This is a genomic window from Micromonospora sp. WMMD1102, assembly GCF_029626265.1.
Lineage (GTDB): Bacteria > Actinomycetota > Actinomycetes > Mycobacteriales > Micromonosporaceae > Plantactinospora.
In genome coordinates this window covers 2,755,688-2,869,806 of the sequence record NZ_JARUBN010000001.1, presented here as the reverse complement: position 1 = coordinate 2,869,806, position 114,119 = coordinate 2,755,688, and the positions used below count along the sequence as shown (strand labels likewise).

General features: G+C 72.6%; 99 protein-coding genes and 4 pseudogenes (2 of these 103 running past the window's edge). 53 read left to right on the top strand and 50 right to left on the bottom strand.

Annotation, left to right across the window (positions count from 1 at the left end; all coding sequences use genetic code 11):
* The 4 genes in view from O7626_RS12675 to O7626_RS12660 are tightly spaced (each overlapping or abutting the next) and all read right to left on the bottom strand, a layout consistent with a single transcriptional unit that may run on beyond the window.
* Positions 1-575 carry the 5' end (the start) of an ABC transporter ATP-binding protein gene (locus O7626_RS12675; RefSeq protein WP_278061369.1) on the bottom strand. The gene continues 1,213 nt to the left of window position 1, outside the view, so only the first 575 of its 1,788 coding nucleotides appear in the window; the start codon lies at positions 573-575; its stop codon lies beyond the left edge, outside the window.
* Positions 575-2,587 (bottom strand): ATP-binding cassette domain-containing protein, encoded by a 2,013-nt coding sequence (locus O7626_RS12670; RefSeq protein WP_278061368.1) that lies wholly within the window; start codon positions 2,585-2,587, stop codon positions 575-577. The genes O7626_RS12675 and O7626_RS12670 overlap by 1 nt, the downstream gene beginning before the upstream one ends.
* Positions 2,584-4,926: a hypothetical protein gene (locus tag O7626_RS12665; protein WP_278061367.1), complete on the bottom strand. Its 2,343-nt coding sequence runs from the start codon at positions 4,924-4,926 to the stop codon at positions 2,584-2,586. The genes O7626_RS12670 and O7626_RS12665 overlap by 4 nt, the downstream gene beginning before the upstream one ends.
* Positions 4,923-5,993: a hypothetical protein gene (locus tag O7626_RS12660; RefSeq protein ID WP_278061366.1), complete on the bottom strand. Its 1,071-nt coding sequence runs from the start codon at positions 5,991-5,993 to the stop codon at positions 4,923-4,925. Before O7626_RS12660 ends, O7626_RS12665 begins: the two co-directional genes overlap by 4 nt.
* Positions 5,994-6,161: 168 nt before the next feature.
* Here O7626_RS12660 and O7626_RS12655 point away from each other — a divergent pair, with 168 nt between their 5' ends.
* The gene (locus O7626_RS12655; RefSeq protein ID WP_278061365.1) at positions 6,162-7,337 is read left to right on the top strand and encodes a hypothetical protein; all 1,176 of its coding nucleotides are present in this window, start codon (positions 6,162-6,164) and stop codon (positions 7,335-7,337) included.
* Between the two features lie 10 nt (positions 7,338-7,347).
* Here O7626_RS12655 and O7626_RS12650 read toward each other — a convergent pair whose 3' ends face one another.
* Both O7626_RS12650 and O7626_RS12645 read right to left on the bottom strand, forming a co-directional pair.
* Complete coding sequence (locus tag O7626_RS12650) at positions 7,348-7,512, bottom strand: hypothetical protein (protein WP_278061364.1); 165 nt, start codon at positions 7,510-7,512, stop codon at positions 7,348-7,350.
* A complete protein-coding gene (locus O7626_RS12645; RefSeq protein ID WP_278061363.1) occupies positions 7,509-8,804 on the bottom strand; it encodes a glycosyltransferase family 1 protein in 1,296 nt (431 codons plus the stop codon). Before O7626_RS12645 ends, O7626_RS12650 begins: the two co-directional genes overlap by 4 nt.
* A 133-nt stretch (positions 8,805-8,937) precedes the next feature.
* Between O7626_RS12645 and O7626_RS12640 the strand changes: the two genes are divergently transcribed.
* Both O7626_RS12640 and O7626_RS12635 read left to right on the top strand, forming a co-directional pair.
* Positions 8,938-11,598 carry a hypothetical protein gene (locus O7626_RS12640; protein ID WP_278061362.1) on the top strand — a complete coding sequence of 887 codons (2,661 nt, stop codon included), beginning with the start codon at positions 8,938-8,940 and terminating at the stop codon, positions 11,596-11,598.
* A gap of 7 nt (positions 11,599-11,605) precedes the next feature.
* Positions 11,606-12,739 (top strand): phosphotransferase, encoded by a 1,134-nt coding sequence (locus O7626_RS12635; RefSeq protein ID WP_278061361.1) that lies wholly within the window; start codon positions 11,606-11,608, stop codon positions 12,737-12,739.
* Here O7626_RS12635 and O7626_RS12630 read toward each other — a convergent pair.
* Entirely contained in the window at positions 12,621-13,868 is a 1,248-nt protein-coding gene (locus O7626_RS12630) for an NAD-dependent epimerase/dehydratase family protein (protein ID WP_278061360.1), read from the bottom strand. The genes O7626_RS12635 and O7626_RS12630 overlap by 119 nt on opposite strands.
* A gap of 57 nt (positions 13,869-13,925) precedes the next feature.
* On the opposite strand from O7626_RS12630, the gene O7626_RS12625 reads away from it, so the two are divergent.
* A complete protein-coding gene (locus O7626_RS12625) occupies positions 13,926-15,098 on the top strand; it encodes a glycosyltransferase (RefSeq protein ID WP_278061359.1) in 1,173 nt (390 codons plus the stop codon).
* A 99-nt stretch (positions 15,099-15,197) separates the two neighbouring features.
* Positions 15,198-15,983 (top strand): NAD-dependent protein deacylase, encoded by a 786-nt coding sequence (locus O7626_RS12620; protein WP_278061358.1) that lies wholly within the window; start codon positions 15,198-15,200, stop codon positions 15,981-15,983.
* A 117-nt stretch (positions 15,984-16,100) separates the two neighbouring features.
* Here the strand turns inward: O7626_RS12620 and O7626_RS12615 are convergent, their stop codons facing one another.
* The 3 genes from O7626_RS12615 to O7626_RS12605 form a co-directional block, all read right to left on the bottom strand.
* Entirely contained in the window at positions 16,101-16,577 is a 477-nt protein-coding gene (locus O7626_RS12615; protein ID WP_278061357.1) for a hypothetical protein, read from the bottom strand.
* Positions 16,578-16,737: 160 nt separating this feature from the next.
* Positions 16,738-18,633 (bottom strand): glycoside hydrolase family 15 protein, encoded by a 1,896-nt coding sequence (locus O7626_RS12610; RefSeq protein WP_278061356.1) that lies wholly within the window; start codon positions 18,631-18,633, stop codon positions 16,738-16,740.
* Positions 18,630-19,106, bottom strand: a complete 477-nt coding sequence (locus O7626_RS12605) for a hypothetical protein (RefSeq protein WP_278061355.1) — start codon at positions 19,104-19,106, stop codon at positions 18,630-18,632. The genes O7626_RS12610 and O7626_RS12605 overlap by 4 nt, the downstream gene beginning before the upstream one ends.
* Positions 19,107-19,501: 395 nt before the next feature.
* Between O7626_RS12605 and O7626_RS12600 the strand changes: the two genes are divergently transcribed.
* Entirely contained in the window at positions 19,502-20,281 is a 780-nt protein-coding gene (locus tag O7626_RS12600) for a helix-turn-helix transcriptional regulator (protein ID WP_278061354.1), read from the top strand.
* Entirely contained in the window at positions 20,278-20,487 is a 210-nt protein-coding gene (locus O7626_RS12595) for a DUF397 domain-containing protein (RefSeq protein WP_278061353.1), read from the top strand. Before O7626_RS12600 ends, O7626_RS12595 begins: the two co-directional genes overlap by 4 nt.
* A 42-nt stretch (positions 20,488-20,529) precedes the next feature.
* Here O7626_RS12595 and mmsB read toward each other — a convergent pair whose 3' ends face one another.
* The 4 genes from mmsB to araA all read right to left on the bottom strand — a co-directional run bounded on the left by mmsB (position 20,530) and on the right by araA (position 26,197).
* Positions 20,530-21,792, bottom strand: a complete 1,263-nt coding sequence (mmsB, locus tag O7626_RS12590; protein WP_278061352.1) for a multiple monosaccharide ABC transporter permease — start codon at positions 21,790-21,792, stop codon at positions 20,530-20,532.
* Positions 21,793-21,826: 34 nt separating this feature from the next.
* Complete coding sequence (mmsA, locus tag O7626_RS12585; protein WP_278061351.1) at positions 21,827-23,416, bottom strand: multiple monosaccharide ABC transporter ATP-binding protein; 1,590 nt, start codon at positions 23,414-23,416, stop codon at positions 21,827-21,829.
* A gap of 102 nt (positions 23,417-23,518) precedes the next feature.
* Positions 23,519-24,646: a multiple monosaccharide ABC transporter substrate-binding protein gene (chvE, locus tag O7626_RS12580; protein ID WP_278061350.1), complete on the bottom strand. Its 1,128-nt coding sequence runs from the start codon at positions 24,644-24,646 to the stop codon at positions 23,519-23,521.
* Between the two features lie 33 nt (positions 24,647-24,679).
* On the bottom strand, positions 24,680-26,197 hold the full coding sequence (araA, locus tag O7626_RS12575; RefSeq protein ID WP_278061349.1) for an L-arabinose isomerase: 1,518 nt from the start codon (positions 26,195-26,197) through the stop codon (positions 24,680-24,682).
* 644 nt (positions 26,198-26,841) lie between these two features.
* On the opposite strand from araA, the gene O7626_RS12570 reads away from it, so the two are divergent.
* Together O7626_RS12570 and O7626_RS12565 are read left to right on the top strand one after the other, a co-directional pair.
* Positions 26,842-27,129, top strand: a complete 288-nt coding sequence (locus tag O7626_RS12570) for an alpha/beta hydrolase (RefSeq protein WP_278061348.1) — start codon at positions 26,842-26,844, stop codon at positions 27,127-27,129.
* Between the two features lie 186 nt (positions 27,130-27,315).
* Positions 27,316-28,839 carry a hypothetical protein gene (locus O7626_RS12565; RefSeq protein ID WP_278061347.1) on the top strand — a complete coding sequence of 508 codons (1,524 nt, stop codon included), beginning with the start codon at positions 27,316-27,318 and terminating at the stop codon, positions 28,837-28,839.
* Positions 28,840-28,869: 30 nt separating this feature from the next.
* Here the strand turns inward: O7626_RS12565 and O7626_RS12560 are convergent, their stop codons facing one another.
* The 6 genes from O7626_RS12560 to O7626_RS12535 all read right to left on the bottom strand — a co-directional run bounded on the left by O7626_RS12560 (position 28,870) and on the right by O7626_RS12535 (position 36,529).
* Complete coding sequence (locus tag O7626_RS12560; protein WP_278061346.1) at positions 28,870-30,027, bottom strand: glycosyltransferase; 1,158 nt, start codon at positions 30,025-30,027, stop codon at positions 28,870-28,872.
* Between the two features lie 76 nt (positions 30,028-30,103).
* Entirely contained in the window at positions 30,104-31,621 is a 1,518-nt protein-coding gene (locus tag O7626_RS12555; RefSeq protein WP_278061345.1) for a lipid II flippase MurJ, read from the bottom strand.
* The gene (locus O7626_RS12550) at positions 31,618-32,811 is read right to left on the bottom strand and encodes a glycosyltransferase family 4 protein (protein ID WP_278061344.1); all 1,194 of its coding nucleotides are present in this window, start codon (positions 32,809-32,811) and stop codon (positions 31,618-31,620) included. Before O7626_RS12550 ends, O7626_RS12555 begins: the two co-directional genes overlap by 4 nt.
* Positions 32,808-33,875 (bottom strand): glycosyltransferase, encoded by a 1,068-nt coding sequence (locus O7626_RS12545; protein WP_278061343.1) that lies wholly within the window; start codon positions 33,873-33,875, stop codon positions 32,808-32,810. Before O7626_RS12545 ends, O7626_RS12550 begins: the two co-directional genes overlap by 4 nt.
* Positions 33,829-35,313, bottom strand: coding sequence for an O-antigen ligase family protein (locus tag O7626_RS12540; protein ID WP_278061342.1), 1,485 nt, complete (start codon positions 35,311-35,313; stop codon positions 33,829-33,831). Before O7626_RS12540 ends, O7626_RS12545 begins: the two co-directional genes overlap by 47 nt.
* Complete coding sequence (locus tag O7626_RS12535) at positions 35,306-36,529, bottom strand: glycosyltransferase (protein ID WP_278061341.1); 1,224 nt, start codon at positions 36,527-36,529, stop codon at positions 35,306-35,308. Before O7626_RS12535 ends, O7626_RS12540 begins: the two co-directional genes overlap by 8 nt.
* A 228-nt stretch (positions 36,530-36,757) precedes the next feature.
* On the opposite strand from O7626_RS12535, the gene O7626_RS12530 reads away from it, so the two are divergent.
* Positions 36,758-38,026, top strand: a complete 1,269-nt coding sequence (locus tag O7626_RS12530) for a DUF1800 family protein (protein WP_278061340.1) — start codon at positions 36,758-36,760, stop codon at positions 38,024-38,026.
* Between the two features lies 1 nt (position 38,027).
* Complete coding sequence (locus O7626_RS12525; protein ID WP_278061339.1) at positions 38,028-39,272, top strand: DUF1501 domain-containing protein; 1,245 nt, start codon at positions 38,028-38,030, stop codon at positions 39,270-39,272.
* Between the two features lie 36 nt (positions 39,273-39,308).
* Here O7626_RS12525 and O7626_RS12520 read toward each other — a convergent pair whose 3' ends face one another.
* Positions 39,309-40,871 carry a sugar transferase gene (locus O7626_RS12520; RefSeq protein WP_278061338.1) on the bottom strand — a complete coding sequence of 521 codons (1,563 nt, stop codon included), beginning with the start codon at positions 40,869-40,871 and terminating at the stop codon, positions 39,309-39,311.
* An 86-nt stretch (positions 40,872-40,957) separates the two neighbouring features.
* Positions 40,958-42,037, bottom strand: a complete 1,080-nt coding sequence (locus O7626_RS12515; RefSeq protein WP_278061337.1) for an LCP family protein — start codon at positions 42,035-42,037, stop codon at positions 40,958-40,960.
* Between the two features lie 387 nt (positions 42,038-42,424).
* Between O7626_RS12515 and O7626_RS12510 the strand changes: the two genes are divergently transcribed.
* Complete coding sequence (locus O7626_RS12510; RefSeq protein ID WP_278061336.1) at positions 42,425-44,593, top strand: APC family permease; 2,169 nt, start codon at positions 42,425-42,427, stop codon at positions 44,591-44,593.
* Between the two features lie 214 nt (positions 44,594-44,807).
* Positions 44,808-46,370: a serine/threonine-protein kinase gene (locus O7626_RS12505; RefSeq protein ID WP_278061335.1), complete on the top strand. Its 1,563-nt coding sequence runs from the start codon at positions 44,808-44,810 to the stop codon at positions 46,368-46,370.
* Positions 46,371-46,580: 210 nt separating this feature from the next.
* On the opposite strand, the gene O7626_RS12500 is transcribed toward O7626_RS12505, so the two are convergent.
* From O7626_RS12500 to O7626_RS12470, 7 genes are all read right to left on the bottom strand, one after another.
* Entirely contained in the window at positions 46,581-47,582 is a 1,002-nt protein-coding gene (locus O7626_RS12500; RefSeq protein ID WP_278061334.1) for a hypothetical protein, read from the bottom strand.
* An 11-nt stretch (positions 47,583-47,593) separates the two neighbouring features.
* Complete coding sequence (locus tag O7626_RS12495) at positions 47,594-48,091, bottom strand: sigma-70 family RNA polymerase sigma factor (RefSeq protein WP_278061333.1); 498 nt, start codon at positions 48,089-48,091, stop codon at positions 47,594-47,596.
* A 116-nt stretch (positions 48,092-48,207) separates the two neighbouring features.
* Positions 48,208-48,723, bottom strand: a complete 516-nt coding sequence (locus O7626_RS12490) for a hypothetical protein (protein ID WP_278061332.1) — start codon at positions 48,721-48,723, stop codon at positions 48,208-48,210.
* Between the two features lie 238 nt (positions 48,724-48,961).
* Positions 48,962-50,266, bottom strand: coding sequence for a radical SAM protein (locus O7626_RS12485; RefSeq protein WP_278061331.1), 1,305 nt, complete (start codon positions 50,264-50,266; stop codon positions 48,962-48,964).
* Between the two features lie 220 nt (positions 50,267-50,486).
* Complete coding sequence (locus tag O7626_RS12480; RefSeq protein ID WP_278061330.1) at positions 50,487-51,884, bottom strand: acyl-CoA synthetase; 1,398 nt, start codon at positions 51,882-51,884, stop codon at positions 50,487-50,489.
* A 271-nt stretch (positions 51,885-52,155) separates the two neighbouring features.
* Positions 52,156-53,346: a low temperature requirement protein A gene (locus O7626_RS12475; protein ID WP_278061329.1), complete on the bottom strand. Its 1,191-nt coding sequence runs from the start codon at positions 53,344-53,346 to the stop codon at positions 52,156-52,158.
* A gap of 174 nt (positions 53,347-53,520) precedes the next feature.
* A complete protein-coding gene (locus tag O7626_RS12470; RefSeq protein ID WP_278061328.1) occupies positions 53,521-54,708 on the bottom strand; it encodes a glycerophosphodiester phosphodiesterase in 1,188 nt (395 codons plus the stop codon).
* A gap of 241 nt (positions 54,709-54,949) precedes the next feature.
* Here O7626_RS12470 and O7626_RS12465 point away from each other — a divergent pair, with 241 nt between their 5' ends.
* The 4 genes from O7626_RS12465 to O7626_RS12450 all read left to right on the top strand — a co-directional run bounded on the left by O7626_RS12465 (position 54,950) and on the right by O7626_RS12450 (position 60,311).
* Entirely contained in the window at positions 54,950-55,507 is a 558-nt protein-coding gene (locus O7626_RS12465; protein ID WP_278061327.1) for a PadR family transcriptional regulator, read from the top strand.
* Complete coding sequence (locus O7626_RS12460; protein ID WP_278061326.1) at positions 55,500-56,237, top strand: ABC transporter ATP-binding protein; 738 nt, start codon at positions 55,500-55,502, stop codon at positions 56,235-56,237. The genes O7626_RS12465 and O7626_RS12460 overlap by 8 nt, the downstream gene beginning before the upstream one ends.
* A gap of 3 nt (positions 56,238-56,240) precedes the next feature.
* Entirely contained in the window at positions 56,241-58,544 is a 2,304-nt protein-coding gene (locus tag O7626_RS12455) for an FtsX-like permease family protein (RefSeq protein WP_278061325.1), read from the top strand.
* 342 nt (positions 58,545-58,886) lie between these two features.
* A complete protein-coding gene (locus O7626_RS12450) occupies positions 58,887-60,311 on the top strand; it encodes a condensation domain-containing protein (RefSeq protein ID WP_278061324.1) in 1,425 nt (474 codons plus the stop codon).
* Between the two features lie 71 nt (positions 60,312-60,382).
* Here the strand turns inward: O7626_RS12450 and O7626_RS12445 are convergent, their stop codons facing one another.
* Entirely contained in the window at positions 60,383-61,096 is a 714-nt protein-coding gene (locus O7626_RS12445; protein ID WP_278061323.1) for a DJ-1/PfpI family protein, read from the bottom strand.
* Positions 61,097-61,109: 13 nt separating this feature from the next.
* Positions 61,110-62,060: a GlxA family transcriptional regulator gene (locus tag O7626_RS12440; RefSeq protein ID WP_278061322.1), complete on the bottom strand. Its 951-nt coding sequence runs from the start codon at positions 62,058-62,060 to the stop codon at positions 61,110-61,112.
* A 161-nt stretch (positions 62,061-62,221) separates the two neighbouring features.
* Between O7626_RS12440 and O7626_RS12435 the strand changes: the two genes are divergently transcribed.
* A complete protein-coding gene (locus tag O7626_RS12435; protein WP_278061321.1) occupies positions 62,222-64,462 on the top strand; it encodes a DUF6461 domain-containing protein in 2,241 nt (746 codons plus the stop codon).
* Positions 64,463-64,637: 175 nt separating this feature from the next.
* Positions 64,638-65,483 (top strand): S1 family peptidase, encoded by an 846-nt coding sequence (locus tag O7626_RS12430; protein ID WP_278061320.1) that lies wholly within the window; start codon positions 64,638-64,640, stop codon positions 65,481-65,483.
* A 54-nt stretch (positions 65,484-65,537) separates the two neighbouring features.
* Here the strand turns inward: O7626_RS12430 and O7626_RS12425 are convergent, their stop codons facing one another.
* Positions 65,538-65,792, bottom strand: a complete 255-nt coding sequence (locus tag O7626_RS12425) for a hypothetical protein (RefSeq protein WP_278061319.1) — start codon at positions 65,790-65,792, stop codon at positions 65,538-65,540.
* Positions 65,793-66,376: 584 nt separating this feature from the next.
* Here O7626_RS12425 and O7626_RS12420 point away from each other — a divergent pair.
* A complete protein-coding gene (locus tag O7626_RS12420) occupies positions 66,377-67,186 on the top strand; it encodes a DUF5753 domain-containing protein (RefSeq protein WP_278061318.1) in 810 nt (269 codons plus the stop codon).
* Positions 67,179-67,382 carry a DUF397 domain-containing protein gene (locus O7626_RS12415; RefSeq protein ID WP_278061317.1) on the top strand — a complete coding sequence of 68 codons (204 nt, stop codon included), beginning with the start codon at positions 67,179-67,181 and terminating at the stop codon, positions 67,380-67,382. Before O7626_RS12420 ends, O7626_RS12415 begins: the two co-directional genes overlap by 8 nt.
* Positions 67,383-67,447: 65 nt before the next feature.
* On the opposite strand, the gene O7626_RS12410 is transcribed toward O7626_RS12415, so the two are convergent.
* Positions 67,448-68,023, bottom strand: a complete 576-nt coding sequence (locus O7626_RS12410; RefSeq protein ID WP_278061316.1) for a TetR/AcrR family transcriptional regulator — start codon at positions 68,021-68,023, stop codon at positions 67,448-67,450.
* 78 nt (positions 68,024-68,101) lie between these two features.
* Here O7626_RS12410 and O7626_RS12405 point away from each other — a divergent pair, with 78 nt between their 5' ends.
* Positions 68,102-68,332 carry a nuclear transport factor 2 family protein gene (locus O7626_RS12405; protein ID WP_278061315.1) on the top strand — a complete coding sequence of 77 codons (231 nt, stop codon included), beginning with the start codon at positions 68,102-68,104 and terminating at the stop codon, positions 68,330-68,332.
* Here the strand turns inward: O7626_RS12405 and O7626_RS12400 are convergent.
* The gene (locus tag O7626_RS12400) at positions 68,314-69,426 is read right to left on the bottom strand and encodes an ISAs1 family transposase (protein ID WP_278060713.1); all 1,113 of its coding nucleotides are present in this window, start codon (positions 69,424-69,426) and stop codon (positions 68,314-68,316) included. The two genes, O7626_RS12405 and O7626_RS12400, sit on opposite strands and share 19 nt — an antisense overlap.
* 254 nt (positions 69,427-69,680) lie before the next feature.
* Here O7626_RS12400 and O7626_RS12395 point away from each other — a divergent pair, with 254 nt between their 5' ends.
* Together O7626_RS12395 and O7626_RS12390 are read left to right on the top strand one after the other, a co-directional pair.
* Complete coding sequence (locus O7626_RS12395; protein ID WP_278061314.1) at positions 69,681-70,247, top strand: nuclear transport factor 2 family protein; 567 nt, start codon at positions 69,681-69,683, stop codon at positions 70,245-70,247.
* A gap of 33 nt (positions 70,248-70,280) precedes the next feature.
* A complete protein-coding gene (locus O7626_RS12390; protein WP_278061313.1) occupies positions 70,281-70,565 on the top strand; it encodes an antibiotic biosynthesis monooxygenase family protein in 285 nt (94 codons plus the stop codon).
* 16 nt (positions 70,566-70,581) lie between these two features.
* Here O7626_RS12390 and O7626_RS12385 read toward each other — a convergent pair whose 3' ends face one another.
* On the bottom strand, positions 70,582-72,357 hold the full coding sequence (locus O7626_RS12385) for a glycoside hydrolase family 15 protein (RefSeq protein ID WP_278061312.1): 1,776 nt from the start codon (positions 72,355-72,357) through the stop codon (positions 70,582-70,584).
* 418 nt (positions 72,358-72,775) lie between these two features.
* Between O7626_RS12385 and O7626_RS12380 the strand changes: the two genes are divergently transcribed.
* Positions 72,776-73,135 carry an STAS domain-containing protein gene (locus O7626_RS12380; RefSeq protein WP_278061311.1) on the top strand — a complete coding sequence of 120 codons (360 nt, stop codon included), beginning with the start codon at positions 72,776-72,778 and terminating at the stop codon, positions 73,133-73,135.
* 19 nt (positions 73,136-73,154) lie between these two features.
* Here O7626_RS12380 and O7626_RS12375 read toward each other — a convergent pair whose 3' ends face one another.
* Together O7626_RS12375 and O7626_RS12370 are read right to left on the bottom strand one after the other, a co-directional pair.
* Positions 73,155-73,427: a DUF4235 domain-containing protein gene (locus O7626_RS12375; protein ID WP_278061310.1), complete on the bottom strand. Its 273-nt coding sequence runs from the start codon at positions 73,425-73,427 to the stop codon at positions 73,155-73,157.
* A 137-nt stretch (positions 73,428-73,564) separates the two neighbouring features.
* Positions 73,565-75,826 (bottom strand): catalase, encoded by a 2,262-nt coding sequence (locus O7626_RS12370; protein ID WP_278061309.1) that lies wholly within the window; start codon positions 75,824-75,826, stop codon positions 73,565-73,567.
* A 303-nt stretch (positions 75,827-76,129) separates the two neighbouring features.
* Here O7626_RS12370 and O7626_RS12365 point away from each other — a divergent pair.
* A pseudogene (locus tag O7626_RS12365) lies at positions 76,130-76,282 on the top strand (hypothetical protein); the annotation flags it as partial.
* An 11-nt stretch (positions 76,283-76,293) separates the two neighbouring features.
* On the opposite strand, the gene O7626_RS12360 reads toward O7626_RS12365, so the two are convergent.
* Positions 76,294-77,253: a TIGR03557 family F420-dependent LLM class oxidoreductase gene (locus O7626_RS12360; protein ID WP_278061308.1), complete on the bottom strand. Its 960-nt coding sequence runs from the start codon at positions 77,251-77,253 to the stop codon at positions 76,294-76,296.
* A gap of 404 nt (positions 77,254-77,657) precedes the next feature.
* Here O7626_RS12360 and O7626_RS12355 point away from each other — a divergent pair, with 404 nt between their 5' ends.
* Positions 77,658-78,842 (top strand): zinc-dependent alcohol dehydrogenase, encoded by a 1,185-nt coding sequence (locus O7626_RS12355; protein ID WP_278061307.1) that lies wholly within the window; start codon positions 77,658-77,660, stop codon positions 78,840-78,842.
* 161 nt (positions 78,843-79,003) lie between these two features.
* Here the strand turns inward: O7626_RS12355 and O7626_RS12350 are convergent, their stop codons facing one another.
* Complete coding sequence (locus tag O7626_RS12350; RefSeq protein ID WP_278061306.1) at positions 79,004-79,267, bottom strand: hypothetical protein; 264 nt, start codon at positions 79,265-79,267, stop codon at positions 79,004-79,006.
* Between the two features lie 100 nt (positions 79,268-79,367).
* Between O7626_RS12350 and O7626_RS12345 the strand changes: the two genes are divergently transcribed.
* The 8 genes from O7626_RS12345 (at position 79,368) to O7626_RS12310 (ending at position 85,217) form a co-directional block, all read left to right on the top strand.
* Complete coding sequence (locus O7626_RS12345; RefSeq protein ID WP_278061305.1) at positions 79,368-79,997, top strand: TetR/AcrR family transcriptional regulator; 630 nt, start codon at positions 79,368-79,370, stop codon at positions 79,995-79,997.
* Between the two features lie 333 nt (positions 79,998-80,330).
* Positions 80,331-81,131 carry an SDR family NAD(P)-dependent oxidoreductase gene (locus O7626_RS12340; RefSeq protein ID WP_278061304.1) on the top strand — a complete coding sequence of 267 codons (801 nt, stop codon included), beginning with the start codon at positions 80,331-80,333 and terminating at the stop codon, positions 81,129-81,131.
* A gap of 64 nt (positions 81,132-81,195) precedes the next feature.
* Positions 81,196-81,804 carry an NAD(P)H-dependent oxidoreductase gene (locus tag O7626_RS12335; protein WP_278061303.1) on the top strand — a complete coding sequence of 203 codons (609 nt, stop codon included), beginning with the start codon at positions 81,196-81,198 and terminating at the stop codon, positions 81,802-81,804.
* A 288-nt stretch (positions 81,805-82,092) separates the two neighbouring features.
* On the top strand, positions 82,093-82,782 hold the full coding sequence (locus O7626_RS12330) for a hypothetical protein (RefSeq protein ID WP_278061302.1): 690 nt from the start codon (positions 82,093-82,095) through the stop codon (positions 82,780-82,782).
* Positions 82,779-83,222 (top strand): phage holin family protein, encoded by a 444-nt coding sequence (locus O7626_RS12325; RefSeq protein ID WP_278061301.1) that lies wholly within the window; start codon positions 82,779-82,781, stop codon positions 83,220-83,222. Before O7626_RS12330 ends, O7626_RS12325 begins: the two co-directional genes overlap by 4 nt.
* On the top strand, positions 83,219-83,881 hold the full coding sequence (locus O7626_RS12320; RefSeq protein ID WP_278061300.1) for a DUF3618 domain-containing protein: 663 nt from the start codon (positions 83,219-83,221) through the stop codon (positions 83,879-83,881). Before O7626_RS12325 ends, O7626_RS12320 begins: the two co-directional genes overlap by 4 nt.
* 225 nt (positions 83,882-84,106) lie before the next feature.
* Positions 84,107-84,331, top strand: a complete 225-nt coding sequence (locus O7626_RS12315) for a DUF2188 domain-containing protein (protein WP_278061299.1) — start codon at positions 84,107-84,109, stop codon at positions 84,329-84,331.
* Between the two features lie 154 nt (positions 84,332-84,485).
* Positions 84,486-85,217, top strand: a complete 732-nt coding sequence (locus tag O7626_RS12310; protein ID WP_278061298.1) for a DUF6766 family protein — start codon at positions 84,486-84,488, stop codon at positions 85,215-85,217.
* 20 nt (positions 85,218-85,237) lie between these two features.
* Here O7626_RS12310 and O7626_RS12305 read toward each other — a convergent pair whose 3' ends face one another.
* A complete protein-coding gene (locus O7626_RS12305; protein WP_278061297.1) occupies positions 85,238-85,468 on the bottom strand; it encodes a hypothetical protein in 231 nt (76 codons plus the stop codon).
* A gap of 282 nt (positions 85,469-85,750) precedes the next feature.
* On the opposite strand from O7626_RS12305, the gene O7626_RS12300 reads away from it, so the two are divergent.
* The 6 genes and pseudogenes from O7626_RS12300 to pflA all read left to right on the top strand — a co-directional run bounded on the left by O7626_RS12300 (position 85,751) and on the right by pflA (position 98,534).
* A complete protein-coding gene (locus tag O7626_RS12300; protein ID WP_278061296.1) occupies positions 85,751-91,315 on the top strand; it encodes a carboxyl transferase domain-containing protein in 5,565 nt (1,854 codons plus the stop codon).
* 172 nt (positions 91,316-91,487) lie between these two features.
* Positions 91,488-94,172, top strand: a complete 2,685-nt coding sequence (ppdK, locus tag O7626_RS12295; RefSeq protein ID WP_278061295.1) for a pyruvate, phosphate dikinase — start codon at positions 91,488-91,490, stop codon at positions 94,170-94,172.
* A gap of 11 nt (positions 94,173-94,183) precedes the next feature.
* Positions 94,184-94,648 carry a hypothetical protein gene (locus tag O7626_RS12290; RefSeq protein ID WP_278061294.1) on the top strand — a complete coding sequence of 155 codons (465 nt, stop codon included), beginning with the start codon at positions 94,184-94,186 and terminating at the stop codon, positions 94,646-94,648.
* A gap of 83 nt (positions 94,649-94,731) precedes the next feature.
* Positions 94,732-95,325: a nitroreductase/quinone reductase family protein gene (locus O7626_RS12285; RefSeq protein WP_278061293.1), complete on the top strand. Its 594-nt coding sequence runs from the start codon at positions 94,732-94,734 to the stop codon at positions 95,323-95,325.
* 196 nt (positions 95,326-95,521) lie between these two features.
* A pseudogene (gene pflB / locus O7626_RS12280) lies at positions 95,522-97,749 on the top strand (formate C-acetyltransferase).
* Positions 97,746-98,534, top strand: coding sequence for a pyruvate formate-lyase-activating protein (pflA, locus tag O7626_RS12275; RefSeq protein ID WP_347404781.1), 789 nt, complete (start codon positions 97,746-97,748; stop codon positions 98,532-98,534). The pseudogene pflB and the gene pflA overlap by 4 nt, the downstream one beginning before the upstream one ends.
* Positions 98,535-98,738: 204 nt before the next feature.
* Here pflA and O7626_RS12270 read toward each other — a convergent pair whose 3' ends face one another.
* The 5 genes from O7626_RS12270 to O7626_RS12250 all read right to left on the bottom strand — a co-directional run bounded on the left by O7626_RS12270 (position 98,739) and on the right by O7626_RS12250 (position 101,931).
* A complete protein-coding gene (locus O7626_RS12270) occupies positions 98,739-99,212 on the bottom strand; it encodes a cyclic nucleotide-binding domain-containing protein (RefSeq protein WP_278061292.1) in 474 nt (157 codons plus the stop codon).
* 92 nt (positions 99,213-99,304) lie between these two features.
* On the bottom strand, positions 99,305-99,718 hold the full coding sequence (locus tag O7626_RS12265) for an Hsp20/alpha crystallin family protein (RefSeq protein ID WP_278061291.1): 414 nt from the start codon (positions 99,716-99,718) through the stop codon (positions 99,305-99,307).
* 84 nt (positions 99,719-99,802) lie between these two features.
* On the bottom strand, positions 99,803-100,816 hold the full coding sequence (gene gap, locus O7626_RS12260; protein WP_278061290.1) for a type I glyceraldehyde-3-phosphate dehydrogenase: 1,014 nt from the start codon (positions 100,814-100,816) through the stop codon (positions 99,803-99,805).
* On the bottom strand, positions 100,813-101,100 hold the full coding sequence (locus tag O7626_RS12255) for a dsRBD fold-containing protein (RefSeq protein WP_278061289.1): 288 nt from the start codon (positions 101,098-101,100) through the stop codon (positions 100,813-100,815). Before O7626_RS12255 ends, gap begins: the two co-directional genes overlap by 4 nt.
* A 114-nt stretch (positions 101,101-101,214) precedes the next feature.
* Positions 101,215-101,931 carry a CBS domain-containing protein gene (locus O7626_RS12250; RefSeq protein ID WP_278061288.1) on the bottom strand — a complete coding sequence of 239 codons (717 nt, stop codon included), beginning with the start codon at positions 101,929-101,931 and terminating at the stop codon, positions 101,215-101,217.
* A 354-nt stretch (positions 101,932-102,285) separates the two neighbouring features.
* Between O7626_RS12250 and O7626_RS12245 the strand changes: the two genes are divergently transcribed.
* Both O7626_RS12245 and O7626_RS12240 read left to right on the top strand, forming a co-directional pair.
* Entirely contained in the window at positions 102,286-103,161 is an 876-nt protein-coding gene (locus tag O7626_RS12245) for a universal stress protein (protein ID WP_278061287.1), read from the top strand.
* A gap of 62 nt (positions 103,162-103,223) precedes the next feature.
* Positions 103,224-103,493 carry a dsRBD fold-containing protein gene (locus tag O7626_RS12240; protein ID WP_278061286.1) on the top strand — a complete coding sequence of 90 codons (270 nt, stop codon included), beginning with the start codon at positions 103,224-103,226 and terminating at the stop codon, positions 103,491-103,493.
* 15 nt (positions 103,494-103,508) lie between these two features.
* On the opposite strand, the gene O7626_RS12235 is transcribed toward O7626_RS12240, so the two are convergent.
* The 3 genes from O7626_RS12235 to O7626_RS12225 form a co-directional block, all read right to left on the bottom strand.
* On the bottom strand, positions 103,509-104,549 hold the full coding sequence (locus O7626_RS12235) for a zinc-dependent alcohol dehydrogenase family protein (protein WP_278061285.1): 1,041 nt from the start codon (positions 104,547-104,549) through the stop codon (positions 103,509-103,511).
* 110 nt (positions 104,550-104,659) lie between these two features.
* A complete protein-coding gene (locus O7626_RS12230) occupies positions 104,660-105,775 on the bottom strand; it encodes a serine hydrolase domain-containing protein (RefSeq protein ID WP_278061284.1) in 1,116 nt (371 codons plus the stop codon).
* A gap of 197 nt (positions 105,776-105,972) precedes the next feature.
* Positions 105,973-106,671 (bottom strand): alpha/beta hydrolase, encoded by a 699-nt coding sequence (locus O7626_RS12225; protein ID WP_278061283.1) that lies wholly within the window; start codon positions 106,669-106,671, stop codon positions 105,973-105,975.
* Between the two features lie 115 nt (positions 106,672-106,786).
* On the opposite strand from O7626_RS12225, the gene O7626_RS12220 reads away from it, so the two are divergent.
* The gene (locus O7626_RS12220) at positions 106,787-107,749 is read left to right on the top strand and encodes a WYL domain-containing protein (RefSeq protein WP_278061282.1); all 963 of its coding nucleotides are present in this window, start codon (positions 106,787-106,789) and stop codon (positions 107,747-107,749) included.
* A gap of 49 nt (positions 107,750-107,798) precedes the next feature.
* Here the strand turns inward: O7626_RS12220 and O7626_RS12215 are convergent.
* Positions 107,799-108,431 (bottom strand): annotated as a pseudogene (locus O7626_RS12215) (chitinase); the annotation flags it as partial.
* Here O7626_RS12215 and O7626_RS41530 point away from each other — a divergent pair.
* Positions 108,367-108,783 (top strand): hypothetical protein, encoded by a 417-nt coding sequence (locus O7626_RS41530; protein ID WP_347404780.1) that lies wholly within the window; start codon positions 108,367-108,369, stop codon positions 108,781-108,783. The pseudogene O7626_RS12215 and the gene O7626_RS41530 overlap by 65 nt on opposite strands.
* Before the next feature lie 73 nt (positions 108,784-108,856).
* Positions 108,857-109,006 carry a hypothetical protein gene (locus O7626_RS41525; protein WP_347404779.1) on the top strand — a complete coding sequence of 50 codons (150 nt, stop codon included), beginning with the start codon at positions 108,857-108,859 and terminating at the stop codon, positions 109,004-109,006.
* A 119-nt stretch (positions 109,007-109,125) separates the two neighbouring features.
* Here O7626_RS41525 and O7626_RS41520 read toward each other — a convergent pair.
* Positions 109,126-109,329: pseudogene (locus O7626_RS41520) on the bottom strand (FAD-dependent oxidoreductase); the annotation flags it as partial.
* A gap of 123 nt (positions 109,330-109,452) precedes the next feature.
* Between O7626_RS41520 and O7626_RS12205 the strand changes: the two are divergent.
* From O7626_RS12205 to O7626_RS12175, 7 genes are all read left to right on the top strand, one after another.
* Complete coding sequence (locus tag O7626_RS12205; RefSeq protein WP_278061280.1) at positions 109,453-109,830, top strand: metalloregulator ArsR/SmtB family transcription factor; 378 nt, start codon at positions 109,453-109,455, stop codon at positions 109,828-109,830.
* A 126-nt stretch (positions 109,831-109,956) separates the two neighbouring features.
* On the top strand, positions 109,957-110,238 hold the full coding sequence (locus O7626_RS12200) for a metalloregulator ArsR/SmtB family transcription factor (RefSeq protein ID WP_278061279.1): 282 nt from the start codon (positions 109,957-109,959) through the stop codon (positions 110,236-110,238).
* Positions 110,238-111,335, top strand: a complete 1,098-nt coding sequence (gene arsB, locus O7626_RS12195; protein WP_278061278.1) for an ACR3 family arsenite efflux transporter — start codon at positions 110,238-110,240, stop codon at positions 111,333-111,335. The genes O7626_RS12200 and arsB overlap by 1 nt, the downstream gene beginning before the upstream one ends.
* Positions 111,265-112,344 (top strand): NAD(P)-binding domain-containing protein, encoded by a 1,080-nt coding sequence (locus O7626_RS12190; protein WP_278061277.1) that lies wholly within the window; start codon positions 111,265-111,267, stop codon positions 112,342-112,344. Before arsB ends, O7626_RS12190 begins: the two co-directional genes overlap by 71 nt.
* A 44-nt stretch (positions 112,345-112,388) precedes the next feature.
* Positions 112,389-113,066, top strand: coding sequence for a helix-turn-helix domain-containing protein (locus O7626_RS12185; protein ID WP_278061276.1), 678 nt, complete (start codon positions 112,389-112,391; stop codon positions 113,064-113,066).
* On the top strand, positions 113,059-113,721 hold the full coding sequence (locus O7626_RS41515; RefSeq protein WP_347404778.1) for an arsenate reductase ArsC: 663 nt from the start codon (positions 113,059-113,061) through the stop codon (positions 113,719-113,721). The genes O7626_RS12185 and O7626_RS41515 overlap by 8 nt, the downstream gene beginning before the upstream one ends.
* A gap of 276 nt (positions 113,722-113,997) precedes the next feature.
* On the top strand, positions 113,998-114,119 hold the 5' portion of the coding sequence (locus O7626_RS12175) for an NIPSNAP family protein (RefSeq protein ID WP_278061275.1). 190 nt of this gene lie beyond the right edge of the window; the window shows 122 of its 312 coding nt (coding positions 1-122); its start codon is at positions 113,998-114,000; its stop codon lies beyond the right edge, outside the window.

Genomic DNA, 114,119 nt, shown 5'->3' with positions numbered 1-114,119 from the left:
GCGGTGGCGTCGCGGGCCCGGGAGAGCAGAAGTTCCGCCCGCTGCCCGAGCAGCATCGGTGGTACGGCGGCCAGCGGCAGCAACAGCAGGGCCGGGTGCAGCCGGGCGAGCAGCACCGCCGTGACGGTAACCGCGACAGCGGTGCCCAACCCGGAGAGCAGCGACTCCATGCTCCGCCAGCCGACCCGCTGCATCTCCTGGGTCAGCGTCTGCATCCGGTCGGCGTAGTCCGGGCGCTCGTGGTGCTCGATCGAGGCGGAACCGGTGACCACGTCGATGAGCTGGCGATCCTTGGTCAGCAGGTTGACCTCGCCGAGTTCGAAGTAGGCGATGTGCGCGAAGTGCCCGAGGGTGAGCGCCGCTACCGTCGCCGTCGCGGCGGCGCACCCGGCGAACACGGCGGCCGGCCGGTCACCGTCCAGCACCGCGTCGGTCAGCGCGCCGAGCGCGGCGGCGACCAGCGGCAGCGCGGCGGCCTCGGCGAGCTTGAGCAGTACCGCCAGGATCAGCTTGGCCGGTCGCTGGCGCCAGGAGAGGCGGACCAGTTCGAGGCAGCCGCGAACCGTCTCGACCATCACCGGTCACCCCCGTCCGGAATGGTCACGCCGGGCTCGTCGGCGAACAGTTCCGCCTGGAGGTGGAAGAGTTCGGCGTAACGGCCACCGGCGGCGACCAGCGCGTCGTGGTCACCCTCTTCCACCACCCGACCGTCGGCCAGCACCACGATGTGGTCGGCGTGCCGCACGCTGGAGAAGCGGTGCGAGATCAGCAACGAGGTCACCCCACGGGTCAACTCCACGAACCTGGCGAAGAACGCCGCCTCGGCCCGTACGTCGAGGGCGGCCGTCGGCTCGTCCAGCACCAGCAGCCGGGCGCCGTGGTCCACCCCGTACAGGGCGCGGGCGATGGCGACCCGCTGCCACTGCCCTCCGGAGAGGTCGACGCCGTCCGGATAGCTGCGGGACAGCGGTGTGTCCAGGCCGGCGGGCAGGCCGTCGAGCAGGTCGGCCAGGTCGGCCCGGTGCAGGGCCCGCCGGATCCGGTCCGGGTCGCGCGGCGCGTGCACGGCACCGAAGGCGACGTTGTCGGCGATCGACAGCTCATACCGGACGAAGTCCTGGAACACCACGCTGATCTGCCGGCGCCAGGCGGTGACGTCGAAGTCGCGCAGGTCGGCGCCGCCGAACCGGACGGTGCCGGCGGTCGGTTCGTGCAGCCGGGTCAGCAGCTTCACCAGGGTGGTCTTGCCCGCGCCGTTCAGGCCCACCAGGGCGGTGCAGCGGCCGGCCGGCAGGGTCAGGTCCAGGTCGGCGAGCACGTCGTGGTCAGCGCCGGGATAGCGGAAGGTGACGTGTTCGAACCGCACGACCGGCTCCGGCAGCCCGGCGGGGTCCCGAGACGAACCGCGGGCCGGCTCGCGAGACGAATCGTGGGCCGGCTCGACGGCCGGGTCGGGGTCCGGGCCGACAGCCGCGTCGCGGACGTCGTGTCCGACAGCCGCGTCGCGGCCCGGCTCGACGGGCCCGTCGCGGGCCGGGGCGGGGTGTCGGGCGATCGGGCCGTCGGTCGGACGCATCCGGCGCTCGAACCGGGACACGGCACCGGCGACCAGCATGCCGAACTGGGTCGGCGAGTCCGCCTCAGGGTAGTACTCGCCAAGCAGCAGCGCCGCCACCGTCGCCTGGAGGGCGAGTGCCAGCTCGGTGAGGGTGAGCCGGCCGGTACCGGCGTCCGCCACGGTGGTGAAGACCCAGACGGCGGTCACCAGCCCGATCGTCGTGTAGCCGAGGTAGGGCCAGAGGTAGACCCGGCGACGGGCCTGCCACACCGGCGCCAGCCAGCGCCGGTAGCTGCGTTCGTAGCGCTCGGCGAGCCAGCCGCCGAGCCCGTACACCCGCAGTTCCTTGGCGGCGCCCGGTCCGAGGACCAGGCCGCGCAGGTAGCGGCCCCGGCGGATCAGTGGGGTCACCTTCACCCACACCTGCGAGTACTTCCGTAGGCCGCCACGCTGGCCGTAGCGGAACAGCAGCGTGGTGACCGCCAGCAGTACCGCCGGGAGCCAGCCCACCACCACACCGACGAGTGCGGCGAACCCGGCCAGCCGGACATACCGGGCCACCAGGGCGAGCAGCCCGGCACAGCCCATCCCCGGCGTCTCCCAGTTGCTCTCCAGCCGGCGGGCCGCGTCGGCAAGGGCGTCCAGCGCCGCCGGATCCTCCATCCGGGCGATCCCGGTCCCGCCGAGCGCGGTGGCGATGACCCGGTCGTGCACGGCACCGTCCACCCGTAGCCTGACGAGTTCACCGAGCGCCACCTGCACCGGTGCGAGCGCCTGCTGGGCCAGGAAGAGCGCGGCAGCCGTGCCGAACGCCCAGAACAGCCCGGCCGACGCGGGCGATCCCGGACCGGCGTCGACCGCCGCCGGCACCCGCCCGACCAGGACGCTGCTGGCCACCACGAACGCCACCGGCAGCACCCCGAGGGTCAGGTTCACGCCGAGCAGGGCGGTGACCGGCCCCGGACCGGCCGTCCGCAGCCCGCCGAGCAGCAACAGGCGCGGCCGGACCGCCTCCGCCCACCAGCTCACCGGCCCGCTCCGTCCCGCTGGCCCGCCCCGTCCAACCCAGGCGCTCCCTCCAGCCGAGGCGCTCCGTCCAGCGCCGGCAGCACCGACCGCAACCGGTAGGCGTACGGCACGGCGCGCAGGAACAGTCGCACCTCGTCGCGTACCCGGGCGCGCACGTCGACGGCGAACCGGGCCTGTGCGGCAAGACGGGTCCGCTCGTCCGGTGGCCGGTCGGCGGGTGTCGACCCGAAGCCCAGTTCGGCGTCGATCTCGCTGATCAGTCGACGGGTCCTGGCCGCCTTCGCGGCGAGCCGGCCGGCCAGCTCCGACAGCGGCACCTGGGCACCGCCGGAGGCGCCCACTCCGGTCGGACCGGCCCGGTGGCCGGTGCCGGTGCACCAGCCCGCCTCCCGCTCCAGTACGGCGACCGCGGCGGCCTGCTCGTCGCCGGCCAGCGTACGCAGCCGCTGCCGGGTCGACCTGACGTCCATGAACGCGATGATCCCCGCGGGGACGAGTACCTGCACGCAGGCGGCCAGCACCGGGGCGGGCAGCGGGCGACGCTCCCGCAGCAGCCGGGCGGCGGTACGCAGCAGGGCCGGCGCCGGGGTGGCCCGGTCGGCGTACCAGCGGGTGCGGAGTCTGGCCAGCGCCCGTCCGGTCGCCGCCGCACCGAGCCGCGTCTCGACCGTGCCGAGGACCCGCAGATGTGCCACCGCCCGCCCCCGGTACGCGAGCCCGTCCCGGAACAGCTCACCGGCGAGTACGGCGGCAGCACGGTCCAGACCCTCGTCGACCCGGGTCAGCCCGTACCGACCGAAGCCCGCCGGGTCGAAGGGGCCGGGCACCGTCTCGGCGTAGTCCCGGCCCAACTCCTCGATCAGCCGGTTGACCAGGTCGCCTTCCCGCTCCTGCCGGTGTGCCAGGAACGGCCCGGAGTGCCGTGGCCCGCGCTCGTGCAGCAGGAAGGCGGTCGGCGACTCGTGCGGCTCCGGCCGGCCTCTGGTGGTGACGGCCAGGCTGATCGCGAGCGCGAAGTCCTCGTTGCGTCCCCGCCGGACCGCGAACTCGACCCCCTCGCCGGTGCCGCTGGTCACGAACGCGCCGCCCCGGAACTTGCGCGGGCCGCCGGTGAACGCCGCCTGCCGGACCTGCCGGCACGGCGGATCGGTGTCACAGACGTCGATGCTGCGTTCCGAGGCCACGAAGAAGCGTTCCAGCAGCAGGGCACTGCGCCGATCCGGATGTCCGGTGTAGGCGGCGGACACCAGGGTCGGCCCGGTCTCCTCCAGGATGCCCAGCAGGTCGGTGGGCCACGGCCGGGGCGCCGCCCGGTCCGACCGGCCAGCCAGGTGCCCGGCAAGCAGCCGCCCGGCCTCCGACCCGACGGTGCTGGCCGCCGCGCGCAGTTCGGCGTCCCGCACCGCGGCCGTGCCCGCCGCGCGCAGTTCGGCGTCCCGCCCCACGGCCGTGCCCGCCGCGCGCAGTTCGGCGTCCCGCACCGCGGCCGTGGCCGCCGCGCGCTGTTCGGGCAGGGTGGCGTCGAGTGCCGCCGGCCGGACGTCGTCGTCGCAGACGAGTACCCGCCGGCCGGCGGCCGACAGGATCGCCCAGTTCCGCTGCTCGGCGGCCGACCCGGCCCAGCTCCCGTCGGCACGCCACGCGCCGAGCAGCCGGTCCAGCACCGGCCGGTCGACATCCCCGTCCGGCAGGCTCCGCTCGAAGACGGACCGCAGGGCGTCCTTCTCGGCCGGCCCGACGTAGCGGACCGGCAGGCCCGCCGAGGCGGCGTCGCCCACCACCGAGCGGACCCGTGGACGCCGCACCGGACCCGAGTCGTCGTAGACCACCACCTCGACATGTCGCCGACCGAAGTGGCGCAGGTTGGCGTGCAGGGCCGCGAGGCAGTCGGCCAGGGTCTCCGGACGGTCGTGGGTGATCACGGCGATCCGGTCGATCCGCCCCGACCACGGTTGGTACGGCACCGCCGCCCGCTCCGGCACCGCCTGCTCGGCGAGCTGCCGGAGCAGGGTGCGGGGCAACGCCGGTGCCGCCGTCGACGCGTCGACGACCCGGTACGCCCAGCCGCCCTCCGGCCACAGGGACAGCCGCCGACCGCCGTACAGGGCGAGTTGGTCGAGCAGCACGAGCAGGTCGGCGGCGAGGTGCGCGTCGGGTACCCGGATCACCGCCTCGGCACGCGCGCCCGCCAGCAGTTCGGCGACCTCGTCCTGGTCGCGCAGTCGGGCCGTCAGCTCGGACGCGAGCGCTCCGGCCAGCCCGGTCCAGGCGCGGACCCGGCGCAGCACCGCGTTCACCAGCGCGGCGCGCGGCAGCGTCCGGTGCCCGGTCGTGGTCATCGACGCACCGTGCCGGGACCGGTCACCGCCGCCGCACCCTCCGCGCCGGCACGGTCGGCTGCCGCCACCCCGCCGGAGGCGATCGGGTCGTCCGGCGACAGGCAGGCCGGATGGCCGAGCAGGGCACGGTAGCTGTCCATACTGGACGCGAGTGCCTCCTGGGCGACCGGCGGCAGGGTGCGCGGATCGCAGGGTGTGGGGCGGGACGGGTAGAGGCGGGTCGCGGTGAAGGCCCGGCCGACCCACCGGTGTCCCTCGTCCCGGTCCAGGCCCGCCTCGAACCACCGCCCCGGCGGATGCCACGGCCCGGTGACCATCCGCTCGTCGAACCGGACCGCCAGCCGGCCGCACACCTCGGCGATCCGGCCCGGCCGGTACTGCAGGTCGCCGAAGTCCACGATCGCCAGCCGGGGCACGCCCGCCTCGACCAGCGTCCGGACCAGCTCGACGGTACGCAGCCAGCAGAGCACCCCGACCCGGAAGATGGCCCGGTTGAACCACTCGGTGTCGGAGGCGCACTCCCGCCGGCCCGGCTGCGCGTCGTAGAGGTCGCCGACCAGCCGGTGCACCGGCCGGAAGTCCCGGGTCCGCCGCAGGTACGCCAGCACGTCCTGCCAGCAGCCGCGCACCCCGGGACGCACGATCGGAAAATCGAGGCAGGCCGCGGCGGCGTACCGGTCGAGCAGCCGGGCCGTCTCCCGCCGTCCGACCGGCATCCCGGTCCGCTCGACCAGCTTGTCCCGCAACAGTTCCCGGTTGCCCAGCACGGCGAGCAGTTCCGAGGCGACCTGCTGCACCGGGTCCCGGACGACGACGAGAAACCGGTCGTACGGCGCGAACAGCTCGTCGGGATGGTCGGGCAGGAACGCCGCCTGCTCCTTGACGTAGGGCAGCCGGTCCGGTGCCTCCCGCTCCACCTCGCGCAGGGCCCGGAACAGTCCGTCCCGCCCGTCCTCCAGCAGCCGCGACCGCAGTACGGCGGCGACGTCCGGGCTCTGCCCCATCATCCGGGCCACGGCGTTGGATCCGCCGCGCGGCACCGAGATCTGCAGGATCTTCGGCCTCACCGGTCGATCACCGGTGGGCACACCCAGCGTGCGTCGAGCATCCGTCTCACGCTCCCCCGTGACGTCCGCCCCGACCCCGCTGACCGGCGTCGGCGGCGAACACCGAGACGATCTACGCGGGTCTATCTACCCCGTTCGACACCGATCCATGCGTTAAGCTCCGGTCACATGGCCGCCGATGATCCGTCCACCGCCGACTTCCCCGCCCGGCAGCGCATCGCCGCGGGGCACGAGGACCTACCCGTGCTGTCGGCGGCCGTGATGACCCACCCGGACCGGCTGTCGCAGGCCCGCGCGGTGGCCGCCGGGCTCGCCCCGCTGGACGCCGCGCTCGCGGTCGATCCGGAGCCGGACGGCCCGCCGAGCACCGTCCGCAGTGCCCGGCTGGCCTACGCCGCGGTCGCCCCGGACGCCACCCACCACCTCGTCGTGCAGGACGACGTCCTGCTGCCGGACGGCTTCGCGGCCGCCGCGCGGCAGAGCCTGGCCCGGCAGCCCCGGGCGGCGGTCAGCTACTTCGTCGAGTGGGGTTCGCGGACGGCCGCACTGGTCCGGTTCGCGGCCCTGACCGGCGCCTCCTGGGTGCCGATGGTGAATCCGTACGTGCCGACCCAGGCACTCGCGCTGCCGGCCGACGTCGCCCGGGAGTTCGCGGCCTTCCTGGCGACCCAGCCGGACACCGGGGTGGCCGACGACGAACTGGCCCTCGACTTCCTCGGCCGGGCCGGGGTGCCGTGCCTGGTGACCGTGCCCAATCTCGTCGAGCACGACGACCGGTCCAGTCTGATCGGCAACCACGCGCACGGTGTACGCCTGTCCGCCTGTCTCCTTCCCGACGGGCCCGGACCGGCCGGCGACGCCGCGCAGCTCACCGGCGGCGTGCTCGACGTTCCGGCGCTGCTGCCCTTCCTGGCCTGGACCGACGGCACCGCCACCACCATCGACACCACGGACGGCTCCTACTCGACCCGGTTGCCGACCGGTCGGGTGCTCGCCGGGTGGGGCTGGGACGGGACGGAGCTGACCGACGCCTACCGGGCGGCGCTCGCCGACATCCCGGCCGGCGGCGCGCTGCGCGCCGAGATCGGCGACCGCCACCTGCGCGCGCTCTGGGAGACCGCGGTGGCGACGGGCGTGGTGCTCAGCACCAACTGGCCGGAGAGTGCCGAACGGCTGACCGAGCGCCTGGAGACTCCGCTGGCGCGGCGTGCCCTGCGCAGCATGGGACCCGGGGCACTGCGCACCTTCCACGACTTCGACCTGCTGACCGGCCGCACCGAGGAGTTCGCCGCGCTGGCCACCGCCGGCCTGCTGCACGGCGCCGGCCAGAAGCCGCCAACCTGACCCGCATGCCCTAACGGCTGCGCCGGGTGATTCGCACGCCGTAGGCGATCATGCCGATGACCAGGAGCGCGGAGATGCCCTGCAGGCCGGGCGAGTCGTCGAAGCCTCCGTAGACGAATCCGGCACCGCCGAGCGCGGCGGCGAGGATGGCGGCGGTGACGGGCAGGTACCTCATCGGACCTCCGTTCGGCGGGCGGGCCCTGCGCCCGACCGGTCGGCGCGCCCGGCGTGCGTGTCGTGGCCTCCGGTCGGACCGTCAGTGTGCCCGGTCAGCGCCCGCCGCAGCGAGTCGACGAGCGCCCGGCCGGAGTCGGGCCAGCGCGGCACCGCGAAGCCGGCGCCGAGCCGGGGCAACGTGCCGCGCAGGGCGCTGTCGACCAGTCTGGTCAGCCGGGCGGCGTCGGTCAACGGATAGAAGTGCGCGTGGCCGTCGACCGTCTCCCGCAGCGGTGGGATGTCGGTGCAGACCACCTCGCAACCGCAGGCCAGCGCCTCCAGGGGTCCGAGGTGGTTGCCCTCGTTCCGGGAGGCGACCAGCAGGGCCGAAGCCCCGGAGTAGAGCGCGGCCAGGGTGTCGTCGTCGACCCGGCCGGTGAACACCACCGACCCTGCGGCGGACGCGTCCCGCAGCAGCGCGACGACCTCCGGGCGGGCCTCGGCATAGCCGCCCACCACGACGAGCCGGGCGTCGGCCGGGAACCGTTCGGCAGCCGCCAGCCACCGGGCGAGCAGCCAGTCGAACCGCTTGATCGGACCGGCGAGCCCGACATAGAGGCAGTACGGGCCGGGCAGTGCGTACCGGACACGGGCGGCGGTCACCTCGGCCGGCGGGCGCCGGTGGAAGATCTCGGTACGGACCGCGCAGGGCACCAGGTCGATCGCACCGGCCGGTACGCCGAGCAGCCGCACCAGGTCGTCACCGGTCGCCCGGGAGACCGCCACGATCCGGCTGGCACCGGCCGCGAGCGCCCGGTTGAGCGCCCGGAAGTAGCGCCGGAAGGTCCCGCCGTGCCCGTCGTCCCAGTCGGAGAGCGCGGCGAGTTCCGCGCCGAGCGCCGTCCACTGTGCGGAGCCGAAGTGCCGGACGAACTGCTCCCGACCGTAGTCGTGTTCCGGGAAGCGCAACCGGGTCAGGTCGTGCACCGTGTAGCTGTAAGGAATCGGACAGCGCCGGTCCAGGGTGTAGTGGGTGGTGTGGTAGAGGTCGAACTCGCCGCTGCCCAGCAGGGTGCGCAGTTCGGCGCTGCGGCGTACGAAGCCGTCCGGTTCGGCGGCCACCAGCAGGCGTACCGGCGCGGTCCCGATCGCCTCCCGTGCCACCGTGGCCTGCACCGGGTCGACGTACGCGGTGAGCCGTGGGGTGTCGCCGACGCTCGCCAGCACGGCCAGTTCACGCAGCAGGTTGGCGCCGTACCGGGCGATGCCGGTCGGCTGGTTGGCACGGATGTCGACCAGGACCCGCGTCATACGCCTCCGTCCAGGCTCAGGTCTGCCCCGGAACCTGACTCCACCGGATCGGTCCGTTCGATCGGTTCGGTCCGTTCGGGTTCGGTCGGTTCGGTCGATGGAGACACTAGTAGTCAGATGATTACATGGCGAAGTGGACCTCGACGACTACTTCGTTTTCGGTGCCTCCGGGCCGTATCGGCGCAACGAGGTCTTCACCGACCGGGAGGAGTACACCCGGCTGCTGATCGAGCGGGCGCACCGGATGGCCGCCGAGCCGTGTTCCACGGCGGACCTGCTCGACTTCGGCCGGCCGGCCCGGAACGTGGTGGTGATCTACGGCCAGGGCGGGATCGGCAAGACCACCCTGGTCAACCAGTTCTGCGCGGAGCTGACCGCGTCGACCGCTCCCGAGCTGCCCAAACGCCGGGTCGTGTCGAGTTTCGACTTCGCCGACGGCAGCAACCTCGGTTTCGAGACCGTCGTCCTGCGGGTCCGCGCCGCGCTGGGCCGGCTCGGCCGGCCGTTCACCGCCTTCGACACGGGCCTGTCGGTCTACTGGGAGTTGAAGCATCCCGGCGTCAGTCTCACCGACTTCGTCGGGCGCAGCGGCTTCCTCGGCCAGGAGGACCGGGAGGAGACCGCGCAGCAGATCGCCGGGGTCGTCGACGAACTGCTCGGCTCGGTCGCGGTGGTGGAGGTCGGCTACAAGATGGCGACCGGACTGGTACGCCGGCTGCGCGAGGCCGCCGAGGTGCGCCGCCTCCGGCGCGAGTTCCCACCCTTCGACCTCATCCTCCGGGAGAACGATCCGGACCGGATGCTCGGCTACCTGCCCATCCTGCTCGCCTGGGACATCGAGCGGATCCGGGCCAGGCGCCCGGCGCTGGCGGTCTGCCACCTCGACACCTTCGAGGCCGTCCAGGCGCTGCCCCGGGAGAAGGGACTGCTGGAGGACCTGCTCGCCCGGATGGTCTACCTGATGCCCAACGTGCTGTTCGTGGTGGCCAGCCGGCGTCCGCTGCGCTGGCACGACCCGGTCCGCGCGGTCACCCTCACCTACGGCGGCGCCACGCGCTGGCCGCGCCTGGCCGGAGTGGACGGGGTCAGCGACCAGTACGCGCTCGCCGGGCTGACCCCCGACTACGCCGACGCCTTCCTGCGGGAGCGGCTGACGGCCGACGGCGGAGAGCCGGCGATCGAGGAGGCGGTACGCCGGCGGATCGTCGACGCCTCGGCCGGCTCGCCGCTCTATCTCGAACTGTCGGTCAGCCAGTACCGCAGTGCGGCGCTGCGCGGGGAGCACCCGGATCCGGCCCAGTTCGGCGGCCCGTTGCCCGAACTCGTCCTGCGGATCATGCGCGACCTCTCCCCCGCCGAACGCAACCTGTTGCGCGCCGCCGCGCTGCTCGCGGCGTTCGACGCCGACATCCTGCGCGCGGTACTCCCGGACGTGGCGACGGCGACGATCCACCGCTTCCTCACCAACAGCTTCGTCCGGCACGCGGCGGGCACCTGGCCGGAGTACCGGATCCACCAGAATCTCCGGCAGAGCATCAACGCCTGCGACGAGTACACCGACGACGGCTGGGTCGGTGCCGAGCGGGTCGACCGGGCTGCCCGGGCCACCGCCCGGGTCACCGAGGTCGGCCTGGAGGTCTGGCGGCCCGACGACGGCGACACGGTGGTGTCGGCGCAGCGCAGCCAGTGCGCGGTGGCCGCGATGCTGCTGGTGCTCCAGGCGGCCGTCGAGCACGAGCTGCTGCCGGACGGGCTCGGGGACCTCACCTACACGCTCAGCCAGCTCGGGCACTGGCAGGTGCTCGCCGCACTGCCGCCCGCCGACGGTGCCGCGCCCGCGCTGCGCCGGCTGGTCGAGGCGGCCCGGCTGGCCGCCACCGCCGAGGTCGACGCCCGTCCCCGCTACCAGCGGCTCAAGGCGCTGGCGCAGTCGCCGTGGCAGCACCCCTACGACGCGTACGTCGCCTACGAACTCGGCTCGCTGACCCAGTCGACCGGGCACCACGCGGAAGGCGACGAGTTCTTCGCCTCGCTCGATCAGGCCGGGCCGCTGCTGCGCGGCGCCGGGGCGTGGGGCCGGGCCGGGGTGGCGCTGCGCCGCAGCCGGCTCGGCGAGGTGCTGGGCTATGCCCCCTCGTCGGCCGGCCAGCCGCTGGAGGACGCCCGGACGTGGGACCTGCTCGGACACGTCTACCAGCACGGCGGCGACTTCGCCCGGTCCGCCGACTTCTTCCGGCGGTCGCTCGACCAGGCGCGGGCCACCGGTGCACCGCTCTGGGGCGCCCGGGCCGCCCGGCACCTGGCGCTGGCCACCATGTGGACCGACCCTGGGCTCGCGGTCTCGATGCTGCCGGAGGCCCGGGACCTCAACCAGTCGCTCGGGGACCTGATCGGACTGGCGCAGTGCGACCTCGCGGCGGCGGTGGGAGCGGCTGCCGAGGGCGACCGCGACGAGGTGGACGAGCTGCTCGCCCGGGCCGACCGGCTGACCGAGGAGTCCGGCGTGGTCGGTCAGCTGCTGCCGGTCGGCGCGATCACGGTACTCACGGCGCTGGCCACCGACCGGCCCGAGCTGGCCCGTACCGCCGCGCTGGCGCTCGCCGCCGACGCCCGCTCCGACCAGCTCGCGCCTCCGGTCTGGGCGGCCGTCGCCGGGTTGTGGCTCGGCGACGACGGGCTGCACGACTTCGCGGCGATCGGCTGGTACGACTCCGCCGAGCTGGCCCGGCAGCGCTGGCTGGGCCCGCTGCGGATGCTCCGGGCCGCCCGCGCGGCGGCCGAACCGGGCGGGTGAGCGCCCAGTGGACGAGCCGGACGCGGCCACGCCCTCGGACCGGCCGGACGCGGCGGGAGTTCCGCCCCGCGAACCGGCCGCGGAGATGCCGCGTCGTGGGCCGGGCACGGAGATGCCGCGTCGTGAGCCGGGCACGGAGATGCCGCGTCGTGAGCCGGGCACGGAGATGCCGCGTCGTGAGCCGGGCACGGAGATGCCGCGTCGTGGGCCGGGCACGGAGATGCCGCGTTGTGGGCCGCTCGACCTGAACCTGAGCGGGGACGCGACGCCGTCGGCCGGCGAGCTGCCGGGTGAGGTGGTCGACGCGCTGGTCCGGGCGGCGGCGCGGAGTCCGGCCTACGACGGCCCGTCGCCGACAGATTCCGGCGCGACCGTGCTGCCGGGCCGCCGGACCCTGATCAAGGTGCAGCACCGCCGGCACGAGACGCTCGCGGTCTGCCTCGACTACGAGCGGGTACGCGTCGCCGCCGCCATCCCGGCACCGGCCCTGCTCGACCACGGCGAGATCCTGGCCGGCGGTGCGCGCCGGTGGTGGACCGTGCTGGAGCGGGTGCCCGGGTCACACGGCGGCGGCGGCCCGCTGCTGTCCCGGCGCCAGCGGGCGGTCACCGCCACCATGCGCCGCTGGCACGACCACGCCCCGCCGGTCGGTCGCCGGCTGGACGCGCCGGGCAGCGCCGTGATGTTCTTCGGCGAGATCCGGCTGCGGGACCCGTCCTGCGCCTTACGCCTGGCGGCGGCCCTCGACCAGGCGTGCCGGGGTGCCCCGATGACGGCGATCCACGGGGACATGGCGGTCGGGCACAACGTGCTGTTCACCGGGGCGCGGCTGCGCGCCGTACTCGACCCGGGCGCCATCCAGGTCGGCCCGCCGATGCTCGACCTGGCCTGGTGCATCGCGGTCGACCTCGGCCTCGGCGGCACCGTCGAGTCGGCGCTGGCCGGCTACGGCGGCGGGGTGGACCACGAGCGGCTCGACCGACTGCTGCCGTTGATGCTGGCCCGGCGCCGGTTCGACCTGCTCAACCAGCGCCGCCCGGTGGCCGCGGAGCGGCTGGCGGCACACCTTCGGGCCCGCTGGCCGGAGCTGCTGGACTGGCTTCCGCCGCCGGACCCGGTCCCGTCCCGCGTTCCCGGCTGACGACGCGCTGTCGAGGCTCGACCTCCGGTGGCCGCGCCGTACGCCGCGGATCCTCGTGGTCCGGCGATCGTGCGGTGCGACGCAGTCCCTCGTGGACCGGTGCCAGTGCGGTGCGCCGCGGTCCCGCATGGTCCGGCGGCCATGCGGTGCGAGACAGTCCCTCGTAGACCGGTGACCGTGCCGTGCGCGACAGTCCCTCGTGGAGCTGGACGGGTCGCCAGTCCGGCAGCAGCGTACGGAGCCGGCGGATGTCGGCCACCACCGCCGGGCTGTCGCACGCCCTCGTCCGGGCCGGGTCGAAGACGGCGGTGCCGGCCAGCCCGAGGACCTCCAGGATGCCGGCCACCACGTCCCGGCCGGCGGTGCCCCGGCCGGTGCCGACGTTCACCCGGCCCGTCGCGCCCTGGGCGAGCAGCGCCAGCACGGCGTCGGCGGCATCCTCGACGTAGACGTAGTCGCGGACGGTCCGCAGGTCACCGAGGCGCAGCGGGCCACCGGCCCGGGCCTGGGCGAGCGCGGTCGGGACCAGGTGCTCGACGGTGGGGCCGGGGCCGTAGAGGTTGAACAGCCGCACCGACAACGCGGCCACGCCGCGCCGGGCGGCGTACCGGTGCACCATCCGCTCCCCGGCCAGCTTGGTCCGCCCGTAGAGGGTGGGCGGGGCGCACCGGGAACGTTCGGAGAGCGGGCGGGTGGAGTCGGCGTAGACGGCCGCCGAGGAGGCGAAGACGAACCGCTGTGGGCGGTGGGCCCGCCAGGCGGCGAGCATGCTGGCAGTGCCGTCGACGTTCACCCGCCCGGTCTCCGCCGGGTCCCGCTCGCACTCCGGGATGAAGTGCTTAGCGGCGAGGTGGATCACCGCCCAGGGACGTACGGCATGGTGCAGCTCGGCCACCGCGTCGGCGTCGCAGACGCTGGTCCGGTGGTGCACCACGTCGGCGTCGTCGGCGAACTCGCGCAGCCGGCGCAGTGTGCCCGCGCTGCCGTCGTCGACCACGGTCACCTGCCGGCCGGCGGCGCGCAGCCGGCGGACCACGGCGACCCCCAGGAATCCCGCTCCGCCGGTGACGAGCACCGGGGAGCCGGTGTCGGTCAGCGCGCGGGTCGTGTCGGCACGCCCCGGCCTCATGAGATGGAAGGATAGGTGCCGATGCGTTGTCCACACCATGGACGAGGTGGTGAGCGGATGGTCGGGGTTCTGACGGACGGACGGATCGACGCCCCCGACGGCATCGGGCGCTACACCCGCTGCACGATCGCGGCGCTCCGGTCCGTGGTCGGGATACCGGTCCCGGGGGACGGGATCCGGCTCGACGTGCTGGCGCCGACCGGCACGCCACGGTACGGCTCCGCCGAGGCCGACGAGCTGCTCGACACGGCCCGCCGGGTGGGCGCCGACGTCATCCACCTGTTCGACTACCGGATCCCGTGGCCCGATCCCGGCATCCCACTGGTGGTGACCGTGCACGACGTGGTCCGGCTGCGCGATCCCGGTCTGTGCTACCCGGACGCCGCCTTCGCCGCGCGGTTCGGTGCCGACGACCTGGCGGCGATGCGCCGGGCGGTCGCGGAACTGCGCGCACTCACTCCGCCGGCACCGGCCGCGCGGGCACATCCCGCCTCGGTGCACGAGGAGTACTACGGGCTGATGATGGCGCATCTCGCGGCGACCGCACACCGGATCGTCGTACCGACCGAGACCGTCGCCGGGCAGTTCCGGGCCGCCGTCCGGGCCGACGCACCGGTGCTGGTCAGCTCGTGGGGCAGCGATCACCTGCTCGGCGCGCCGGCACCGCCGGAGCGGGTTCCACAGGTGCCGGACGGGTTCGTCCTCTACGTCGGGCTGGCCCGGGCACACAAGCGGATCGGCGCGGTGCTGGACGCGTACGCCCGCACGGCGAGCCGGCGTCGCGGCGTGCCGCTGGTGCTGGTCGGCAACGACTTCGCCCCCGGCGGTCCCGGTGCCGCGCTGGTCGCCGGTCACCCGGTCGCGGCCGAGGCGGTGCTGCTCGGCGCGGTCGACGACAGCGTGTTGCAATCGCTGTACCTGCGGGCCGGTGCCCTGGTCAGTCTCTCGGCGAGCGAGGGTTTCGGGTTTCCGCCGCTGGAGGCGCTGGCGGTCGGGACGGCGGTGGTCGCCGCCGACATCCCCACCTACCGGGAACTGCTCGGCACGGCGGCCCGGCTCGTCGACCCGGACGACCTGGCCGGCACCGCCCGGGCGATCGACGAGTCGGTCACCGCCGGCCCGCCCCCGGCGGCACGGGAGGTCGCGCCCCGACCGTGGGCGACGCACGCGCGGACACTGCTCGACCTCTACCGGGAGGCGGTACGCGACCGGCCAACGCGCGGAAGTTGACCGCCGCGCGCGGAGTTTGACCGGCCAGCGCGCGTAAACGTTGACCGGTCCGGCGGCGGCGACTCCGCTGGCCGGAGACGGTCTGGCAGGATCTCCGGGATGGAGCAGGTTCCGCCGACCGAGGCAGCCGCGCTGCTCGCCCAGGCCCGGCGGGTGGTCGTCTTCACCGGCGCCGGGATCTCGGCCGAAAGCGGCGTGCCGACCTTCCGGGACGACCTCACCGGGCTGTGGGCCCGGTTCGACGCCACCCAACTCGCCACTCCGGAGGCGTTCCACGCCGACCCGGACCTGGTCTGGGGTTGGTACGAGTGGCGCCGAGCCCGGGTACGCCGGGCCAGGCCGAACCCCGGGCACCTCGCCACGGCCGCCATCGAGTCCCTGTGCCCCGACACCATGCTGGTCACCCAGAACGTCGACGACCTGCACGAGCGGGCCGGTTCCCGCTTCCCCGTCCACCTGCACGGCAGCCTCTTCGCACCGCGCTGCATCGGCGCGGGCGCCCACCCGGCCGCCCTGCCGGAGCCGGCGGAGGACGAGCCCGCCGACCCGGGCGAGGGCGCCCGGATCCCGCCACCCCGCTGCGCACAATGCGGTTGGCTCGTCCGGCCCGGGGTGGTGTGGTTCGGCGAGGCCCTACCGGAGGCCGCGTTGACGGCGGCGGTCGAGGCTGCCGCCGGTTGCGACGTGCTGCTGACCGTCGGCACCTCGGGAGTGGTCTATCCCGCGGCCGAGATCCCGCTGGTCGCGGCACGCCGTGGCGCTGCCGTGATCCAGGTCAACCCGGAACCGACGCCGCTCGACGACGTCTGTGCGGTGAACCTGCGCGGAACGGCGGCCCAGGTGCTTCCGACCCTCGTCACCGCCGCCCGGTCCGCCCGTCGTTGATCGCGCTCCACCAGCACCAGCTCACCCGGACCGGACGGGCTGGCCGGTGCCTGCACCTGAGCTGGGTTCGGCCCGGCGTCCGGCCGCCGATGGTCGTCGGCCCGTTGCCGCGACCTGTCACATGTAGCTGAGGCTGACCCAGAAGACGAGCGCGGAGGCGGCGAGCAGCCCGCCGAGGGTGGTACCGGTGAGGATCAGCGCCGGCGCGATCCGGATCCGGTCCCGCAGCAGCAGGTAGACGCCGACGGCGGCGATGAAGGCGATCACCGCGAGGTAGACGACGAAGAGGAAGCTCGCGGTGACCACGGCGGCCGAACCGGCGGCGGCCAGCGCGGCACGCTGCGGGCCGAGGTCGCGACGGAAAACCGGGTAGCCGACCGCGGCGGCGAAGACCGCGACGAAGGCCAGCACCGCCGGGATGGCGAGCGTGGCGAGGTAGAGCATCAGCAAGAAGCTCGCGGTGACGCCGATCGTGACGCCCGCACCGGCCCCGACGGCCCGCCGCAGGCCGAGATCGCGCAGCAGTACCAGGTAGGCGACGGCGCCGGCACAGACGGCGGTACCGCCGATGAGGATCGCGAGTGACGAGTCCACGGTCTTCCTTCTGGTCGAGGGCGGTGGTCGAGGGCGGTGGTCGAGGGCGGTGGTCGCCGGACGACAGGAATCGTACGAAAGCCGCGCACCCCATCAGGACTCGTCGGGTCGTACGTGCCAGGTCGCGTCCGGCAGCGGCTGCCGGAGGTGACGGCAGCGGCTAACGGAGCGGTGCCGAGTGGATCGCGAGTACGGCCTGGACGAGTGCCGCGTGGGTCAGGGTCTGCGGATAGTTGCCGAGCATGGCACCGGTGCCCGGGTCCAGTTCCTCGGCGTAGAGGCCGAGTGGGCTGGCCCGGTCGAGAAGGTCCCGGAACAGCTCCACCGCCTCGGTCCGCCGGCCGGTGGCGGCGAGCGCCTGCACCAGCCAGAACGAGCAGGGCAGGAAGGCCCCCTCGGTGCCGGGTAGCCCGTCGCGGCCGGGTGGATAGCGGTAGAGCAGCGGGCCGCCGGCCCCGAGGTCGCTCCGGACGGCGTCGACGGTACGCCCGACCCGGGGCGAGCCGGCGTCCTCGATGCCGAGCAGCGGCAGCACCAGCAGCGCGGCGTCGACGTCCCCGGATCCGTAGCCCCGGACGTAGTTCGTCCGCCCGGGGTCGACCCCGTGCACCCGTACGTCCTCGGTGATCGCCTGGCGGGCGTCCTGCCAGCGTCGCCGCTGCCGCTCCGGCGCCGGCCGGATCTCGGCGATCCGCAGCGCCCGGTCCAGCGCGAGCCAGCCCATCAGTTTGGAGTGCACGTGCTGGGCCGGGTGGCGTAGCTCCCAGATGCCGGCGTCGGGCTCCCGCCACCGCCGGGCGACCACGTCGGCGAAGCCGCGCACGGTCCGCCAGGTCTCCGCGTCGAGGTGGTGACCGGCCCGCGCGTACACCCAGACGGCGTCGACGACCCAGCCGTAGCCGTCGAGTTGGTGTTGGCCGGCCGCGTCGTTGCCGACCCGTACCGGGGTGCTGCCGGCGTAGCCGGGCCAGCCGGCGAGCCGCCGCTCGGCCGGTACCCGCAGGCCGTCCAGGGTGAACAGGGCCGGCAGGCGCGGTCGCTGCAACCGGCTTGCCCGCAGCAGCCAGGCGAGGAAGCCGCGCGCCTGGTCGGGCTTGCCGACGCCGAGGAACGCGGCGACGCTGATGCTGGCGTCCCGGGGCCAGACGTAGCGGTAGTCCCAGTTCCGTGTCCCGCCGGGCTGTTCCGGCAGCGACGTCGTCGGCGCCGCGACCGGGGCGTGCGACGGCGAGTACGTCAGCAGCCGCAGGGTGAGCAGGCTGCGCGCCACCGCCTCCCGGAACGGCAGTTCGGGGTCGATCTCGGCGACCCACGCCCGCCAGCGCGTCTCGTCGGCCAGCAGCAGATCCCAGGCGCGGGCCGGGTCGACCTGCACCAGCGGTTCTCGGTGTGCCACGGCCAGCACGAAGGTGACCGGGCGCCCCGGATGCACGGTCAGCGGGGTCGACCGACCTGCCGCGACGGCCACCGGACCGGTGGCACCGCTCGGCAACCCAGCGCCACCGGGCAACACCGTGTCGCTCGGCAACACGGCGCCGCTCGGCGACACCGCGCAGCTAAGCGACACCGCGCAGCTAAGCGACACCGCGAGCGAGCCCCACTCGCAGACGAGCAGTGACCCGCGCCGACGTGCCCGGGGCCGCCGGTGTGCGGTGCCGAGCCGGGGGTCGAACTCGACGACCGCGTCGACGGGACCTCCCTCGGCGTGCAGGCGCCGGACCAGCAGGTTCGTCGGCAGCAGCCGCCCGGTCACCTCGGCCACCATCCCCTCGTCGAGAGTGAGTCGCCGGTCGCCGACCGCCCAGGTGGTCCGCAGGGTCGCGGTGTGTCGGCGGTACCGCCGCTCGACGACCCCGGCCGGACCGGTCGGACCGATCCGGTACGTGCCGGCCGCCGGGCCGCCGACCAGCCGGCCGAACAGGGACGCGCCGTCGAACCGGGGCACGCACATCCAGTCGATCGCACCCGCGCTGGAGACCAGGGCGGCGGTACGGGTGTCCCCGAGCAGCCCGTAGTCCGCGATCGGCGGTGGCTCGGCGGCGTGACCGGGGCTCATCGGACCTGTAGGAGCAGCCCGAGTACGGTCCCGTAGAGGACGTGTACGGCTACCGTCACCGCCGGGGTCTGCACCCCGTAGTTGAGGGCGAACAGGCCCGGCGGCTCCAGTACGGCAGTACTGGCCGGACCGGCCCGCAGCGACGCCATCCGGGGGTGTACGCCGGGCAGCAGCGGCAGCAGCACGGTAAGCGCGACGGCGACGTGCACCACGCCGAGCAGCGCCCCGAGCCACCAGGTGGCCCGGCCGAGCAGGGCGAACGTGGCGGCGTAGCCCAGCGCGAATCCCTGACCGGCCAGCAGGTGGATGAAGAACCCGGCCACCCGGGCCCGGTCGGGGTCCTCGGTGACCAGGGTGCCGAGGATCAGCGGCAGGTCGACCCGGGTGAGCCCGACGAGCTGCGCGGTGATCATCGCAGCGGTGAGTACGGCGGTGGCCACCACCCCGAAGAGTGCCCACCCGGCCCAGTCCATCTCAGCCGACCCAGTCCAGCTCAGCGGGCGCGGCCGGCCGCCCGGACGCACCCGTCCGGCCCGGTCGGCAGGGCGGGTACCGGATCGGCCATCGTGCTGCCTCCTGGTCTCTGCGTGACCCGGCGCGTCCGAGGTCCCGCCACCTCGACGCGAACCCGGCATCTGATTCGTCCGAATATCTACCGTAATGCGGCTGCGCGCTCCAGCACCGCACGGCTCGCCGGCTCGGGGGCTCGAAAACGCCGGGCTGCGGTATGCGGCCGACTGCCAGCAGAGCCGGGACGAAATTGGCTCTATTCCACCCTGGACGGATTCGCGCAGCCGGGCGGAAGATGACCGGAACCAATCGCGTCCGATGATCCGCAAATGCACCGGAATATATGGAGACGATAAACGTGAGTACTGTTCCGGTAATCCTCAAGCGCCTCCGCGCCGAGCGCGCCGTCACCCAGGACCAGGTTGCCGAGGCGGTAAAGGTCAGTAAGTCGTTGATCGCCGCCTTCGAGACAAGCCGACTCGCACCGAAGGCGGACACGGCGGAGCGGCTGGACGAGTATTTCGACACGGGAAAGGAGATTCAGAAGGCGGCGTTCGAGGCCCGGAAACACGTGCGCCAGGCACCGCAGTGGTTCCGCCCGTGGCGAGAGGTGGAAGACACCGCCACCAGCCTCCGATATTTCCAGCTCAGCCTGGTTCCCGGCCTGCTGCAAACCGAGGCGTACGCCCGGTCGGTCCTCGACAGCGGACTGCGCAGCCCGCAGGAGGTCGACGAGGAGGTGGCCCGCCGGCTGGCCCGCCAGGTCGCCGTCTTCGACCGCCCGGATCCACCGGTCTGCTCCTTCGTGCTCGACGTCGCCGCGCTACGTTGCGGCGACCCGGAGCTGACCGGGGCACAACTGCGACACCTCGCCGACCTCGGCGCCCGGCCGGGCGTCTATCTGTGCGTCGTGCCCGAGACGGTCGGGATGTATCCCGGCCGCTCCGGGGCGTTCGCGCTCGGCACCCTCGACGACGGCCGCATGGTCGGCTATCTGGAGGACTTCTTCGAGGGACGGGTGCACGCCGAGCCGGACCGGGTGACCGCGCTGGACCGGATGTGGCACGCCGTCAGTGCGGTAGCGTTGCCGTGCGACCAGTCCCGAGACCTGATCCTGAGGATGGTGAAGGACCTGTGACCACCGACAGTCCACTCGCGACCGAGAGCAGCCCGCGCTGGCGCACGTCGCGCCGCAGCAACCAGTCCGGCGGCGACTGCGTCGAGGTCGCCGACAACCTGCCCGGCCGGATACTGGTCCGGGACAGCAAGAACCGTCCCGGACCAGTGCTGACCTTCACCCCCGAGGCATGGCGCGGCTTCGTCCGGCACGCCGCGACGCCCTGATACCGGCACGCCGCGACACCCTGATACCGGGACGCTCCGGGGTCACCGGGCCGCGCCGGCGCGCCGCTTGGTCCAGACGTCGAAGGCGACCGCCGCGAGCAGCACCGCACCCTTGACCAGCATCACCCGTTCGCTCGGCTCGCCCATCAGCGACATGCCGTTGTTGATGACACCCATGATCAGGCCGCCGGTGATCGCTCCGACCACCTTGCCGACGCCGCCCTGCACCGCCGCCCCGCCGATGAACGCCGCCGCGATCGCGTCGAGTTCGAAGGCGTTGCCGGCGGTCGGGCCGGCCTGGTTGAGCCGGCCGGCGAAGATGATCCCGGCGAGTGCGGCGAGCACACCCATGTTGACGAAGATCCAGAAGATCACCGACTTGACCTTGACGCCGCTCAGTGTCGCGGCCTGGAGGTTGCCGCCGACGGCGTAGATCTGCCGGCCGAAGACCGCCCGGTTGGTCAGCAGCGTGTACGCCAGGATCAGCCCGGCGAGCAGGATCAGCACCCAGGGCAGGTTCTTGAACCGGGCCAGCTGCACGATCACCGTCATCACCACGACGCCGGCCAGGGCGAGCTTGAGGACGAAGAGCGGCAGCGGCTCGACGCTCTGCTGGTAGCGGAGCCGGGCCGTCCGGCTACGCCACTGCACCGCCACGATGCCGGCCATCGCGGCGATCCCGACCAGCAGGCTGAACAGGTCGGCCCCGCCCAGCGGGCCGAGCCCGATATTGCCCAGGTAGCCCTCGGTGAAGCCGTTGGCGAGGGTACGCACCGGGTCCGGGAACGGGCCGATGCCCTGGTTGCCGAGGACGGTGAGGGTGAGCGCCCGGAACAGCAGCATGCCGGCCAGGGTCACGATGAAGGCCGGGATGCCGAAGTAGGCGACCCAGAATCCCTGCCAGGCGCCGATCAACCCGCCGACGACCAGGGTGATCAGCAGGGCCAGCGGCCAGGGTACGTCGTGTTCGACCATCAGCACCGCGGCGATCGCGCCGGTCACCGCCACCACCGAGCCGACAGAGAGGTCGATGTGCCCGGCGATGATGATCAGAATCATGCCGATCGCCAGGATCAGCACGTACGAGTTCTGCACGACGATGTTCGAGATGTTCTGCGGTTGCAGCAGGGCACCGCCGGTGAGTACCGAGAAGAGCAGCACGATCAGCGCGAAGGCGACGTAGATGCCGCTCTGCCGCAGGTTCACCGAGAACCGGCGGCCGGGTCCGCCGGCCGGGGCGGACGGTTCACCGAGACCGGGGCCGCTCACCGCGACGTCGGCGTTGGTGGGTGCGGTGGCGCTCATCGAGGGTCTGCTCCTGTCCGTTCGTCGGGTCGCTTCACCGGCCGGAGCCGTTCGCCGCGCCCGCTTCGTCCGAGGTGGTGCGGGCGTCGCCGTGGTCGGCCTGGCCCTTTGTCATGTACCGCATCAGGTGTTCCTGGGTCGCCTCCGCGCGCGACACCTCGGCGGTGACCCGGCCGGCGGAGAGGGTGTAGATGCGGTCGCAGAGCCCGAGCAGCTCGGGCAGCTCGGACGAGATGACCAGGATGGCCTTACCCTCGTCGGCGAGCCGGTTGATGATCGAGTAGATCTCGTACTTGGCGCCGACGTCGATGCCCCGGGTCGGCTCGTCCAGGATCAGCACGTCGGGGTTCGTGAAGATCCACTTCGAGAGTACGACCTTCTGCTGGTTGCCGCCGCTGAGCTTGCCGGTCACGCTCAGCACGCTCGGCGCCTTGATGTTCATGCTGGCCCGGAACTCGTCGGCGACCTGGTACTCCCGGTGGTCGTCGACCCAGCCGCGCCGGGCCAGCAGGCTCAGGCCGGCGGCCGAGACGTTCCGCTTGATGTCCTCGATCAGGTTGAGCCCGTACCGCTTGCGGTCCTCGGTGGCGTACGCGATGCCGTGCCGGATGGCGTCCCGCACCGACCGTACGCTGATCTCCTTGCCGTCCTTGACCAGCCGGCCGGAGATGTTCGTCCCGTACGAGCGCCCGAAGACGCTCATCGCCAGCTCGGTCCGGCCGGCGCCCATCAGCCCGGCCAGCCCGACGATCTCGCCGCGTCGGAGCGTCAGGTTGGCGTTCGACACCACCGCCCGGCCGTGCTGGGTGGGGCTGTGCACGGTCCAGTCCTCGATCCGCAGCACCTCGCTGCCGATCCTCGGCTCGCGCGGCGGGAACCGGTGGTCGAGGTCCCGGCCGACCATCCCGGAGATGATCCGGTCCTCGGTCACCTCGTCGGAGCCGGTGTCCAGGGTCTCGATGGTCCGCCCGTCCCGCAGGATGGTGATCCGGTCGGCGACCGCCGCGATCTCGTTCAGCTTGTGCGAGATGATCACGCAGGTGATGCCCTGGTCGCGCAGGCCGCGCAGCAGGTCGAGCAGGTGCGCCGAGTCCCGGTCGTTGAGCGCCGCGGTCGGTTCGTCCAGGATGAGCAACCGGACCCGCTTGGACAGCGCCTTGGCGATCTCGACGAGCTGCTGCTTGCCGACGCCGATGTCGCTGACCTGGGTCACCGGGTTCTCGTAGAGCCCGACCCGGGCCAGCAGCTCGGCCGCCTCGTGGTTGGTCCGGTTCCAGTCGATCAGGCCACGGCCGGCCCGTTCGTTGCCGAGGAAGATGTTCTCCGCGATGGAGAGCTGCGGACAGAGTGCCAGCTCCTGGTGGATGATGACGATCCCGCGCCGCTCGCTGTCCCGGATGTCGGAGAAGGCGCAGGGCTCGCCGTCGAAGAAGATCTCTCCCGAGTACGAGCCGTGCGGGTAGACCCCGGAGAGCACCTTCATCAACGTGGACTTCCCGGCGCCGTTCTCGCCGCAGATCGCGTGGATCTCACCCCGGCGCACCGAGAGGTCGACCTCCTGGAGGGCGCGTACCCCGGGGAAGGTCTTGGTGATGTCCCGCATCCGCAGAATGTCGTCGGTCATGCCAACGGATCGCCTCCCGGCTCGATGGGTGAGCATATGTTCCCGCCACGGGTGCGGCGGCCGCACCGGGGGATCACCCCGGGGCGACCGCCGCCGGTACGACTACTGGATCTGTTCCGGCTTGTAGTAGCCGGTGTCGATCAGCGTCGCCTTGTAGTTGGCCTTGTTGACGATGACCGGGTCGAGCAGGAACGAGGGCACGACCTTGTTGCCGTTGTCGTAGTCCTTCTCGTTGTTGACCTCGGGCTTGTTCCCCTTGAGCACCGCGTCGGCCATCTTCACCGCCACCTCGGCGAGCTGCCGGGTGTCCTTGTAGATGGTCGAGTACTGCTCGTCGGCGATGATCGACTTGACCGACGCCACCTCGGCGTCCTGCCCGGTCACCACCGGGTACGGCTGGCCGCCCGTGCCGTAGCCGTTGCTCTTCAGCGCCGATAGGATGCCGATCGAGAGCCCGTCGTACGGCGACAGCACCCCGTCGACCTTCGCCCCGCCGCTGTACGTCTTGGTCAGCAGGTCCTCCATCCGGCGCTGCGCGGTGCCGGCCTCCCAGCGCAGGATCGCGACGGTCTTGAAGTCCTTCTGCCCGCTCTTCACCACCAGGGTCCCGTTGTCGATGTACGGCTGGAGCACCGACATCGCGCCGTTGAAGAAGAATGTGGCGTTGTTGTCGTCCGGCGAGCCGGCGAACAACTCGACGTTGAACGGGCCCTTGGCGGTGCCGTCCGAGCCGTCCTCGTTCTTCAGCTTCAGCCCGACCAGCAGCGAGGTCGCCTGCTGCACCCCGACCTTGAAGTTGTCGAAGGTGGCGTAGTAGTCGACGTTCGGGCTGTTCCGGATCAACCGGTCGTACGCGATGACCGGGATCTTGTTGTCCGCCGCGTTCTGCAACTGGGTGGTGATGGCGGTGCCGTCGATCGAGGCGATGATCAGCACCTTGGCGCCCTTGGTGATCTGGTTCTCGATCTGGTTGACCTGGGCCGGGATATCGTTCTCGGCGTACTGGAGGTCGACGGTGTAGCCGAGCTTCTCCAGCCCCGCCTTGACGTTGTTGCCGTCGTGGATCCACCGCTCCGAGGACTTGGTCGGCATCGTCACCCCGACGAGCGCCCCGGCGTTGTCGCCGGAGCCACCCTCCTCGTCCACGGTCTTGGTACTCGATCCGCACGCGGTGAGCGCGACGGCCAGCGTGGCCGCGCCGGCCACCGCCGCGAGCCGGACGAATTTCATATGCTCCTCCAATTCCTGGGTACGGCGTGCGGGTCAGCCCCGGCCGGGCAGCCCTTGGGCGAGTCGGTGGTAGGCCTGGTTCCAGCGCAGCCGGTCCCGGAAGTCGGCGGTCGTGGTCCGGTCGTCGATCATCACGAGTTCGGTGTGCAGCATGTCGGCGAAGTCCCGCAGAGTGGCCGAGCTGACCGACTGGGTGAGTACGGTGTGGTGCGGGCCGCCGGCGGTGAGCCACGACTCGGCGGAGGTGCTCAGCGACGGCGCCGGCTTCCACACCGCGCGGGCGACCGGAAGCCGGGGCATCGGCTCGTCCGGCGGTACCACCTCGATCTCGTTGGCGACCAGCCGGAACCGCTCCCCCAGGTCGGCCATCCCGATCACCACGCCGGGGCCGGCGACGGCGTCGAAGACGAGCCGGACCGGATCCTCCCGGCCGCCGATACCGAGCGGGTGGATCTCGCAGGACGGGCGCTCGCCGGCGATGCTGGGGCAGACCTCCAGCATGTGCGCGCCGAGGATCTTCGGCTCGCCCGGTCCGAAGTGGTAGGTGTAGTCCTCCATGAAGGACGTTCCCTGGGGCAGCCCGGCGCCCATCGCCTTGACGGCGGCGAGCAGGGTCGAGGTCTTCCAGTCCCCCTCGCCGCCGAAGCCGTAGCCGTCGGCCATCAACCGCTGCACGGCGAGGCCGGGCAGCTGGCGCAGCCCACCGAGGTCCTCGAAGTTGGTGGTGAACGCCCCGAACCCGCCCTCGGTCAGGAACTCGCGCAGCCCCGCCTCGATCCGGGCGGCGTACCGCAGCGACTCGTGCCGGTCGCCGTCCTTGGCCAGTTCGGGTGCGAGCCGGTAGCTGTCGGCGTACTCGCCGACCAGGCGCTCGATCTCCTGCTCGGCGACCCGGTCCACCACCTCGACCAGGTCGTTGACCCCGTAGGTGTTCACCGAGACGCCGAAGCGCAGCTCCGCCTCAACCTTGTCACCCTCGGTGACGGCGACGTCACGCATGTTGTCGCCGAACCGGGCCAGCCGGAGGTTGCGCAGGTGCGCGTAGCCGAGCGCGGCGCGGGCCCACTCGTCGATCCGGGCCACCACCGTCGGGTCGGAGGCGTGCCCGGCAATGGTCTTGCGGGCCAGCCCGAGCCGGGTCTGGATGAAGCCGAACTCACGGTCGCCGTGCGCGGCCTGGTTGAGGTTCATGAAGTCCATGTCGATGGACTCCCAGGGCAGCGCCTCGTTGAGCTGGGTGTGCAGGTGCAGCAGGGGCTTGCGCAGCGCGTCCAGCCCACTGATCCACATCTTGGCGGGCGAGAACGTGTGCATCCAGGCGATGACGCCGAGGCAGTGCGGGTCGGCGTTCGCCTCCAGCAGCACTCTACGGATCGCCGACGCCTCGGTGAGGACCGGCTTCCAGACGATCTCCGCGACGATCCGGCCGGAGCCGGTGAGCGTGTCCAGGATCTGCTGAGACTGGGACGCGACCTGGTCGAGGGTCTCCGGACCGTACAGGTGCTGGCTGCCGGTGAGGAACCAGATCTGCGGGTGCGTGGCCGGCGGCATGTCCACCTCTCCTACTTGGGGTATGGCTGCTGCCACCCCCGACGGTCTGGTCGCGATCACGTCGCGAGCCGAGTGTTACCGCTAACATTGGAGCAGTCAAACGGTACACCGTAACGCTTCAGTAACGGGAGAGCGGGGAATCCGCAGGTCCGTGCGCCGAGACGGTGAGCGGTCGCTGTGGCACGTTGAAAGGTCGATCCACTCCCCGAATCCCGCACCCGCGAGCATCGTCCGGCCCACCCGGATGAGCGGCCGGGCCGCGGCCCTGCCACCGGCCAACACGCCGGAAGCAAGGGCCACGCCGGGAAGCAGTAGCCGCGCCGGGAAGCAGTGGCCCCGGCGAAAGCAGTGGCCCCGCCGGGAGGTAACGGTCCGGTACGCAGACTGTCGAGCTGGGTGCACAGACGGGGCACCCGGAGCCGGCGCGGTCGGGGCCCAGACAACCCCGGGAGTGGGCGCACGAGCGGGGCAGCTCGACAGTCTCCCCGCCAGCTACTTCCCGCCGACTACTCCCGCCAGCTACTTCGGCCGATCCCGCCGTCGCCTCGCCCCGCCTCGCCCCCGCCGCTACCCTCCGCCGCGACCTCGACGAGACCCGAGCGCGCGGGCCCCGGCACACCGGCCCGATCCGGGCAGCCCTGCCGATGACCCCGCCGTACGTCGACCCGGCGTGGGAACCCGACCCGAACGGCCCGCCGGACGACGGGGTCTACGGTCCCGTACCGCACACCCGGTTGCCGTTCCGGTCGATCCTGATGGCCAGCCGGACCGACCCGTACACGACGTTCGCACAGTTCGAGCGGTACGCCGAGGCGTGGGGCGCCGAGCTGTACGACGCGGGCGACGCCGGGCACGTCGAGACCGCGAGCGGATACGGCCGCCGGCCGGCGGGTGAGCGGCTGATCGACCGACTCCGGCAGCCCCCGGAGTAAGCAGCCCGGAACCGCCGGCACAGTCCACTGTCGTCCCGTCGCGCCCGACACCCTGAGTCAGCGCTCAGGTACCATCACCCGGCGGCCGAGGCGGACACGACCGGGTCACCGGCCCTCGGAGGGGCTTCGGGCGCACTGGTCCCGCCTCGCTAGGATCCGCAGGGAGCGAAGCGGAAGTGGGTTGGGATGCAGCCAGTGGGTCCGTACCAGTTCATCGAGGCGGTCAGCCTGTGCCAGGTCGGCAGCGTCTGGTCCGCCATCGACGGGCAGGGCAACTCGTACACGGTGGCCGTGCTGGACGCCGCCGTCGCGGGTGACCAACGTTGGCGCGACGCGTTCGCCGGCACCGCCCAGGCGTTGGCCCAGCCCAGCGCGGGCGGCCCCCGGTACGTGCACGCCGAGTTCGCCACCCCCGCGCCGTGGGTCGCCTACGCCGCGAGCGAAGCCGGCGGCGGCGAGCGGCTCTTCGCCGCGCTGGGCATGGAGTGCCGGCCGGCGCAGGAGGGCGTCGGGGACGGCGATTCGCCGACCATGAAGACCACCGCCGCACCGGCGAACGGCACCGCACCGAACGGTTCCGCCGGGCCGGACGACGACGAGCTGGCCACCCCCACCACCCGGCTCACGCCCGGCGCCCCGGCACCGAACCCGTGGCAGGCCGGCCCCCCACAGTCGACCCCGGTGGTGAACGCGACCCCGGTGCCGACCTCGACCCCGACGTCCGCACCGCCGCACCAGACCTCCGCACCGCCGCACCAGGTCTCGGTGCCGCCGCACCAGAGTTCCGCGCCGCCCTACCAGGTCTCCGTGCCACCGGACCAGAGTTCCGGGCCGCCCTACCAGAGCTCGGTGCCGCCGTACCAGATCTCCGGGCCGCCCGACTCGATCTCCGGGCCGCCGCAGCCGCTGCCCGAGATGCCCAGGCCGTACTCGGCCGAACCGGCCACGGACGCCTCCGGTTACGACCCGCTCTACTCGCCGGTGCGGCACATCGTGCCCTCCGAGCCGAAGCCGCGCCGAAACTGGCTCCTGGTCGCCGTCGCCGTGGTCGTCGTCCTGGTGCTGGCCGGTGGTGGGACCATCCTCGCCGTGAGCCTCTCCGGCGGCGACGGCGGTGACGAGCCGCCACCGGACGCCAAGCCGAGCGCGAGCGTCCTGCCGCCGCCGGCACCGACGAACCCGCCGCTGCAACCGGGCCTGGAGCCGCCGACGCCGGGATCGTGGCCGACGAAGTGGCCGACGTTCACCGAGCGGGACGAGGTGCGCACCCTGCCGGACCTGGAGGGCCTGACCTTCACCGTCAAGGTGCCGAGCAGCTGGCAGTGCGTGCTCTCCGGTCGGGCGGAGGGCTTCACCAAGTACAACTGCGGGGTGCCGCCGGGCAGCGACAAACCGGAGTTCGGCGGGGAGCTGATCGTGCGCGACTGCGCGCAGCCCTGTGACGAGGCGCAGCAGGTCGCGATGCGGCAGGCCGAGGAGGCGTGGGGCAAGCGCTGGATCCGCAGCGGGCAGTTCTCCGCGTACGTCGAGACGAACACGTTGCAGGAGAACGGTGAGCAGCGGCACGGGCTGGTCGTCGTCGGGTACTTCAAGAGCGGCAGCGAGGGCGTCGTCGACCGGCAGCTGGTGCTGCGGATGACCGCCCCCGTGGACGGCGCCCTGGAGCTGCGCCGGGTGGCCACCTACCTCCGGGAGACCCTGATCTTCTGAGCACCGCACAGCCGGGGTGGGAAGGGGCGGTCAGCCTGCGGTCTGTTCGGCGATCCAGCCGGTCAACCGCCGCGCAAACGCCCGGTGGGAGAAGCCGGCGGCGTGCGGCGGCAGCCGGTCGAGGTCGAGCTCGTCGAGACGGCGGAGCAGGGGCACGAAGTCGGCGGCGGTCAGCGAGTCGACGAGCAGCCCGGTCTGCCCGTCGACGACCGTCTCCAGCAGCCCGCCACGGCGCAGGCCGATCACCGGAGTACCGCAGGCCTGCGCCTCCACCGGGATGATGCCGAAGTCCTCGTGCACCGGGAAGAGCAGGGCGCGTGCTCCCCAGTAGAGCCGGCGGAGCCGCTCCCGGTCGGGCTGCACCTCGAAGCGGACCGGCACGGCGGCCCGGGCGGCGGCGCGGCGCAGGTTCGCCTCCGCGGGCCCCGAGCCGGCGATCACCAGCGGCACCCCGGCGGCCTCGGCGATCGCGATGATCAGGTCGAAGTTCTTGTACGGAATCCACCGCCCGACCCCGAGCAGATAGTCCCGGGACTGCTCCCGGTCCGCCTGCGGTGCACCGGCGAAGAAGTCGGTGTCCACCGGCGGGTTCACGACCGTCGCGTCCCGCCGCCAGTACCGCGCGATCCGGTCCCGCACCTCCCGGGAGTTCGCGGCGTACGCGTGCACGTGCCGGCTCAGCCGCAGGTCGGCGGCTTGCAGCACCCGCCGGGGTGCGGCCAGCAGCGGGTTGGCGCCCCGGCCGTCGAAGGACGGGCTCCAGATGTAGCGGGCCGGCGAGTGCACGTAGCTCAGGTAGCGGGTGTGTTCGGGAGTGCCCAGCCGGACGGTGTGCGCGAAGGCGTGGCTGGACGAGATGACCACGTCGAACCGTTCCCGGCTGAGCGTCCGCCAGACCAGCGGCATCAACGGCAACGCCACCGCCTTGGTACGCCGCAGCGGCGTCCGGGCCAGCCACGACTCCCGCAGGTCCGGCTCGACGACACCCTCGTCCTTCCAGAGCACGAACCGCCGGGCGTGCGGCAGTTGCGCCGCGATCTGCCGGAAGACGTTCTCCGAACCGCCGGTGGCGCCGAACCACTCGTGCACCACCGCCACCGACCGGTCCGCGAGCAGCCGCGGGACCGGCGCGTCGGCGCCGGGGCGGGCGGTTCCGGTGTCCTGGTCGCGGACCTCTCCGGCTGTCATGTCGACGCTCCCTCCGACGGACTGAAAGACGGGCTGGCAGGCGGACCGTCAGGCGGACCAACCTGGTTTCCATCGCTCACACCCCGCTCTTGCGCCCGGCCAGTCCGGCGACCCGGGCCCAGATGCCGAGCAGGAAGGTCCGGCGCAGTCCGGGCAGCAGTGCGGCGGAGCCGACCCAGACCAGCAGGATCCCGAGGCAGGAGGCGACCAGCCGGAGCAGGCCCAGCCCGGCGAGCAGGTAGCCGAGCGCACCGGCCGCGACCGTGCCGGGCAGCAACGCGGCGGCGAGCTTCAGGCTGAACCCGAGCACCCCCAGCAGGCGGGCCGAGACGAGGAACATCAACAGCCCGCCGACCGAGGCCGCCACCCCCAGGGTGAGCGCGCCCCAGTGCCGGAACAGCAGCAGGTTCAGCCCGGCGGCAGCCGTGTAGGAGACCGCCATCACGATCGCGACCTGGAAGTTGCGGCCCCGGGCGTTCAGCACCTTGACCAGGGTGTAGCCGATCACCTGCGCCCAGATGCCGAGCGCGAAGCCGAGCAGCAGGGTGGCGGAGATCCGTACCGCCTGCTCGTCGAACTCGCCGCGCGCGTAGAGCAGGGTGACGATGCCGGTGCTGTTGAGGCAGAGGATCAACGAGAGCGGCACGGTCACGAAGAGCACCGGCGGAAGCAGCCGGCGCAGGCCGCCGGCCACCGCGCCCGGCTCCATCTTGGCGAACGAGGCCAGCCCGGCCAGCCCGAGCGGGGCGGCGAGCAGCGCCATGCAGGAGTCGACGACGAACCGGGCGTACTCGGTCGCCGCGACCACCTCGACGCCGAGCAGCGAGCCGACCGCCCGCTCCACCCCGATCGAGCCCTGCAGGATCACCGGGATCAGCAGCAGCGGCCGGAGCCGGTGCCAGAACATCCGCAGCGCCAGCCGCCGGGCGGCCCCGTCCGGCAACCGCGCGTCCGGATCGCCGTCGACCCCGGTCAGGTAGCCCCGGCGCCGGACCCAGTAGATGCCGAAGAGCCAGAGCAGCACGTAGGGCACGGTGAAGCCCCAGGCGAGCAGCTCGACCCGGCCGGTGAGATAGGCCAGCAGCGTCGCGGCGATCAGCCCGAGGCTCTGCGCCGACGGGCGGATGTTGATCAGGCGTACGTCGTCGTGCGCGAGGCCGACCAGGGTGTGCAGGTTGTAGTGCACGTAGCACGGCACCGCCAGGGCGGCGATCCCGAGCATCGTCGCGGCGATCCGGGCGGTCTCCGCGTCGAGGCCGGGCGCCAGCAGGTCGACCCAGGCGGCCCGGCCGAGCAGCAGCCCCACGGCGAGCAGCAACGAGAACGCGGTGAGCAGCGAGCGTACGGTGCGGTAGAGCACCAGGGCCATCGCCGGCCGTTCGGTGCGGTACTGCACGTACAGCGGCAGGAACCCGGCGGAGAGCGCGTCGGCGGTGAAGAAGTTGATCGGGATCAGGGTCGCGGTCAGCGCGACCCGGTTGGCCGCCACCACCCGGCCGGCGCCGAAGAGCGCCGCGAGCAGCACCTCGCGGAGCAGCCCGAGCACCTTTCCGGTCACCCCGCCGAGCAGCAGCCGGAAGAAGATCCTGGTCACGGTGTTCCGGGCCGGCCGGCGAGTTCGTCGAAGAGCGTCAGGTAGCTGCGGGCACAGTGTGCCAGGGTGAGTTCCTCGGGAAGCAGGCTCGACCGGGGACCGGCAGCCGGCGGCATCCCGGTCAGGATCTCGGCGAGGGCGCCGGGATCGGCGGGGTCGACTGGGTGCAGCACGCCGGCCAGCGAGTCCGGCCCGGTGGCGCCGGTCGGAAGTACGCAGGGCAGCCCACCGGCCAGCGCCTCCAGGATCGCCATCGGCAGCCCCACTTCCAGCCGTGCCGTGGTGAGCAGGGCGACGTCGGCCGCCGCGTAGTACCGCCCGACCTCCTCCGGCGGCACCCGGCCGACGAAGGTGACCAGCTCGGCCAGCCGCAGGTCGCGGACCAGGGCGCGCAACCGGCCCTCGTCCGGGCCGTCGCCGACCAGCAGGAACCGGAACCGGTCGCCGTGGCCCCGGTCGCGCAGTACCGCCGCCGCGCGCAGCGCCCGGTCCAGCCGCTTCTGCACGTGCAGCCGGCCGACGCAGCCGACCACTGTGACCCGGTCGTCGACGCCGAGTGCCGCCCGCAGCTTCCGGCGCTGCTCGACACCGCCGGTGTGGTCCGCCGGGCGTACCCCGTTCGGGATCAGCCGGATCCGGTCCGGCCGGACCGCCCAGCGCTGCGGCGCGGCGGCCAGCGACTCGGCGACCCGCCCGCCGACCGCGACCACCCGGTCGAAGTCCCGGTACCGGACCAGGTCCCGGGCCAGCCAGCCGACGTTCTTCGGCGCGGTCGCCAGCGACCGCAGGTTCCCGGCCCGCAGCTTCGAGCCGATCTCCATCATCGAGGTGCCGTGCGCCTGCAACACGAACGGCGTACCCGGATGCCGCTCCCGGGCCCGGACCACCGAGTACGCCCCGGCGCTCACCGACAGCACCGCCCCGGGCGGCGTCGCGCAGGCCGCCCAGTACGCCCGGGACTCCCGCCACCAGGCCGCGGAGTACCGTCCGGGCCGGGTACCGGCCAGCGGCACCACCTCGACCCCGTCCGCCGCGAACGGACCGGGCACCCCGGGGATGGCCGTGGTGACGACCCGGACCTGGCGGCCCTGCCGGGCGAGTTCGGCGGCGAGACTCCAGGCCAGTGTCTCCATGCCGCCGGTGTGGTGGTGCGGGGTGGCCCGGGAGAAGACCATTATGGACTCGGTCATAGCAGCGTCCCGTAGAGCGATTCGAGCTTGTCGGTCTGGCTGCGCAGGTTGAAGCGTTCGACGACCGTCCGCCGGCCGGCCTCGCCGAACCGGCGGCAGAGGTCCGGGTCCGTCAGCAGCGCGGTCAGCCGCTCGGCGAGCCCGGCGACGTCCCGCTCGGCCACCAGATAGCCGTCGGTGCCGTCGGTGACCGCCTCCGCGATCCCGCCGTGCCGGGTGCCGACCACCGGGCGCCCGCTGGCCGCCGCCTCCAGCAGCACCGTCGGCAGCCCCTCCTGGTCCCCGGAGGCGGCGGTGACGCTCGGCTGGCAGAGCAGCCGGGAACGGCGCAGGCAGCCGAGTGTCTCGGGATGCGGCAGTGCGCCGAGGAAGCGTACCGCCGCCGCGACGTCGAGCTGCCGGGCGAGCGCGTCCAGCGACTCCCGCAGCGGTCCGTCGCCGACCACCACCAGCTCGGCGTCCGGCACCGCCCGGCGTACCACGGCGAACGCCCGCAGCAGGTCCGCGGTGCCCTTCTTCTCCACCAGCCGGGCCACGTGCAGGATCCGGGGCGTCTCGACCGGCCCGGCCGGCGGGATCAGGTCGACGTCGACCCCGGTCGGCAGCACGACGAGCCGGTCGGCGGGATAGCCCCAGTCCAGCGCCCTGGCCCGGATGTGCTCGGAGACGCAGACGAACCTCGCCCCGGCGTCGAAGAGTTCGTTGCGCCAGGCGACGTAGTTCACCCAGGACGTCTTCCGGGACGCCAGCAGCCGGGACTTGGTGATCGTCACGTCGAACCCGTGCAGGGTGGTGACCAGTGGCACGCCCAGCGCGCGGGCCACCGGCACCACGTAGACGCCCTCCACCCCGAAGTGTGCGTGCAGCAGTGCCGTGCCGCGTTCGGCCAGCAGCCGGCGCAGCGGCTCCGACCGGCGGGTCAGGGTGTAGGCGAGCACCGCCGCCCGGCCGAAGTCGGCGACGCTCACCGTGTCGGGCCGGGCCGGGTCACCGCTCGGTCCGCCCGTCGGTGCCGGGCTAGCCGAGCCGGCTGGCGGCGGGTTCGGGACCGGGTCCCTCGCCACGAACAGCGGGTGGAAGCTCCGCATCGCCAGGGCCTGGCTGGTGATGAACGTCTCCGACGGCCGGAACTGCTGGTGGCGTACGACTCCCACGGTCGGGGTGGCTTGCACTGTCCTGGGTCTCCTCGGCAACGGGCCGGACGAGGTAGGCGATGAGCAGCGAGACGATCGGGATCAGGTGGATGTCGCCGAAGACGTCGGTGTTCTCGCCGAGCCCCTGGACCAGGATCCAGCCGATCGCCGTGCCGGCGCAGATCACGAACGGTTGCCCGGCGCGGCCGTCCGACAGCCGCCGGACGACGAGCCGGAACGCGGCGACGAAGAAGGCGACGGTGAGCACCAGTCCGGCGAGGCCGGTCACCGCCCAGGCGCCGAGCAGGATGTTGTGCGGCGGGAAGACCCGCCAGATGTCGTGCCGGTCGGCGTAGCCGGCGAACCCGACGTCCCAGCCGCCGTAGCCGAGCCCGAGCAGCGGGCTGTCCCGGAACTCCTCGGCACCGAACTGCCAGATGGCGGTCCGGCCGACGAACGCGTCCACCAGGGCGTCCAGGAAACCGCGGTTGAGGGCGAGCAGCAGCACCACGGCCGCCGCCAGCGGCACGGCGGCGAACAGCAGATAGCGCCGGACGGCCGGGGTGGCGTACCGGCGCAGCCGGTGGAAGGCGTACGCGGCGGCGGGCAGCGCGAACACCAGCACCGTGGCCGACTTGGAGCCGGTGAACGGCACCGCCAGCAGCGCCAGTACGCCGACCACCCGCAGCCAGCGGGTCCCGGTCAGCGCCGCCAGGGCGAACGCGGCGAGGCCGTTGACCCCGAGGAACATCGCCGCCACGTTGGCGTTGATGAAGACGCCACCGGCCTTCGCCGGGTCCAGCACGTTGTTCGGGTTGTCCCCGAAGAGCGCCGCGACGGTGTTCTGCCCGGCGAAGAAGCCGCCGATCGAGTGCAGGTAGGCGTCCTCCAGGCCGGGCAGCAGCCGGAATCCGACCACCAGGGCGGCTTCGAACAGCACCCACGGCCAGTACCAGAGGTGCAGCCGGCGCAGTGCCGCGGCGCCGCCGCCGGCCACCGCCACCATCAGCACCACTGTGACGACGAACTGGCCGAGCAGCGTGATGGACTGCAAGCCGGCGCGCGGCTCGGGTGACCAGGCCAGCGCGAGCAGCCGGAGCGCCAGCAGGGCCAGCAGGATCCGGACCAGGGCCAGCCGGAGCAGCCCGCGGGCGAGTCCGCCCCGGGTGGCGAGCAGGACCACCGGGGCGAGCAGCAGCGCGACCACGGTGCCGAGGGCGATGTCGACGCTTCCCCTGGGCAGCAGGTAGAGCTGGGGCAGGGCGAGCACCAGTACGACGGTCGCCAGGACGGCGAGCCGGTGCGGCCGGGCGGCGGCGCGGGCCAGCTCGTCGCCGAGGCGGCGGGCGGCCGGCAGCACCCTAGGCACCAGGCGCCCCGGTCACCGGTGCCGGCTGCCCACCGGCGGCCTGGCCGGCGATGCCGCGCAGCAGCTCGCCCCGGGCCCGCCAGCCGAAATCGCGGGCGTGGCCGACCCGGGCGGCGATCTCCTCTTCGGTGGCGGGTGCGAGGGCGTCGAGTACCCGGTTGACGAAGTCGTCGACGGAGTCCGCCACGCCGATCGCGTCGCTGCCCCGGGCCGCCCGGACCACGTCCGGCACGGCGGTGCTCACCACGGAGAGCCCGGCCGACAGGTATTCGTAGCACTTCAGCGGGCTGACCCCGGTGGTGTATGCGTTCAGGGCGTACGGCACCAGACCCACCGTGGCGGTGCCGGCCACCTCGGCCAGCTCGTCGATGCCGAGCACCCCGAGATAGCGCGCGCCGAGCCGGACCAGCTCGGCCAGTTCGGTGTCGAAGCCGCCGCCACCGGCCGCGACCGGACCGGCGAGTAGCAGCTCACCCCGGCCGCGCAGCCCCTCGGCCAGGGCGCGCAGCAGCGGGTAGTCCAGTTTGTGCGGTGACAGGTTGCCGGCGAAGAGTGCCACCGGACGGCGTTGCGCGGCGGGCCGGCCGGCGGCGGCGAAGACGTCCACGTCGGCGACGTTCGGCAGCACCCGCACGTCCGGGAAGCCGGTCGTGCGCAGGTGCGCGCCGACGGCCTCGCTGGTGGCGATCGCCGGCCGGGCCAGGGTGGCCAGCCGGCGCTCTCCGGCGGCGACGGCGACCGCGTCGACACCGGGGAACGCGCCGAGCAGGTCGACGCAGTGGTAGACGGTGAAGTCGGCGTACCGTTCGAGCCCGTACGTCACCGGGGTGAACGTCCACAGCCCCCGGGGTCGCGGGCTGTTCCGCCAAGCGGTGACGGCGCGTTCCAGCAGGATCCGGTTGACCAGCCGGGTCGGCCGGCGGTGCACCGGCACGATCAGCGGCGAGACGATGCTGGCCCGCTCCGGCACCGGCCGGTGCGTCGTGCCGGAGTGCCCGCGCACCCGGTTGCGGACCCGGCGGGCGATCCGGCTCAGGTCGCGGGCGTCGAGGCGCACGCGGCGCAGGCCGAGCGACTCGACGAAGTGGGTCTCGAAGTCGCGGGCGAACTCCCGCACCACGTAGTGCTGGTTCGTCGCGATCTGCGCGCTCCACTCGGCGGTGCCCAGCACCAGCATCGTCGGAGTCATCGTGTCCACGGAGGCGCACTGCTGCACCAGGGTACCCTAGGGGAGCGGGCGGCCCGGCCGACAGCCACCCTCGCCGCCGACCCGCTTTACTCGGGTTTGTCCGCCAGGAGTCGCTCGGGTTTGTCCGCCAGTAGTCGCCGGACGAGCACCCTCCACACCCGACCCGGCCGCCGGCACGGGCTGCCGTTTTCCGCCGGTCGCGACGCCGGCCGGGAGGGTTTGCCGCTGTCCCGGTTTCTCGCCTATGTTGCCTTCATGACCGACGACGTCGCGCTGCTCCTGCGCCGGGCCGGGTTCGGTCCGACGGCGGCGGAGCTGGCGGCGGCGAAACAGTCGGGATACCCCGACACCCTCTCCGGGTTGCTCGCCCCGCTCGGGCCGGACGTCGGGGCGACCAGCTCCCCCGTCCCGAAGCTCGGCCCCGACCCGCACGCCAACCTGCCGAACCCGACCCGGGAGCAGCACGTCCGGGCCGACACGATGCGCAAGGCCCAGGCCGAGCTGATCGAGCGGTGGTGGCTGGACCGGATGACGGTCGCCAGCCACCAGGCGGTGGAGAAGCTGGTTTTCTTCTGGCACGGGCACTGGGCAACCTCGGTCGACAAGGTGAGCAGCGCGCAGTACATGCTGACCCAGCACCGGACGATCCGGGCCGCCCGGGACGTGGTGGACCTGGCCCACCGGATGATCGTGGACCAGGCCCTCATCTACTGGCTGGACGGGCAGCACAACAAGAAGGACGCACCGAACGAGAACCTCGCCCGGGAACTCTTCGAGCTGTTCCTGCTCGGCATCGGCCAGTACACCGAACGCGACGTCCGGGAGGCGGGCCGGGCGCTCACCGGCTGGCGGACGATCCTGGAGCAGGAGACACCGGTCTTCGACCGGCAGCGGCACGACCCGGGCCGCAAGACGATCCTCGGTCAGACCGCCAAATTCGACGCGCACAGCCTGGTCAACCTGCTGCTGACCCGCCCGGAGTGCCCCCGCTTCCTGGCCGCCCGGATGTGGTTCCGGTACGCCTCGCACAGCGAGCCGATCCCGGAGCGGGTCCGGGAGAAGATGGCCGAGGCGTTCCCGGCGCCGATGGCGATGCTGCGCGCGCTCTTCGAGGACGACGCCTTCGCCGGCACCGCGCACACCCTGGTGAAGCAGCCGGTGGAGTGGCTGGTCGGGGCGATGCGGCAGCTCGGCCTGCGGATGAGCAGCCTGCCGGTCGAGACCGCCATGGAGATCGTGTACGCGATGCGCGCCCTCGGACAGCTCCCGTTCGCCCCGCCCAGCGTGGGCGGCTGGCCGGCCGGCACGGCCTGGTTGACCTCGGCCGCCGCCCAGGTCAGGATGAACCTTGCCGGGAAGCTGGCCGCGCTGCACCAACCGGGGCGGCTCACCCCGGAGGACGTGGCGCACCTGCTCTGCCTGGACGGCTGGACCGACCGGACCTACCAGGTGCTCCGTGACGTCGGCGACCCGCGCCAACTGCTCGTCCTCGGCCTGTCGAGCCCGGAATACCTGGTGACCTGAGATGGACGCGCTTACCCGACGCCGTTTCCTGCTCGCCTCCGGTGTCGTCGGCGCCGGTGCGCTGGCGGCCACCGGTGCCGGCCTGGGCCTGGCCGAGCTGCTGGAGAAGTCGTCCCCGGTCGACCCCGCCGACCCGGGCCGGACCCTGGTGCTGGTCACCCTCTACGGCGGCAACGACGGCCTGAACACCGTCATCCCGTACCAGGACCGCCGCTACCACGGGCTGCGGCCCGAGTTGGCGTACCCGGCCGAGAAGGTGCTGCACCTGGACGACACCCTGGGCCTGAACCCGAAACTGACCGGGCTGAAGCGGCTCTGGGACGCGGGGCGGCTCGCGGTCGTGCTGGGCGTCGGCTATCCGAAGCCGGACCGCAGCCACTTCCGGTCGATGGACATCTGGCAGACCGCGTCACCGGAGATGCCGATCTACAGCGGCTGGGTCGGGCGGTGGCTGGACGGCACCAGGGCGTCCCCGGAGACGGCGGTGAGCTTCGAGCCGGTGCTGCCGCCGCTGCTCGCCGGGGAGACCCGGGCCGGTGCCTGCGTCAGCCTCGGCGGCCTCAAACTGCCACCCGGCATCGACACCGGGCTCGTCGGGGCGCTCGGCGGGGCGCAGCCGGGCGAGCCGGCGATGCAGGCCCGCGCCGCCGCCTCCTACGCCGACCTGCTCCGGGTGGAGCAGCTGGTGCGGCAGGGCCGGGAGCTGCCCCAGGCCGACGGCGGGCCGATGGGCCCGGCGACCGGCACCGGCGGCTCGAGCGCGCTCGCCGGGCAGCTCGGGCTGGTCGCCCGCTGCGTCGAGGCGAACGTACCGACCCGGGTGTACTCGGTGAGTCTCGGCGGGTTCGACACGCACGCCAGCGAGATCGCCGGGCACGAGATGCTGTTGACCCAGCTCGACCAGGCGCTGGCCGCTTTCGTGGAGCGGATGACCCGGACCGAGGCCGGCCGGCGGGTCACCGTGGTGGTCTACAGCGAGTTCGGGCGGCGGGTCCGGGCGAACGCCTCGGACGGCACCGACCACGGCACCGCCGGACCGGTCTTCGTGCTCGGCGGCGACGTGACCGGCGGTCTCTACGGCGAGCAGCCGAGCCTGACCGACCTGGACGACGGCGACCTGCGGGCCACGGTCGACTTCCGGCAGGTCTTCGGCACCGTCCTCGGTTCGGTGCTCGGCGCCGACCCGGCCCGCTACCTGGGCGGCTACCAGGTCACCCCGCTGCCGTTCCTGCCCGCCGCCGGATAGCCGACGGGCCGCGAGCCGGCCACGCCGAGGGATTGCTCACCTGCCGCCGCCCCGGAACACCTCGATGACCGTACGCAGCAGCACCTTGGTGTCCAGCCAGAGCGACCAGTTCTCGATGTAGTAGTTGTCGAACCGGGCGCGGTCGGAGATCGGGGTGTCCCCGCGCAGGCCACTCACCTGGGCCAGCCCGGTCAGCCCGACCGGCACCCGGTGCCGCATCGCGTAGTCGGGATGCTCGGCGGAGAACTTCTGCACGAAGTACGGCCGCTCGGGGCGGGGGCCGACCACGGTCATGTCGCCGCGCAGGATGTTCCAGAGCTGGGGCAGCTCGTCCAGCGAGGTGCGCCGCATGAACCGGCCGACCGGGCCGATCCGCTGGTCGTCGGCGATCGACCAGTGGGTCCGGGACTCGGTCTCGTCCGCCGGTTTCATGGTGCGGAACTTGATGACGTCGAACGGCCTGCCGTACCGGCCGATCCGTTCCTGGTGGAAGAAGATCCCGCGACCGCCCTCCAACCAGGTGGCGAGGGCGCAGAGCACCAGCATCGGGCTCAGCACGACGAGCGCCACGACACAGAAGACGATGTCGGAGGCGCGCTTGAGCAGCCAGCGCAGGCCGGTGAGGCTGGTGTGCCGGATCTGCACCATCGGGATCGCACCGATGTGGTCGGGCAGCCCGCCGGGCGAACGCGAGCCCCAGAGCCGGGGCACGCTCCAGATGTCGCAGTCCGCGAACTCCGGGCGGGCCAGCAACTCCATCAGGCTGTTCTCCGGGCAGTCGGGCTCGGCGACGACGAGCACGTCGCACTCGACCAGCCGGATCCGGTCGGCGAGCTGGTCCAACGTGCCGATCAGCGGCGGCGAGCCGGGCCCGGACCGCTCCTCGGCGTCGACACAGCCGGCGAAGCGCAACCCGTACTGCGGATAGCGGCGCAACAGCCGGGCGAGTTCGGCGGCGACCGGACCGCTGCCGATGATGATGGCGTTGTGCTCCACCCAGCGCCGCTTGCGGGCGACCGTCACCGCCCGCCGGGTGATCGCACGGCCTACGATGACCAGCCCGGCGGAGAGCACGACACCCCGCATGAAACCGGTCATGTACTCGACCGAGCCGTGCCGCATCGCCGCGATGATGGCGACGATCGCGGCGGAGGCGAGCAGCCGACCGCAGAGGCTCGGCAGCTCGTCCAGGATGCTCATGTGTCGACGGGCCCGGTAGAGCCCGCCGGCGGCGAAGATGGCCACGGTGAGCCCGGCGGTGAAGACCGTCCCCCGCCAGTATCGGTCGGTGACCAGCAGCGGCCCGAGCAGCGCGACGAGGTCGACCGGTGCGGTAACCATCCAGGCGCGCAGTCGACGGGTCCGCACGGAGGCGCGGGAGCCGGCGTACGGCAGCACCGCCGTGGTGTCGGTGCCGACCCGTAACCGCTCGGCCGGCCCAGGGGGACCGGTGCGGGGCCGCGGCACCGGCGGCGCGTCGATGGCCGGGTCGACGGCACCGGCGACCGGCATGCCCGGCGCGGCCGGCGACCGCTCCGGCGGGCCGGTGTCGGGCAGGCCGACCACCGGATCATGCGATGCCAACGGCCAGCTCGACATCTGCTACCTCCCCCGTGACGACGACCGCCGCTACCGGACGCCGGGTGCAGGATACGGCCGTGGGTGTCCCGCCCCGGCGGGGGCGGTCACTTCGCTCTACTCAGGATCTCGGGTACCGCGTCGCGCCGGACCGCGTCGTAGAAGGTCTTCACCTCGTCGGTCTTGGCGAACACCACGCTCTCGTCGCCGACCCGGCCGGTGCCCTTGGTCGGGCTGGTGAGGAAGGTCAGGTTGCCGCTGCGCAGGTGCCGCAGCTCCGTCCCCATGTCCAGCAGGGAGAGGGTCTTGTCGACCGAGACCGCGTCGGCGGAGGCCCGGATGAAGGAGTTCAGCTTGGCTGGGTTGGCCAATGTGCCACCGGAGGCCGCCTTGTCGAGGATGGCCCGGATCACCTGCTGCTGGTGCCGGATCCGGGCGAAGTCGCCGTCCTTGAACGCGTAGCGCTCGCGGGCGTAGTCCAGCGCCTGCGCGCCGTCCATCACCTGCTTGCCCTTCTTGAACTCGCGGCGGCCACCGGGCAGCAGCGAGTGCGTGGAGGTGAAGCTCTCCTCGACGGTGAGCTGCACGCCGCCGAGCGCGTCCACGATCTCCTTGAAGCCGGCGAAGTCGACGAGCGCCACGTGGTCGATCCGCACCCCGGTGAACTTCTCGACAGTTTGCACCATCAGCGGAATCCCGCCCCACGCGTAGGCCGCGTTGATTTTCGCGTCCCGACCGCCGTGCTTGCCGTCCTTGGACTTCGGCACGTTGACCCAGGTGTCCCGGGGGATGGAGACGAGCTGTGCGCTCGACCGGTCCGCCGGCAGGTGGGCGAGGATGATGGTGTCGCTGCGCGATCCGCCGGTGCTGGACGGATCGCGGGTGTCGCTGCCCAGGATCAGGATGTTCTTGGCGTCCTTCGCCACCTTGACCGGACGCGACTCCTCGGGAACCTCGTCGAACGCCTCGACCCGTTCGATGCCCGACTCCAGCGAGTGGACGTAGATGCCGGCCGCAACCGCTCCCCCGCCGCCCAGCAGTGCCAACACCAGCAGCGTGATGAGGACGATCCGCCGGGTGCGTCGCCGGCGGCGCTTCGGCGGCGGCGCCTCGGTGGAACTCCCGTCCGGAGTCGCCGCGATGACCTCGGTGGAGTCGGACTCCGCGAGTGAGGGGTGGTGTGGCATGGCCTCGATGCTACTGATGCACGCAACAGTGAAAAGCCCCGGTCGCACGGCCGATCCGCCCCGGCACACCCGACCGCACTGCGCCGCAGCTCAGGCGGGGTCCGCGTCCGGGTGCCCGGTCCGGGCGGTCCGGCACACCCGACCGTACTGCGCCAACCCGACGGCGTTGCCGCGCCGCAACCCGATCGGCGTTCCGGCCGGGCGACCCGGCACACCCGACCGTGCCGCGCCGCAACCCGACGGCGTTCCGGCCGGGTGGGAAAGGCGCCGAGGGGCCGTACTTTCCGGCCGAGTATCGCCGTTTCGGTGCGACCGGCCGGCCAGATCGGTGACAGTGCGAGGCGAGCGGTGTCGGACGAGGTGCAGCGGTGTCGGACGAGGCGGAGCATGGTGCGGCGACAGCGGCGAAACGGGAACGGTGCGCGGCCAGCGGAGCAGCCGAGCAGCGTCCTCAGCCCGTCGGCCGAGTTCCCGGCGCTGGACGAGGCCGAACTGGCCGCCCTGGGCGGGGTCGGCCGGCGGTGGCGGGTGGACCTGGCCGACCAGCCGCCCCGGGACGCCGTACTGCCGCTGGATCCGGGACTGGAGAACTACCGGCACCGGGCGGCGCCGAGCCGCTCGGGCCGGCTGGGCCGGATCGAGATGTTCAGGACGACCGAGCGGCAGGGGCAGTTGACCGCCACCGGCCCGGCCAGCCCCACCGGCAGCCGGCCCGGCCGGGCCGCCACGGCACTGCGGCGGGCCCTGCTCGGCCCACCGCTGGCCAGCACGGCGGTGCTGCACGAGCGGATGCGGAAACTCGTCGCCCTGCCGGTGCTCTCCTCCGACCTGCTCTCCTCGGTCGCGTACGGGCCGGAGGCGATGCTCGCCGTCCTGGTGCTGGCCGGCAGCGGCGCGCTGGGCCTGGCCCTGCCGATCGCCGCCGCACTGGTACTGCTGATGATCACGGTCGGTACGTCGTACCGGCAGACGGTCTACGCCTATCCGCACGGCGCCGGCTCCTATCTGGTGGCCTCCGACAGTCTCGGCACCCGGGCCGGGCTCACCGCCGCGGCCGGACTGATCATCGACTACGTGCTGACCGTCTCGGTGTCGGTGGCGGCCGGCGTGGAGGCGATCACCTCGGCGCTGCCCGGGCTGACCCCGTACACGGTGCCGCTCGGCCTGTTGGTGATCGCCGTGCTGCTCGCCGGCAACCTGCGCGGGGTACGGGCGTCCGGCAAGCTCTTCGCCGCGCCGACGTACCTCTTCCTGGCCGCCATCGGGCTGCTCTTCGCCGTCGGGGTGGCCCGGGCGGCGGGCCGGGGATTCGAACCCGTCCCGCCGCCACCGGTCGGCGCGGTCGAGGGACTCGGCCTGCTGGTCGTGCTCCGCGCCTTCGCCTCCGGCGCCTCCTCGATGACCGGGATCGAGGCGGTCGCCGACGCGGTGCCGGCGTTCCGGCCGGTCGAGTGGCGCCAGGCCCGGACCACGCTCACCTGGATGGTCGGCATCCTGGTGGTGCTCTTCGCCGGGCTGACCCTGCTGATCCACCTCAACGGCCTGGTCCCGCGGCCCGACGAGACGCTGCTGTCCCAACTCGCCCGCGAGACGTTCCGCACCGGCCCGTGGTACGCGCTGATCCAGGCCGCCACCACCCTGGTCCTGCTGCTGGCCGCGAACACCGCCTTCAACGACTTCCCCCGGTTGCTCTTCTTCATGGCCCGGGACAGCTACGCCCCCCGACAGTTCCTGCACATGGGAGACCGGCTCGCGTTCAGCAACGGCATCATCGTGCTGGCCGTGGCGGCGGCGCTGATCTTCGTGGCGTTCGGCGGCTACACCCAGTCGCTGATCCCGCTCTACGCGGTCGGGGTCTTCCTGGCCTTCACCCTCTCCCAGGGCGGCATGGTGGTGCACTGGCGCCGGCACCGGGAACCGGGCTGGCGCTGGCGGGCGGCGCTGAACGCCACCGGTGCGCTGCTCTGCGGCCTGGTCCTGGTCACCGCCGGGGTCACCAAGTTCGCCGAGGGCGCCTGGGTGGTGGTGGTCGCCGTGCCGCTGCTGGTGCTGCTCTGCCTACAGATCAGACGGCACTACGACGCGATGCGACAGGCGTTGACCGTGCCGGCGGGCGCTCCGGGCACCGGGGCGGAGCTGGTCCCGGGCGAGCTGCGGCACCTGGTGGTCGTACCGGTGGCCCGGCTGAACCTGGCCGCCCTGCGGGCACTGGCGTACGCGACCTCGCTCGGGCAGCCGGCCTTCGCCGTACACCTCACCTCCGAGCAGGAGGAGGCCGACCGGTTCCGCCGACAGTGGGAGGCCTGGGGTGGCCACCTGCGGCTGGAGACGATCATCTCGCCGTACCGGACCGTGATCGCGCCGCTGGCCCAGTACGTCGGGGCGCTGCGCTCGGCACGGCCGGAGGTCACCCTGACCGTGGTGGTACCGGAGATCGTGGTCCGGCACCTGTGGCACCACATCCTGCACACCCGGACCGAGCTGCGGCTGCGTCGCGCCCTGCGGGGCGTACCCGGTGTGGTGGTCACCAGCGTCCCCGTCCAGCTGCCCGAGTGACCCGACCGGAAGCGCCCGGACGGGTCGGCTAGGCGGGGCAGGACGGCGGGGCGGGACGGCGGGCGTCGTGCGGACGATCGCAGCACTCTGGTCGACCGACGCGGCGGTTCCGCCCTGGCCCGTCCGGTCGGGTCGGTGCCCGATCGAGGACAATGCCGCGACCGGACGGCGTGTGGGTCGGGCGAGCCGCGGCCCGGCAGAGCAAACTGTCCGCGTGGAGGCGCAGCAGGTACTCGGCGGTCGCTACCGGCTGGAAGACCAGCTCGGCCGGGGCGGGATGGCGGTGGTCTGGCGGGCCCGGGACGAGGTCCTCGGCCGGCCGGTCGCGGTCAAGCTGCTGGCTGGCCGGCATGCCCGGGACCCGGTCTCGCGACGCCGGATCCGGCACGAGGCTCGGGCGGCAGCCGCGCTGTCACACCCGAACGTCGCTCAGGTGTACGACTTCGGCGAGTCGGTGACCGGCCCGACCTGCGTCCCGTACGTGGTGATGGAACTCGTCGAGGGCGGCACCCTCGAACAGCGCCTCGCCGCGGGGCCGCTGCCGCCGAAGGCCGCCTTCCGGATCTGCGCCGAGGTGGCGGCGGCGCTGGCCGCCGCGCACGACCGTGGACTGGTGCACCGGGACATCAAGCCCGGCAACGTGATGGTGACCCCGGCCGGGGCGAAGGTCGTCGACTTCGGCATCGCCGCGGCGGTCGGACCGGGCGACGCCGAGGAGTGGGGTGACGAACTGCTCGGCACCCCCGGCTATCTCGCCCCGGAACGGATCAGCGGTGACACGGTGGTGCCCGCCTCCGACGTGTACGGCGTCGGGGTGCTGCTCTACCGTCTGCTGGCGGGACGCCCACCGTGGAGCGCGGAGACCGCGACCCAGATGCTCCGGGCCCACGTGTACGTCGAACCGGCGCCGCTGCCGCCGCTGCCCGACGTACCGGCGACGGTCGTCGAGCTGTGTCGGCGCTGCCTCGAGAAGGATCCGGAGCGGCGTCCGGCGGCCCGCGAGGTGGCCGCCGTGCTCGCCCGGTCCGCCGGGGTACGGATCGTCGACGACGAACTCGCCCACTCGCTGGCCCCGGTCGCGGTCGACGGCGAACCCTCGACGGTGCTGGTCCCGCCGGGCGCCGGCCGCCGCAGGACGCGGTTCCGGGCCGGAGTGCTGGCGGCCGGCGGGGCGGCGGTGGCGGTCAGCGCGCTGCTGCTCTGGTTCGTCGATCCGCTCGGCTCGGGACTCGGCCGCAGCAGCGGTGGCGCATGGCCGGGGCCGAGTGGTGGACCGACCGTCGGCACCGGTCCGCCGGGGACCACCGGTGGTGCTCCGGGCACCCCGGCGAACCGGCCGGAGCCGCCGACGCCGCTCGTCGGCGCCCCGGGGAACCCGAGCGGTGGTCCCGTGCCCGGGCCGGCGACCGGGTTCCCCCCGGTTGGTCAGCCGGGCGGGGGGCCGGGCGGCGGCCCGGGTGGTGATCCGGGCGGCGGCGATCCGGGCACCCCGACCGGGCCCGACGAGCCGGCGCCGTCGACCCCGGAGTCGCCGCCGACGACCTCGGCGCCGGAGGAACGGACGCTGACCTCCGACGGCGGATCGGTCCGGGCGACCTGCACCGACGGCGGCGCCTGGCTGCTGTCCTGGAACCCGAGCCGCCCCTACCGGACCGACGCGGTGGACCCCGGGCCGGCACCGACCACGATGGTCCGGTTCCGGCACGGCAACCGCACCGTGCAGATGACCGTCACCTGTGCCGACGGCGTGCCGACGAGCACTAACACCAGCTCCTAGCAGTCCTCGTCGGGCTGTTCCGACGTGTTGCTCCGAGCAGTGGCTCGGGTGGCTCGGCTCCCGGACGTGCACGAGCGAGGACTCGCGCGGGTGCGGGCGCGGCGGTCGGTAGCCCGCACGCCCGAAGGTTGCGCCAGCGACCCGTCACCCGAACGCGGCCGTACGCGCCGCCCGGACGGTGCGGACGGCGCGCACGGGAAGGTGCGACGGTCAGAACCTGCCGGCCCTGATGTCGGCGACCGTCACCCGGGAGACCTGGAACGTCTGCACGAAGGAGGTCCCCGCGCCCGGGTCGTCGAGCACGGCCCTGATCGGCACACCGTTCTGGGCGTTGATCGTCAGCACCTGTTCGGTGTCGTCCGTCCATACCCCCGCGGTGATGGTCAGGGTGGGCTGCCCGCCGGTCGTCGACTCCACGACGGTGACGTCGGGGATGGTGGAGACCAGGCGGAGCACGCCCGCCCGTACCTCCGGGTCGCCTCCCCCGGCGGAGAGCACGTCGACGCTGTTGACCCAGAGGTGGTTGTCGGCGATCCTCTCCCGGTCCCTGTCGGTGAGCGGCGGCGGGTTCGGGACCCCCTTCTGCCGAAGGACTTCCGTTCGCTGTTTCTCCTGCTCGGCGGTGGTGGAGGGCTGCCCCTCGTCGTACACCGAGTTGATCATTTGCTCGCGGGCTCTGCCGAGGTCACCGGTTGCCGCGTTCCGCGCCGCCGCCACCCCACGGGCGTGGAAGCCGTTGCCGAGGTTCTCGGCACGAGCGACCACACGCGGAAGTTCGCGCCTGGCCTCCGTGTAGTAGTACTCGCCGCTGTCGGCGTACAGGTGGTACCGGGTACGAGACGGCACGGTACCCCGACGGACGTCGACCTTCTCGACGATCAGCGACGCGTCGCCGGGCAGCGGGGCGTCCGCTGCCGTGAGGCTGGCCGCCAGGGACACGAGCTTGATGTCGCCGGCCGGTGCCGGGGAGGCGGATCCAGCCGCCTGGTTGTCCGGGCCGGTCGGAGCCGGGGCCGTGCCGGACCCGGTGGCCATCGGCAGGGCCAGCGCGAGCGCGGCCACGGCCGCGATGCCGCCACCGGCGGCCACGCCGAACACGCCGCGCCTGCGTCGCCGGGCCCGGCCGCGCCGCTCGATCGCCTCGACCGGACGATCCATCCGTACGTCGGAGAGGGTCTGCTTCACCGCGTCCCACACCTCATCGTCGTTCATGATCCAATCTCCTAACGGGCTGCGGGCACGAGCTGCGCGCGCAGGGTTGCGGTGGCACGGGACAGATGGACGGCTACGGTCTGGGCGGAAATGTTCAACACCTCGGCCACGGACCTGGTGTCCAGGTCGAGCCAGATGCGCAACACGACCACCTCACGCTGCCGCCGCGGCAGCCGGCGAACGGCTTCCAGCAGGGCGTCGTCGGTGTCGAAGTCGTCCTCGACGGGGGACGCCCGCTCGTGGCCGTCGAGGGCCACCTCCCGCCGGCGTCGCCGCCACCAGGACACCCGGACGTTGAGTGCGGTGCGCACCACCCACGCCGCCGGTGCCGGATGCCGGCTCACCCGCGGCCAGGAGGCCCAGGCGCGCGCGTACGCCTCAGCGACCAGATCCTCGGCCAGCGCGCGATCGCCCGTACCAGCCAGTACGGCGCGCAGGCAGTTGTCTCGGGAGCGCTGGTAGAAGTCCGCGAAGTCCTTCCGTTCTCGGTCCACACGGGGTTTACGCATCAGCGCCCCCATCCATTTACCCCACCGGAAGAAATTCTCCGTCGATCATGGTCTGGCGACGACAGAACGGATGACGCGGTTTCGAACCTCGATCCGGAGGTTACCTCCGGACGTAGTCACATCCGGCTGGCGACGGTACCGGCCACCTGCTCCAGCGGCTCGCGGCTCTCCTTCGGGTCGGCGAGCAGCACCAGCTTCACCGCGACCCACCGGCCGCCCTTCTGGACGAAGACGGCACCGTCCTCGGCGTACGCCTCGTCGCCGACGCCGGGCAGCGGCCAGATCTCGTGCCCGAGCTCACGCTCGATGTCGAGGAACTTCTTCGCCCCGTCGCCGACGTAGACCTCCACCTGTGCCGTGGGTCCGGTGACGGGTCCGGTGTAGGTGCACGTCTCCCGGACCGGTACGGCGTCCTCGAGCGGCGTACCGGCCAGCTTCTCCGCCTCCGCCCTGGTGACGAGTGCGCAGGCATCCAGCGGACCGGCCGCCGGTGCCGCCGGTGCCGTGTCGGTCGGCTCGGTCCCCGGGGCGGCACCGCCGACGGCCGGCGGGGCAGCACCAGGGTCCGTTGCCGGCGGGCCGTCGCCGCCGAACCGGCCGCACCCGGCGGAGAGGGCGAGGGCGAATGCCACTGCTCGCCGGCCTGGCCGAGCCGACGGTCCGGGAGCGGGCGTGCAGCGCGACGGACGCACCCGGGCTCCTGTCGCCCAGAGCGTCAGGCGGACGCCGCCCAGAGCCTCACGCCAGGCCGCTCCGGAGCCTCAGGAAAGCCGCCCACCGGACCTTCCGGAAGGCCACCGCCCGGGGCCGCACGCGGGCCGCCCCCGAGCCTCGGGCCGGTCGCCAGGCGCCAGGCCGATCGCGAAGGAGTCAGGCCGCCGGCAGGGTGTCCATGAACGAGCTGACCGAGAAGACCGCGTTGCCGGCGCCGGGCGGGCCGTACCCGGGCGGGCTGCTCAGGCCGTTCGCCTCCATCGTCGCCCGGTACGCCTCCAGCAGCCGGATGTGGTACTCCAGCGGTGCGCCCTGCGGGTTGGTCCGGCCGAGCGGGGTGGTCGGTTCCGGGCACCAGGTGGTGAACCGGGGCGTGATCCCCCGGGACATGAAGAACTGGAGTCCCTCGGTGGTCGACTCGATCGCCTCGTCGACGGTGCCGAAGCCGAACGGCTCGGCCATCTCGATCCCGGCCACGAAGTTCGGGATCACGTTGCGCGGGCCGAAGATCTCGGCGGAGTCGAGGATGCGACGGTGCCACTCCTCGCGGCCGACGTACCGCTCCTTGCCTGGGCAGTAGAGCTCGAACAGCCGCTTGTCCCAGACCTCGTAGTTGGGATGGTAGATCCGGATGCCGTAGTCGTGGAACCGCTGCACGTCCGCCTTGGGCAGGGCCTGCGCGACGACCTTGCCGATCCACCGGCCCGGGAACCGCTCCTCGATCGCCTTGGCGTACCGGCCGTAGAAGTCGGCCTCGGCCAGCCCGTCGACCTTGGAGGTGACACTCCCCCCGGTCAGCGTGTACGCCTTCGACGCGCCGAGGGTGTCGTGCCGGTCGATGATCTCCATCGCCTCCAGCACCTCGGCCACCGGCTTCACCCCGGTGTACGGCCGCCCGGCCGCCTTGTGCTGCCGCCAGTTGTGGTTGATGTCGCAGTACTGGCACTCCTCCTTGGCGCCGAAGTACTGGCAGACCCGGAAGACGGTCAGATAGATCAGGTAACCCCACTGGATGGTCGGGGCGACCTCCATCACCGACTTGCCGCCGGCCAGGGTGTGCCGGTAGTACTCCGGCATCGGCGGCAGTCCGACGTCGGCGATCGGCCGGTCGTCGAGATAGAGCCGGAGCACACCGTCCCCGCCGTCCTTCACCCGGTACGGCGAGTCCGGGTTGACCCGCACCGAGACGACCGTGCGGCGCAGCTCGTACGGGCCGCCGGTCAGGACGATCTCCTCCGGTGGCCGGCGCAGCGCCGCCGAACCCAGCTCGGGCAGGGTCCGGTGGTCGAAGGAGAAGATGAAGTACGACTTCGGCTTGACCTCGCCGTTCTCGTTGTCGGTCAGCGCCGAGTCGTCGAACGCCATGCCGCCGCGCAGCAGGTCCTCCTTGATGACCGCCTCGCGTGGAATGTGCGGAAAGCGCCCCATCAGGTCCTCGACGAGATCAGTGCGGGTCTGCACGCGCGCCCTCTTCTCCTCCGCCACGACGCCGCCGGGTCCCCGGCGAGCCTGCCGTCACCATGGCACCCCGGGCCGGTCCTCCGGCGACCGCCTCCTCGGCGGTGTGCTCCCGACCACGCTACCCGGGCATCCGCCGGCCCCGGCCGGTGGATCAAGCCTGGGCGTACCGATGGACGAAGATCACATCCCGGGCCGGTCAGCCCGGCGGTCGCCGCTCCGGTCAGCCCGGCAGTTGCCGCTTCTGCACCTTGCCCATGGCGTTGCGGGGCAGCGCCTCGACCAGGTGCACCCGGCGGGGCCGCTTGTGCCGGGACAGCCCGGTGGCGACGAAGTCGATCAGGGCCTGGGCGGTCACGCCGTCGCCGACGACGTACGCCACCACCTCCTGCCCGAGGTCCGGGTGCGGCGCCCCGACCACCGCCGCCTCTCGGACCCCGGGATGTGCCAGCAGCATGTTCTCCACCTCACCGGCGCCGATCCGGTACCCGCCGCTCTTGATCAGGTCGGTGCTGGCCCGGCCGACGATCCGGTGCTGCCCGTCCGGGCGGACCGTCGCCACGTCACCGGTGCGGAACCAGCCGTCCGGGGTGTGCGCGGCGGCGGTCGCCTCCGGCATCCCCAGGTAGCCGGCGAAGAGGGTCGGACCCCGGACCTGGAGTTCGCCGATGCTCTCCCCGTCGGCCGGCAGCACCGCACCGGCGTCGTCGACCAGCCGGGTCCGCACCCCGGGCAGCGGCAGACCGACGTGTCCGGGCGGGCGGTCCCCGTCGGCCCGGGTGCTGACCGTGATCAGGGTCTCGGTCATGCCGTACCGCTCGACCGGCCGGTGCCCGGTCAGTCCGGCCAGCCGGGCGAAGACCGGTTCCGGCAGCGGCGCGCTGCCGGAGACAAGTAACCGGGCAGCGCTCAGCGCACGGGCCGACGACGGGTCGTCGGCGATCCTCGACCAGACCGTCGGTACGCCGAACAGCAGCGTCCCGCCGGCCGCCGCGTACCGTCCCGGCAGCGGCCGGCCGGTGTGCACCAGTCGGCAGCCGACCCGCAGCGCGCCGAGTACGCCGAGCACCAGCCCGTGCACGTGGTACAGCGGCAGCCCGTGCACCAGGATGTCGTCGGGGCTCCACGCCCACGCCTGCGCCAGGGCGTCCAGGTCGTGCGCGATCGCGTCCCGGGTCAGCAGGACGCCCTTGGGCGCCCCGGTCGTGCCGCTGGTGTAGAGGATCAGCGCGGTGGCCGTACCCGGTGGTTCGGCAAGCCCGCCGCCCGACGCGGGCCGGCCGGCGCGGACCGGCTCGACCGGCACCGGCACCGGATGCGGCGGCGGGACGTCCGCCAGCAGCAGCGCGGCCCCGGAGTCGGTGAGGATGTGCGCGAGTTCCACCGGTCCGGCGTCGGCGGGCACCGGCACCACCGGTACCCCGGCCAGTAACCCGCCGAGCACGCCGACGACGCCGGGAAGCGTGGCGGTGGCGTGCACGGCGACGGCCGGCGCTCCGACCAGCCGGCTGGCCACCGCCTCGGCCGCCGCCCGGAGTTCCGCCCAGGAGGCGGGCTCGCCGTCGACCCGGATCGCGTCCGGGCGGTCGGGTAGGCGGCCACCCAGCGCCGGCAGCAGCATCCGTCCCTCCCGTCGGTCGACTGCCGACGATCCTGCCAGGGTCAGCCTGGCTGGGCGACCTGCCACCGGACCGGTCCAGGCCAGCCAGCTCCGCCTCCTCGGTCACCGCACACCGGCCACCTCCGGCCAGGTCGGCCACCGCACACCGGCCAACTCCGCCCGCTCGGCCGCTTCCGCCTGCTCGTGGTCCGCCGGCTCGGCTGCTTCAGCCCGCTCGGCTGCTTCAGCCCGCTCGGCTGCTTCAGCCCGCTCGTGGTCCGCCGGCTCGTGGTCACATCGGTGGATTGGGTTCGATGGCGAACTGCCCGGGGTCCCGCAGCACGTCGGCGACGACGACCCCGGCCATGACCGTGGTGGCCAGGAACGGCGCGGCCAGCATCGGCAGTACGGCGGCGACCGGCGTGAGCAGGGCGAAGCAGAGCAGCCCGGCCGACCAGGTCACCGGAATCCGCCGGCTCGCCTCGCGCTCGAACCACACCCTGCCGAGCAGGAAGAGGACGGGGCCACCGAAGATGAGGACGAGCCAGCTCGGGTCCCGCCCGGCATACGGGTCCTCGATCAGCAGGCCGTACCCCACCGCCGTGGCGACGATCCCGCAGACCATGACCAGGTGGGTGTAGCCGGCCGACCGGCTGAACCGGAGCGGGTCGCTGCTGCGTTCGAAGGCCGCGGCCAGTGTCGACCCGGCCGGCTGGTAGAAGTAGGTGCGCCAGAAGAGCACCGTGGTGACGAAGCTCGCCACGAAGATCGAGGTCCGCTCCACGGCGAAGCCGACGTCGCTGAGGATGAACCCGGTGACCAGGATCGTCTCACCGAGTGCGATCAGCAACACCTGCTGGTACCGCTCGGCCAGGTGGGCCGCCCCGATGCCCCAGAAGGTCGAGTCGCTGCGGCCGTAGCCCGGGGTCGGCCAGCGCAGGGCGGCACCGAGGAACTCCACGACCACCGCCGCCGTCCAGCAGATGCCGCGTCCGGCACCACCGGTGAGCGCCCCGGCAATCCAGCCCACCGAGGCGAGGGTCGACCAGAACAGGATCCGGATCGACACCGGCTGCCGGGGATGGCCGCGTTGCACCAGGACCAGCAGCAGCGGGCGACCGATGTGCACTGCGACGAAGGTGCTGGCGAAGATCACGCCACGCTCGCCGAAGGCCAGCGGCAGCGACACGGCCATGATCATGGCGCCGAACATCGACGCGACGATGATGATCTGGATCTCGATCCGGCGCGGATCGAACCGGCTGGTCATCCAGGCGGTGAGCAGCCAGACCTGCCAGAGGGCGAGCAGGACCAGCAGGGTCTGCCCGAGTTCGGAGAGGAGGGTACGACGGCTCATGGTGAAGTCGTAGGTCAGCCGCTGGGAGAGCCGGGTGAGCGCGAAGACGTACACCAGGTCGAGGAGAAGTTCCAGGTAGGTGGGGCGTCCCTGGCTCCTGGAGTCGCCGAGGCGGCCGCCCGTCATCGGCCGCTGCGGAATTTCCGTGTTGTCCGGATCTGCCCTGTCACCCGGCAGTCATACCACGATCTCCGGCCAGTGGACCGGGATAACGCGGCATCGGCGGACCGGTGGATGGCGCCCCGGGTGAGGGCGAGCACCCACCGGTGCCGGCGGGCTGGCCCCGTGCCGGCGGGCTGGTCAGCCTAGGCCGACCCGGGCCGCCACTGCGGTGTCCGGGTGGTCGCTGAACACGCCGTCCAGGCCGAGGCCGTAGAAGAGTTCGTACTCGGCGACGATGTCACCCCGGGCGTTCGGGTCGGCGCCGATCCGGAAGTCGACCGGCAGGAACTGGTTCTCCGCCCGGAACGTCCAGGCGTGCACGACCAGACCGGCCCGGTGGGCGTCCCGGACCAGTGTGGTCGGGGCGAGCAGCCTGCCGTTCGCGTCCCGGGGCACCAGCAGGTTCTTGTTCGTCCCGATCCCGTCCGCGTAGCCGTCGATCCAGCGCAGGTTCTCCGGCTTGACCAGGTCGGCATAGCTCCGCGGGTCACCGGCCACGGTGAAGTCGTACGGCCGACCGCTCGCGTCCAGCAACTGCACCAGCCGTACGTCGGTCAGCCTGTCCAACTCGCGCAGGTTGGCGGTCTCGAAGGACTGGATGATCACCGGGTCCTTGCGGCCGGTCAGACCGTTCTTCCGCAGTACCCGGACCAGCGGCTCCTCCAGCGGCAGCCCGATCGACCGGAAGTAGCTGGGGTGCTTGGTCTCCGGGTAGATCCCGATGGTCCGGCCCAGCCGCCGGCTCTCGGTCCGGGCCAGGTCGACGACCTCCTGGAGGGTCGGCACCGGGAACCGGCCGTCGAAGGTCGTGTTGGTGACCCGCACCTGCGGCAGCCGCTCCCTGGCCCGCAGCGTCCGCAGCTCGGCCAGGGTGAAGTCCTCGGTGAACCAGCCGGTCACCGCGGTTCCGTCGATGGTCTTCGTGGTCCTCCGGTCGGCGAACTCGGGGTGGGCGGCGACGTCGGTGGTACCCGAGATCTCGTTCTCGTGCCGCGCCACCAGCGCGCCGTCCCGAGTGGAGACCAGGTCGGGCTCGATGAAGTCGGCACCCATCCGGATCGCCAGCCGGTAGGCCTCCAGGGTGTGCTCCGGGCGGTAGCCGCTGGCGCCGCGGTGCGCGATCACCAGCGGGCGGTCAGCGGCCACCGGCCGCGACCGGTCGCCGTGCGCCGCGGCCTGGCTGTCCGGCACCCGGCTGGCCGACGCTTGACTGGCCGGCAACTTGCTGTCCGGCACCCGGCTGGCCGACACCTGACTGGCCGGCACCGCCACGGCGGTCGCCAGCAACGCCCCGGCGAGGCCGAGCGCGGAAAGGGTACGTGGCAATGTCGTCTCCCGTCGGTCGAGGCGGGACGGTGCCGGGGAGCCCGGCTCCATCCGCCGATCGACCTGGAATCCAACCCCGCCCCGGCGACCGCCGGTCGGGCAGCGGCTGTCCGGAGGATGAACTCCTCCGGTGCCGTCGCCCGGGGTTGCCGCTGCCGGCCATCGGGTCTCCTCCCGTGTCTGCCTTGACCTCCGATGCCTAACGGTTATGCTCCCACCGCCAGGCATCGGAGGTCGGCGGATGAAACATCTCATGCTCGGGCTGCTCGCCGCCGGCCCGGCGCACGGCTACGAGCTGCGTCGACGCTACGACGAACTGTTCGCCGACGCGGGCGGCGAGGTCAACATCGGTCAGATCTACGTGACACTCGGCCGGCTGGAGCGGGACGGACTCGTCACGCACACCGCCGAGTCCGGTGCCGACCGGCGCGACCGCAAGGTCTACCGGCTCACCGCGCCGGGCACGGCCGCGCTGCGTCAGTGGCTCGCCGACCCCGCCGAACCTCCGCTGGTCAGGCCCGACGTGCTGCTCCGGCTGGTCGCCGCCCGGCTGGCCGCGCCACTGCTGCCCGACGTGGATCCCCGGACGGTCGTCACCGAGCACCGGCAGCGCTGCCTGGAAGCGCTCCGGGAACTCGACCGGCAGGCGGCCCGCACCGCCGCCGGAAGTGTCAGCGGGCTGCTGCTACAGGCCACCGCACTGCACCTACAGGCCGAGTTGCGCTGGTTGGACGCGTGCCAGCAACAGCTCGCACAAATCGAACTCAAGACCACGTGGACGGGAGACGGCGATGGGTGATCCGCTGCTGCACGCCCGCGGCCTGGTGCGCACCTACCACGGCGGCGTACGGGACGCGGCCGCGCTCCGGGACGTCTCGATCGAGGTGGCGGCCGGGGACTGGGTCGCGGTGACCGGTCCGAGCGGCTCGGGCAAGTCCACCCTGCTGCACCTGCTCGGCGGGCTCGACCGCCCCGACCGGGGCGAGGTGTGGCTGGCCGGCCAGCGGCTGGACACCCGCTCGGAGAGCGGGCGTGCCCTGCTGCGGCGCCGGCACGTCGGCTTCGTCTTCCAGTTCCTCAACCTGGTGCCCACGATGACGGCCGCCGGCAACGTGGAGCTGCCACTCCTGCTCCAGGGCACCGGCCGCCGCGAGGCCCGCCGCCGTTCGCTGGAGGTCCTCGACGAACTGGATTTGGTCGAGGCCGCCGACGCCGCGCCGGCCGAACTCTCCGGCGGCCAGCAGCAACGGGTGGCGCTGGCCCGTGCCGTCGTACACCGCCCGGACGTGCTGCTGGCCGACGAACCGACCGGGGCGCTGGACTCGACCGCCGCCGAGAACGTGCTCGACCTGCTGCGCCGACGCCACGTCGGCGGCCAGAGCATCGTGCTGGTCACCCACGACCACCGGGTCGCGTCGGCCGCCGACCGGGTGCTGACCATGCTGGACGGGCAGGTCGTCGACGAGCGGGACCTGACCGGCCCGCCCGGCCGGCCGGCGTTGCGCAACCTCATCGACCTGGAGAGCTGAGCCGTGTCCGCCGTCCTCCGGCTCGCCCGCTCCGGCCTGCGCGGCGGCAACCGGGCCAGCGCACTCGCCACCGTGCTGGTCACCGCGCTGGCCACCACCGGCGTGGTCGCCGGGCTCGCCGTGCAGGGGCAGGCCGGCGCCGAGGTGGACCGGATCCACCGGGACGCCGGCCGGCCGGACCTGGTCGTCTACGGCACACCGGAGGCGCTGGCGGCGATACGCCCGGACCCGGCGTTCGCGGCGACCGGCCCGGTACGCCCGTACGTCGACGCGGCGGTGATGCTCGGTCCGGACCCGGTCGACGCCCGGATCACCGTCCTGCCCGACGAGTCGTCCCCGGGGCGGCCGGTGCTGCGTACCGGCGAGCTGCCGGCGGCCGGGGTGCCCGGGGAGGTGCTCCTGGACCAGGCTGCCGCGACCGAGGCCGGCATCCGCACCGGTGACCCTCTCCGGCTGACCGTGGCCGGTCGGCCGGCGACGCTGACCGTCGTCGGCACCGCGGTCGACCTGACCGACTGCTTCTATCCGGACTGCGACCCGATCCGGCTCTTCGTCGACCCGGCCACCCTGGCCGCCCTCGCCGCACCGGCGGCCGTGCCCGCCCCGCCCCGGCCGGGGAGGGCCGTCGGAAGCGCGCTGCTGGTCGCCCGGCTGGTCGACCCGGGCCAGGCCGACGCGGTGGCCGCCCGGCTCGGCACCCTCGACGGCGTGCACGCGGTCCAGCCGTGGCCGGACACCAGGGCGGACATCACCGTCCGGGACCGCATCTTCGGCGCCTCGCTGGCCGGCTTCGGCCTCTTCGTGCTGCTCGCCGCCGCGTTCGTGGTCGCCGGCACCGCCACCGCCCGGCTCCTGGCGAGGCGGCGGGAGATCGCGCTGCTCCGCGCGGTCGGCTACACCACCCGACAGGTGGTCACCGGACTGGTCACCGAGGCACTGCTGCTCGGTGCGGCGGGCGTACTCGCCGGCTGGGCGGCCGGCTCGCTGCTCGCACCGTACCTCCAGATCGGACTCGGCGGTGCGCTCGGCCGGCCCGTACCGCGGATCGCCCCACTGGCACTGCTCAACTCCGCCCTGCTGGTCGGCGCCGTGCTCACCGCCGCCACCGTGCTGCCGGCCTGGCGGGCGGCCCGGCAACCGGTCTCCGACGTGCTGCGCAGCGCCCCGCCGCAGGGCGCGGCACCGGCGTGGGTCACCCGGCTGCTCGACCGGCTCCGGCTGCCGCCGGCCCACCGGTACGGGCTCGGTGCCGTGCTCGGCCGTCCCGGGCGCTCGACGTTGACCGCGGCCGCCCTGGCGGTCGCCGTGGCGGCGGTCGTCGTCGGGGTCGGCTTCAGCGCCACGATGGACCGGCTGGTCGCCGAGCCGGCCCGGACCGGTGACCCCTACGACGCCGTGGTGGTGCCGGGTGACACCGATCCGGCCGTGCTGACCGCCGCGCTGGCGGGTACGCCCGGCGCCGCCGGCTGGTACAGCAAGTTCGACCGGCGGACCACCCTCGGCGACCAGACGTTCCTGTCCCGGGCCGTCGGCGGGGACCCGGCCGCGGCCCGGTTCCTGGTCCGGGAGGGTCGGCCGCTGCGGGCGCCCGGCGAGGCGATCGCCGGTTACGGCCTGCTGCGTCGGTTCGACCTGCGGCTCGGCGACACGATCGAGGTGCGGGCCGGGCAGGTCCCGCTGCGCCTGACCGTCGTGGGGTGGTACAGCGAGACCGAGGACACCGGCGAACTGCTGATGTACCGGGCCGAGATGCTGCCGCCGGGACTGGCACCCGACGCCTACCTGGTCTCCGCCGGACCGGCCGGTACGCCGGAGGCACTGGCCGCCGCGCTGCGGGGCCGGCTCGGCCCCGGGGTCACGGTGCACGCCCGGTCCGCCGACCCCGACGACCTCGGCACGTACGCCGTGGCGATGCGCCTGCTGGCCGCCCTCGTCCTGCTGGTCAGTTTCGCCAACCTGGCCGCCGCGCTGCTCACCGGTGCCCGGGAACGCGCCCGGACTCTCGGGGTGCTCCGGGCGGTCGGGTTCACGGTGCGGCAGACCCTCGCCCAGTCCGCGACCGGCGGCGCCACGCTCGGCCTCGCCGGCGCGCTCGTCGGGCTTCCGGTCGGGCTGCTGGTGTTCCGGCTGCTCACCGACCAGGTGACGATCAGCATCGGTGCCGGTCCGGGGCTCGCCCAGCCGCCCTCCGCTGTGCTGCTCGCCGCGACCGTGCCGGCGACCGCCCTGGCCGGGGCACTCGCCGGGACGCTCGCCGCCGCCCGGCCGGCCCGGAGCTGGGCCGCCGCCCTGGTCCGGCACGAGTAACCCTCGGTCGTCCGGTGACCGGCAGGCTGGCCGGATGGACCGTTCCAACAGCTGAGACGATCGCCAGGAACATTTCGGCGAAACAGGTACGACTGCCGTCGTACGCGTGGCGGGGAGACAGCGGCACGCCACCCCTGGTAACGTCGGCGACACTCGGCGTCGAATCATGGATCTCCATGTTTCCGTGCGCCGTCGCGTCGTACCGGCAGGTGTTCGAGCAGGGAGTGGCACTGCCCCGATGAGTCTCTCAGTTCTTCTCGCGTCGCCGGTGCGCACCGCACCGGGCCCGGTGGTCGTGGCCCGGCCGTCGATCAGCCGCGCCGGTCTGTCGGAGGTGACGGGATGACAAGTTCTGTCGACGTACGGGACGGCTATCCTCTCTCGCCGGTCCAGCGCGCCGTCCTCACGCCCGGTTCCGCCGAGGCGGATCCGGCGACCGACCTCGAACAGGTCCGACTCGTCATCCGTGGCCGGCTGCGGGTCGCCGAGTTCCAGCAGGCCTGGCACCGGGTGATCGCCCGGCACGAGATACTGCGCACCGGGTTCGTCCGGCACGATGGCCGCGAGTCCGTGCAGGTGGAACCGGTGGCGGTGGACCCGGTGCAGGCGGGGCCGGTGCAGGTGGTCTGGCCGGAGGCACCGCCGCCCGGGTGGCACCTCGACGACCTGCGGACCATCCGGGCCTGCCAGCGTCGGCGCGGCCTCGCCGAACTGCTCGCCGCCGACCGGGTCCGCGGGTTCGCCCTGGACGTCCCGCCGCTGTGCCGGTTCGCCCTGCTCCGCGTCTCCGAAACCGAGCACCTGCTGGTCTGGACTGCGCACCACCTGGTCGTCGACGGGTGGAGCCTGCCGATCCTGCTCGGTGAGGCGCTGTCCGAATACCGCGCGGCGGTCGAGGGCCGGGACGCGGAGCTGCCCACCCCGCCGCCGTTCCGGGACCATGTCGCGTGGTCGACCGCCCGGGACCTGGCCGAGGCGGAGCAGTTCTGGCGGACCGAGCTGGCCGACCTGCCGCCGCCCGGGCCGGTGCAGCGCGATCTCCCGGACTGGCGCGGAGAGCCGGCCGACGCCTTCGACGAGTACTCCCTCGAACTGACCAGTGAGGACACCTACCTGCTGCACGAGACGATCGGCCAGCAGCGACTCACGCTTCCGGCGGTGGTCCAGGGCTGCTGGGCCCGCCTGCTCGCCGCCCGCACCGACACCGGTGCCGGCACCGCCGCCGACGTCGTCATCGGTGCGACGGTCGCCGGCCGGGCCGGTGGACCGGCGGCGGAGACGCTTGTCGGCCCGCTGACCAACACCGTGCCGGTCCGGGTGCGGATCCGGCCCGACCAGCCGGTCGGGGTGTGGCTGCGCGGGTTGCAGGCACGGCAGGCCCTGGCCCGGCCGTTCGACCACGTGCCGCCGGCCCTGCTCCGGTCCTGGGCCGGGTTGCCCGCCGACGCGCCGCTCTTCGCCAGCGTGCTCGACTTCGAGACCTATCCGATGGACAACGACCTGTTCACCGGTACGGCCGACGCCTCGACGATCTCGGTACGCTTCGACGGCCGCTGGACGACGTCGCACCACCCGCTCCGCCTGGTCGTCGTGCCCGGCGAGCGGCTCGGCCTGCACGCCCGCTACGACCTGCGCCAACTCGGCCCGGAAACCGTCGAGAGTCTGCTCACCGAGTTGGCGCTCCTGCTCAGCCTGGTCGCCACGGATCCGGACCGCCCGGTGTCGGCGCTCCGCCCGCCGGACGACGAGCCACTGCCCACCGACTAGTTCCCGCCGGGCAGCACCTCTGCCGGCTGGTCCCTCAAGCTGGTTCCCCTGGCCCAGCTGGCAGGTCCCCCCTACAGCTGGCTCCCCGGCCCACCTGGCGGGTGCGGTGCGGATCCCGGCGCTGCGGCGAATTCCGGCGCTGCGGCGGCTTCCGGCCGGGCGGTCGTCCGGAAGCCGGCGGCGTAGCGGTCCCGTACCACCTGGGGCGCCTTCGCCGGCGAGCCGGTGTCGAACGGCGGCTGCGGGTCGTACTCGATGGCGAGCTGGATGGCCTCGGCGGTGGTCCGGTCGGTGAGCCGGGCGGCCAGGGTGAGCGCCATGTCGATCCCGGCGGAAACGCCGGCAGCGGTGATCAGCGTGCCGTCCTCGACCACCCGCTGTGCCGTGTAGGTCGCGCCGAACGACGCCAGCCGCTCTGCGGACCCCCAGTGCGTGGTGGCGGTACGCCCGCGCAGCAGCCCGGCGGCGCCGAGCAGCAGCGATCCGGTGCAGACCGAGGTCGTCCACCGGGCGGTGCCCTGCACCCGCCTGATCCAGTCCACCAGTTCCCCGCCGCCGAGCTGGTCCCGCACGGCACCGCCGGGCACCACGAGTACGTCGCAGGAGTCGATGTCGGCCAGGGCGGCGTCGGCGGTCAGCGCGAGGGTACCGGCGGTGTTCCGGACCGGTCCGGGACTCGTCGCCGCGAACACCACGTCGGCGTCGGGCAGCAGCTTGAGTACGTCGTACGGGCCGACCGCGTCCAGCGCGGTGAACCGTTCGAAGAGCGGGATGACGATGCGCATGGTGCTGGTCCTCTCAACCGAAGTGTCGGCGGTACTGGCCGGGGGTGACCCCGACCGTGCGTCGGAAGCGGCGGTGCATCGTCTCGACGGTGCCGAAGCCGCAGTGCCGGGCGACCGATCCGAGCGGGGTGTCGGTGGTCTCCAGCAGGCGGCGGGCGGCCTCGATCCGGGCCGACTCGACGTACGCCGCGGGCGTCTGTCCGGTCTGCGCGCTGAAGACCCGGGCGAAGTGTCGTTCGCTCATCCCGGCCCGGGCGGCGAGGACGGGCACGGTGAGGTCGTCGGCGAGGTGCTCGGTCACCCACTCCTGGAGCTGGCGCAGCCCGCCCCGGGCCGGTCGCTGGGCGGCGAGCTGGGTGCTGAACTGGGCCTGGCCGCCGGGTCGTTGCACGAACATGACCAGTCGGCGGGCGATCGTCCGGGACGTCTCGGCGCCCCGGTCCTGCTCGACCAGGGCGAGCGCGAGGTCGAGCCCGGCGGTGATCCCGGCCGAGGTCCACACGGCACCGTCCCGGACGAAGATCGGGTCCGGCTGCACGGTGACCGCCGGATAGCGGTGGGCCAGTTCGGCGCAGCTTCCCCAGTGGGTGACCGCACGCCGCCCGTCGAGCAGCCCCGCCTCGGCCAGCAGGAACGCTCCGCTGCACACCGCCGCGACCCGCCGGGACCGCCCGGCGGCGGCGCGGATCCAGTCGACCAGCCGCCGGTCGGCGCAGGCTTCCACCCGACCGGGACCACCGGTGACCACAAGCGTGTCGATCGGGCCGGTGTGCTCGTCGATGCCGAGGTCCGGGGTCACGGTCAGGCCGCCGCTGGCGGTGACCGGACCGGGCAGCGGCGCGACGGTCTCCGGCCGGTAGCCCGGCGCGAGCCGCTCGGCCTGCGCGAACACCTCGTGCGGGCCGGTCAGGTCGAGCACCTGGAACCTCGGGAAGATCACGAAGACGATCCGACGGTCATGCACCGACCCATCGTCCCGAGCCGCGGATCTGGCGGCAATGACAGGACACTGACGCTTTCGGCCATCCCCCCGGCTGTCACCAGAGTCGCCGGCTGCGTGGGCGGGCTGCGAGCAGATCGATGGTTAGAATGTGCCGTCGATACGGCGGGACAGCGGGGGGCGCTGTGGTCGAGGTTCCTGATGAGATCCTGGCTGGGCTGGTCGGTCCGGTGGCTGCGGCGCTGCCGCGGCTCGTCGACCGCATCCCACCGGCACCGGCGGCCGAACTCGGCCGGTTACGAGCGGTCGCCGACGAGGATCTCTGGCCGATCCGCGAACCGGCCGTCCGGCACTCCCGGGCGATGGCGATGGCCATGGCCCGCCCTGCCCGCCGGCCGGGATCGGGCCACTCCCCGGTACGCGACGCGCTCGGCTCGCTGCCGGCGTTGCTCACCGAGCGGCTGCTCGGCGCGCTCGAGTTGACGGTCGCGGAACTGGACCTGACCGGTGCACCGGACCTGACGGGATTCCTGCCCGAACCGTTCACCGGCAACGTCGGCATCGCCAGCCTGAACGGGCAGAGCGAGGCGGTCACCGGCGCGGTCCTGCTGGAGCAGATCCGGCCCGGTGCCGTGCCGCTGGTCGTCGCGCTGACCCGCCGGCTGGCCAGCCATCCACGGCTGGCCCCCATGCTGGCGGTCCGGCCCGACCTCACCGACGAGGCCGAGGTCGCGGCGGCGCACGGGGCGGCACAACTCTCGCTGGCCGTGGCCACCGCGGTCGTCGTGTCACACCGGACCGGCATTCCGCCGTGGGCCACGAACCCGCCGGCCGTGCTCGGAGTCGCGATCGGCACCGCCGCCCTGCTGCTCCGGGAAATCCCGATGCCGGCCAACTACGCCGGGGCGGTGCTGGCCAGGGCCAGGGCGGAGTACCTGATGCCCCGCCGGTCCACTGGCTCGGTGCAGATGTCGGGGCACCGGTTCGGGCTGCTGGAGGGCGACCACGTCCCGGAGGTCGACTTCGACGGCAACGGGCTGGTGACGGTCGTACCAGGTGGTGCGGTGATCCGCACCGGTGCCGAGAGCGGTCAGGTCCGGCTGCTGCTGACCGTCCTGGACGGGCCGCCGCCCGAGGTCGGGCCCGGCTGGGAGGAAGTCGTCGAGGTGAGCTGGCGGGCTGCCGCCGGCGGCGCCTCGGTGGTCGGGTCCGGTCCGGCCGAGCCGCAACTGCGGCGGGCCACCCCGCCCTGGCCGGGCGACTACCGGCTGCGGGTACACGCCCGGGGCAGGGACGACACGGACGAGCCGCACAACGAGTACTACGAGCTGATGATCTGGCAGGGGCCGGAGGCGCCGGAGATCGTGCACGCCCGTACCGACCGGCTGGGGCACCGGCTGCGCGGCGAGCCGGAGCCGGTACGCCTCGAACGGCCGGAAACCGCCTATCGATGGGTACGCCGAAGCGTGCTGTCCGAGGCGGCGACGGTCACCGTGACGACCGGGGCGGCTGTCGGGGACGTACTCCGGGCGTTCGGCGCGGACCCTGCCCGGCCGGAGTCGATGCGGGCGATCGACGAGGACCTGATGCGCAGCCAGTCGATCGATCCGTGGGTCGCGGTGCTGGACGTCGGCGACGCCGTGATCGCGGTCGAGTACAACGGCTGGCAGGGTTCGACCGCCCCGGTCCTGTCCCGCGCCTCGGCCGGCGGCCGGACCGCCAGCATGTACTGGAACGTCAACGGGGTGACCCGGCTGTCGTTCGCGGAGCACGGCGAGGTGCTGCTGTCGGTGGAACCGTTCGACAACCTCGAAGCGCCGCCGGCACTCGGCACAGCGCTGGCCGACCTCGACTTCGGCGACCACCAGCGCGGCAAGCGGCTGATGGGGCTGGTCGCGGTGCAGCGGTTCACCGGTCACGGCATCACCGCCGAGGCGCTGGCCCGGATCGAGGCCGCCGACATCGCCTTCCGGATCGTGCCGGACCTGCCCACCCTGTATCCCCGCCGCCCGCAGCCCGACACCACGCTCGGGGCGACCATCGTGGCACTGGCCGGGCAGCCCGACGCCCTGCTCGGGGTGACCGCCGGGGCGTTGACCGGGCTACCCGAGGCGGAGTTGCGGGACCTGGCCTGGTGGGTCGCGGCGGAGGCGGCCCGGTACGCGGGGCTGGACGACGACCCGGACGTCGCCGCCAGCATCGCCGCCCGTGCCCTGACCGACGAGGCGCAGTTGCGCGCCCGCCGCTCCCAGCTGCACGACGGGGAACACCGCTGGCTCTGGCTCACCCTGCACCGGGCGACGAACCCGGACCCGGTAGCCGCGGTGACGGACACCATGGAGGCGGCACGGTACGCGGCCGGGCCGCACGCGGCGAACCTGGTGGCCGACGCCCGCGCCCGGATCACCGGCGCGGACCGGCGGTGACGGCGGGCACGGCGGTCCACTGTGCTCTGTCGCTCCGGCACGGCGGGAGGATTCGTTGCCGCTCCTCCGCACCCGACCCGCCGACTGTGCGGATGACGTCGAGCCGCTCTTGAATCCGGGCGGGTGGGGGCGGATCCTGGCAGTACATCGACTGCCGACAATCGGGGGTTGCGGGATGCGCCTCGTACCGATCCTCGTCCTCGCCCTCGCCGTGGTGCTGCCGGCCACCCCGGCCGCCGCGCATCCGGAGCGGAGCGCCGCACCCGGCCCGGCCACCGTGGCCGAGGTGCGCACCGCCGGAACCGCCTGGGGCACCGATCCGGCGACCGGCCGGACAACGTTGACCGTCGACGACTCCGTGCCCGAGACCCAGGCACGGCTGCTCCGGGCCGTGGCCGAGCGCTCCGGCGCGGTGTTCCGGCGCGAACCGGGCCGGCTGCGCCTGCTCATCGCGGGCGGGCAGGCGGTCTACGGCCCCGCCACCGCCCGGTGCTCCCTCGGCGCCAACGTACGGGCCGGCGGCACCGCCTACTTCGTCACCGCCGGGCACTGCACCCGGGCCGCCACGACCTGGTACGCCGACAGCGGCCGGACGGTCCCGCTCGGCACCACCACCGGCAGCAGCTTCCCCGGCAACGACTACGGCATCGTGCGCTACACCGGCACGGTCAGCCGGCCCAGCGCCGTCTACACCTATCCGAACCTGCTCCCGATCACCGGTGCCGGCAGCCCGTACGTCGGTCGGGCCGTCTGCCGCAGCGGAGCCACCACCGGGGTACGCTGCGGCACGGTCACCGGCCTCAACCAGACCGTGAACTACGCCGAGGGCAGCGTTTCCGGGCTCATCCGCACCAACATCTGCGCCGAGCCGGGCGACAGCGGCGGGCCGCTCTACGCCGCGTCGACCGGGACGATCCTCGGCATCCTCTCCGGTGGCAGCGGCAACTGCACCAGCGGTGGGACGACGTACTACCAGCCGATCAGGGAGATCCTCGCGGCGTACGGCGTCACCATCCCATAGCAGCGGTAGACCTGGCGGCTGTCCGGTGTAGACGGTCTCGGTTGGAACGATCGGTCAGGATGTCGTCAGGCCGAGCGCGGTCAGCCCGCTGCTCAGGTCTGCGGCGGTGACCAGATGACGGAAGCTGCCCTGCTCTCGCAGGCCGATTCGGCAGTCGTCGGCGCCGAAGTGGACGGTGATCCAGTGGCCGGCGTGGTGTGCACCGAGCCTGAGCAGCATCGGTTCCGGGTCGGCGATCGCGTCCGACATCGGCGCGTGTGGTGCGGCGATCGGCTGCGCCGGGTCCTCCGGCACCGCCTCGACCAGCACACTTGCCAGATAGTCGAGGGCATAGTCGATCGCGGCGGCCAGGGCTCGTGGGCTCGCCCTCCGGCGCCGTCGGGGCGGCGACGGTTATCTCGACGTACCAGCAGACGCCGTGCACGCGCAGCGGGTCGTCGGCGTCGTGCCGGTTGTCGCGTACCGAGACGTCGACCGCCAGGCCGAGGCCGTGGGCGAGCCGGATCAGCTGCGCCAACGACGGCACCTCGGGTGCTGCGGTCAGCACGATCAGCCGGCCGGCGGGTCTGCCCCGACCGGCCTCGGCGAGCTGCTGGGTCAGCGGCTCGACGCCGGTCACGTGCAGGGTGACGTACCCCTCGCGAAGGTCCTGGCCGACCGACCAGCCGCCGTCGGCCTCGGTGAGATCCTCCGGTCGTACCCCGAAGGTCCTGGCGTGGGTGGCCAGCCGGAAGCGCTCCGGGAGCTGGACCACCGGTTTGCCGCCGGGTTGGGTCGCGACCAGCGGCGCGGGCGCGGCGTCGCCGGCCCGCCAGTTCAGGTGTACGACCTGGTGGTCCAGGTCGGTGAGGGTGACGGCCAGACCCTGGAAGATCCGGTGGCCGTCCAGGCAGGTGTGGCAGGTCAGCATCCCGGCGCGCAGGCCGGTGCCGGCGCAACTGCAGAAGGTCTGGCGGATCGAGAGTGGACTCGGCGTCGTCCGCTCACTCGACGTCAAGGCGATGTGCACGCTCTACGACGTCAAGCCGGAACTGGTCGGCGCCCTGGTCGGGCTGGCCACCCAGACCAGGGCCAAGGGCTGGTGGCACGCGTACGGCGACGCCATCCCCGAGTGGTTCGAACTGTACGTCGGCCTCGAAGCGGTCGCGTCACACCAGCGGCGATACGACGAGGCGCTGATACCTGGGCTGCTGCAGACCAGAGGCTACGCGCTGGCGGTCTACCAACATCGGTTGACGAGGAGCGACGAGGAGCGAGACCGACTGGTCGAGATCCGGCTACAACGCCAATCTCTTCTGACGAGACGCCTACCACCCGCCCCGAAGCTTGAGGTGATCATCCATGAGGGAGCGTTGCTTCGAACAGTGGGCAGCCGCGAGACGATGGCCGCGCAGCTCAACCACCTGCTGGTGGTAGGCGCACTACCCAATGTCTCGATCCGGGTGTTGCCGCTGGCCGCTGGCCTTCACTACGGCGCCGTCGCCGGCACGTTCGTCATGCTTTCGTTCCCGTCCGGCAACCGAAACACCCCGGAGCCACCAATCGTGTACTGCGAATCGCTGACCGGAGCGCTCTACCTCGACCGGCCGAGCGAACTGGCCGCCTACGAAACCGTCTGGGCCGGGCTGACCGCGCTCGCCCTTGATGAGGGACAATCGAGGCACATGATCGGAAAAATTGCTGCGGAGGTCCACCATGGCTGACCTGACCGGCGCCCAGTGGCGTAAGAGCACTCGAAGCGGCGACAACGGTGGCGACTGCGTCGAGATCGCCGACAACCTGACCGACGTCGTCGCCGTACGCGACAGCAAAGACCAGGCCGGACCGGTCCTCGCCTTCCCGGCGTACGCCTGGTCCGCCTTCGTCGTCGGAGTCAAGACCGCCAGCGTCGTCCGCTGACCGACCCACTCCAATCAATGCCCTCGGCCGTCGGCCGGGGGCAACTGCTGTTCTGTGGTTGATGCTCAGCGTTTGTCGTCGCCGCTCAGCATCTGGTCCGCGAGTTGACGTGCCGCCAGGGCAGGGCGGCTGTGTGGGCGCATGGCTCCGATGGCGAGCGCGCCGTTGATGAGCACCACGAGCTGGTCTGCGGCGAGTGCCGGTCGCGGGTGGCCGAGTTCGTTCAGTTCGCGTTCCAGGATCTCGCGGATGCGTTCGTTGTAGCGGCGGGTGACGGCATGCCCTGGATGGTCGGGGTCGGCGAGGGCGAGGTCTGCGGCGAGATATCGGCAGCCGCGGAATCCGGGCTCTTGGATGACCTCGTCGAGCCAGTCGAAGATGGCGAGCAGACGTTCGCGCGGATTGGATCCCGCTGCCCGCATCGCCTGCTCGTAGGCGGCCTCGTCCTCCGCCGCGGTCACGCGCAGGACTTCGGCGATCAGCCCGTCCTTGCCGCCGAAGTGCTCGTAGAGGGAGCGCCGCGCGACGTTCGCGGCCTTCAGCAGGGCGTCGACGCCCACTGCGGTGCCCTGCTGGTAGGTCAGCTCCTTGGCTGCGGCCAGCAGACGTTCCCGAGGTCCGGCGGTTGTCTTCGTGTTCACGTGCACCAGACTACTTGACAGATAGACCAGTCGGTCTACGATCATAGTAGATCGACTGGTCTATCTAAGGAGCCGAACATGTCTCGTCCCACCGCCGACGTAGTCACCCGCTTCAACCAGGCGTTCGCCGACCATGACCCTGGGCTGCTCGCCGACCTGGTCGGCGAGGACTGCGTGATGGAAGCGATCCAGCCCGCGCCTGACGGCGCCCGCACCGAGGGGCGCGACGACTGTCTCGGGTTCTGGGAGGCGCTCATCGCCGACCACTCGAGCCTGTTCGTGCCCCAGGGTCATTGCGTTCTGGGGTAGCTGCTGGTCATTGCAGTGATGAGGTCGTGCGGGCGACGGTCGGCGCGTCTGGTGGCGCGGGCGATGTTGGTATCGCCGTTGGTGCGGTGGTAACTGGCCGCGGTGTTACGTAGCGTCGCCATGATTGCGGGGCCGGTGCCGGTTCTGGCTTGGTGGAGGTCTTCACGGAACGTGACGTCGCGGACATGATGGACCTGATTCTCGATCAGCCACTCGTTTCGGGCCCAGGACTGCAGGTCCGCGGGTTGGGCGTGCTCGGCGGGGAGGGAGATGGTGTAGTAGGCGGTTTCCCTGGTGGTCTTGCCCTTGAGGGTGCGGGTGCGGGTGATCCGGACGGCCTGCTCGGCGTGAGGGAACAGCAGACCGCCGGGGGTGGCTACGGTGAGCGCCTTGACCGTGCGGGTCTCCCGCCGGCCGTGACCGGTTTCGCGGCGTCGGTCACCCACCGGGACCTGGGCCCAGGGCAAGGCCTTGAGCTGGGCAAACACGGTCGGCTGGTTACCTTTGACCGGGATGAGCAGGTCGGCGCCGCGAGCGGCGACCTCGGTCGCGTGGCTGGTCTGTGTATGGAGGGCGTCGGCCACGAAGATGAGGCCGTCCAGGCTACCCAGAACCTGTTCGACCGCGTCCAGCAGTGGGGTGAACGCGGGGATTTCGTTGCTTTTCGCGGCCACGGTGACCTGAGCGAGCACGATGCCGGTGCTGGTGTCCAGCGCGGACAGCAGGTGGACCCGGCTGCCATCGGCGCGGCGGGCGCCGCGCATGGTCTTGCCGTCGATGGCGATGACGATCCGGTACCGCCGAGGTCGGGGCGTGACCGGAGGCGGGACGCGGGTACGCAGCCAGTCGGCGAGCACGGTGGCCAGCAGGTCAGCGTCCAACCTGGTCAGCAGCCGCCAGATCGTGGTCGCGGCCGGGACGGCGCGGATGAACCCGAGCCGGGCCCTGGCGAGGTCATCGAGGTCGTGCAGCCAGTCCGCGATGGCCGCGAACGATGATGCGCCGGCGGTCACGGCGCACACCGCGACGGTCAGTAGCCCGACGAGCGGGTAACGCGCCCCACGCGGGGACCGGGGGTCCGCGATGGTGGCCAACGAGTGCTGGAGCCCAGCTTCTTCACCCTCGGTGACAAGGCGCGGTGGCGAGTCGGTGGGGGTGCGAACTGCGGACAGTACCTGAATCGGGCATGCTGACATCGCGGGTGAGGTCCTCAAGGTGTCCGGGAGCGTCGAGAACTCCATGATCACCTACAGGCCTCACCCGCCTTCCTCAACCCCGCAAGGGTCCGCCCACCCCGGGAATCCCCAGTTCAACGGCCACTCGACCAAACACGCAATAGCCCTGGTTCGTGCCCGAGGACGTGGTGATCGCAGGCGAGCGGGCGACGATCCGCTGGCGGTATCACTTCGGCGACGCACTTGCGGAGTCCGTCCGCGGCGTGACGCTCATCCGCGTCAGCGACAGGAGGATCGTCGAAGCCCTCGCCTACAGCAAGACCGGAGACATTCCCCTCGCCGCCGAGGCAGAGCACGACGAGCCGCCCGGCGCCGGTACGGGGACGAGGGTCAGGACTACCCAGGAAGCTCTCGACCGCTACAACGATGCCTTCCGACTGCACGACCCGAAGCTGCTGGAAGATCTGATCGCGGACGATTGCTTCATCGAGGACTCGGGCCCCGCGCCCGAGGGTACGCGGCGCGTGGGCGGTCCCGCCTGCCTGGCACGGTGGTCCGAACTCGCCGCAGACCGGGCGCTGACCTTCACGCCGGAGCCCGCCGAGATCCTGGGTGACCTCGCGGTCCAACCATGGCGCCTCGAGTGGGGCGTCGGCGAGAAGGACCGCGTCCGTGGCCTCAACCTGATCCGCATTCGCGACGGCCTGATCGTCGAAGCGCGCGGCTATGTCAAGGCATGACTTACCCGACGCCCAACAGCCAGAGGAAAGATGATGATCATCATTGCCGGCCACGAACTCGTGGCAGCCGAGGAACGAGACGCCTTCGTCGAGGCGTTCCGCGGCATGGTCACGCGCGCTCGCGACTTCGACGGTTGCCTGCACATCGCCATCACGGCCGACTCGGTCGACCCCGAACGGGTCAACGTCACCGAAGTGTGGAGAGACGTCGCGGCCCTGAAGAAGTGGCGGAGACAAGCCAAGGGGCCGACGGTCGCCAAGCCGACGTATGCGGACATCAAGCGATACGACGCGAGCGACGGCGGATCGCTGTTCTGAAGTCGAACCGGATGGTTCAGAGGAAGGACGGCTTGGTGAGCCGCCAGGCGGCGCCGATCAGGGCGACGTGCGAGAGCGCCAGCGGGATGTTGCCGAGCTGCGCGCCCGTCCGAGGGTCGATCTGTTCGGCGAACAGGCCGAGGTCGTTGGCGCGGGCCGCGGTTCGTTCGAAGAGGGCGGCGGCCCGGTCCAGGTCACCCGCCATCGCCAGGCACTCGACCAGCCAGAACGTGCAGGCCACGAAGCCGGCCGGCTCGTCCGGCCAGCGTCGCACCAGGCCGTCGGTGGTCAGCCTGGTGGCGATCGCCTCGATGGTGGCCCGCATCCGGGGATCGGTGGCCCGCACGATGCCGGTGAAGGGCAGCACCAGGACCGCCGCGTCCAACTGGTCCGAGCCGATCACCCCGGTGTACGCGCCGACCTGCTCGTTCCAGCCGTCCCGGAGTACGGTGGCCCGGATCTCGTCGCGGACGGCGGCCCACCGTTCGGGGTCGGCGCGCGGGCCGAGGATCGGCGCGAGCTGCACCGCGCTGTCCAGGGCGCCCCAGCTCAGAGCCTTGGACGCGAGGTGCTGCCGCTCCGGACCGCGTTCCTCCCACATGCCGGCGTCCGGTTCCCGCCAGTGGGTGGCCTGTTCCGCCAGGCCGACCAGCATCGCCTGGAGTTCCTGGGAGATCTCGCCCAACTGGTCCCGCACCAGGTATGCGCAGAGCAGCACCTGACCGGGCACGTCCTGCTGCCGCTGCCGCCAGGCGTCGTTGCCGATCCGGACCGGCCGGCTGCCGGCGTACCCGCGCAGGTGGTCGAGGGAGTACTCGGAGAGGTTCCGCTCGCCGGCCACGCCGTACATGATCGGCACTGGCTCGTCTCCGGTACGCCCGGCCGAGCGGGCGGCCCAGTCGAAGAGCCGGCCGGTCTCGGCGGGACATGCGGTGACCCAGAGTGCCCGCATGGTGTGGAAGAAGTCCCGCAACCAGGCGTAGCGGTAGTCGTAGTTGTCGGTGCCGCCGAGGCGCTCCGGAAGCGAGGTGGTGACGGCGGCGACCACCGCCCCGCTGGGCCGGTAGGTGAGGCCCTGCATCACCAGCGCGTGGTGCCGGACGAGTTCGGCGTAGCGGCCCTCGTACGTGTGCAGCTGCCGCACCGACCGCCATGCCTCGACCGTGTCCGCGAGCGCCGATACGGCATCGAGGTGCCGTCGCGGCTGTCCGTAGGCCGGTGCGGAGGCGAGGTCGAAGGCGAACACCTGGCCGGCGGAGACGTCGAACTCGCCGTACGCCCGGCCCCGGGCGCAGTCCAGCGACACCGGACTGCGCAGGGTCAGGCTCAGCGGTCCGGCACTGGTCCGCACCTGCCCGCCGGCGCAGTGCAGGTACGGCACGATCAGCCCCAGGTCCGGTCGGGGGACGTACTCGCAGCTCATCCGTACCGTGCCGGTCAGCCCCTCGACGATCCGGGCCAGCGCCATCGGGCTGTTCTGCCCCAGCTCGTGTCCCCGGATGCCGGGCTCGGCCAGCAGTCCGTCGGTGACGGCGACGCTGCCGGCGCCGGTGTGGTGCACGGTGCGCAGCACCAGCGAACCGTCGACGTACGCCCGCTCGGTGCGCCGGTCCGACCCGGCGACCGGTCGCAGGCTCCAGTGTCCGGCGTCCGGATCCAGTAGCCGCCCGAACACCGACGGTGCGTCGAACCGGCCGGGGCACCACCAGTCGATCGAGCCGTCCCGGTCGACAAGCGCCGCCGAGGCACAGTCGGAGAGCAGACCGTAGTCGGCGATCGGGACGTCGGACATTCCGCGCGCTTACCCGGTTCCACCGGGACTAGTGCCCTGTCTTGCATGCCGATCGGATGACCCGGTGCTGCCAGGTATTTTTCCGAGCTGGCGATCTCCCGGCGTCGGGTCGGGTGCGGGGTGGGGATATTCGCCGGGGAGACTGTCGAGCTGCCCCGCTTGTGCGCCCACCCTGCCGAGCTGCCCGAACCCCCGGCTCCGCCCACCAGTCGGCCCGAACCGCATCACCCCGTCGGCAACCCGGCTTCCGTGCCCCGTCTGTGCACCCAGCTCGACAGTCTCCGCGCCGACTATCCCCCGCTCCGCCGGCGGGCCGCTCATCTGGTCAGCCGGGCCGTCGGTCTCGGCGCCGGCACGCTGCCGGGATGGACGGGCCGCGGTACGCCACACCGGCACCGGCAGGTGTCATTATGATGCGATGACAGCCGGAAGGTGGGAGAAATCGCCCGACCTCGACTCCACCGGCGCCGTCCTGTCCCTGACCGTGGTCCGCGACGGCGCCGAGGTCCGGGTGGCAGCCGACGGCGAGGTGGACATGAGTACCGCCGACAGCCTGCGCGAGTGCGTGGACGAGGTGCTGGCGGAGAGACCGGCCAGACTCACCGTCGACCTGGCCGGCGTCACCTTCCTGGACTCCAGCGGCATCGCCACCCTCGTGCACGCCTACAACCGGGCGACCGGGCAGAACGCCGGACTGGACGTGGTGAACTGCCGGCGCAACGTCCGCCGGGTTCTCGAGCTGACCGGCCTGCTCTTCGTGACGGGCGACGCCGACTGAACCCTCCGGCCGGCAACCGTCAGTCCGGCCAGCGGCCGGTCATCCGGCGGACGCCGACCGCGCCGCTGCGGTCGACGGCCGCCTTCACCACACCGAAGATCAGACCTTGCAGGGCCGCGGCCGCGAGGATCTCGCCCCAGCCGCGGTCCTCGTCGGTCGCGTACGGAGCTTCACGGTCGCCGGCCACCTGCTTCCAGACCTGTTTGAAGGCGAAGCTCGCGATCGCACCCGCGCTGACCCCGAGCAGCACCCCGACCGGCTTGTACGCGATCTTCGAAACCGTACGGCCCATCTCCGACCCTCCAATGAGTACTTGCGCTCTTCGTCCCGCACCAGCGTCGGACTCGTCCCGCACCAGTGTCGGATCTGCTACCCGAGGCTCGGTCGCGGAAAACACCCGCCGGATCCGGACAGGCGGGACGGTCGAGGTCAGCCGACCGAGGCAGGGAACCGTTCCCAGCACCGGTGCGCGGCCAGCAGCTGCCGTACGTCGGTGAAGACCTCCGTCGCGGCCTCGCCCGTGACGACGCCGGGTGTGTCGGTCACCCCGACCCGGCGCAGTACGGCCGCACCGGGACCCCAGCCGCCGATCGCCTTCGCGTGCCGCCAGCACTCCTCGACGAGCAGCAGCACCCGTGGGTCCACTGCCGGCGAGTCGGCCGCAGCCGCCTTGGCGTCCCGGGCCGGGAGCGCGTCCGGCGCGGGTGCCGGCGCCCCGGCCAGCAGCAGCGCGTCGAACTCGACCGACCGGGCGGTGGCGAAGGTCCGCTGCACCGGCAGGCCGGCGACCGTGCCGCCGTGCGGCGCGACCAGCAGCGGCACCATGCCGGCGGCGAACACCGCCTGCCGGACCTCGTCGACGCCGCCGAGATCGGCACCGGCGTCGACGACGATCCCGACCGTCCGGCCGTCGGTCGGCCAGCTGCGGCCGAGCTGTGACAGCGCGGCGCTGGGCGTGACGTCGGCGAGCGGCACCGTCGGCTCCGGCGCGGGCAGGCCGAGACCGGCGGCGACCTGGGCACAGAGCACCGGGTCGATGTTGGCCAGGCAGCGCAGTTGGCGTTCCCTGATCGCCTGGTGGTAGCACTTGCCCAGCTCGAAGGTGTAGGCGCGGACGATGTGCTCCCGCTCCACGTCGGTCATGCTCAGCCAGAAGAGCCGGGCCTGGCTGAAGTGGTCGTCGAAGGAGACCGGGTTGGCGCGTACCTTGGGCGCCTCCGCCACCCGCACCGGCACGTCGACGAACGCGTTCTCGTCGTCCCCGGCCGGGAACGGGTTGCCCCCGTCGAGCGAGTTCGGCCGGTACGGCGCCACCCCGGCATGCACCGCGTGCTGGTGGAAGCCGTCCCGGAGCATGTCGTTGACCGGTGCGTGCGGACGGTTGACCGGGATCTGCGAGTAGTTCGGCCCGCCGAGCCGGGTCAGCTGGGTGTCGACGTAGGAGAAGAGCCGGCCCTGCAACAGCGGGTCGTTGGTGACGTCGATGCCGGGCGGCAGGTGGCCGACGTGGAAGGCGACCTGCTCGGTCTCGGCGAAGAAGTTGGTAGGGGTCCGGTTCAGGGTCAGCCGTCCCACCGGCTGCACCGGGGCGAGTTCCTCCGGCACGATCTTCGTCGGGTCGAGCAGGTCCACGCCGGCGAAGGTCTCCTCCGGGGTGTCCGGCAGCACCTGGATGCCGAGTTCCCACTCGGGGAAGGCGCCGGCCTCGATCGCGTCGTAGAGGTCCCGGCGGTGGAAGTCCGGGTCGACGCCGCCGAGCAACTGCGCCTCCTCCCAGGTCAGCGAGTGCACACCCAGGGTGGGCTTCCAGTGGAACTTCACCAGCGCCGTCTCCCCGGCCGCGTTCACCAGCCGGAAGGTGTGTACGCCGAAGCCTTCCATCATCCGGTACGAGCGCGGGATGCCCCGGTCGGACATGTTCCAGATGGTGTGGTGCTGCGCCTCGGTGTGCAGGGAGACGAAGTCCCAGAAGGTGTCGTGCGCGCTCTGGGCCTGCGGGATCTCGCGGTCGGGGTGCGGCTTCCCGGCGTGGATGACGTCGGGGAACTTGATGGCGTCCTGGATGAAGAAGACCGGGATGTTGTTGGCGACGAGGTCGAAGGTGCCTTCGTCGGTGTAGAACTTGGTGGCGAAGCCACGGGTGTCCCGGACCGTGTCGGCCGAGCCGCGCGAGCCGAGCACCGTGGAGAAGCGGACGAACACGTCGGTCTTGCGGCCCTTGCCGAGGAAGCCGGCCCTGGTGACCGCCTCGGCGGTGCCGTAGCCGACGAACACCCCGTGCGCCCCGGCTCCCCGGGCGTGCACCACCCGCTCGGGGATCCGTTCGTGGTCGAAGTGGGTGATCTTCTCCCGCAGGTGGTGGTCCTGGAGCAGGACCGGTCCCCTGGGCCCGGCCTTGAGCGAGTGGTCGGTGTCCCGCAGCCGTGCACCCTGCGCGGTCGTCAGGTAGGCGCCCCGCTGTCCGCAGGCGACCGCCGGAACGCCGGTCGGCGTCCCGGTCGGGGTACGGGTCTCCGGAGCGCCCTGCTCCTTCTTCGGCGGCAGCGGTTCCCGTGGGTCGGTGGGTTCGGTCAGCGGAGGCGGAACGCTGCCCGGCGCACCCGGCAGCTCCGTCGCCGGCCCGTCGGTCAGCGCCTCCGTGGCCGCCTCGACGACCTCCTTGACCGCCTTGGCGGGCTTGCTGGCATCCATTTGGGCAGGTCCTCCATCTGGTGACTGGATTGTGCCCTCAGCTCCCTACCCTGCTCTGATCAGGCAAAACGCGCCGATGTCAGGATTTTGCGGGATGGCTGTGTGATTCGTCCCGCCGACGCCGGCCGAGTAGCGCGCGGCTGTTCTGGGTAGCGGAAGACCCGTGGACGCAGTTGGGCAGGCAGACCGGGACCGTACCCCGCAGGCGGGTCGGTCCGTGACGGGTACCCAGGCATGAGCGTCGACACCGGGCCGGCCAGCGCTCGCCGCGGGCCGGCGATCCCGGCCCACGCCCTCCTCGACGAGGTCGGACTGGAACTGCTGGTCGAGACGGCTCGGCTGTGGAGCCGGGTGGGCCACTTCGACGAGGCGGGCGACTTCCACCTGCACGGGGTCACCGGGCCGGACGAGTACACCGCGCTCGGCAACGAACCGCTCCGAACTGGACGCCTGGCCGGCAGCTCCGGCTACCGGTCGGCGCCCAGGGCCGGCAGCACCTGCTTGGCGTACAGCTCGAAGAGACCCTGGTAGTGCGGCCCGGTGTTGGCCACGTAGACCTCGTCGAAGCCCGCCTGCGCGTACTTGTCGATCATCTCCAGGTGGGCATTCGGGTCGTCGCCGCAGACGAACGCCTGCTTCACCTGCTCCTCGGTGACCAGGTGGGAGGCCTGCTCGAAGTGCCGGGGCGAGGGCAGCACCTGGGACAGCTCGCCGGGTACGCCGGCATTGGGCCACCGCTGGTAGGCGATCCTGGCGCCCTCCTCGACGCTGCCGGCGTACGCCGCCTTGAAGCCGGCCTGGCACGGCTTGTCCCCGCCGCCGTTGGCCCGGAACCGGTCGACCAGCTCCTTGTCCGGCATCATGCTGATGTAGCCGTCGCCGATCCGGGCGGCGAGGTCGATCGCCTTCGGGCCGAAGCCGGAGACGTAGATCGGCGGCGGGGTCTCCGGTCGGGTGTAGATCCGGGCGTTCTCGACCCGGTAGTGCCTGCCCTGGTGTTCCACGAACTCGCCCCGCCACAGCTCGCGGATCACCTCGACGGCCTCCTCCAGCATCTCCAACCTGGTGCCGGCATTCGGCCAGGCGTCGCCGAAGATGTGCTCGTTCAGTGCCTCGCCGGTGCCGACGCCGAGCACGAACCGGCCGGAGTGCAGCACCGCGGTCGTCGCGGCGGCCTGGGCGATCACCGCCGGATGGATCCGGACGGTGGGGCAGGTCACGGCCGTGGTGACCGGCAGCGAGCAGACCTGGCTGAGCGCGCCGAGCATCGACCAGACGAATCCGCTCTGCCCCTGCGCGTCCACCCAGGGGTGGTAGTGGTCGGAGATCCACAGGGCCTGGAAGCCCGCCGCCTCCGCCCCGCGAGCCTGCTCCAGCAGTTCAGCCGGGGTGTACTCCTCGCTGGACAGGAAGTAGCCGATGCGCATGCCGTCCTCCTCGAATCGGGCGTGCTCACCGCCCTACCCGGATCGATGCCAGATCAGTCGTCCGCCCGCCGCCTCCAACCACGCCGGGCTCGACACCACCGGGCCCGACGGCGCCGGTGCCGTCGAGCCCGGTGGGGAGACGGCGGTCGACTCCCCGGATGTGCCGACCGCCTGGTGTGCTGTCTGGCGTCGGCCACCGCGACCACCCCGACGAGGCCGCTGATCACCTTTGCCCACGAATAGCTCCTGCTCGACCTCTCCTACCCAGATGCGCGGCCGTTGATGCCGCCGCCGTTGCCCAGGTTGCGGGTTGGGGCGGCCCGTACCCGGGTAGCAGTTCGTCATGCGGCGGCGTTTCGTCATGCAGCGGCGTTCGTCATGCATGGGCCTTGGGAGGCGGACAGATGAAGGCACTGACCTGGCAGGGCAAGCGCGACGTACGGGTGACGGAGGTCCCGGACCCCCGTGTCGAGGAGCCGACCGACGCGGTGATCCGGGTGACCTCGACCGCCATCTGTGGTTCCGACCTGCACCTTTACGAGGTGCTGGGTGCCTATCTCAAACCGGGCGACGTCCTGGGCCACGAGACGATGGGCATCGTCGAGGAGGTCGGCCCGGCGGTGGACCGGCTCCGGCCGGGTGACCGGGTGGTGGTGCCGTTCAACATCTCCTGCGGTTCGTGCTGGATGTGCCAGCGCCAGCTCTACGCCCAGTGCGAGACGACCCAGGTCCGCTCCGAGGGCAAGGGTGCGGCCCTGTTCGGCTACACCTCCCTCTACGGCTCGGTGCCGGGCGGCCAGGCCGAGTACCTGCGCGTCCCGCACGCACAGTTCGGCCCGGTCAAGGTGCCGTCGACGGGTTCGGACGAGCGCTACCTCTACCTCTCCGACATCCTGCCGACGGCCTGGCAGGCGGTGCGGTACGCGGACGTGCCCGAGGGCGGCACGCTCGCCGTCTTCGGCCTCGGGCCGGTCGGGCAGTTCTGTGCCCGGGTCGGCCGTCAGCTCGGCGCCGCCCGGGTCATCGGACTCGACCTGGTCCCCGAGCGGCTGGCGATGGCGCGGCGGCACGGCGTGGAGACCGTCGACGTCAGCGACCTGGACGACGTGCCGGGTGCCCTGCTCGACCTGGTCGACGGCCGTGGCCCCGACTCGGTCGTCGACGCGGTCGGGATGGAGGCGCACGGGTCGCCGTGGGGCAAGCTCGCCCAGACCGTGGTGGGACTGCTGCCGGATCCGGTGGCCCGGTCGATGACCGACCGGTTCGGTGTGGACCGGCTCAGCGTCCTGCACGCCGCCGTCAAGTCGGTACGCCGGGGCGGCACCGTCTCGCTCTCCGGGGTCTACGGCGGGGAACTCGACCCGATGCCGTTGATGGAGATGTTCGACCGTGGGGTGCAGCTGCGGATGGGGCAGGCGCACGTGCGCCGCTGGACCGACGAGATCATGCCATTGCTGGGCCGGGACGACGATCCGCTCGGGGTGGAGGACCTGCGCACCCACCGGCTGCCGCTGGAGCGGGCCGCCGAGGGCTACGAGATGTTCCAGCAGAAGACGGACGGCTGCATCAAGGTGGTACTCGCCCCGTAGCGACGGCCCTTCCCGCCCGCTCGGCCGCAGGATCAGGCGGCCGAGGGGCGTGGCCAGCACCCCTCGGCCGCCTGATCCGTCGTCAACTGGCGCGGAGCAACCGCACCGACAGCGGCGCGAAGACCACCGTCAGCCCCGTGCAGGCGACCAGGACCCAGCCGTCATCGGGTCCAGTCGTCCTCCTCGACCAGTTCGCCCTGTTCCGCGCTGACATCACCGGCGACGGCGAACGCCGCGGCGGCCTCCGGCAGGCTCGGCGCGCCGGCGAGGGCCGCTTGCAGGGTCTCGGGCGAGTCCCACCGCCACATGTCCACCCAGGTCCGCTCGTCGACGCGGATCAGTCGGGTCTCGGTCGGGCCGGCGAACGCCGCCCTGATCGCTGCGAGCAGGTTGCCGCGCCGCTCCAGCACGGTACCGGCGTCCACAGGGTCGGCCGTGAATCGCTGTCGTCCAGATGACAGCCATCTTCGTACCTCTTCTCTAGAGAAACTTTTTAGAGTCGAACTCTAGTGTTACAGTGCAAGCATGCAACTGGTCAAGAGCACCGGCAAGAAGGGCGAGAAGTCGCGGCAGACTCGGCGACGGATCCTGCGGGCCGCGTACGAGTTGTTCGTCGACCAGGGCTACGGGGTGACGACGTTGCAGGGCGTCGCCGAGCGGGCCGGCGTCGCGGTGCAGACCATCTACTTCGCCTTCGGCAACAAGCCTTCGCTGCTCAAGGAACTGGTTGACGTCACCATCGCCGGCGACGACGAGCCGATCCCCACGATGCAGCGAGCCTGGTTCCTCGACGCTCTCGCGACCGACACCGCCGAGGCGCACCTGCTGGCACACGTACGAGGCACCTGCGAGGTCCTCGAGCGGGTCGCGCCGATCATGGAGGTGCTACGCGCCGCCAGCGCGCAGGACCCTAGCCTGGCCAGCATGTGGCCACAGGTCGGCGATCCGCGTCTCGAAGTCCAGACCGTCGCGGCGCGCAGCCTGGTGGCAAAGCCCGGCGCCAAGGCCGACCTGTCCGTCGAGCACGCTGCCGACCTGCTGTTCGGCCTGCTGAGTCCGGAGCTGTATCTGCTATTCGTCCGCGACCGGGGCTGGCATCAAGATCGCTGGGAAGAATGGGTCCACGGCATGCTCCACACACAGCTCTGTGCATAGGCCATATGTCGAGATCGGTGCCAGGCTCGGCCTGGTGTGAGGATCCTCGCGTGTCGGTGGCCGTGATGTGGCGAGGTCTGCGGTAGACGGTCGTCGGTTTAGCAGCGGGTCGGCAGGGCATGACGGGAGCTGTCGGCAGGGCATGACGGGAGCCGTCGGCAGGGCATGACGGGAGCTGTCGGCAGGGCGTGACGGGAGCTGTCGGCAGGGCGTGACGGGAGCAGGCTGTCCCGGCGTGGTCGGGCGGCGAACGCGGCGACGCAGATCTCGGTGTCGCGTCCTGCCGGACGGCGGTGCCGGCGACCGAAACCGACGACCGCAGGGAGCACCGACATGACCGACACCCCCGGCCGCCCGCTCGCGCTGGTCACCGGCGCGTCCACCGGCATCGGCTACGAGTTGGCCAAGGAGTTCGCCCGCAACGGCTTCGACCTGGTGCTGGTCGCCGAGAACGAGCAGATCCGCCAGGCGGCCCGGGACGTCGAGGCGCTGGGCGCCACCGTCGAGGCCGTCCAGGCCGACCTGGCGACACCCACCGGCGTCCAGCAGGCGTACGACCGGGTCGCCGCGACCGGCCGTCCGCTCGACGCACTGGTGGTCAACGCCGGCATCGGTGTCAACGGCAGGTTCGCCGAGTCCGACCTCGCCGACGAACTGCGGCTGGTCGACCTCAACGTACGGTCGGCGGTGCACCTGGCCAAGCTGGGGATACCGCCGATGGTGGCCCGGGGTGCCGGACGGGTCATGTTCACCTCGTCCATCGCCGCCACCCAGCCGGGGCCGTTCGAGGCCGGGTACGCCGCCTCCAAGGCGTTCCTGCTGTCGTTCTCGGAGGCGCTGCACAACGAACTCAAGGACTCCGGGGTGACCGTGACCGCGCTGATGCCCGGCGCCACCGAGACCGAGTTCTTCGACCGGGCCGACATGCGGGACACCCGGCTTGGCGCCGCCCCGAAGGACGACCCGGCCAAGGTGGCCCGGCACGGGTTCGAGGCCATGATGGCGGGCCGGGACCACGTGGTCGCCGGGTCGGTGCACAACCGACTGCTGGCCGGTGCGGCCAAGCTGGTGCCCGAACGCGTCAAGGCGGAGCTGCACAGCAGGCTGGCAAGGCCCGGCTCCGCCAAGGAGTGAGTAACGGGACGAGACAGGGTAGGAACACCCGGGTCAATCGAAACCGACCTGAAGGAGCAGACCCGTGGGAACCGTCCGTGCCCTGGTGCTGTGCTGCACCCTCAAGCCCTCACCCGCTCCGTCCAGTGCGGAACTGCTCGGCCGGGAGGTCCTCGCGGCACTCGCCGACCACGACGTGGACGGTGAACTGGTCCGGGTGGTGGACCACAAGGTGAAGTTCGGTATCTCCTCGGACGAGGGTGACGGTGACGAGTGGCCGGACATCCGTGCCAAGCTGATGGCGGCGCAGATCCTGGTGGTCGCCACCCCGATCTGGTTGGGGCAGCCGTCGAGCGTCTGCAAGATGGTGCTGGAGCGCCTCGACGCGGAGCTCTCCGAGACCGACGAGCAGGGCCGGCTGCGCACGTACGGCAATGTGGGTGCGGTGGCCGTGGTCGGCAACGAGGACGGTGCGCACCACGTCACCGCCGAGGTGCTCCAGGCGCTCGACGACGTCGGGTTCAGCATCGCCGCCGCCGCCTCGACCTACTGGGTCGGTGAGGCGATGGGCGGCACCGACTACCGGGATGCCGGGCCGAAGCCGGACACCACGGGCAGCGCCACCGCAACGCTTGCCCGCAACAGTGCACATCTGGCGCACCTGCTCGCGGCACACCCGTACCCGGCGAGTTGACCCGGCACGTCCGGACCCGGCCTTCCCGCGGGGAATTCACCACGAAAGCCGCTGGTCACCGCTGGTCACCGCAGGCCGGACAGTGCCGGTGAGACAGGTGACTACCGCTCACCCCGGCCGTGGCCCACCGCCCGGCGTACCGCGTCGCCCCGCTCCCGCCGCGCCGGGCGTCGTCCGGCATCCGGTCGGTCCGTCCGGCAGGGCACCACGGCCCGACAGCAATCGGTATATCAGCCGAGCAACCGGGTAACCGGCCGCCGACACCGCAGGCGAAGCTGGGGGCGGAAGATGACACAGGACAGGAATGCCGACCCGTCCGGGGACGGTCACCGGTCGAAGACCCAGGTTGCGCAGCACGGCGCCATGGAGACCGGACAGCGGTTGACGCAGACCGGCGGGGGCCTCGCGCGCAACGCCGCCGACCGGGGGCGGGACGTCGCGACCGAGGCCGGCCGACAGGCCAACGAACTGATGGGACAGGCGTCGGCCCAGCTCAAGCAGCAGGCCGGCGCGCAGCAGGAGCGCGCCGCGTCCGGGCTGCGGGCACTCGGCGACGAGCTGCGGGCGATGTCCGAACGCAGCGAGCGCCCGGGAGTCGGCACGGACCTGGTCCGGCACGCGGCCGACCGGATCCAGCAGGCCGCCGGCTGGCTCGACCAGCGCGAACCCGGGATGGTACTCGACGACGTACGCGACTACGCCCGCCGCAACCCGGGACTCTTCCTCGCCGGTGCCGCCGTCGCCGGTGTGCTCGCCGGCCGGCTGACCCGGACCCGGGAGGCGTTGCACGGCGGTTCGTCGGGTCCAGATCCGGACGGACGGCAGGCCGGATCGCAGGGCCGGTCCGGCAACCCGGCGGGACAGTCACCCGGGATGGGCGACATACCGCAGGCTGGACAGCCGCACGGCAACCCGCTGCCGGAAGCCGGCCAGTACGGCGGACTCGGCGAGGGACGCGCCAGCGAGGTACGACGGTGAGCGTGTCGGCGGGCGGGCTCGGCGCCGACCGGGAGCGGGATCCCGCCCGTTCCTCGATCGGCGAACTGCTCGGCGCCGTCACCCGCGACACCTCGACCCTGGTCCGGCAGGAGATCCAGCTGGCAAAGCTGGAACTGCGGCAGGAGGTACGCACCGCGGGCCGGGTCGCCGGGATGTTCGGCGGTGCCGCGCTGGGTGCGCTGATGGTGCTGCTGTTCCTCTCGTACGCCCTGTGGTGGGGGTTGTCGAACGTGATGGACCAGGGGTGGGCGGCACTGGTGGTGGCCGGAGTGTGGGCCGTGGTCGCCGCCGTTCTCGTCGGGGTGGCCCGGCAACAGTCGCGCAGTCTCCGGCCACTGCCACAGACGTCGGAGTCGATCCGGCGGATGCCCGGCGCCATCCGGGACCGGACACAGCATCGATCGGGGGGACAGGGATGAGTACGGACCCAGGCTCGATCCGAGCCGACGCCGACCGCACCCAGGATCGTCTGGGTGAGAACCTGAACGCGCTCGGCGACCGGATGAACCCGCGCAGCATGGCGCACCAGCAGGCCGGCAGGGCCCGGGGTGCCTGGCAGCGGCTCCGGGAGTCGGTGATGGGCCGCACCGAGCACACCCGGCAGGAGATGAGCGGGGCGATGTCCCAGGCGCGGCAGGGAGCCCAGCACGCGCGCGGCGGCATGCACCAGGCCGGGGAGATGTCCCGGGCCGGGATCTCCTCGGCCGGCCACCGGGCACAGGCGCTGGGCCAGCAGACCCGGCAGGTGTCGGAGGGGCATCCGCTGGCGGCCGGGCTCGTCGCGTTCGGACTCGGGGTGCTGGCCTCCGCGCTGCTGCCGGCCGGCCCGGCGGAACGGCGGATGGTCGGCCGGCTCCGGGACGAGGTGACCGAGCACTCCGGCGCGCTGAAGCAGCAGGCCAGCGGCATGGCTGCGCAGGCGCAGCAGAACCTGCGGGAACCGGCCCAGCACGCGGTCGAGTCGGTCCGGTCCCGCGCCGGGCAGCACGCGGGCGAGATGCGGGACCAGGCACGCTCGTCGGCGGAGGAGCTGCGGGGACAGACCCGCGAGACGATGGGCGAGGTACGCCGCCGCTGACCGCTGGTCTGCCGGGCGGCTCCCGGGGCACCGGGTCCGAGCGCCGTCGCTGGTTGAGCTTCGCGGGTGGGGGCGGTGGCAGGTGTGCGCAGTGAATGTCGTGGTAGCGACAACAACTGCGCACACCCACCCGCCCAGCTCCGGGCCGGTGTGCTGATCAACTTTCCCGTTTTCCACGACCGTCGCCTGGGTAGCTCCTGCCTCGAAGGAGACAGGAGGCGCAGCATGGCCGAGCGGAGGCAGTACCACGTCGTCCCGGAGACCGACGGGTGGAAACTGGAAGACGATTCGGACGTCGTGGGGCGTTACTGCACCAAGGAGAGCGCGATCGCCGCCGGCCGGGCGGCGGCCCGGGCGAACCGGCCGAGTCGACTCGTCGTACACAAGTACTTCGGGCGGGTCGAGACGGAACACACCTACCCACACGGCCCGGTCACGTCCGCCGGGTGAGGCGGAGCCGCCGGCAGTCCTGCTCCCCGACACGCCCGCCGCCCCGCACGCCACGCCGTGACCGGGTTTTCCGGGAACTCCGGCAGGGAAGCAGGGCACGGGGAGAGACCCCCTGACCGAGGAGGGAACCTCCGGAACGAAGGAGGTTCCGGCAATGGGACGACAGACCGTCTCGGCGGAGCGGACCCGCGCCGGGCAGGCGACCGGTCCGGAGGGTGCGGCACGGGTACGTCGTTGGTTGCGCGACAACGGGCTGGCCGTGACGATGTTCGGCGCGTTCCTGCTCTTCCTCGTGTTGCAGAGCGTCTTCGGCTGGCAGACCCACAACGAGGAGCTGGTCCAGGCGGGGGTGCGTCCGCAGAGCTATCCCGGCTATCTCGGCACCGGACACTTCGCCGAGGCGGTCTTCGAGAACTGGGAGTCCGAGTTCCTCCAGATGGGCGCGTACGTGCTGCTCACCGTCTATCTGGTGCAGCGCGGCTCGGCCGAGTCCAAGACCGAGCCGGCCGAGGACCGGGCCGGTGACGACCCGGCCAGGGCGAAGTCGAACTCGCCCTGGCCGGTAGGCGCCGGTGGCCTGCTGCTGGTGCTCTACCGCAACAGCCTCTCCATCGCGCTCTTCCTGCTCTTCGGCGTCTCCTTCGTGCTGCACCTGCTCGGTGGCACCGCCGAGCACAACGAGCAGCAGGCGTTGGAGTCCGGCGCGCCGCCCGTCACCGCCTGGGAGTTCCTGGGCAGCAGCGACTTCTGGTTCCAGTCGATGCAGAACTGGCAGAGCGAGTTCCTCGCCGTCGGCACCCTGATCGTGCTCAGCGTCTTCCTGCGCCAGCACGGGTCGCCGGAGTCGAAGCCGGTGAACACCCCGCACCACGAGACCGGAGCCTGAGACCGACCGGGTACGCTCGGTCAGCTCGCCCGAGCGGCGCCCCGCCGGGCACGCCCCCTGGTGACGTACGGCAGCACGAACAGGTACAGGCCGGTGCCGAGGAGCAGGAAGAGCGGGAGCAGCGGCAGGTAGTACACCCAGGCGGCCGGCTCTGCCTGGGTCAGCACGGCGACGGTGGCGGCGACGACGGTCACCGTGAACGCGACGGACAGCCAGCGATGAGTCTGGCGGACCCACTTGTTCCAACGCAACGCAACCCTCCAGCAGGCAGATGGTCTGTTCCGGCCCGACGGGCCATGACGGTCACGCTATGTGCGGCGCCGCCGCCTCCGCTTCTCGATTCGTGACCGGTTCCCGGTCGGGTCCGAGGCGAGGACACAGCCAAAAGCTTTTGTGTGGTTCCTACAAACCGGGCCGCATACTGTTCGGTGCCTACGACATGGCGCCGCCGGTCCGCAGGCAGAAAAGTGATCACTGCGGGGGCGATCGCCCCGTGGCGGGTTCGTCGTGGGTCTACCGGAGGGGTCGGTCGGGTGTTCAGCCGTATCGCCATCGTCAACCGTGGTGAGGCCGCGATGCGGCTCATCCACGCGGTCCGGGAGCTGGCTGCGGAGACCGGGAGGCGGATCGAGACCGTCGCCCTCTACACCGAAGTCGACCGTACCGCCACGTTCGTGCGGGAAGCGGACATCGCGTACGATCTCGGTCCGGCCGCCGCCCGCCCGTACCTGGACATGGCGGCGCTGGAGCGCGCGCTGCTGCGGACCGGCGCCGACGCCGCCTGGGTCGGCTGGGGCTTCGTCGCCGAGGACCCGGCCTTCGCGGAACTCTGCGAGAAGATCGGGGTCACCTTCGTCGGGCCGAGCCCGGACGCCATGCGCCAACTCGGCGACAAGATCGGCGCGAAGCTCCTCGCCGAGGAGGTCGGGGTGCCGGTCGCGCCGTGGAGCCGGGGCGCGGTCGAGACCCTGGACGCCGCGCTGGTGGCGGCGGCCGAGATCGGTTATCCGCTGATGTTGAAGGCGACCGCCGGTGGCGGTGGACGCGGCATCCGGGTGATCACCAACGACGCCGAACTCGCCGACGCCTTCGAGCGGACCCGCCAGGAGGCGGCACGGGCCTTCGGCAGCGGTGTCGTCTTCCTGGAACGCCTGGTCACCGGCGCCCGGCACGTCGAGGTCCAGGTGATCGCCGACGGTCAGGGCACCGCCTGGGCGCTCGGCGTCCGGGACTGTTCGGTGCAGCGGCGCAACCAGAAGGTGATCGAGGAGTCGGCGTCGCCGGTGCTCGCTCCGGAGCAGGCGGCCGAGCTGAAGGCGTCGGCCGAGCGGCTCGCCGTCGCGGTCGGTTACCGGGGTGCGGCGACAGTCGAGTTCCTCTACCACCCCGGCGACCGGCTGTTCGCGTTCCTGGAGGTGAACACGCGGCTTCAGGTCGAGCATCCGATCACCGAGGCCACCACCGGGTTCGACCTGGTCAAGGCACAGTTGCAGGTGGCCTCGGGTGGCCGGCTGGAGGGCCGGCCACCGGTGGAGCGCGGGCACGCCGTCGAGGCCCGGCTCAACGCCGAGGACCCGGACCGCGACTTCGCGCCCTCCCCCGGCCGGATCGCCAGGCTGGACCTGCCGGCCGGGCCGGGCATCCGGGTGGACACCGGCGTCAGCGAGGGTGACACCATCCCCGCCGACTTCGACTCGATGATCGCCAAGGTCATCGCCTACGGCCGGGACCGTGCCGAGGCACTCGGCAGGCTGCGCCGGGCGATGGCCGAGACCACTGTGGTGATCGAGGGCGGCGCGACGAACAAGAGCTTCGTGCTCGACCTGCTCGACCAGCCCGAGGTCATCGACGCCAGCGCGGACACCGGCTGGATCGACCGGGTCCGCGGCGAGGGCCGGCTGGTCGCGCACCGGCACTCCGCCGTCGCGCTGGCGGCGGCGGCGATCGAGACGTACGAGGAGGAGGAGCGCGCCGAACGACGGCGGCTGCTGGCCACGGCGGCCGGCGGGCGCCCACAGGTGCAGCACGCCAGCGGCCGGCCACTGGACCTCAAGTTGCGCGGGGCCGGCTACCGGCTGCGGGTGGCCCGGGTCGGGCCGCACCGGTTCCGGGTCGGCATCGAGTCCGGCGGCGGGATCCGCACCGCCGACGTCGAACTCGACCGCTTCGACCGGCACAGCGGGCAGATCGTCGTCAACGGCAACCGGTACCGGCTGCTCACCGGCACGCACGGACCGACCCACCTGGTCGAGGTGGCCGGGGTGACGCACCGGGTCAGTCGGGACGAGGGCGGCGTGCTCCGCTCCCCCATGCCCGCGCTGGTGGTCGCCACCCCGCTGCGGGTCGGTGCCGAGGTCGAGGCCGGCGCGCCGGTGCTGGTGCTGGAGGCCATGAAGATGGAGACGGTGCTGCGGGCGCCGTTCAAGGCACGGCTGAAGGAGTGCACCGTCTCGGTCGGCAGCCAGGTGCAGGCCGGCGCCCCGCTGCTGCGGCTGGAGCCGCTCGGCGACGGCACCGACGACGGCCCGGCCGCCGCCTCCGTCAAGCTGGACCTGCCGGCCGCCCCCGACGAGGCTCCGGCGGACCAGCGCGTCCGGCGCGGCCAGGAGGACCTGCGCGGCCTGCTGCTCGGCTTCGACGTCGACCCGCACGACGACCGCCGGGTGCTCGACGACTACCTCGCCACCCGGCGGACGGCCATCGAGGCCGGCCACCGGCCGCTGGTCGCCGAACTCGACCTCGTCGACGTCTTCGCCAACCTCGCCGAGCTGAGCCGCAACCGGCCCGGCGGCGAGGACGGCGGCGGCGAGGCGCACGTGCACAGCGCCCGCGAGTACTTCCACACCTACCTACAGAGCCTCGACGTCGAGCGGGCCGGGCTGCCGGACGCGTTCCAGGCCAAGCTCGCCCGGGCGCTCGGGCACTACGGCGTCACCGAACTGGACCGGTCGCCGGAACTCGAGGCGGCGGTGTTCCGGATCTTCCTCGCCCAGCAGCGCGCCGCCGCCGACGCCGCCGTCGTCGTCGCTGCGCTGCTGCGCGACTGGCTGCGGGAGCCGCCGCCGGACGAGAGCCTGCGCGAGCCGGCCGGTCTCGCCCTGGAGCGGCTGATCGCCGCGACACAGGTCCGCTTCCCGGTGGTCGCCGACCTCGCCCGGGGCGTGGTCTTCGGCTGGTTCGCCCAGCCGCTGCTGCGGCGCAACCGCGCCCGCGTCTACGCCCGGGTCCGCGCCCACCTGCGGCACCTGGACGCCCGGCCGGACGCACCGGACCGCGCCGAGCGGATCGCCGAGATGGTACGCAGCACCGAGCCGCTGGTCCGGCTGCTCGGCCAGCGACTCGTCCGCGACCACCTCGACAACGCGGTGATGCTGGAGGTGCTCACCCGGCGGTACTACGGCAACAAGGGGCTGACCGGCGTGGCGACCCGGCAGGCCGCGGGCTGCACCTTCGTGGTCGCGCAGCGCGCCGACTCCCGCCTCGTCTCCGCCGCCGTACGCTTCGACGCGCTGGGCGGCGCCCTGCGCGGCCTAGCCGAGCTGGCCGGTGGCGGGGACGCCGTCGACGCCGACGTCTACCTCGGCTGGGAGAACCAGCCGGAGGACTTCGACGAGATGGCGAACGCGCTGCTGGAGGTGGTGAACGCGCATCCGCTGCCGGCGCAGGTCCGCCGGCTCACCACCACCGTCGCGGGTCGCGGCGGTGCGGTGATGCACCATCACTTCACGTTCCGACCCGTCAGCACGGAGACGACGGACGGGCAACCGGCCGGGACGGGCGACGGGCAGCGGGCTGGGATGGCCGAGGAGCGGCTGATCCGGGGGCTGCACCCGTACATCGCGCAGCGGATGCAGATCGAGCGGCTGCGCGAGTTCGACCTGACCCGGCTGCCGTCGGCGGACGAGGAGGTCTACCTCTTCCAGGGAGTGGCCCGGGAGAACCCGTCCGACCAGCGCCTGGTCGCCTTCGCACAGGTGCGCGACCTGACCGAGCTGCGCGAGCAGGACGGCCGGCTGGTGGCGCTGCCGACCACCGAGGACACCGTCGCCGCCTGCCTCGACTCGATCCGCCGGGCCCAGTCGCGCCGGCCGTCGAAGACCCGCTTCAACACCAACCGGATCGTGATCTACGTCTGGCCGCCGGTCGGCCTCACCCGGGAGGAGATGGAGATGATCGCCGGGCGGGTACGCCCGACGACCGCCGGAGCCGGGCTGGAGGAGATCCTCTTCATCGCCCGCCAGCGCGACCCCGCGACCGGCGCACTGACGAAGGTCGGCGTACGGATCTCCTTCGACGTGACCGGCGGTGCCGAGCTGACCATCGGCGAGCCGCCGACCGAGCCGGTCGAGCCGCTCGACGACTACCGGCTGAAGGTGCTCCGGGCGAGCAGCCGCAACACGGTGTACCCGTACGAGCTGACCGGGCTGCTCGGCGACTTCGTCGAGCACGATCTCGACGACGACCACACGCTGGTGCCCGTCGACCGGCCGAAGGGGCACAACCGGGCGGCGATCGTCGCCGGCCTGGTCAGCACCCCGACCGCCCGGCACCCGCAGGGCGTCACCCGGGTCGTGCTGCTCGGCGACCCGACCAAGTCGCTGGGTGCCCTGTCGGAGCCGGAGTGCCGCCGGGTGATCGCCGCACTCGACCTGGCGCAGCGGCTGGGGGTGCCACTGGAGTGGTACGCGCTCTCCGCCGGTGCCCGGATCTCCATGACGTCCGGCACCGAGAACATGGACTGGGTGGCGGCAGCGCTCAAGCGGATCGTCGAGTTCACCCAGGCCGGCGGTGAGATCAACATCGTGGTCGCCGGCATCAACGTCGGCGCGCAGCCGTACTGGAACGCCGAGGCGACGATGCTGATGCACACCAGGGGCATCCTGGTGATGACCCCCGAGTCGGCGATGGTGCTCACCGGCAAGCAGGCGCTGGACTTCTCCGGCGGAGTGTCGGCCGAGGACAACTTCGGCATCGGCGGCTACGACCGGGTGATGGGCCCGAACGGGCAGGCGCAGTACTGGGCGCCCGACCTGGCCGCCGCCCGGGACCTGCTGATGGCGCACTACGACCACACGTACCTGGCGCCGGGTGAGGCGACACCGCGCCGGGCGGCCAGCACCGACCCGGTCGACCGGGACATCCGGGACTTCCCGCACGCGGTGCCGGGCAGCGACTTCAACACCGTCGGCGAGATCTTCTCCGCCGAGGCGAACCCGGACCGGAAGAAGCCGTTCGACATCCGTACGGTGATGCGGGCGCTGGCCGACCAGGACCATCCGGTGCTGGAGCGCTGGGCCGGGATGGCCGACGCGGAGACCGCCGTCGTCCAGGACGTCTACCTCGGCGGCATCCCGGTCTGCCTGCTCGGCATCGAGTCCCGGACGGTGCCCCGGCGCGGCTTCCCGCCCACCGACGGCCCGGACTCCTACACGGCGGGCACGCTCTTCCCGGCGTCGTCCAAGAAGGCCGCCCGGGCGATCAACGCCGCCAGCGGCAACCGGCCGCTGGTGGTGCTGGCGAACCTGTCCGGCTTCGACGGCTCCCCGGAGTCGATGCGCAAGCTGCAACTGGAGTACGGCGCCGAGATCGGCCGGGCGGTCGTCAACTTCCGCGGACCGATCGTGTTCTGCGTGATCTCGCGGTACCACGGCGGCGCGTTCGTGGTCTTCTCCAAAACGCTGAACCCCGGGATGACCGTACTGGCGCTGGAGGGCTCGTTCGCCTCGGTGCTCGGCGGTGCCCCGGCCGCCGCCGCGGTCTTCGCCGGCGACGTCGACGCGCGCACCGCGGCCGACCCCCGGGTACGTGACCTGGAGGCCCGGGTGGCGTCCGCGTCCGGTGCGGACCGCGCGGCGCTGACCGCGGAACTCGACGAGCTGCGCCTGACGGTACGGGCCGAGAAGCTCGGCGAGGTGGCCACGGAGTTCGACCGCGTGCACAACATCCAGCGCGCCGTCGAGGTCGGCTCCGTCGACGCCGTCGTCCGGGCCGCCGAACTCCGCCCCCGGGTGATCGAGGCCATCGAGGCACACCTGCGGCGACCGGCCGGGGCCGGACAGCGCACCGACGACAGCGCGGCACCGGCGCCGGTCGGCTGAGCCCGGCTCGCCCGAGCCCCGGGGCGCAGCCGGCGACCGTCGGCTGCGCCCCGCGCCCCGTCGGGGCGAAGGTCCCGCCGGCACGGTCCCGTCCGGCCCTACGACGCGCGGCTCCCACCCTGTTACCAACAAGGTGACGATCCGCGTCGAGGGAGACGAGAGGCGGCCGGTGATGCCCAAGTACGTGTTCGACTTCATCGAGGGCGGCAAGGACCTGGCGGAGCTGCTCGGCGGCAAGGGCGCGAACCTGGCCGAGATGACCCGGCTGGGGCTGCCGGTGCCGCCCGGGTTCACGGTCAGCACCGAGGCGTGCCGCGGCTACCTGGCCACCGGCACCGTCCCGGCAGGACTGTTCGACCAGGTGAACCGGCATCTGCGACTGGTCGAGGACCGGTTCGGCAAGGTGTTCGGCGATCCCCGGGACCCGCTGCTGCTCTCGGTGCGGTCCGGCGGAAAATACTCCATGCCCGGGATGATGGAGACGATTCTCGACATCGGACTGACCGACGCGAGCGTACCGGGGCTGGCGGCGTGTTCCGGCGATCCCCGGGCGGCCTGGGACTCGTACCGGCGGCTGATCGCGATGTTCGGCCGGACCGTGCGGGGCGTGCCGGCCGAGGCGTTCGAGCGGGAGTTGGCGGCGCACCGGTCACACGCCGGGGTCGCCAACGACGCCGAGCTGACCGAGGCGGACCTGCGGCACCTGGTCGACGTCTACAAGAAGGTCTTCCACGACCACACCGGCCGGGACTTCCCGCAGGCGCCGCACGAGCAGCTCTACCAGGCCATCGAGGCGGTCTTCGCGTCCTGGAACACCGAGCGGGCCGTGCTGTACCGGCGGCAGGAGCACATCCCGCACGACCTCGGTACCGCCGTGAACGTGATGGCGATGGTCTTCGGCAACCTCGGCCCCGACTCCGGTACGGGGGTGGCCTTCACCCGCGACCCGGCCACCGGCGCCACTGGCGTGTACGGCGACTACCTGGCCAACGCGCAGGGCGAGGACGTGGTCGCCGGCATCCGGACCCCGGTGCCGCTGGAGGAGTTGGAGCGGCTCGACGCGCGCAGCTTCGCCCAGTTGACCTCGATCATGGCGATGCTGGAGCGGCACTACCGGGACCTGTGCGACATCGAGTTCACGATCGAGCGCGGGAAACTGTGGATGTTGCAGACCCGGGTCGGCAAGCGCACCCCGGCGGCGGCGTTCACCATCGCCGCCCAACTGGTCGACGAGGGTGTGATCGAGCTGGACGAGGCGCTGCTCCGGGTCACCGGTGCGCAACTCGACCAGCTCATGTTCCCGCGCTTCGACCGTACGGCGGCGCCTAAGCCGCTCGCGGTCGGCATACCGGCCTCGCCCGGCGCGGCCAGCGGACGGGTGGTCTTCGACGCGGTCCGGGCGGCACAGTGGGCGGCTACCGGCGAGCGGGTGATCCTGGTACGCCGGGAGACGAACCCGGACGACCTGCCCGGCATGATCGCCGCACAGGGCATCCTCACCTCCCGGGGCGGCAAGACGTCGCACGCCGCCGTGGTGGCGCGCGGCATGGGGCGGACCTGCGTGTGCGGGGCGGAGGCGCTGGACGTCGACGCGACCGGCAGGCGGTTCAGCGTGGCCGGGACGGTGGTGTCCGAGGGAGACGTCGTCTCGATCGACGGCACGACCGGGGAGGTCTTCCCGGGTGAGCTGCCGGTGCGTCCCTCGCCCGTCGCCAGGTACCTCCAGGGCGATGTGCCGGCAGCCGGGACGGACGCGCTGCTGGACGCCGTACACCGGTTGGTGACGCACGCCGACCGGGTGCGGCGGCTGGGGGTCCAGGCGAACGCCGACACCGGTGTGGACGCGGGCCGGGCCCGGCGGTTCGGTGCCGAAGGGATCGGGCTGTGCCGCACCGAGCACATGTTCCTCGGCGAGCGCCGGGCCCTGGTCGAGCGGCTCATCCTGGCCGACGGCGACGGTGAGCGGGCGGCAGCGCTGGCCGCCCTGCTGCCGTCGCAGCGCGCTGACTTCGTGCAGATCTTCGAGGCGATGGACGGCCTGCCGGTGACGGTACGGCTGCTGGACCCGCCGTTGCACGAGTTCCTGCCGCCGCTGGCCGAGCTGACCGCCCGGGTGGCCCGGGCCGAGGCGCTGGGCCGGGATCCGGGCCGGGACGGCGCGCTGCTGGCCGCGGTACGCCGGATGCACGAGCAGAACCCGATGCTGGGCCTGCGCGGGGTGCGGCTCGGCCTGGTGATCCCCGGGCTCTTCGCCATGCAGGTCCGGGCGATCGCGCAGGCCGCCGCCGACTGCGCGGCGCGCGGGTTGTCGCCACGCCCCGAGATCATGGTGCCGCTGGTCGCGACCGCGCCGGAACTGGCTGCGGTACGCGCCGAGGCGGAGCAGATCCTCGCCGAGACCGACGGGCTGCCCCCGGTGCCGATCGGCACGATGATCGAGGTACCCCGGGCGGCGTTGACCGCCGGTGAGATCGCCGGGGTGGCGGAGTTCTTCTCGTTCGGCACCAACGACCTGACCCAGCTCGGTTGGGGCTTCTCCCGGGACGACGTGGAGGGCGAGTTCTTCCCCCGCTACCTGGGGATGGGCATCTTCGGCGTCTCCCCGTTCGAGTCGATCGACACCTCGGGGGTGGGGCGGCTGGTGCGGATCGCCACCGAGGAGGGCCGGGCGGCCCGCCCCGACCTGAGGATCGGGGTCTGCGGCGAGCACGGCGGCGAGCCGGACTCGATCCACTTCTTCCACGACGCCGGCCTGGACTACGTCTCCTGCTCGCCGTTCCGGGTCCCGGTCGCCCGGCTGGAGGCCGGCCGCGCCGCGGTCGCCGCCCGGACGTCGACCACCTCTGACAGCCGTTAGCGAGGCCCGCGATGCCCGAGATCCTCCTGCATCCACCTGACGACCCGATCCCTCCCGCCGGACCACCGGCCGAACAGAGCACCCCACCCGGCACACCGGCCGAACAGAACACTCCCGTCGGACCACCGGTCGAGCTGGGCCGACCCGAGCCGGTCACGCTGGTGCCGGTGGTCCGGGGCCGCACCCACCCGCGCCCGGTCGGCGCGTACCTGCTGGCCGGCGGAACGGTCCGCTACCGGCCCGCGTTCGACGTGGAGGCCCTCGCGGCAGTGGTCCTGGCCGCCGCCGTCGTCACGGCGGTGGTGGTCCGCCGCCGGCCCGCCCCGGCCGTCGGCGGCATCCGAATGGGTCCCGGCGGCTGGGTGAGCCTCAAGGGCGTACCGGCACCCGGCCTGACCTCGGCCGGCCGACCTTGGTGGGCCCGGATCCTGCGGGCCCACCGGCTTGTCGTCGAACCGCCGAGCAGGACTCGGTGAGTTCCCGGGACATCGAGGTGCATCTCGTTGGTCCGGCCGGTCGGCCGGCCGGCCTGCACGTCCCGATCCGGAGAGGACAGATCATGACCGAGCGCGGGATCCCGGTCGGCCGCGGGACCGCCGGGTGGCACCGGTGCCTGCGGTGGATGTACCGGGGCGGCCGCCCGAACCGGCTGGCCCGGCTGCTCAACCGGATGTCGGCCTGGCAGTTCGCGGCCGGCCTGCTGGCCCACCCCAACTGGGTCACCCTGGAGGTGCCCGGACGGCGCACCGGCCGCCCGGTGGCGCTGCCGCTGGTCGTCGCCGACCTCGACGGCGAGCGTTACCTGGTGTCGATGCTCGGTCCGGACGCCAACTGGGTCCGCAACGTCCGCGCGGCCAGCGGCCGGGCCGTCCTCCGCCGGCACGGCGGCCGGGAACCGGTCCGGCTGCGGGCCGTACCGGCGGCCCGGCGGGCGCCGATCCTGCGCCGCTACCTCGACCTGGCCCCCGGCGCCCGACCGCACCTGCCGGTCCGGCAGGGTGCCCCGCTCGCCGAGTTCGAGCGGGTGGCAGCGCGCTTTCCGGTCTTCCGGATCACGCCGGATCCGCCAGACCTGCCAGCTCCACCAGATCCACCAGACCTGCCGGATCTGCCGGGTCCGCCGCCCGGTGTGCCGGGCGGCGTGGGCCCGTGACCTCGGTCCGGCCGGGAGCGTCGCGTCACACACCGCCGGTCGGTACCGAGGTCCCGGCCCCGACGGGACCTGTGGCCCTGCCCCGCCCGGTCCGGTCGGGGCGAGGCTGGGGGTGACCCCGGAGCGAGGGCGGACCGGCGGTACGCGGCAGTCCCGGCGACTGCCCGACCCGGCCCCGAGCCGACAGGAGGAGACGATGACCACGCTCGACGCCTGGCGCGGATTCGAGGGCACGGAATGGCGGCACCGGATCGACGTCGCCGCGTTCATCCGGCAGAACTACACGCCCTACGAGGGGGACGGCGCCTTCCTGGCCGGCCCCACGGCGCGCACCACCGCGCTCTGGGACGGGCTCGGGCCGCTCTTCGCCGAGGAGCGGCGCCGGGGGATCTACGACGTCGACGCCGGCACCCCGTCGACGATCACCTCGCACGGGCCGGGATACCTCGACCGGGAGCACGAGCTGATCGTCGGGTTGCAGACCGACGCGCCGCTGCGCCGGGCGATCCTGCCGGCCGGTGGGATCCGGATGGTGCAGACCGCCCTGGAGGCGTACGGCCGCAGCCTCGATCCGCGGGTGCTGGAGACGTTCACCCGGCACCGCAAGACGCACAACGACGGGGTTTTCGACGCGTACCCGGACGCGGTCCGGCGGGCCCGCCGCTCGCACGTGATCACCGGGCTGCCGGACTCCTACGGCCGGGGACGGATCATCGGCGACTACCGCCGGATCCCGCTCTACGGTGTCGACCAGCTCGTCGCCGGCCGGCTCGCCGACCGGGCCCGGCTCGACGCGTACCGCTCCTCCCCGGCGGTGATCCGGGACCGGGAGGAGCTGGCCGAGCAGGTCCGGGCGCTGGACGAGCTGAAGACGATGGCGGCCGGCTACGGGTACGACATCTCCGGCCCGGCCAGCACCGGCCGGGAGGCGATCCAGTGGCTCTACTTCGGCTACCTGGCGGCGACCAAGGAGCAGAACGGGGCGGCGATGTCGCTCGGCCGCACCGCCACCTTCCTCGACGTCTATCTCCAGCGGGACCTGGCCGAGGGGCGGCTGACCGAGGAGCAGGCGCAGGAACTCGTCGACGACCTGGTGATCAAGTTGCGGATCATCCGCTTCCTGCGCACCCCCGAGTACGACCAGCTCTTCTCCGGCGACCCGACCTGGGTCACCGAGGCGCTCGGCGGGATGGGCCGGGACGGCCGTACCCTGGTGACCCGGACCGCCTTCCGGTTCCTGCGCACCCTGCACAATCTCGGCCCGGCACCGGAGCCCAACCTCACCGTGCTGTGGTCGCCGGCCCTGCCCGACGGCTTCAAGCGGTACTGCGCCCAGGTGTCGCTGGACACCAGCGCGGTGCAGTACCAGAACGACGAGCTGCTGCGCCCTGGGTTCGGCGACGACACCGCGATCGCCTGCTGCGTCTCGGCGATGCGGGTCGGCAAGGACATGCAGTTCTTCGGCGCCCGGGCCAACGTGGCCAAGGCGCTGCTCTACGCGGCGGCCGGGACGAGATCACCGGTGCCCAGGTGGCCCCGGCGACGCCACCGGTCGGCGGCGAGGTGCTCGACTACGACGAGGTGGTGGCGGCCTTCGAGCGGACGCTGGACTGGCTGGTCGCCACCTACGTCGACGCGCTCAACGTCATCCACTACATGCACGACAGGTACGCCTACGAGCGGCTGGAGATGGCCCTGCACGACTACCCGGTGCACCGGTTCCTCGCCACCGGCATCGCCGGGCTCTCCGTCGCGGTGGACAGCCTCTCGGCGATCAAGCACGCCAAGGTGAAGGTGTTGCGCGACGAGACCGGGCTGGCCGTCGACTTCGCCGTCGACGGAGACTTCCCGTGCTACGGCAACCACGACGACCGGGCCGACGCGATCGCCGTCTGGCTGGTCGAGGCGTTCATGGACCGGTTGCGCCGGCAGCCGACGTACCGCAGTGCCGAGCCGACGCTGTCGGTGCTGACCATCACCTCGAACGTGGTCTACGGCAGGCACACCGGGAACACCCCGGACGGGCGGCGCGCGGGTGAGCCGTTCGCGCCCGGTGCCAACCCCGGCAACGGCCGGGACCGGCACGGGCTGGTCGCCTCGGCGCTGTCGGTGGCGAAGCTGCCGTATGCCAGCGCCCGGGACGGGATCTCGCTGACCAGCACCATCACCCCGGACGGACTCGGGCGGACCCGCGAGGAGCAGACGACCAACCTGGTCGGCGTACTGGACGGCTACACCGACGCCGGCGGCTACCACATGAACGTGAACGTGCTCGACCGGGCCACCCTGGTCGACGCGATGGCCCACCCCGAGCGCTACCCGCAGTTGACGATCCGGGTCTCCGGCTACGCGGTCAACTTCGTCCGGCTCACCCCGGAACAGCAGCGCGACGTCATCTCCCGCACCTTCCACGGTTCGCTGTGAACACCGCCGCCCGAACCGCTGCGGTCACCGGGGCCGGGGCGACCACCGGGGCCGGTCCGATCACCGGGGCCGTGCACTCCTGGGACGTCTCGACCGGGGTGGACGGTCCCGGCACCAGGTTCGTGGTGTTCCTGGCCGGCTGCCCGCTGCGCTGCCGGTACTGCCAGAACCCGGACACCTGGCGGATCCGGCCCGGCCAGCGCACCGACCTCGACGCGCTCTGGGGACTGGTCTCCGGCTTCACCCGGTTCATCCAGGTCTCCGGCGGCGGCCTCACCGTCAGCGGGGGCGAGCCGCTGCTCCAGCCGGCCTTCACCGCGGCGCTGCTGCTCCGGGCCCGGGACGCGGGCCTGCACACCGCGCTGGACACCTCGGGGGGGCTCGGCGACCGGGCCGGCGACGCACTGCTGGACGCCACCAGTCTGGTGCTGCTCGACATCAAGTCCGGCGACCCGGCGACCTACCGCAGGGTGACCGGCGGCGAGCTGGCCCCGACGCTGCGGTTCGCCCGCCGGCTCGCGGACCGGGGCAATCCGATGTGGATCCGGTTCGTGCTCGTGCCGGGCCTGACCGACGCGCCGGCCAACGTCGAGGCGGTGGCCCGGCAGGCCGCCGCGCTCGGCACGGTGCAACGGGTCGAGGTGCTGCCGTTCCACCGTCTCGGCGCGGCCAAGTACGCGGCCCTGGGGCTGCGCTTCCCGCTCGCGGAGACCCCGCCGCCGTCGCCGGAGCTGCTGGCGCGGGTACGCGACCAGTTCCGCGCGCACGGCCTGACCACCCTGTGACCCGCGACCAGCCGAACCGAGCCGTGCCAAGGCGCGCTGTGGTGCGCACGCGCCCCGGGCTGCCGGCCGAGCAGACCATCAAGGTGGTGTCCGCCGACTGACCGGACGGCGCCCGCACCGGTTGCGGCCCGACAGCACACGCACCCGGGACCACACGTACCCGGGACCACACGGCTACGGCCACGGCTACGGCTACGGCTACGGCTACGAGGCGCGGTACTCCGGGTAGCCGTACAGGTCGAGCAGGCGGGTGCGGGTGGCCTGGAGCCGGTCCAGCATGACGGCCATGAAGCGGCGGTTCAGCTCGTACCCGAGCGTCGGGTCGTCCGCCATCAGGTGCCGTACCCCGGACGCGTCGAACTCGACCGCCCGGACCGGCTCGACGGCCATCGCCCCGAACTGCCAGCGGTGCGGCGCGAACAGCCAGGACCAGCCCAGCACCTCGCCCCCACCGACGGTCTCGATCACCACGTCACCCCGGCCGTGCGTGGGCAGGTCCAGCGCCACCTGCCCGGAGCGGAGCAGCCAGAACCGGGTCGCCGACCGCCCGGCCGCGAAGAGCCGGTAGCCGCGGTTGCGGTACACCGGGTGGGCGTAGGCGGTGAGCCGGTCCAGCCAGCCCGGCGCCAGGCCGGCGAGGAACGGCTGCTCGGCCAGCAGTACGCGGGTGCTTGTCATCACGTCCCCAATCGCCGTGCCAACGGCGTCGGGCCCGGTACGCCGACCGAGCCCGACTCCGCCCCGGCCCGCGTCGAGCGGGCCGGGCGCTGTCAGCTACCGTCCGTCCCGACCGCGATCGGGATGCTCCTGCCGGCACTCTCGGGCGTACCGACCAGCACTTTGACCGTCAGGATCCCGTCGGCGTACTCGGCGGTTATGGTCTCCTCCCGGGCGCCCGCCGGCAGCGGGACGGTGCGGTAGAAGGATCCGTAGTGGAACTCCGAGCGGGTCCGGTCCGTCCGCTCGCCGGAGCGCACGACGTGCAGCCGCAGCTCGCCGTCCGCGCACGTCACGGTGACGTCCTTGGCCGGGTCGGTGCCGGGCAGTTCCGCCCGGAGGGTGTACGTCTCGCCCTCCAGGAACTCCTCGATCCGGATGGCCGGCGCCAGCAGCGGGAACATGGACAGGCTGCTGACCCAGTCCAGCGGGAGAAGTCCGCCCCGGGCCTTGCTGATGGTCGACATCACGACCTCCTCGTCGTCGTCCTCTTCATCACACCTGCTGGCCGGGGCGGGCTACCAGGGACCAACGGCCCGCACCAGCCGCCGTCAGTCCCGCCCGGCGATCAGCACGGTGAGGTCCAGCAGCCGGTTGAGATAGCCCCACTCGTTGTCGTACCAGCCGAAGACCTTTACCAGCGTCCCGGCCGCCTGGGTGAGCGCGGCGTCGAAGACGCAGGAGGCCGGGTCGCCGACGACGTCCCGGGAGACCAGCGGCCGGTCGGTGTAGCGCAGCACGCCGTGCAGCGGTCCGTCCGCCGCCGCCGCGGCGAACGCCCCGTTCACCTCCGACACCGACGCCGGGGTGACGAGTTCGCAGGTCAGGTCGCAGATCGAGCCGTCCTCCACCGGCACCCGCAGCGCCACCCCGTCCAGCCGGCCGGCGACCTCCGGCAGCACCAGGCCGATCGCCTTCGCCGCCCCGGTGCCGGTCGGGATGATGTTGACGGCGGCCGACCGGGCCCGACGCAGGTCCTTGTGCGGGGCGTCCAGCACCGTCTGGTCGTTCGTGTACGCGTGCACGGTCGTCAGGTAGCCACGGGACAGCCCGAAGGTGTCGGCCAGCACCTTGACCATCGGCGCCGCGCAGTTGGTGGTGCAGGACGCGGCGGAGATCACCTGCTGCGCCGGGTGGTAGGCCGACTCGTTGACGCCGACCACGATCGTGGCGTCCACGCCCTTGCCGGGTGCGGAGAGCAGCACCCGTCGGGCGCCGGCCTTGAGGTGCTCCCCCGCCGCGTCCCGGGTACGCAGCCGGCCCGTCGCCTCCACGACGAGGTCGACGCCGAGCCGGGCCCAGGGCAGCCGTTCCGGCTCCCGTTCGGCGAACGTGGCGATCCGGCGGCCGTCGACGACCAGGTCCGTACCGTCGACGGCGACGTCGGCGTCGAGCGGGCCGAACGTCGAGTCGTAGGCCAGCAGGTGGGCCAGTACCCTCGGCTCGCAGAGGTCGTTCACGGCGACCACCTCGAAGCCGTCGTCGGCGAGCCGCCGGTCCAGCAGCCCGCGCAGGTAGTTGCGGCCGATCCGGCCGAAACCGTTGATCGCGATCCGGTAGTTCATCTCGCACCTCCCGCTGCCGCGCGGAGTCGTCGCGCGCGGGCCGTCCGTCCGGTGTCGTCCGCCGCCAGCAGCAGCCCGTGGGCGAGGTCGGCGAGCGCCCGCGAGACGGCGAGTTCGTCGCCGATCTCCGGCACCCGCCGGTCCGCCGGGTTGCGCCACGCCACGCCGTAACCGACCAGCCCGATCCGCTGCGGTGTCTGGAGCCGAGCCTCCGCCCGGGTACGCCGCTCGTCGTCGCACTCCTCGATGACGATGTCGACGGTCCATCGTTCCGCCCGAGCCATCGTGATCACCTCCGCATCTCCAGCCTGGCCCGACCCGCGGCCGGCGGACAGGGGCGAAGGTCCCGTGGCGATGCCGAACCCCGCCCTGCCCGGCAGCCGCCGCACGGCAGGCGGCTAGGCCGACGGTCCGGTGGCGCTGAACGGGTGCGACCGGTTCCACCGGGACCGGGCCAGTTCGGCGTCGTCCAGGTCGTAGCTGAGGTGGTCGCGCACCGCGACCACGCCGAGCACCGATCCGACCAGCTGGACCGTGAGCTCGGCCAGGGTGCGGCGGTCGAGGTGGCCGTCCAGCGTCACGACCCCGCCGTCGACCACGACCCGCACCTCGAACGGCTCCAGCCACAGCGTCCGGCGCAGCACCTCGTCCACGACGTCCCGCCGCAACTCCTCGTCCCGGCGCAGGTGCACCTTCAGTACGTCGGCGCGGGAGACGATCCCGACCAGGCTGCCGTCGGGCGCCACCACCGGCAGCCGCTTGACGCCCTTCTCCGTCATCAGACGTGCGGCGGCCGGCAGCGAGGTGTCCACCCCGGCGGTCACCACGGGCGTGCTCATCAGCTCCCGCGCGGTCCTGCCCGCGCCCTTCTCCCGGGGCGAGCGCCGCCGGCTGGGGAAGATGCGACGCTGTCCACCGGCGGTTCCGGCGAACTCGACCTTGTAGAGCAGGTCGGCCTCGGAGACCACGCCGACGACCTGCCCGGTCGGGTCGACCACCGGCACCGCGCTGATCCGGCCGTCGGCGAGGACGTCGACGATGGTCCGGTAGCTGGCGTCCTCGGGCACCGCCACGACGTCGGCGGTCATCACGTCCCGCACCGTCCATTTCTTCATGGCCTTCTCCTTCCCGGGCACACCCGCCGGTAGGTCCGGGCCGCACCCACGGGTGCGGCCGGCCGGCACACGGACCGGGATCTCCACGGTCTGCCCGCCGGAACGGGTCCTCCCCTCCATGGCACGCCGTCCGAGGCGGAACCGGACAGGGTCGAACGGCCCGCCCGCCGGTGGCGAGCGACCCTTCTTCCTCTCGGGATGCCGTTCGGCCCGCCGTCACGGACAGCGGGTCACCCGCCGGGCGGGACCATCGGCCCTACGCCGCGGGCCCCGGCCGCGGTTACGTTCCGTCCTGGGAGCCCGGTCGGCGGGCGTGTCCCGGAGAAGTCCGGCGGGAAGCCGGTGGAGGAAGCCATGAACGCACACCCCATCGTCGTCGGGTACGACGCCTCCGACGGTGCCCGGGCCGCCCTCTCGTGGGCGCTGGCCGAGGCCGCCCGTACCGGTGCGCAGGTGACGCTGCTCTTCGCGTTCGAGTGGCCGGCCGTGGCCAGTACGGTCGCCCCGGTGGCGACGAGCTGGCCGGACCAGGGTGCCCGGGAGGACGCGCGGAAGATGCTCGACTCCGCGATCCTCGACGCCTTCCAGACCCACCCCCGGGTGGTGGTCACCGGCACCGTGCAGGACGGTCCGGCGGCGGTCCTGCTCCGGGAGCAGTCCCGACAGGCCCGGCTGCTGGTACTCGGCAGCCGTGGTCACGGCGGCTTCACCGGCCTCCTCCTCGGCTCCACCACCGTCGCCGTGTCGGCACACGCGCACTGTCCCGTCGTCGTGGTGCGGGGCGAGCGGGAGCGGCCGGACGGCCCCGTCGTCGTCGGCGTGGACGGCTCCCCCGGTGCGCAGCTCGCCCTGGAGTACGCCTTCGCGCAGGCGGCGGCCCGCGACGCCGAGTTGCGGGTGGTCCGGGCCTGGACGCCGATCGCCCCGCGTTGGCAGCCGCCGGGCTACGGCCCCGAGGAGCAGGCGGCGGTCGAGCGGGCCGAACTCGACCGGGTGCTCACCGACGGCCGGAGCAGATACCCGCAGGTCCGGGTGACCGTCGAGGTGACCCCCGGGCCGGCCGGCCGGGTGGTGGTCGACGCGAGCCGGGACGCCCAGCTGGTGATCGTGGGCACCCGGGGACACGGCGGCTTCGGCGGGCTGCTGCTCGGCTCGATCAGCCAGCAACTGCTGCACCACGCGCACTGCCCGGTCGCCGTCGTCCGGGAACTCGCGTCGGTCACCGACTGACCACCCGGGCGCGGTCGCCCGACCGGGTCCGGCGACCAGGTCAGTTCAGTGAGGAGTCAGAGATGAGCGCCGTGAAGCGCTGGAACGTGGAGATCCTCGTCGGCGCGGCGGACGGCCGGACGTACGCCGAGGCACAGCTCTACGACGAGATCCGCGACGACCTGGTCGGCGCCGGCCAGGCGCGGCTGCGGCCCGACGGGTCGACCCCCGGGCTCGTCGGGGAGGAGGTCGCGGTGGCCCGTGCCCTGTCGGACCTGGGACACCGCCTCCTGGTGGCCGCCTCCGGAGACCTGGAGGAGGCCGTCCACACCCCCGTCACCCTGGAGCACTGACCTCGATTCGAGGGATCAGTCCTGGCCGAGGACGACCTTCAGCGCGCCGGTCTCGGCCGGTCGGCCGAAGACGTCGTACGCCGCCATGAAGTCGTCGAGCGGGAACCGGTGCGTGATCATGTGTCCCACGTCGAGCTGACCCGCGCCCAGCATGGTGAGCAGGTCCGGCGTCGAGTACGTGTCGACCAGCCCGGTCGTGATCGTGACGTTGCGGCCCCACAGCTCTTCCAGGTGCAGCACGGCCGGCTTGCCGTGCACGCCGATGTTGGCGACCCGGCCGCCCGGCCGGACCAGCGTGGTGCAGGTCTCGAACGCCCGCGGCGTGCCGACCGCCTCCATCACCACGTCCGCGCCGAGCCCGCCGGTCAGGGCCAGGACCACCTGCCGGGGATCCTCGTCGGCGTCGACCACGACGTCCGCGCCGAACTGCTTGGCCGCCCGCAACCGGCTCGCCGCTCTGTCCACGGCGACGATGTGCGCCGGCGAGTACAGCCGGGCGGTCAGGATCGCGGCGAGCCCGATCGGGCCGCTGCCGACCACCACAACGGTGTCGCCGGGCCGCACCTGGCCGTTGAGCACACCCACCTCGTAGGAGGTGGGCAGGATGTCGGCCAGCATCACGGCGGCCTCGTCGCGCACGTTCGCCGGCAACCGGTACGTGGACAGGTCGGCGAAGGGCAGTCGCGCGTACTGCGCCTGCACGCCGTCGACACGGTGGCCGAGGAGCCATCCGCCGCCGTCGCGGCACTGTCCATAGTGGCTCGCTCGGCAGTATCGGCATTTGCCGCACGCCGAGATGCAGGAGGCCAGCACCCGGTCACCCGGGCTCAGCCCGGTCACCCCGGCACCCACCTCGACGACGGTGCCGACGGCCTCGTGCCCGAGAATCCGTCCCGGCTCGACCTCGGGTACGTCACCGGCCAGGATGTGCAGGTCGGTGCCGCAGATCGTCACGGTGTCCACCTTGACGATCGCGTCCCGGGGGTCCGTGATCGTGGGGTCGGGGACGTCCCGCCAGGACTTCCGGCCCGGCCCCTCGTACACCACTGCTCTCATCGGTGCCTCCAATCCTCCTGCCTCCAACCTGCGCCCCGGGCGGGTCCGTCGGCAGGGCCGGTGCGCACCCCGGGGCGGGACCAAGGTCCCGCCCCGGGGACGACGGCCGGTCAGGAGCAGACGGCGTGGTCGACGAAGGCGTCGACGGCGTCGTCCGGGTCACCCCGGAAGTCCGGCGTCAGCGCGACGGTGACCTGGCGGCGCCGGTCCTCGGTGGTGAACGACCAGGACTGGTACGTCAGGGCGTCGCCGTCGTTGCCGTACACCCGGATCCCGCACGGGGTGACCCGCCAGGTCAGTCCGAGGCCGTACCGCCCGTCCTCGATCCCCGGCGTGCGCATCTCGTCGAGCAGGTGCTTCGGCAGCAGATGCCCACCGAGCAGTGCGGCGAAGAACCTGTTGAGGTCGCTCGCCGTGGAGACCAGCTCGCCACCGGCGCCCAGCACCGACGGGTTCATCTCGGTGTAGTCGAGCAGCGGCGGCGGGCTGCCCTCCCCCACCGGCACGTAGCCGCGCGAGTGCGGCCCGCGGATGAACGGCGACGTTCCGGGCATCTCGGTTCTGGGCAGCGGCAACGGCCGGATGATCCGGCGGGCGATCTCGTCGCCGTACGACTCGCCGGTCACCTCCTCGACGATCTGGCCGAGCAGCACGTAGTTGGTGTTCGAGTACCCGAAGGTGCGACCGGGCGGCTCGAAGGCCGGCGGCTCGGCCACCGCCCGCGCGACGAGTTCGGCGGCGGTCCAGGTCCGCCACCGGTTCGCGAAGAACTCCGGTCGCGGCGGCATCGGCAGCGTCCGCCGGACGTCGTACAAGCCGCTGGTGTGGTCGAGCAGGTGGCGCACGGTGACCAGGTGACCGTCCGGGACGACTCCGGGCAGCCACTCCTCGACCGTGTCGTCCAGCCGCAGCAGGCCGTCGTCGACGAGTTGCAGGACGACGACGGCGAGGAACGTCTTCGTGATGCTGCCGGCCCGGAACCGGCCGTGCGCCGGGACCGCCCGGGTGGTGTCCAGCGCGGCGACACCGCTGGTGCCCCGCCAGACTCCGTGCTCGTCGCGTACCTCCGCCAGCGCGCCCACCGCGCCGACGGCCACCACCTCGTCGAGCCGGCGCTGCGACTCGGCGCGGTCCGGCTTTTCGGGCGCGGCGGCGACCGCGACCGGCGCCGCGACCACCGCCACGGCCGCCGTCGCCGCCACCAGAACCCGACGTACTCGCTTCATCCCCGACCTCCCGTGAGCAGTTCGTCAGGAAGGAGCCTTCCGGACCGGCAGGGGCGGACATATCCGGGAACGCCCTGGGTGAACCCCGGAAGGCCGGCTCAGGGTTCACCGGACGAGGTGGCCACGGCAGTCCACGTGCGCGGTCGCCGGGGTCGACGGCGCCGGGGTCAACAGCGGCGGCATCGACGGCGCCGGGGTCAACGGCCTGGGTCGACCGAATCCGCCACGGACGACAGCAGTCCGGCGAGTGCGACCGGTTGGGTGACCATCGGCCAGTGGCCGGAGTCGATGTCGACCAGTTCCAGGTGTCTGACCCTGGCGAGTTCGGGCAGGTCGCCGCCGTCGATCCAGCTCCGTGCCTGGGCCGGGGTGAACTCCGGGCAGACGAGCACGACCGGCACCTCGAACCGCCGCTCGTCGTGCAGGCGCACCACGCCCCTGGCCACCTCCGCCGGGACCGGGACCGCCCGGGCGGCGAAGGTGCGCCGGGCCTCCTCATCGAGGTCGGCCGAGTCCGGCCCTTCGAACGGACCCCAGCCGGGGAAGGGCATCACACCGTCGGCCAGGTCGAAGAAGTCGGCGTAGCTGCCGCCGTCGACGGTCGGGAAACCGCCGACGAGGACGACCTCGGCCACCTTCTCCGGTCGCGCGTCGGCGGCCAGCCAGGCCAGCGTGCAGGCGGCGGAGTGCCCCACCACCACGGGCTTCCCGGTGGCCGCGTCGACCGCGGCGAGGACCGCCGCCACCTGGTCGTCGAGGGTGGCGGTGGTCGACCCGTCGCCCTGGCCGGGGAGGGCGACCGGAACGGCACGGTGGCCGCGCGCCTCGATCGCGGGCACGACACCGTCCCAGACGGATTCGTCCAGCCAGAGGCCGGCGACAAGCAGAATGTCCATGATCAGTTCTTCCTCTTCGGCGCGCTCGGGTCGGGTCCGGTGCCGGGCACACCGTAGGACCGGTTCCGGACGATCCGCGTCCGGTTTCCGTCGGCGACCGCCTAGTCTTGCCCGGATGCCGAGCGAACTCAGTCCGACCGCACGGGCACTGCGGGCCATGGAGATCCTCCAGGCCCGTCCCGGCGCGACCGCCGGCGAACTCGCCGAGGGGCTCGGGGTCACCGAGCGGGCCGCCCGCCGGTACGTCGGGATCCTCCGCGAGGCAGGCATTCCGGTCGAGTCGACCCGGGGACCGTACGGCGGTTACCGGCTCGGGCGCGGCACCCGGCTGCCTCCGGTCGTCTTCACCGAGCCCGAGGCGATCGGACTGGTCATGGCGGTACTCGACAGCCAGCCGACCGCCGTGCACGTCGACGACCTGGTCGGCTCGGCCCTGCACAAGGTCATCCGGGCCCTGCCGGGAAGTGTCGGGCGGCAGGCGGCGGCGCTGCGCGAGTACGCCTCGGCGGCCCCCGACCGGTCTTCGGCCCGACCCGATCCGAGCCTGGCCAGTGCTCTCGTCGCCGCCGTCGCCGCCCGCCGACGGGTGCTGTTGACCTATCGGAGCGGGTCCGGCAACGAGTGGGAGGCCGAGGTCGACCCGTGGGCGGTCGTGGTCCGGCACGGCCGCTGGTACCTGCTGTGCCACTCGCACCGCGCCGACGCGATCCGCACCTACCGACTGGACCGGGTCCGTGCCGTCCGGGAGACCGCGCACCGGTTCGTCCCGCCCGAGGACCTCGACCCGGTGGCGACGCTGGAGGAGAACCTGGGCAGCGGATGGGAGTTCCCCACCCGGGTGGTGTTCGACGCCCCGCTGACCGAGGTGGCCCGCTGGGTCCGGCCGCCGATGGGACGTCTCGAACCACTCGGCGACGGGTGCGTGCTCCTCGGCAGCACGGGCAATCCGGCGATGTACGCCCAGGAGTGGCTGGCCACCGTACCGTTCGCCTTCCGCGTCGACGGCGGCCCCGAACTCCGGGCCGCGGTCGCGGCGGTGGGGGCGCGGTTCACCGCCGCCCTCGCCGACCCGCCTTGACAGCATGCCGGGGCCCGCCGTGACAGCGTGGCGGGCCCCGGCGGACGGATCAGCAGTACAGGTTGGCTCCCGCCGACACGCCGAGGATGCCGACGAACTGCTGGTACCTGCTGACGCGGCTCTGCACCTGCCCGGGGTTGCCCCCGTTGCACTCGATCGAGCCGTTGATGCTGCGGATGGTCTCGCCGAAGCCGGCGCCGTTGACCATCGCGTTGTGCGCCGTCATCCGGCCCGGGCCGTTCTGGGTCATCCAGTACCAGATGGCGGTCTTCCAGGCGACCGCGGCGTCGTTCTGCACCAGCCACGGATTGGTCAGCAATGGCAGCCCGAGGGCTTTGCCGGCGGCGTTGTAGTTGAAGTTCCAGCTCAGCTGGATCGGCCCGCGCCCGTAGTAGGCGGCCTGCCCGGCGGGGCAGCCGTACGGCTGGCCGGCGTCGCAGTAGTGCGGGTAGTTGGCGGTGTTCTGCTCCACGATGTGCACGAGCCCGCCGGTCTCGTGGTGCACGTTCGCCAGGAAGGCCGCCGCCTCCTGACGCTGGACGGTGCTGCTGCCGGTCCTGCTGAAGGCCGGGTAGGCGCTGATCGCGGCGACCAGGCCGGAGTAGGTGTAGAAGGAGGTGCGGCCCGGGAACATCTGGCCGAACTGCGCCTCGCTGACCACGAAGTTGCCGGGGTTGGTCGGCGCGGTGGGCGGCGAGCGTCCGGGTGCCGTCCGAGACCTCGACCCGCCCGTCGGCGGCCGGCCCGAGACGCTGCACGGCGAAGCCGGTGACCAGTGCGATGCGGCCGGCTTCGACGTGTTCCCGCAGCCGGCTGCCGAGGGCGCCCCGGGCCGGCAGGGCGTCGGCGGTCTCCCCGCCGTAGCTGCGACCCGGGTCGCCGGCCCGGATCGCCCAGGTGACCTGTGTCCCGTCGACCTGGCCGGCGAGTTCGGCGAGCGCGAGCAGGGTGTTCGCGGCGGAGTGGCCGGCGCCGACGACCAGGGTGTGCCGGCCGGCGAACCGCTCCCGGCCGGCGCCGAGGACGTCGGGTAGGGCGGGTTCGAGGAACGGGCCCGCCTCGTTCTCGCCGTGCGCGGGGATCCCGGAGCCGCCGAGGACGTTCGGAGTGGCCCAGGTGCCGCTGGCGTCGACGACCGCCCGGGCGAGCAGGTCCGCGCCGGAGTTCAGCCGGAGCAGCAGCGGCGCGTTCTCCCGGCCGGCGGTGCGGAGCCGGTCCATGCCGAGCCGGGTCACCGCGCGGACCCGGGTCCGGTAGCGGATGTTCGGCTTGAGTGCGGGGAGGTCGGCCAGCGGCTGGAGGTATTCGCCGACGAGTTGGGCGCCGGTCGGCAGGGTCGCCGGATCGGGTTCGACCCAGCCGGCGTCGTGCAGCAGTCGGGCGGCGGCCGGATCGACGTCGTACCGCCAGGGCGAGAAGAGCCGTACGTGTCCCCACTGGGCAACGGCGGCGCCCGGTCCGTTCCCGGCTTCGAGCAGGGTGAACGGCAGCCCGCGCTCGTGCAGGTGGGCGGCGGCGGCCAGCCCGACGGGTCCGGCGCCGATCACCGCCACCGGCAGTTGGTCCAAGCCGTCACTCATCGAAACTCCCCCTGCCCGTAAGGCGCCCCGTCAGCGGCCCACAGACTTCCCCGGGACCCCTTGTCTTGAGGTTCTTCGAATCAGAGATTTGCGCACTGTTTTGACATCTGTCAACCTAGACCCATGTCGAAGCAGCTGCCGACACTCAGCCTGGCCGACCTCAACGCCGGGCTGCCGTGCTGCGCGCCGATCAGCGAGCAGCGGATCCCGGCGGAGACCGCCGTCGCGCTCGCCCCGGCCTTCAAGGCACTCGGCGACCCGGTGCGTCTCCAGTTGATGTCGATGATCGCCTCGGCACCGGACGGTGAGATCTGCGTCTGCGATCTCACCCCGGCGTTCGAGCTGTCCGGGCCGACGATCTCGCACCACCTGAAGACGCTGCGCGAGGCTGGCCTGGTCGACGCCGAGCGCCGGGGCACCTGGGTCTACTACCGCGCCCGGCCGGCCCTACTGCGCCAGCTCGCCGGCCTACTCGAATCCGGCGGCCCGGCGAGCGCCTGAACATCCCGCCTCCGCCCGCTGGACGCGGGCGACCAGCGAAGACACCTGATGTTCACCCGGCCGCACTGGACGCGGCACGACCACGAATGCTTACATCAGGGCGTGCTGATATCAGAAGCGCCTGATGTGATCAAGTTACTGGCCGATCCGCTCCGGGCGCAGCTCGTCGACCTGCTCGCCCAGGGACCGGCCTGCACCTGCCATCTGGTCGCCGACACCGGCGCGAAGCAGCCCAACGTCTCCGGCCACCTGCGGCAACTGCGCGACGCCGGCCTCGTCGCCGCCGAACCGCACGGCCGGTTCACGTACTACCGGCTGCTTCCCGAGGCCCTGGAAGCCGCCGCCGCGCAGCTCACCGAACTCGCCGCCCGGGCCCGGACCAACGCCGGATCCCGTCGGGAGTGCTGATGACCACCACCGCCCCCACAGCCGACGCGGGATCCCCGGTCGTCGCCCGACTCTCCCGCCTCGACCGGTTCCTACCGATCTGGATCGGCCTGGCAATGGTCGCCGGACTGCTGCTCGGCCGACTCGTCCCCGGCCTGAACGCCGGCCTGGAAGCGGTGAAGGTCGGCGGGATCTCGCTGCCGATCGCCGTCGGGCTGCTGGTCATGATGTACCCGGTGCTGGCCAAGGTGCGCTACGACCGGCTCGACACCGTCACCGGCGACCGCCGACTGCTGATCTCCTCCCTGGTGTTGAACTGGCTCGTCGGCCCGGCGGTCATGTTCGCGCTGGCCTGGATCTTCCTGGCCGACCACGCCGAGTACCGCACCGGACTGGTCATCGTCGGGCTGGCCCGGTGCATCGCCATGGTGATCATCTGGAACGACCTCGCCTGCGGCGACCGCGAGGCCGCCGCCGTACTCGTCGCCCTGAACTCCGTCTTCCAGGTCGTCGCCTTCGGCGTACTCGGGTGGTTCTACCTCTCCGTGCTGCCCGACTTGCTCGGCCTGTCCGGTGAAGCGTTGCAGGTCTCCGGCTGGGAGATCGCCGGCAACGTACTCATCTTCCTCGGCATCCCGCTGCTCGCCGGCTACCTCACCCGGCGGCTCGGCGAGCGCACGAGAGGCCGCACCTGGTACGAGGAGCGTTTCCTGCCGAAGATCGGCCCGGTCGCTCTGTACGGGCTGCTCTTCACCATCGTCCTCCTGTTCGCCCTCCAGGGCGACGCGATCACCAGCCAGCCGTGGGACGTCGCGCTGATCGCGGTGCCGCTACTGGCCTACTTCGCGATCATGTGGGCCGGCTCCTACGGCCTCGGCCGGGCCATCGGGCTGAGCTACGAACGCACCACCACCCTGGCGTTCACCGCCGCCGGGAACAACTTCGAGCTGGCCATCGCCGTGGCGATCGGCACCTTCGGCGTCACCAGCGGCCAGGCCCTGGCCGGTGTCGTCGGGCCGCTGATCGAGGTACCCGTCCTCGTCGCCCTTGTCTACGTCAGCCTCGCCCTGCGACGGCGCCTCTTCCCGGCCACGCCTCGCGTCCGGACCTCCCGATGAGCGCCGCGGGCTGCGCCCCCTGATCCTCGAAGCAGGCGACCGGACCACCGGCTCCTGGTCCCACTACTACGACAGCCTCACCCTGTTCTCCCCCGCCCGGTACAGCGGCATGCCGGACCTGCCGTTCCCGGGTGACCCCGACCGCTATCCGGGACGGGACGAGGTGGTGGCCTATCTCCAGCGGTACGCCCCAGCGCTGGGCGTGGAGATCCACACAGGCGTGCGGGTCGAGGCGGTGCAGCGGGGACGTGGTGCCGGGTTCGTGGTGCGGACCGCCGACGGGCGGCATGTCGAGGCTGCCGGGGTGGTGGCTGCCAGCGGTTCGTTCGGCAACCCGTATCTGCCCGTACTGCCCGGGCAGGAGGACGTCGGGGGTGAGGTGCTGCACGTGGCGGCCTACCGCGACCCGAAGCCGTTCATCGGGAGGCGGGTAGTGGTGGTCGGCGGCGGCAACTCGGCAGTCCAGGTCGGCTACGAGCTGGCCGAGGTCGCGGCGGTGACGCTCGCGACCCGGCAGCCGGTCCGCTTCGTCCCGCAGGTCTTCCTGGGCCGCGACCTGCACCACTGGCTCGATGTCACCAGGTTCGACGCGCTGCCGCAGGCATGGCTGGCCCGCCTCGTCGACCGGACGCCGGTACTCGACACCGGCGCCTACCGTGCGGCGATGACCGACGGGCTGTTCACCCGGCGGCCGGTGTTCACCGCCTTCACCCCCGAGGGCGTGCAGTGGCCGGACGGCACGTCGGAGGCCGTCGACGCGGTGATCTTCGCAACCGGTTACCGGCCACACCTGGACTATCTGCGCCCCCTCGGCGCACTGGATCCGTCCGGATCACCCCGGCATACCGCAGGCGTCTCGACGACCCATCCCGGCCTGGCGTACGTCGGGCTGGAGTTCCAACGCTCGTTCTCCTCCAACACCCTGCGGGGCGTGGCGCGCGACGCCGAGTACGTGATGGGGCCCCTGGCAGCCCATGTCGGCGACACCAGGGCGCCGGTCATCCGTTGACAGAACGAAGTAGCTCAGCAATCATTGACTCAATGAACGCTGAGATGTCTTCCCTGGATTTCCGGGCCCGGGTGCACGCCGCGTTGGGCGACCCGGCCCGGTTGGCGATCGTCGACATCCTCACACTCGGCGACGCCTCCCCCGGCGAGGTCGGCGAGGCCCTGCGGATGCCGACCAATCTGGTCGCCCACCACCTGAAGGTGCTGCAGGACAGCGGCCTCGTCGCCCGGAGCCGGTCCGAGGGCGACCGACGACGCAGTTACCTGCGACTCGTCCCGGAAACCCTGACGGTGATCTCGGCACCGCCCGCACCGGAGGCCGTCCGGGTGGTGTTCGTCTGCACGCACAACTCCGCCCGTTCGCAACTGGCCGCCGCGCTGTGGGCCGGCCACAGCCGGGTGCCGGCGGCGTCGGCGGGCACCGAACCGGCCGAGCGGGTCCATCCCCGGGCGCTGCGGGTCGCCCGCCGCCACGGCCTGCGCCTGGCTCCGACCCGCACCACACATGTCGATGACCTGGTCCGCGAGGACGACCTCGTCATCGCGGTCTGCGACAACGCACACGAGCACCTGCCCACTGGCGCCCGGCCGCGACTGCACTGGTCGGTGCCGGATCCCGCACGAGCCGACACCGACGACGCGTTCGAGTCGGCGTTCGCCGACATCGCCACCCGCGTCGAGCGGCTGGCCTCCATCCTGCTTCCGGGAGAAGACCATGACTGACCTCACCACGCATCGCCGCCCCGACATCTCGATCGACCAGCAACTTGCCCTGCGCACCGCCGCCGTACGACTCGCCGACGAGTTCGGCGGGGTCTACGGAACCGAGACGGTCGAACGGTTCCTGCACACCAGCTACGACCAGTTCGCCCTGGCCAGCACGGTTCCGCACTTCCTCCCACTGCTGGCCGAACGGTTCGCCCGACAGCGGCTACAGGCTCTGGCCCGGGTCGAGGGCCTGCACCAGGACGGCCGGCCGGTCGTGCTGTTCCTCTGCGTCCACAACGCCGGACGCAGCCAGATGGCCCTCGGCTTCTTCCACCATCTCGCCGGCGACCGCGCCGTCGCCTGGTCCGGCGGCTCCGAGCCGGGCACCGAGGTCAACCCCGCGGCGGTCGCCGCAATGGCCGAACGCGGCATCGACATTTCCACCGAGTACCCGAAACCCTGGACGGACGAGGTGGTCCGGGCCGCCGACGTCGTGGTCACCATGGGCTGCGGCGACGCCTGCCCGATCTTCCCCGGCACCCGCTACGAGAACTGGGACCTCGACGACCCCGCCGGCAGGACCGCCGACCAGGTCCGGCCGATCCGCGACGAGATCGAACGCCGCGTCCGACGACTGCTCGACCAGCTCTCCGTACCAACCAGGCACTGAGCCGTACCGCAGAACCGCATTGACGCTCGGCTTCGGATTTTCCACCCAGCAGGCCGAGGTGGCTCTGATAGCCACCATCTCAAGGTCCTCGTCGACGCCGGTATCCTCAAGCGCGAAAAGCGGGGCAGCTGGGTCTGGTACTCCCTCGTGTCCCACCGGCTCGAACCAATCCGGCACCTTCCCGGCTACCAGAGCCTGTTTCCGGCCGCCGCCTGACGTTCGGGCGGCCACCCCGGCTCGGTGCGGTCGGCGGACTTTGACGCGTACCGTACGAGCATGATCACCTGCGTCGTGCACTACACCATCGACCCCGCGCAGATCGACGCGTTCGAACGGTTCGCCCGCACCTGGATGCGCCTGGTCGCCAGGCACGGCGGTGTGCACCACGGCTACTTCCT

What these genes read in the sequence shown, in the direction of transcription:
- O7626_RS12465 (WP_278061327.1), top strand. Translation starts at nt 54,950, where the DNA reads ATGAAACATCTCATGCTCGGGCTGCTCGCCGCCGGCCCGGCGCACGGC.
- gap (WP_278061290.1), bottom strand. Translation starts at nt 100,816, where the DNA reads ATGAACTACCGGATCGCGATCAACGGTTTCGGCCGGATCGGCCGCAAC.
- O7626_RS12530 (WP_278061340.1), top strand. Translation starts at nt 36,758, where the DNA reads ATGACCGACGACGTCGCGCTGCTCCTGCGCCGGGCCGGGTTCGGTCCG.
- O7626_RS12385 (WP_278061312.1), bottom strand. Translation starts at nt 72,357, where the DNA reads ATGTCCGACGTCCCGATCGCCGACTACGGTCTGCTCTCCGACTGTGCC.
- O7626_RS12370 (WP_278061309.1), bottom strand. Translation starts at nt 75,826, where the DNA reads ATGGATGCCAGCAAGCCCGCCAAGGCGGTCAAGGAGGTCGTCGAGGCG.
- mmsB (WP_278061352.1), bottom strand. Translation starts at nt 21,792, where the DNA reads ATGAGCGCCACCGCACCCACCAACGCCGACGTCGCGGTGAGCGGCCCC.
- O7626_RS12510 (WP_278061336.1), top strand. Translation starts at nt 42,425, where the DNA reads ATGGTGCGGCGACAGCGGCGAAACGGGAACGGTGCGCGGCCAGCGGAG.
- chvE (WP_278061350.1), bottom strand. Translation starts at nt 24,646, where the DNA reads ATGAAATTCGTCCGGCTCGCGGCGGTGGCCGGCGCGGCCACGCTGGCC.
- O7626_RS12230 (WP_278061284.1), bottom strand. Translation starts at nt 105,775, where the DNA reads ATGAAGCGAGTACGTCGGGTTCTGGTGGCGGCGACGGCGGCCGTGGCG.
- O7626_RS12415 (WP_278061317.1), top strand. Translation starts at nt 67,179, where the DNA reads ATGGCTGACCTGACCGGCGCCCAGTGGCGTAAGAGCACTCGAAGCGGC.
- O7626_RS12285 (WP_278061293.1), top strand. Translation starts at nt 94,732, where the DNA reads ATGACCGAGCGCGGGATCCCGGTCGGCCGCGGGACCGCCGGGTGGCAC.
- ppdK (WP_278061295.1), top strand. Translation starts at nt 91,488, where the DNA reads ATGCCCAAGTACGTGTTCGACTTCATCGAGGGCGGCAAGGACCTGGCG.
- O7626_RS12430 (WP_278061320.1), top strand. Translation starts at nt 64,638, where the DNA reads ATGCGCCTCGTACCGATCCTCGTCCTCGCCCTCGCCGTGGTGCTGCCG.
- O7626_RS12655 (WP_278061365.1), top strand. Translation starts at nt 6,162, where the DNA reads ATGGCCGCCGATGATCCGTCCACCGCCGACTTCCCCGCCCGGCAGCGC.
- O7626_RS12450 (WP_278061324.1), top strand. Translation starts at nt 58,887, where the DNA reads ATGACAAGTTCTGTCGACGTACGGGACGGCTATCCTCTCTCGCCGGTC.
- O7626_RS12495 (WP_278061333.1), bottom strand. Translation starts at nt 48,091, where the DNA reads ATGCGTAAACCCCGTGTGGACCGAGAACGGAAGGACTTCGCGGACTTC.
- O7626_RS12460 (WP_278061326.1), top strand. Translation starts at nt 55,500, where the DNA reads ATGGGTGATCCGCTGCTGCACGCCCGCGGCCTGGTGCGCACCTACCAC.
- O7626_RS12570 (WP_278061348.1), top strand. Translation starts at nt 26,842, where the DNA reads ATGACCCCGCCGTACGTCGACCCGGCGTGGGAACCCGACCCGAACGGC.
- O7626_RS12405 (WP_278061315.1), top strand. Translation starts at nt 68,102, where the DNA reads ATGTCTCGTCCCACCGCCGACGTAGTCACCCGCTTCAACCAGGCGTTC.
- O7626_RS12235 (WP_278061285.1), bottom strand. Translation starts at nt 104,549, where the DNA reads ATGAGAGCAGTGGTGTACGAGGGGCCGGGCCGGAAGTCCTGGCGGGAC.
- O7626_RS12315 (WP_278061299.1), top strand. Translation starts at nt 84,107, where the DNA reads ATGGCCGAGCGGAGGCAGTACCACGTCGTCCCGGAGACCGACGGGTGG.
- O7626_RS12645 (WP_278061363.1), bottom strand. Translation starts at nt 8,804, where the DNA reads ATGACGCGGGTCCTGGTCGACATCCGTGCCAACCAGCCGACCGGCATC.
- O7626_RS12520 (WP_278061338.1), bottom strand. Translation starts at nt 40,871, where the DNA reads ATGTCGAGCTGGCCGTTGGCATCGCATGATCCGGTGGTCGGCCTGCCC.
- O7626_RS12240 (WP_278061286.1), top strand. Translation starts at nt 103,224, where the DNA reads ATGAGCGCCGTGAAGCGCTGGAACGTGGAGATCCTCGTCGGCGCGGCG.
- O7626_RS12340 (WP_278061304.1), top strand. Translation starts at nt 80,331, where the DNA reads ATGACCGACACCCCCGGCCGCCCGCTCGCGCTGGTCACCGGCGCGTCC.
- O7626_RS41515 (WP_347404778.1), top strand. Translation starts at nt 113,059, where the DNA reads ATGACTGACCTCACCACGCATCGCCGCCCCGACATCTCGATCGACCAG.
- O7626_RS12605 (WP_278061355.1), bottom strand. Translation starts at nt 19,106, where the DNA reads ATGGACTGGGCCGGGTGGGCACTCTTCGGGGTGGTGGCCACCGCCGTA.
- O7626_RS12630 (WP_278061360.1), bottom strand. Translation starts at nt 13,868, where the DNA reads ATGAGGCCGGGGCGTGCCGACACGACCCGCGCGCTGACCGACACCGGC.
- O7626_RS12550 (WP_278061344.1), bottom strand. Translation starts at nt 32,811, where the DNA reads ATGACCGAGTCCATAATGGTCTTCTCCCGGGCCACCCCGCACCACCAC.
- O7626_RS12270 (WP_278061292.1), bottom strand. Translation starts at nt 99,212, where the DNA reads ATGACAAGCACCCGCGTACTGCTGGCCGAGCAGCCGTTCCTCGCCGGC.
- O7626_RS12185 (WP_278061276.1), top strand. Translation starts at nt 112,389, where the DNA reads ATGTCTTCCCTGGATTTCCGGGCCCGGGTGCACGCCGCGTTGGGCGAC.
- mmsA (WP_278061351.1), bottom strand. Translation starts at nt 23,416, where the DNA reads ATGACCGACGACATTCTGCGGATGCGGGACATCACCAAGACCTTCCCC.
- O7626_RS12625 (WP_278061359.1), top strand. Translation starts at nt 13,926, where the DNA reads ATGGTCGGGGTTCTGACGGACGGACGGATCGACGCCCCCGACGGCATC.
- O7626_RS12330 (WP_278061302.1), top strand. Translation starts at nt 82,093, where the DNA reads ATGACACAGGACAGGAATGCCGACCCGTCCGGGGACGGTCACCGGTCG.
- O7626_RS12255 (WP_278061289.1), bottom strand. Translation starts at nt 101,100, where the DNA reads ATGGCTCGGGCGGAACGATGGACCGTCGACATCGTCATCGAGGAGTGC.
- O7626_RS12650 (WP_278061364.1), bottom strand. Translation starts at nt 7,512, where the DNA reads ATGAGGTACCTGCCCGTCACCGCCGCCATCCTCGCCGCCGCGCTCGGC.
- O7626_RS12380 (WP_278061311.1), top strand. Translation starts at nt 72,776, where the DNA reads ATGACAGCCGGAAGGTGGGAGAAATCGCCCGACCTCGACTCCACCGGC.
- O7626_RS12560 (WP_278061346.1), bottom strand. Translation starts at nt 30,027, where the DNA reads ATGACAGCCGGAGAGGTCCGCGACCAGGACACCGGAACCGCCCGCCCC.
- O7626_RS12500 (WP_278061334.1), bottom strand. Translation starts at nt 47,582, where the DNA reads ATGAACGACGATGAGGTGTGGGACGCGGTGAAGCAGACCCTCTCCGAC.
- O7626_RS12290 (WP_278061294.1), top strand. Translation starts at nt 94,184, where the DNA reads ATGCCCGAGATCCTCCTGCATCCACCTGACGACCCGATCCCTCCCGCC.
- O7626_RS12320 (WP_278061300.1), top strand. Translation starts at nt 83,219, where the DNA reads ATGAGTACGGACCCAGGCTCGATCCGAGCCGACGCCGACCGCACCCAG.
- O7626_RS12525 (WP_278061339.1), top strand. Translation starts at nt 38,028, where the DNA reads ATGGACGCGCTTACCCGACGCCGTTTCCTGCTCGCCTCCGGTGTCGTC.
- O7626_RS12220 (WP_278061282.1), top strand. Translation starts at nt 106,787, where the DNA reads ATGCCGAGCGAACTCAGTCCGACCGCACGGGCACTGCGGGCCATGGAG.
- O7626_RS12480 (WP_278061330.1), bottom strand. Translation starts at nt 51,884, where the DNA reads ATGCTGCTGCCGGCGCTGGGTGGCCGCCTACCCGACCGCCCGGACGCG.
- O7626_RS12390 (WP_278061313.1), top strand. Translation starts at nt 70,281, where the DNA reads ATGATCATCATTGCCGGCCACGAACTCGTGGCAGCCGAGGAACGAGAC.
- O7626_RS12345 (WP_278061305.1), top strand. Translation starts at nt 79,368, where the DNA reads ATGCAACTGGTCAAGAGCACCGGCAAGAAGGGCGAGAAGTCGCGGCAG.
- O7626_RS12565 (WP_278061347.1), top strand. Translation starts at nt 27,316, where the DNA reads ATGCAGCCAGTGGGTCCGTACCAGTTCATCGAGGCGGTCAGCCTGTGC.
- O7626_RS12445 (WP_278061323.1), bottom strand. Translation starts at nt 61,096, where the DNA reads ATGCGCATCGTCATCCCGCTCTTCGAACGGTTCACCGCGCTGGACGCG.
- O7626_RS12515 (WP_278061337.1), bottom strand. Translation starts at nt 42,037, where the DNA reads ATGCCACACCACCCCTCACTCGCGGAGTCCGACTCCACCGAGGTCATC.
- O7626_RS12360 (WP_278061308.1), bottom strand. Translation starts at nt 77,253, where the DNA reads ATGCGCATCGGCTACTTCCTGTCCAGCGAGGAGTACACCCCGGCTGAA.
- O7626_RS12475 (WP_278061329.1), bottom strand. Translation starts at nt 53,346, where the DNA reads ATGACGGGCGGCCGCCTCGGCGACTCCAGGAGCCAGGGACGCCCCACC.
- O7626_RS12610 (WP_278061356.1), bottom strand. Translation starts at nt 18,633, where the DNA reads ATGAGCCCCGGTCACGCCGCCGAGCCACCGCCGATCGCGGACTACGGG.
- arsB (WP_278061278.1), top strand. Translation starts at nt 110,238, where the DNA reads ATGACCACCACCGCCCCCACAGCCGACGCGGGATCCCCGGTCGTCGCC.
- O7626_RS12355 (WP_278061307.1), top strand. Translation starts at nt 77,658, where the DNA reads ATGAAGGCACTGACCTGGCAGGGCAAGCGCGACGTACGGGTGACGGAG.
- O7626_RS12245 (WP_278061287.1), top strand. Translation starts at nt 102,286, where the DNA reads ATGAACGCACACCCCATCGTCGTCGGGTACGACGCCTCCGACGGTGCC.
- araA (WP_278061349.1), bottom strand. Translation starts at nt 26,197, where the DNA reads ATGCCGCCGGCCACGCACCCGCAGATCTGGTTCCTCACCGGCAGCCAG.
- O7626_RS12620 (WP_278061358.1), top strand. Translation starts at nt 15,198, where the DNA reads ATGGAGCAGGTTCCGCCGACCGAGGCAGCCGCGCTGCTCGCCCAGGCC.
- O7626_RS12205 (WP_278061280.1), top strand. Translation starts at nt 109,453, where the DNA reads ATGTCGAAGCAGCTGCCGACACTCAGCCTGGCCGACCTCAACGCCGGG.
- O7626_RS12225 (WP_278061283.1), bottom strand. Translation starts at nt 106,671, where the DNA reads ATGGACATTCTGCTTGTCGCCGGCCTCTGGCTGGACGAATCCGTCTGG.
- O7626_RS12375 (WP_278061310.1), bottom strand. Translation starts at nt 73,427, where the DNA reads ATGGGCCGTACGGTTTCGAAGATCGCGTACAAGCCGGTCGGGGTGCTG.
- O7626_RS12250 (WP_278061288.1), bottom strand. Translation starts at nt 101,931, where the DNA reads ATGAAGAAATGGACGGTGCGGGACGTGATGACCGCCGACGTCGTGGCG.
- O7626_RS12665 (WP_278061367.1), bottom strand. Translation starts at nt 4,926, where the DNA reads ATGACCACGACCGGGCACCGGACGCTGCCGCGCGCCGCGCTGGTGAAC.
- O7626_RS12310 (WP_278061298.1), top strand. Translation starts at nt 84,486, where the DNA reads ATGGGACGACAGACCGTCTCGGCGGAGCGGACCCGCGCCGGGCAGGCG.
- O7626_RS12265 (WP_278061291.1), bottom strand. Translation starts at nt 99,718, where the DNA reads ATGTCGACCATCAGCAAGGCCCGGGGCGGACTTCTCCCGCTGGACTGG.